Origin of the sequence: Gluconobacter sphaericus NBRC 12467 (assembly GCF_006539125.1) — a bacterium.
GTDB classification, from domain to species: domain Bacteria; phylum Pseudomonadota; class Alphaproteobacteria; order Acetobacterales; family Acetobacteraceae; genus Gluconobacter; species Gluconobacter sphaericus.
In genome coordinates, this window is record NZ_BJMK01000003.1 from 1 (window position 1) to 115,343 (window position 115,343).

Genomic DNA, 115,343 nt, shown 5'->3' on the forward strand with positions numbered 1-115,343 from the left:
ATCTTTAGGGCCTGTCTTCTGATCTTCGACACTCTGTCGCTTCCGCCACTTTGCAACTGTTTTCGGGTTGATCCCGAACTCCTTGCTCAGCGACGCGAGCGAAGCCTGCGATCGCTGTATTGCTGCTCGCACGGCGTACGTAGTCGTGGCGCTCCCATGACGTCTCTGTCCCATAAGGCTTCCTTCTACTCTCGTGAAAATAGCACACCATCAAACCACGAGATCAAACACCTAGGAGTGTCCGCTGGAGTTTTTCAGTCCTGCTGGAGGCGGCGGGGAAACGCTGCGGGATTGAACGCTGCGAGCAGGATACCGCCCAGCGCGATTATGACGGAGGCCGGGCACAGCACCGCAAAGCCCAGCGTGCTCAGAAGATGGCCACCGATGGCGGAGCCCAGAAGAATACCGAAATTGCTGCTGCCGTTGATAGCGGCACCGGCCACATCCGCGCTGGTCGCTCGCGCGCGGATTGCGCCCGACATGACGAAGGGGATGATAGCGGCATAACCCATGCACCATAGCCCGACGGCGCCCACGCTCGGCCATGCGGAAATCAAGTGTCCGTAAACCAGGATCATGCCCGTGAGCATGGCTAGGCCGCCGCCGAATAGTCCGGCTGCCGGCCAATGGTCCACGACTTGCCCCGCACCCCACAGACCGAAAATGCTGACGCCGCCAGTAATAAGAAGTGCGACGCTCAGCAGGTGCTCCGGCAGGCCATGTGATAACAGAAGCGGGGAGACATAGGTGTAGAGCAGGTTATGGGCGAAGAAGAACACAGCATTCACGCCGATCACGACGCCGAAAATGCGCGCGGCCTGTGGGGAGCGGATGGTTGGAACCTTGAGCGCCTTTGTGTCCGCCCCGCGAACGGGCGGAAGATAGAGCGCAATGAAGATCGTCAGCAGAGTCGCTAGGCCCGCAATGACGTAAAGGGCTACGCGCCAACTTGCGAATTGGCTGATCGCAGCCGCTCCCGGAACGCCCAGAACCGATCCTAGCGATGTGCCGCCGAAGACAAAGGAAATGGCGCGCCCGGTCATGCGCTCGGGCACCAGATGGGCCGCATAGGCGGCCGCAATGGACATCATCAGCGCGTGTGACAAGCCGCCCAGGGCGCGTCCTGCACAGACAATGGCAAAGTTTGGCGCCATGGCGGAAATCAGGTTGGAGATGACGTATCCTGCCAAGCAGAGCAGCATGAGCATCTTGCGGTCCATGCGGCTCGTGGCGATTGTGATGGGCACGGCCCCGAATGCGACGAGCAGCGCATAGGCGCTGACGGCTAGCCCGGCATGACCTTCCGTAATGTTGAAGGACTTGGCCATGTCGATCAGCAGACCAACCGGTGCGACCTCGGTCGTCACCGCAATAAAGGTCGAGGCGAACAGGGCGCAGAGGCCCGCGATCACCGGGCCGGAGAGCGTTTTGAACACGACGGACTTCCTGACTGGAACGGCGACCTGAGCGCCCCGAACGCGAGGGCTTTTGGCACTTTGATCGTATTACGGAAACCTAAAAAATCATTTCAGGACCATCATCGCCCCTGAAGCGGCGGAATGCTCCGGGCGAGGAGCTCTTTCAGGGGGGGGACATCATAACTTTCATTTTTGTGCCCTGATATTACGGATTCGGGAGGCTGCTTCAGGCTTCTTCCAGAATGTTGTTCCGCCGTCTCAGTTAACTCGAATGATGAGACATCCCGTGATGCTGGAGAGGATTAGTCGGAGGCTACTGTTGGTTTCCGCCCATTGAAAAGGTGGCATGACGTCATCGGTCTTTGGATCCGGAGTTGGTGGCTTTGGTATGGGCGATTAGTTGCTCCATGCTCAGGACGATTTGCCCGACCCGGACGACCTTAGTCATGGACCGCCGTTTCCTGCCGATCAGACGTAGGTCGGATAGCAAGTCTAGCAGAAAATTCCGGTAAAATCTTGTCACCCGGACCGGAAAGACAGAGCGGAACACGCCCGTCGATTTAGCCAAAGCCTAGAGTATGAAAGACAGGCCGCAGCCAGACACCAGCAGCACAAGGGCGTCTGACGGCCCAGCATGATGCGGAGCGCCTGTCATACGCCATGACCATGAACAGGGCGCCAAGCTGCAGTCCCAACAATCAGGGAAGCATGGCCGAGGTAATTAAAAGAAAAACGAAATACTATACCGGAAGATGTGGGGATATATTATAGGATGTAGCGATTATTTATAATAAAAATTTTATATTTAATTAAATAATAAATAAAAATAATGTGAATAAATTCAATTTATTTCAGGATGTTATTTGAATGAGTAGTTATTGATGGCGCATGGGTTGTTGAGGGGGTTGTGCGTATTCTTTCGCTAAATGCAGGAAGACGCTCGTCGGCTTTCTTAAGCGTAATAAACGCAGGCCAGTCCCTAGCGCGTTAATGGTATTTTTCGGGCTGCCTCTGTTCTGCGTTCTCCATTGGAAGGGATGACGGGCCGGCTGTTGCCCGGCATAAGGGCATTCCTGTCATCTCCACCAAGATGAGTTGAATGTCTCCTGAGAAATATTTTTTTCCCTCGGTTCCGCTTCGATGATGACGCGCCTCTTTCCCTTCTGGGCTGTTCTGGTGTCCGCCCTCGCACTGCTGCGGCCCGGACCGTTTCTGACGCTGGTTCCTGTTATCACGCCGCTTCTGGCCTTCGTAATGTTCACGATGGGCGTATCGCTGACGCCTGCTGATTTCGGCCGGATTCTGCGCCGTCCCGCGCCGGTTCTGGCGGGCGTGGGCTTGCATTATCTCGTCATGCCGCTCGCGGCCTGGGGGATTGCACATCTGCTGTCGATGCCGCCTGCGTTGGCAACGGGCATGGTCCTGGTTGGCTGCGTATCGAGCGGCACGGCTTCGAATGTCATGATTTATCTGTCGCGTGGGGATGTCGCGCTTTCGGTCAGCATCAGCGCGTTTTCAACCCTTTTCGGGATCGTCGCGACACCGCTTCTGGTGCGGTTCTATGTGTCTGCGGGTGTCGCCGTGGATAGTTGGGCGTTGTTTCGCAGTATTCTGACGATGGTGGCGCTGCCCGTTCTGGCGGGGGTGATTTTGAATACCCTGTGCCACCGTGTGGTTCGCCGGGTCGAGCCAGCCTTGCCGTTTGTGGCCATGATATCGATACTGCTTATCATCGGGGCCATCGTCGCGGGCGTGGGGCCGTCCCTGAAAGAGGCTGGCCCGATCATGCTTCTGGCGGTTATCCTGCATAACGGGATCGGGCTTTTGGGAGGCTACTGGGGCGGGCGGCTGCTCGGCTTTGACGAAACGGTCTGTCGTACGCTGGCGCTGGAAGTCGGGATGCAGAACTCGGGTCTCGCCGCGACGCTGGGACGGCTTTATTTCTCGCCGCTGGCGGCGCTACCAGGAGCAGTGTTCTCCATCTGGCACAATGTTTCGGGGTCCATTCTGGCCTCGCTGTGGGCGTCGCGGCCTATCGTGCGGAAAGACCCGCCGTGTTGACGAGGAACACCATGTCGGTCGCCCGCGTCACCGCTACGTAGCAGAGCTGTTGCGTCTCCAGCGGGTTCTGCCGGGCGCGGCGGCCGATATCGCCGAGATCCACGAACACGTTTCTGAACGTGCTGCCCTGAGCCGTATGGACCGTCATGGCATAGATCGCTTGAAGCTGCAGTAGCGCGTTGTGAAATGCGAAGCGGTGGCTCCAGCGTCGGTGCTGCTGTTTCGCTTCCTGCATCAGCCGCCGATCCACGGCCTCCAGACCTTTCGGATTCTGCACGATATGGCCGGTAATTTCCTCGCCCGCCATGGTCAGGAGTGTCACTTCCCATGACGCGAGATCCGCGACCCAGGCCGGGATGTCCTTGCAGAGCTCGAATTTGTAGGACAGCCGACCGGGTTTGATGTCCATGACGAGGACTTCCTCGTTCGTGGCGATGGCCTGACGCGGTCCGCTTTCTTCCTGCTGGATGGAGAAGGGCGAGCGGGATACGACACGCTCGCCGGGCATGAAAGGGGTGGGTGTTTCGCCGCCATAGCGCCAGAGCCGGACCATCCGGTTGATCTGATGCACACGTGCATTCGTCCAGCACAGATAGCGACACCAGTCGTTATCGGCCTCAAAAGCGTCGGACAGGAAGGCCTTGCGTACCCAGCTCTCCACATCCTTGGGCAGGAACAGGCCCATCTGGTCCTGACGCGCATCGCGTACCCAGCTCCAGTCGACTTCACTTCCCTGACTGTGGCGGATGATGGTGGCGGCTTCCAGGATAGGATTACCCGCCGCCTGCCGAACGACGGTTTCGAGATGGGAGCGTGAGGGGACTGAAAAGGACGGGGACGCAGCCTCTCCCACGGGTGGAAGCTGGGCCGGATCGCCTACGAACAGCACGAAGCAGTAACGCAGAAGATCGCGGATCCAGTTCATCAGTTCCGCGGACAGCATGGAGCATTCATCGACGATCACGACCCCGTCGGCGATTGTCTGCGGCCTCTTGGAGCGCACGAGGGTTGTGGTCGTGCCCTGTGAGGATGGCTGAAGGCTCAGCAGGCTCTGGATCGTGCGGCAATCAACGTCCCGGTCTACTTTTGAGCGTAGGACGGCAGTGGCCTTGTGGGTAGGGGCTGTGATGACCACCACCTTTTTCTCGCTCATGAAATGCCGGGCAACAGCCTGCATCAGCGTCGTTTTTCCGCTGCCCGCATATCCCGTCAGAAGATGCGTCGGCCGTCCTGCGGCATGTGCGGAAATGATTTCATCAAGCGCCTGCCGCTGGGAGGGGGTGAGCATGACCATGAGCGGCTTTTCTCACATTTTCCCGACACATGCCATTGTCTCGCCAGCAGAACCCGGCACAGTCTCAGTCGGAAAAAGCAGGAAGCAAGCCGGATTTATGGACGTAAAATTGAATGCCGTTTTCTGGCAGGAAAAATGGGAGCGCGGCGAGACGGGCTTTCATGAACCACAGGCCAATCCGCTCCTGACCCGTCATATTGGGGCGCTGGATCTTCCAGAGGGAGCGCGGATTTTCGTGCCTCTGTGCGGCATGAGTCAGGACATGGTCTGGCTCGCGGAGCAAGGCTTTCACGTGACCGGATGTGAGCTGAGCGATATCGCCGTGCGCCGGTTTTTTAGCGACCTCGGCATTACGCCCGACATTGTGGATGTAGGGCCGTTGCGTTGTTTTTCCGCCGGGAATATTCGTATTTTTGCAGGCAATATTTTCGATCTGACGCCCGATCTGCTTGGCCCGATGGGCGGTATTTACGATCGTGCCGCGCTGATCGCCCTGCCAGAAGACCTGCGTCGGGCCTATGCTGCTCATCTCCTATCCCTGACCGGCCCGGTTCCCGAACTCCTCGTTACACTTGACTACGACCAGTCCTGCCTGAAGGGACCGCCTTTTTCCGTCAGGGAGACGTTCCTGCGCGAATGTTATGGTCTGGCCTACGCGTTGACGCTTCTGGAAAGTCGGGCCGTTGAAGGCGGGTTGAAAGGCCGCTGCCCGGCGTCGGAGAATGTCTGGCGCCTCAGCCCACTCCCGCCACCATCCTGACCGTGCCTTTCAGCGCTTCTCAGCCCATGTGCTTGGTGTTCAGCACCTGCTGCGGCTTGATCAGTTCCTTAGTAGACCTCGGGCAGGGTGGCCGGTAGGACGGCGCTCTGGATGTCGAACAGGCGATAATCGCGCGTGTTCAGGCGCCTGGATAGGGTTTCGTGACGGAGATGTTCAAGATATCCGGGATTTCGAGACACCACTGACGCACGGCTTCGAAGCGTTCCCGAATCCAGGACGGATCTGCGATGATGTTGATCGCAACCGTCAGGCCGAGCGAGCATATTCCAGCGTCTCGAAATTGGCATCAAGCGACATGCGCCTGCACTTCTCGAAATCTGCCTGCTTGGAGATGGCTCAGGTTGAGGTCGAGCCGTATCCGGTGGACGCGAAGGGGCTATGCTCTCCTAGATATTAGCAAAAAGCTGCTCGTGCTCTGTGAAGAGCGGGTCAGTCGGGTCCGTAGAGAGAAGCTGCATCTGAAGACCACGACGGACAAGCGCGGTTACGCGCTGTCTATGCCAGCTTTGCAGTCGAGCGCAACAGTCCGGACCTTCAGGAATTCTGCCCTCGTAGTGCGGCTGTTTTAGTGGCAGCCGCCCTTACCAGAACGGTCACAGCCCGAGCAGCCGCCGCAACCCTTACTGATGGTGGGCTGTGGTGCGGACAGACCCACGGCCGTGCGCAGGCGGCCCCAGCCCTGAGGGAAGAGGCGCGCATACCAGTAAATGGCGGCGGCGCAGACAATCAGCAGGGCAACAGCAACTTCGATCATCAGGGAACTCCCGTAATGGCGCGGGTGATGTGATAGGTCAGGAACGCAGCTAGATAGGCCAGCCCGAACAGATACGCCGCAGCCCATAGAACGGTTCTGATGGAGCCGGTTTCCCGTCGCATGACAGCCAGCGTGGAAATGCATTGCGGCGCATAAACATACCACGCCAGCAGCGAGAATGCGGTAGCCATACTCCACTGTGTCGAGAGCAGTGGCAGGAGTTTGTCGGCCGCGCCGTCATCCGTGGCCCCGATGGCATAGACGGTCGCCAGTGAACTGACGGCCACCTCACGCGCCGCAAGACCCGGAATCAGCGAAACGCAGATCTGCCAGTTGAAGCCGATGGGGGCGAAGACCCATTGCATCAGATGGCCGATGCGTCCGGCCAGACTGTAATCGATGGCCGCACCTGGAGCGCCCGCGGGCGGTAGCGGGAAGCTCGACAGCGCCCAGAGCAGCACGTTCAGCGAGACGATGATCGTGCCCACGCGCGAGAGAAACATCACGGCCCGCTGCCACAGTCCGAGTGCGAGACTTTTGAGGTTCGGGCGGCGATAGGGGGGGAGTTCGAGCAGCAGCGGATGTTCTTCGGATTTGACCCCCCTCGTCATGACACGGGCAGCAATCACGCCGCTGACGATCGCCACGGCATAGAGTCCGAACAGTACCAGCCCCTGAAGCCCGAAAATCCCGAGCACTGTATGATGCGGCACGAATGCGCCGATTAGCAGCGTATAGACTGGCAGACGGGCCGAGCACGTCATGAGTGGCGCGATCAGGATTGTGACCAGGCGGTCCCGTGGGTTCTGGATCGTCCGGGCCGCCATGATGCCCGGAATGGCGCAGGCGAAGCTCGACAGCAGCGGAATGAAAGAGCGGCCGCTCAGCCCGGCCAGTGCCATCAGCCGGTCCAGTAGGAACGCCGCGCGTGGCAGATAGCCGGATTCCTCCAGGGCGAGGATCCACAGGAACAGAATGAGGATTTGCGGCAGGAACACGATGACCGTGCCTGCACCAGCAATCACGCCATCGGCCAGAAGGCTGTGCAGGATACCGTCCGGTAATGGCTTGAGAACGATCTGCCCGAATGTCGAAATCCCGCTGTCCAGCCCGTCCATGAGTGGCTGCGCCCAGGCGAAGACGGTCTGGAACATGACGAACAGCACGACCAGAAGAATGACCGGTCCCCAGATCGGATGCAGGAACAGCCGGTCCAGACGGTCTGTCAGGCGATCCTTTCCGGCGGATGGGTCCACGACATGAACCGCCAGAAGCCGCCGCACTTCCATATGGGGATCGATCCCCGCCGGAAGGGGGGGGGGAGGGGCGGGAAGAGGCAGGTCGAGGGCTTGCAGAAGTGGCACCACGCCGGCGCGGTTGAGGCTGACGACCGGGACGATGGGCATGCCCAGATCGGCCTGCAAACCGGCCACGTCAATCTGAAGGCCGTTGCGTTGGGCTTCATCCATCATGTTCAGCGCGACGATGACGGGGAGGCCGAGCTGTTTGAGTTCCAGCAGGAAGCGCAGATGCAGTCGCAGATTGGTCGCCGAAATGACGGCGACCAGCATTTCGGGTTGGGGTTCGGAGCGGTGACGTCCCAGACAGACATCACGCGTGACGTCCTCGTCCGGGCTCGTTGAATCAAGGCTGTAGGCGCCCGGCAGGTCCAACACGCGAACCGCCCGGCCACTGGGGGTTGTGAAAAACCCTTCCTTGCGCTCGACCGTCACGCCCGCATAGTTCGCAACCTTCTGCCGACTTCCCGTCAATTGGTTGAACAGGGACGTCTTGCCGCAGTTCGGATTGCCGACAAGGGCGATATGCAGGCTGGGGGCGGGCGTTTGTGTCGAGGCTGTCGAACTCATGGAGATCAGGCGGCAGTCCGCAGGCCCACGCGGGCGGCTTCGCCCCGGCGCAGGGCAAAGCGCGACGTTCCCAGACGCACGGCGATCGGATCCCTGCCCATCGGCCCGGTCGCGACTACCTGGACGGCCTCGCCGGGGACGAAGCCCAGCTCTTCCAGTCGTGTGGCGATCGGGTCCAGAGGCGCGCGCTGCTCGATCTTCTCGATCACGGCATGAGTGCCCTTGGGTAGTGTATCCAGATACAGCATCAGTTCGGTACCCCGGTAAGATGGCGCGGGCTCAAAGGCTTCGGCCTTCATCCTAGATAGGCGCATCCTGCCCGTCCGGGAAGAGGAGTGAGAATGATTTGCATCCGGAGCTCCTCAGAAATAAATTTTATGAAAACCCCTGCTGGGGCGACAGAAGGCGGAAGAAGCGCTCGGAATAAAAAGAAAGGCCTGTTTGGTAGTGTAGAAACAGAATGTTCTTTGTTCTGCGAAGGGGCTCGTTTTTTTTTCGATCCCGAAACACGCAGATGCATCGTTGGACTGGCAATTCCCGTCGCAGGGGGGCATACACCGGCCTGTGGGTGCCAGACTGGGCGGGTATGAACCCATGATGTTACGTTCGAAATGTTCTGGCAGAGGGCGGATCCTGGAATGGCACTATCCCATAAAGAACATGCAGCGGCTGTCTGTGAGAGCTGCGCGCCGCTGGACGATGACAGCCGTCGTGTCGAGCAGCCCCGTAAGAAAGCCCTGACGAACCGCGTACGCCGGATCGAAGGTCAGGTCGGCGGTGTTCTCAACATGATCGAGAACGACCGCTACTGCGTGGATATCCTGACCCAGATTTCCGCCATCAAGTCGGCGCTGGATGGTGTGTCCATTCAGATCCTGTCCTCCCACGCCAATGGCTGTGTGCGTCGTGCGGTGCAGGACGACGGAGGGGAAGACGCGATTGACGAGCTTCTCCAGGTCGTTCGCCGGATGATGCGCTGAAACGCCTGTGCTTTCAGCGGTCCAGCGTTTCGCTTGGTGCTGACTGGCTCGTCATACCCATATTCATTTTTTGACACGCGGCGCGCTGCTGCTTCATTTTCGGCGCCAGCGGGGTGTTCTGTTTGTTGAGTATCTCAAGATGCGCGCACAGGGCCATCTGTTGATTCATGTTCAGTCCGGCCATCGGGTCTTGTGTTTTGGAGGACGACATGGTCATGGGGCTTTTGCCGCCCACATCCACATGGCTTATGTCCATGCCGAGCATAGACGGATCGGCGTAAGCTGTGCTGGTGGCGAGAAGGGCGGTCAGTGCGAGGAAAATCTTGCGCATGATGTCGGGCTTTCGGCGTTGTTTTAATGGAAAATCGATGATCAGAACCAGCTTCGGACGCCGAGACTGAAGCGGACAGAGCCGGTGTCGTCGTGCTGGTCACGGGCGATCCGGCGGGCCTGAGTGAGATATCCGGAGTAGGTCACGGCTATGTAGGGCGCGAATTTCCGCCAGAGTTCGTATCGCAGACGCAGACCTGCATCGACATCCGAGAGGCCGGCGCCAGCCTGACGTCCCGCATCGGATTTCGTGTAGAAATTGAACTCGGCCTGCGGCTGAAGGATCAGACGGTTGGTCAGCAGGAAGTCGTAAGAGCCTTCCACGCGGGTGGCGAAACGTCCGCGATCGCTGACATAGGCCGTGGCCTCGAACTCGAACTCGTACAGCGCCAGACCCTGAATGCCGAACGCGCCCCAGGTGCGGGTCGGGCCGTCATCGAGGTCCATCCGTACGCCGCCCTGAAGGTTCCAGTAGGACGAGATGGAGCGTGTATAGAGCAGTTCATGGTCGCCATCGCTCATGCGCCCTTTTTCCAGCGTGCCTTCGGATTTCAGCCAGATCTTGTTGTAGTCACCGCCGAACCAGGCTTCGCCATCCCAGCGGAAATCGGTGCCGCCGGGTGCATAGCGGCCTTCAAGTTCATTGAAGATACCATGCAGCCAGGTGCCCTGATCCATCGAGGGTTTGATGTTGCCGATATAGACGACCGGCGTCGCCTCCGGCGCATCGGCGGCGTGATAGACCGGCTGGTCGGCGCAGGCCGTGCCGGATGCCAGTGCGAGGGATGACAGAGTTGTAAGGGCCAGAACTGCAGGGGAAAGGGCGTGTTTCATGCCACGATCACCGTGCGGAACATGCCCAGATCCATGTGGTATAGCAAGTGGCAGTGATACGCCCACATGCCAGGGGTATCGGCTGTCACGAGATAGCTCAGCTTCGAACCCGGCTGGGAAATGATGGTGTGCTTGTAGGGGCGGTAATCGCCCTGACCGTTTTCCAGCTCGCTCCACAGGCCGTGCAGATGGATCGGGTGTTCCATCATGGTATCGTTGATGAGCGTAAAGCGAACGCGCTCGCCGAGTTTGAGGCGGATGGGGCCGGATTCCGAGAACTTCCGGCCGTTCATGCCCCAGATATAGCGTTCCATGTTGCCGGTCAGGTGCAGGATGATTTCCCGCGTCGGCGGTCGCAGGTCCGCTCCGGGGCGTGTGGCGCGGAGTTGTTTATAGTTCAGGACGCGGCGGGCGTTGTTTTCCAGACCGTCGCCGGGGCTGCCGGTTCGGTCGACGGGCATCATGGCGCGCATCTGGTTTTCGACATTGATGGGAGGCGGGCCGGGGTCGTCCACTTCCATTTTCGGCATGGCCATGTGGTTCATGTCCATGCCGGCCACGTCGCCCTCCATTTTCATGCCCGACATGTCTGCGGACATATCCATGTCCTGCATGCTTTCGCCGGGTTTCATGTTCCCCATGCCCATATCCACCATGGTACGGACCGGGCGTGGGTCCATTGGCGGGAGAGGCGCAATCATGCCTTCGTAGGGGGCGAGGGTGCCGCTTGCGTAGCCGGTGCGGTCCTCGCTCTGGGCGAAAATGGCATAGGCGCGGTCGTCCTTCGGCTGGACGATTACGTCATAGGTTTCCGCCACGCCGATGCGGAATTCGTCCACGGGGACGGGTTCGATATCGTTGCCGTCCGCCTGTACGACCAGCATTTCGAGCCCCGGAATCCGGACATCGAAGAACGTCATGGTCGAGCCGTTGATGAAACGCAGGCGCACTTTTTCGCCGGGGTTGAACAGGCCGCTCCAGTTCATGTCCGGGGCGTGGCCGTTCAGCGTGTAGGTGTAGATCGCGCCCGAGACGTCTGCGATATCGGTTGCGGCCATGCGCATTTTCGACCAGGCCAGACGGCCTGAAAGCGCTGCACCCGCACTTCCGGCCTCGCGCGCTTCCTTCGGAAAGGATGCGGCCGTGCGTTGGCGGAAGACGTAATAATCGTCCTGCATCTTGAGGTTGCTGACGATGTCATGGGGCATGACATCCGTCCATTCGGCGAGGAAAATGACGTAATCGCGGTCGCAGGCGTTCGGGTCCGGGTGGCGCGGGTCGATGACCATCGCACCATACAGGCCCATCGCTTCCTGCATTCCGGAGTGACTGTGATACCAGTAGGTGCCGCTTTGATGGAGTTTGAAGCGGTACGTAAAAGTCTCGCCGGGGGCGATGCCACCAAAGCTCAGCCCCGGAACGCCATCCATGTTTGAGGGCGTGCGGATGCCATGCCAGTGGATCGAGGTAGGCTCGTTCAGCGTGTTGGTGACGTTGATGCTGACGGTATCGCCCTGTTTCCAGCGTAGGATCGGGCCGGGCACCGTGCCACCAGCGGTTGGCGCGTGCATGGTTTTGCCATCGAGCGAGATGCGCGTGTGACCGATCTTCAGATCCCACCGGTCGGACGGCATGGGGGGTATGATGCCAGAAGAGGCCTTGGACGAGAATGCGTGCGAGCTTCGGGGCAGGGAAACCAGCAGGCCGCCTGCACCAATCCCCGTCACGAAACGCCGTCGTGTCAGGCCGCCCCGGATGCGGGACGGAAAGGTCATGAGAAAAATCCGCAAAAATGACAGAGGAGCAGGTCCTGGCTGTCCCTTGCAGGCAGCAGGACGGGTCCACGCCTGTCAGGCGTGTGTCAGATCGCGCGGAGCTTCGGCGGGGGGGAGGCCGGGATCCAGTCGGTGCCGTTGAAACGGTCGTGCCGTCCGGACGTAAAGGCGCGCGTAACGAGAGTGACGGGACTCGAAGGCTGGATGGACGTCACGGTCAGCATGGGGTCGGTCGAGACTGCATGTGTATGGCAGCAGCCTTCAGGAGACTGCTGGGGATAGGAAATCGCATGGAAGGCTGACGTGTTGCAGCAGTCCGGACTGTTGGGTTTCTGATGATGGGTCTTGTGGTGCATCACCATGGCCATCTGATGGGGGACTGCAGTCCGAGCCTGCACGGTAGACGTGCTGAGAAGAAGCCCGACCTGCATCAGCAGGCAGGCCAGCAGGCCAATCCATATCCGGGCATGTGTCCTGACCATCAGAAGTCCCAGCAGTAGGGTAAAAAATAGAGCGATCCATCGTTTGAATGTCATATGAGAGTATACCCGCAGGGGGGATATGGAAAGATTATTTTTCGGGACGCAGAAAAAATGACTTGTCGAATCTGTTTCGCGGACAACAGGTACAATCTTACCCCACAATGGCATATAAAACGTAATAAAATAGTGAAATTAGATTATGGCCAGAATAGTTTTGTTGTGAGTGGTTATATACTATACCCCAGAACCGTATGGTGGGGTCTCGTTACAGGGGTGTGACTCTCACTCTGAAGGATTTCGTGACATGACAGAAACAGCGCACATGACGGTCGAGGGAATGTCCTGCAATGGCTGTTTCGGCAAGCTCCAGCGTGCCCTTGAGGCCGTGAATGGTGTAAAGGGCGTCGACATCGTGCTCGATAGAGGAAAGGTCACGGTGTCCTATGATCCGGCCCAGCTTTCGGTCGCCGCTTTAAGGGAAGTTGTCGAAGATACGGGATTTGACGTCGTTTCCTGAGGCGCGACACGCCTCCTTTTGAAAAGGTGGTGCGGCCAAGTCTGCCATGTGGGGTGATCGAAGAACTGTTGGTTGATGTAATGTGGTTCTGATTTTGGGCTTTTGGCGTGGCTACGCGCTCGCGCTGATCCTCTCCAGGCAGAGGAAGTGGTGCATGTTGTGGACGATATTGGTCAGCCCGATCCTCATGCTGGCTCGCGCGGGCCAACTGTCCGGACGAACAGCCCAGTCTGCGACCTCTGATCAGAAAAGACATACTCGATACGTGCGCTGATCACGGACTTTCCAGTATTCGACTTCTGGATACGCTGGGGCATCGGTTTGAGACTTGGCTTTTTTCGTGAAGTTTTGAGACCAAGTTCTGCTTTTCCACGGAGTCTTCATTGCCTTTGAACGATCGGCCGTGTCTGCCCAAACGGTTGATGACGTACTGGCTTATACAACAGCCTCTCTCTCAATCGCGGGCCATCACTGACGGCGGCATATTTCCCTCTCGAAGATCCGCTTTCTCGGCGTTGGTATTGCGCTGCTTTGGGGGCACCAGTGTGGCATCCCGGATCTGGCCACACGCCGGCAGATAGCTGGCGTTACGTAGGGTCGCATCAAGGCGCTCAAACAGTCTTTCAATGGCCCCCGTCTGTTTCAGACGTTCGTGAAACAGCCAGATCGTTTTGGCATCCGGAACCTGATCTGAACGCCCCAGACCAAGAAAGCTCATGAAGGAGAGGCGATCGTTGACCAGATACTTTATCCGTTTATCGACAAATTGTTTAGCGTCTGGATCACCAGGATTCTGAACATCAGTACCGGAAAAAAGCCGCCGTCTGCCCTTGCTTCCGTCGGGATATGCCAGAGTCTTGTCCAGATCGGGGTGGAAGGCTTCAAAATCCATAGTCCGGGAAAATGCTTCGTGTTGATCATTAGGTCCGCTGCTCCTCAACATCAAAGAAACCCGTCCGCTTTCACGATCATGAGATTGTTCTTGGCGATAGAAACATCGTCTTTTCTGTTCTTGAAAAATAGGGTGGTGGGGTATATTTCTTACGAACCATTTGTAGAATTCTTCTAGCCTACAGGACACTTTCCAGATGTCAGAAACGATCAGTTTCCCCATCGGTGGTATGACCTGCACCGCCTGTGCTGCGCGGATTGAAAGAGTCCTCAACCGTCAGGAGGGCGTCAGCGCTACCGTCAATTTCGCCTCTGAACGTGCGCAGGTCGTTTTCGAAAATGCGCCGTCCTCCATTGAGAGTGTCGTGGCCGCCGTGCGACGCGCTGGTTTTTCCGTGGATGAACAGAGTCTCGACCTGTCGCTGTCCGGCATGACATGTGCGGCCTGTGCAGCGCGGATCGAAAAGATACTGAACCGTCAGCCCTCCGTGCAAGCCAGCGTGAATTTTGCGGCCGAACGGGCGCATATTAATTACATTCCTGGCGTGGTCGAACCAGATTTTTTGATTGGAAAGATCGAGAAGGCTGGATTTGGCGCACAACGTTTGGATGAAGGCACGCGCGAAGATCCGAAGGCCAAGCGGACCGTCATCTGGAGGCGTGAGCGCAACCGCTTCATCTTGACGCTCATCCTGTCCCTGCCGCTCTTTGCCGAGATGATCGGCATGTTCTTCGGACGCATGATCGTACCGGTTTCGGTACAGTTCCTGTTCGCTACGATCGTGCAGTTTTTCTGTGGCGCGCATCTGTATGGCAGGGCCTGGAACGCTGTCCGCGGCGGCTCGGCCAATATGGATGTGCTGGTCGTGCTGGGAACATCCATTGCCTGGCTGTTCAGTGCGGTTGTGGTGGTGTTCGGGCTTCATCAGCATGTCTATTTTGAAGCCAGTGCGTCAATTATTACACTGATTTCGCTTGGCAAGCTCATGGAGAGTCGTGCCAAGAACAAGGCCAGCGCAGGGATTGAGAGCCTACTCCAGCTTCAGCCGCAGACTGCGCATGTCGAGCGTGATGGTGGGATTGTGGATCGTGCAGTTGCGGACATGCATGTCGGGGACATTTTCGTCGTGCGTCCGGGCGAGGGTGTGCCGGTGGATGGCGAGATCATTGAGGGAGCCTCCGAAGTCAACGAGTCCATGCTTACGGGTGAGAGCATTCCGGTTCTCAAGGAAGTTGGCAACGAGGTCTTTGGCGGGACGATGAACGCCAATGGCGCGCTGCGTGTTCGGGCAACCGGCGTGGGTGCGGATACGGCGCTATCCCGGATCGTGAAAATGGTCGAGCAGGCACAGGGCTCGAAGGCCAATGTGCAGCGTCTGGCCGATAAGGTTTCGGGCATTTTCGTGCCTGCCGTCATCGGCATTGCCGTTCTCACCTTCCTGATCGGCTGGGCCGTGACCGGCTCCGCGACATGGAGCCTCGTCTCTGCCGTATCCGTTCTGGTCATTGCCTGCCCGTGTTCGTTGGGTCTGGCGACGCCGACGGCTATCATGGTCGGGACGGGGCGTGGTGCGCAGTCCGGCATTCTGTTCCGCAATGCCGATGCGCTGGAGCGGGCCGAGAAGCTTAAGACCATCATTGTCGACAAGACCGGCACCCTAACCCAAGGGCGTCCCACGGTTGCCGCCATTCATCCGGCGGTGGGTATTCCGGTGGAGACGCTTCTGGGCGTTGCGCATGCCCTGGAGCATAATTCCGAGCATCCTCTGGCCCGCGCCATCGTGGATTATGCCGAAAATCACGGCGGAAATACTCCTGCCGCGGTGAAGGATTTCCAAGCGGTTCCGGGCAAGGGTGTCATCGCCGAGTGGGGTGGGCAGGAAGCGCGTCTGGGCTCGCCGGCCTTCATGCAGGCGAGCGGACTGGACTTGTCTGCGCTACCGGTTGCCGCGCTGGAAAGCGAGGGCAATACTGTCATCGCCGTGGCGCAGGGCAGTCAGGTTTTGGGTATTATCGCGCTGGCGGATGAGCTGCGGGCCGATGCTGTGGCCACCGTGAAGGCCCTGAAGGCCCGGGGTGTCCGGGTTGTGATGTTGACGGGTGACAATGAACGCGCGGCCTCGCTCGTGGCGCGGCAGGTTGGCGTGGATGACTATCTGGCTGGTGTGCTGCCCGAGCACAAGGTGGATGGTGTTGCGAAATACCAGGCGCAGGGCAGTCTGGTCGGCATGGTGGGTGATGGCATCAATGATGCGCCGGCCCTGGCCGCCGCCGATGTCGGGTTCGCCATTGGTGCGGGCTCTGCCGTGGCTCTGGATACGGCAGATATCGTGCTGATGAAAAGCGAGATGATGGGCGTTCTGGACGCGATTTCCTTGTCCAATGCTACCTTGTCCAAAATTCGGCAGAACCTGTTCTTCGCCTTCATTTACAACATTCTGGGTCTGCCGCTGGCGGCTTTCGGGATGCTGAATCCGATCGTGGCTGGGGCTGCCATGGCTATGAGTTCCGTCTCGGTGGTCAGCAACTCCTTGCTGCTTAACCGTTGGAAACCGATCTCCGGCAAGCCTTGAGGAAGACTTTCTTAGGGTGTGTTCACTGCATCCGGAACGGGAGTTTTCTGCGGGCGAAATTGAGCATGGTAGTTGCGCCATGTTCCCACAGGCCCAGCGGCTCGCTGCTACCGATATGGCCGACAGCCCCCGCTTCCAGAAAGTCCGACTGCCACTGACCGGCCAGTTCCCGCGCGCGGGGCAGGGACAGCCAGGGGTCATTGCTGCTGGCCATGATCGCGGTGGGGAGCGGTAGGGGCATGTGGGGAAGCGGCCCGAAAGCGCGGATGCGTTCGACCTCCGGATGTGCTGTTTGGTCGATATCCGCAGGCGCCACCAGAAAAGCTCCGGTCACGCGCTGCCCGCCATATCGGCTCAGCCATTTCGCACTCAGCACAGCGCCGAGACTGTGGGCGATCAGAAAAACCGGACGGGATGAAGCCTCGACCGCAGAGGTCAGTGCTGCTTCCCAGTCTGCGGGGCTGGGTGTTGCCCAATCCGTCTGATGGAGACGTTTCAGGCCATAAGCCTGTTCCCAGTAAGATTGCCAGTGATCCGGACCCGAACCGAAGAGCCCAGGGACAAGTAGTAGTTCGACCTGATGGCCGAGGCGCTGAAACGCGCCGGCGATCTGCTGGCGGCCCGTATCAGGCAGGCCATGCGTCGCCCAAGCGGGATCGAAAAATGTCGGACGGCCGGAAAACAGGTTCATGACGTTATCTCCTTTCAGCCGTCCCGACTCTTCTGCAGGAGAGCGGAATAGGACTTTGAGTTAATAACGAACACAATAAGCGGTTAAATAAAACAACTTTTCTTAATGGTTGTTTTATTGGCGCTTAGGCTAGCCCGTCGAAGAGCTGTGTGGAGAGGTAGCGTTCCGCAAAAGACGGGACGATGGCCACGATCGTCTTGCCGCGGCTGGAGGGCTTGCGGGCCAGTTCCATTCCTACAAATAGCGCGGCTCCTGAGGAAATCCCGATGGGGATGCCTTCAACCGCTGCACACAGGCGTGCCGTTGCCACTGCTTCCTGTTCAGAGACCTCGAACACCCCATCCAGAGCCTTGAGATCCAGCGTGTCGGGCTCAAAACCCGGGCCGATGCCCTGAATGCCATGCGGGCCGGGCTCATCGCCATGCAGCACAGCACTTTCGCGTGGTTCCACACCATAGACTTTGATGGATTTGCGATGTTTCTTGAGCCCGTGCGCAATGCCAGACGCCGTACCACCCGTTCCCAGACCGGCCACAACCACATTGACCTTGCCTGCTGTGTCTTCCCAGATTTCCTGGGCCGTGGTGTCTTCATGCACGGCCGGATTCGCGTCGTTTTCGAACTGGCTCGGCATCCAGGCGTCGGGCAGGGTGCGAGTGAGCTGTTCGGCACGTTCAATGGCGCCCGCCATGCCGCGTGATGCAGGTGTCAGTTCAGTATCCGCGCCCATCAGGCGCATCATCTTGCGACGTTCGGTTGAAGCATTTTCGGGCATGGTGACGATCAGGCGGTATCCCAGCGCCACGGCCGCGAAAGCGAGAGAGATGCCAGTATTGCCCGAGGTCGGTTCGATCAAGACTGTGCGGCCCGGCGTAATCAGGCCGCGCGCTTCAGCATCGCGCAGCATGGCCACGCCGATCCTGTCTTTGACGGAGCCGAGGGGGTTGAAGAATTCCAGCTTGAGGAGCAGTCGCCCGTTGAGATGCTCACGCTGGGTCAGGTGTGGCAGCGCGACCAGCGGTGTGCCTCCCACTGTCTCCAGAAAGGAGTTGAAAACGCGGCCCCGGGGGGCGGCATAACCTTCGAACGGGGCGGGGGACAGCGGAACCTTCTTGCTCATGGCCTCACTTAACACGGGAAATGGGGGAAAGGGCAGACCGTAAATAATGATTTCCATTATCACTAAAAAATATAGTTATTATAATCAGGTTTTGGGAAAAATATCATATTAATGCGTTATATATTGACGGAACGCCACACGCCGTCGTATCTGAAGGCTTCCAGAGGTATCCACAGCAATGGGACCAGTTGATCAATGACGTGTCGAATGTGTAGCTCGCAGCGCAAACGCTGCTCTGCTTCAGTTTCGGAGACAATGCTCTCCGGCGTGTCATAACGCCCGACAACTGGACTGTCGGGCTCTTTCTTTAGAGGCCGGCACTATGCTTGGTTCAACCGTCATCGAAATTAACGGCGTTTTTCTCGGCGCGGCCATTCTGGTCAGCGAAAGTGGGACGAGACGCTTCTATGCCGCGCACGACAGTGTGCGGGCACTTCACAACGAACTTCTGCCCGATCTGGGGGCGCTTCAGCAACGCGTCCGTCTGCATGTGTGCAAACCCGCCCGCCAGACGCGCTGATTGACGAGGAGCCTCTTCTGTCCCGACGTGTTCGTACTGTAGAACGAAAAAAAGGTCACGAACCGGAACGGAATGGAGCAGGCGTGGAAGGAAGTTATCGGCGGATTATCCGCGCTGTTCTGACGCGCCGTGACGGCGCTTTTGCGGCCCTGCTGCTGGCTTCCATCATCTTCGCCTGTCTGTTTGCTCCGCTTTATGCGGCGCTTAACAGGATTGATCCGTTTTCTTCTGACATTGCTGGTACGACGATCCGGAACGGGCAGCATGTTGATCTCATGCAGCCTAACGATAATCCGTTGCATCTGGGGCTCAGTCCGATCGGGCCGGACTGGCAGCCGGGTCCGTATGCGCTTGGCGCGGACTCGCAGGGGCGCGATGTGGCGGCGCGGGTTCTGTATGGCGGGCGCAATTCCTTGCTGATTGCTGCAGCATCCGCGATGGTTTGTCTGTGTCTGGCGGCGTGTATCGGGATCTGTGCCGGGTATTTCGGTGGCTGGATTGACCTGATTCTGTCGCGCATTCTGGATATGCTGTGGGCGATCCCGGTTTATCTGTTCGCGATTTCGCTATCCGTCGTCACTGTTGGGCATGGCATCCGGTTGGGGTTCATTACCATCGGCGCGGATAATTTGCTGATTCCGATCGGTATTATTGCGCTGGTTTATGTGCCCTATGCGGCCCGGCCGTTGCGGGCGCGGGCGCTGAGCCTGTCGCAGGCTGGGTTCGTCATGGCGGCGCGGGGCATGGGAGCGTCGGACTGGCGTATCCTGTGGCGAGAAATCCTACCGGGCCTGACGCCAACTATGGCCGTTCTGGCGCCGCTGGTGATGGCGCTGTGCATGCTGGCTGAGTCCGCGCTGTCCTTCCTGTCGCTCGGTGTGCAGGCCCCGGCGGCATCCTGGGGGACGATCATTCAGGATGGCGAAGGACTGCTCTATACGCGACCAATGGTGGCCATCGTGCCCGGGTTGGCGATTGTTCTGACTGTGCTGGCGCTTAATATTCTGGGCAATGCGCTACGGGACCAGCTCGACCCGAAAGGAGCAGGCCGATGATCTGCAGTCTGGCCTCCCGGACCGGGCAGATGCTACTGGTCATTTTTGGAATTTCGGTTCTGGTGTTCTGCATTTTCTTTGCGACACCGGGTGCGGACCCGACGGCCCGCATTGCAGGACGGGGGGCCAGTCCGCAGGTCGTGGAACGTATCCGCGCGGAGTATGGCTTCAACCGTCCGCTGCCCGTGCAGTACGTGAAGATGATGGAAAAGCTGTTCGTCAGCCGGGATCTGACGTCCTTCGTCAATCACGGTCAGCGCGTTGTGCCTGAAGTGTTGCAGGCGGCCCCGGTGACCCTATCGCTTGTGCTGTGGGGTGCGTTTTTCTGGGTCAGCGGGTCGCTGGTTTTCGGGATTGCGTCCGCCGTGCTGCGCGATAGATGGGTGGATCGGCTGCTGATGGTGTTGGGACTGATCGGTCTGTCCATGCCGGTGTTCTGGCTCGGCGAGGTCGTCAATCTCGTCACGCAGAGCCGCTGGCATGACACGTTCCTGTTCCGCTGGGTGCCGCCGCTTGGGTATGTGCCGTTTTCGCAGAGCCCGCTCGGCTGGGCGAAGGCGCTGTTCTTGCCGTCTTTGACGCTCGCTGTTTCGTTCATTGGCTTGTATGCGCGGGTTCTGCGCTCCGAACTTCTGACTGCCATGGGTGAGGATTCCATCCGCACGGCGCGCGCCAAGGGGGCAGGGCCGGTGCGGGTGTGGCTGTGGCATGGTCTGCGACTGTCCTGGCTGAGTTATGTGTCGCTGTTTGGGCTGGATTTCGCGCAGCTTCTGGGCGGGGGAGCGCTTCTGACAGAGGTTGTTTTTGCTCTGCCGGGTGTGGGGCGGCTGACTTATCAGGCGCTGGCGACGCTCGATCTGCCGCTCATCATGGCGACGGTCATGTATGCCGCCGTTTTCGTTGTCATCGCCAATGCGCTTGTGGATGGGCTCTATGTCCTGCTGGACCCTAGGATGAGGGAGGGACGGCATGGGCGCTGAGACGCTTTTGGCGCTGCATCGCCTGCATCTGGACCTGCCAAATGGGACGGCCCTGCTGGAAGATGTGTCCCTGAGCGTGCGGCGCGGGGATGCGCTGGGTGTGGTGGGGGAGTCCGGATCGGGAAAGAGCCTGACGGCCATGAGTGTCATGGGGCTGCTGCCGGGTCTGAAAGCTTCGGGGTCCATCCGTTTCGAGGGGCGTGAGCTGCTGGGGATGAAGGACCGGGAGTGGCGGCATCTGCGCGGTGCGGGCATGGCCATGATCTTTCAGGACCCGATGACGGCGTTCCTGCCCGTTCGCTCCATTGGTGCGCAGATTGATGAACAGATCCGCCTGCATGAGCGTGTCAGCCGCCGTGAGGCGCGAGCGCGGACCGTGGCTTTGCTGGGGCGGATGGGGGTGCCCGATCCGGACGCCGCGGCGAAACGCTATCCGCACCAGCTTTCCGGCGGTCTGCGCCAACGCGCCATGATCGCGATGGCGCTGTCCTGTGATCCGGCGCTTCTGATCGCGGATGAGCCGACCACGGCGCTCGATGTCACGGTGCAGGCACAGATCCTGACGCTGCTGTGCGAAATCCGCGACAGCGGGGCCGGTGTGATGCTGATTACGCATGACATGGGCGTCGTGGCGCAGACGTGTACGCATGTGGCGGTCGTGTATTCCGGGCTTGTCGTGGAGCAGGGGCCGGTTGCGGCGGTGATGGCGCGACCGCTGCATCCCTATACGCAGGCTTTGCTGGAGGCGATCCCGCCGCTGGATGGACCGAGACCTGATGCGCTGCCCACCATTCCGGGGCGGCCGCCGGCTCCCGATGCGCGGCCGGAGGGCTGTGTTTTTGCGCCGCGCTGCCGCTTTGTGCGACCGGACTGCGCCGTGCGTCCTGCTTTGCGTGAACCGGAAGAAGGGCGGCGCGTGGCCTGCGTGCTGTACGACGCATGACTGTCCTGCTTGAAGCGAAAAACCTCAGCAAACACTATCGCCTCGCGCGTGGGGAAACCCTGCGGGCTGTGAGCGATGTGTCGCTGGTCGTGCATCGCGGAGAGGCGCTTGCGCTTGTCGGAGAGTCCGGCTGTGGCAAGTCCACGTTGGGGCGGACGCTGATCGGGCTGGGGGCGCCGAGTTCGGGCGAGGTGTTCTTCGAAGGCGAGCGGATTTCCGGCCTGTCGGACCGCGCGTTAAGGCGCTGGCGACCCCGGATGCAGATGGTGTTTCAGGATTCGTCCTCGACGTTCAATCCGCGCCGCACCATTGGTGACACGCTGGCGGAGCCAATGCGGATCCATGGACGGACCGGCATTGCGGAGCGGATCGGGACGCTTTTGGAGCAGGTTGGTCTGTCGTCGTCCGTTCTGTCCTGCTATCCGCATGAATTTTCGGGTGGGCAGCGGCAGCGTCTGAACATTGCCCGCGCCCTGATGCTGGGGCCGGATCTTCTGGTGGCGGATGAGCCGACATCCGCGCTCGATGTGTCCGTGCAGGCGCAGATCGTGAATCTGCTGCGCGATCTGCGCAATTCGCTGGGCGTGGCATGCGTGTTCATCTCCCATGATTTGGCGGTCGTGCGGCAGATGGCGGACCGGATTGCCGTCATGTATCTGGGGCGGATTGTGGAGGAAGGGGATGTACTGGCGGTTCTGGAAGCCCCGGCCCACCCTTATACGCGGGCATTGCTGGATGCAGTGCCTCGTCCGGACCGGTCCTTGCCGCCACCGCTTAAGGGAGACGTGCCAAGCCCGATCCATCCGCCGCAGGGCTGTGCGTTTCATACGCGCTGTCCGCTGGCCCAGCCGCGATGCGCGCAGGAGCGGCCGGAACTCCACAGGATCGCGGAAGGCCGTACAGTCGCCTGCCATTATTCCCTGCTCTAGAAAAAGCAACGCTTCGTTCCGATCTTGGATATAGACGGCAACGCCTGCCGTGGGGCACAGAAGTCTGCACGCCCCTTCGTATTTTTTGCCCGAGATCCCGCCCGATGCGCCAGACTGTCCGTTTTTATCTGGGGGACGACCTCTGCACGCTGAGGGATATCTCCCCGACCCTGACCCTGCTGGACTGGCTGCGTGATCGTGGCCGGACCGGCACCAAGGAAGGCTGCAATGAAGGTGACTGCGGGGCGTGTACGGTGCTGGTCGTCCGGCTTGAAGACGGGCGGCTGAACTGGCGGGCGGTCAATGCATGCATCCAGTTCGTCAGTATGCTGGACGGCGCGCAGGTCTATACGATCGAAGACTTGGGAACGGCCGATGCGCCGCATCCCGTGCAGACGGCCATGGTCGAGCAGCATGGCTCGCAGTGCGGGTTCTGCACGCCAGGTTTTGTTATGTCGATGGCGGCCTATCGCAAGAGTGAAGGCGCCTCGGCGGATGAGCAGGCCATTGATGACGCACTCGCCGGCAATCTGTGCCGCTGCACCGGCTATGCGCCGATCGTGCGGGCGATGAAGCAGGCGATGGCGGCTGGTCCGGATCGTTTCGATGCGCAGGTGGAGGCCATTGTCGAACGTCTGATGGTTTTGCAGGACGGCGAGAGTGTGCGGCTTGAAGGGCCGGAGGGCACGCTCAGCATTCCGGCGTCTGCGGATGATCTGGCGGAGATCCTGCTGACCGATCCGGAGGCAACCATCGTTGCGGGTGCCACCGATGTGGGGCTTTGGGTGACGAAGGGGATGCGTCGTTTGAAGCATGTCGTGCCCATCGGGCGCGTTCCCGAACTGCGCAGCCTGACCAGAACCCCTGAAGGACTGCGGATCGGGGCAGCCGTGACGTATCAGGATGCGCGCGTGGCCATTGCGGAACTGCTGCCGGATGCGGGGGAAATGATCCGCCGTCTGGGCTCCACCCAGGTGCGCAATAGCGCGACGGTCTGCGGGAATATAGCCAATGGTTCCCCAATTGGAGATGGGCCGCCGATGTTCATTGCGGCCAATGCGACACTGCATCTGCGGCGCGGGGCGGAGCGCCGGTCCATCGTGCTCGAAGACTATTTCATTGCTTACGGAAAGCAGGACCGGCAGCCCGGCGAGTTCGTGGAGGCTCTGAGCATTCCTAAGCCCGCGCCGGGTGCGCAGTTCCGTGCCTATAAGATTTCCAAGCGCTTCGATCAGGATATTTCTGCCGTTCTGGGCGCTTTCATGATCGAGACGGACGATGGGGGCCGGATTATCGCGGTCCGGCTGGCCTATGGCGGCATGGCCGCGACTCCGAAGCGGGCATCGGGTGCGGAAGCTGTACTGATTGGGCGGGTCTGGGATCAGGACGCGCTGGAGGCGGCACGATCGGCGATTCTGGAAGATTTCGCCCCGCTGACCGATATGCGGGCGAGTGCCTGGTATCGGCAGACCGTGGCCGCCAACCTGCTGACGCGGTTTTTTGAAGAGACGGCGGGGCATGGTCAGGCGCGTCTCGCCCGGACGGGAGGGCTGGCGCATGTCTGATCTCGTTCCGGGGGCCGCTTCGACCAGCATGAAGCATGAGAGCGCATTACTGCATGTGACGGGGCAGGCAGCATATATTGATGACTTGCCCGTGCCGCGCGGCACGTTGCATCTCGTGCCGGGGCTGAGCACGAAGGCTCATGCGCGGATCGTCTCGATGGATCTGGACGCCGTGCGCGCCGCGCCGGGTGTTGTGTGTGTGCTGACGGCGGATGATGTGTCGGGCGAGAACCAGATTAGCCCGGTGCATCGGGAAGACGAACCGCTTCTGGCGACGGATCATGTCCATTTCTGGGGGCAGACGATGTTCGCCGTGGTGGCGACGTCGCGTCAGGCGGCGCGTCAGGCCGTCCGGTTGGCGAAGATCGAGTATGAGGAAAAGCCTGCGATCCTGAACATCGCGCAGGCGCGGGAAAATGGCAGCCCGATGGTCTGGCGCTCCCTGACCATGCAGCGCGGGGATGTGGAACGCGGCCTGAAAGCCGCGCCGCGCCGCCTGTCGGGGCAGATCGAGATTGGCGGGCAGGAGCATTTCTATCTGGAAGGACAGGCCGCGCTTGCCCAGCCCGGAGAAGCCGGGGAAATGCGTGTCTGGTCATCCACGCAGCATCCGTCCGAGACGCAGCATCTGGTCGCTTCCGTGCTGGGGCGGCCGCATCATCTGGTCACGACGGAAGTCCGGCGGATGGGTGGCGCGTTCGGCGGCAAGGAGACGCAGGCCAATGCCTGGGCCTGTCTGGCCGCCGTCGCTGCTGACCGGACGGGACAGGCCGTCAAGGCGCGTCTGGACCGTGATGACGACATGATGGCGACCGGAAAGCGGCATGATTTTCTGATCGACTATGATGTTGGCTTCACCGATGAGGGCGATATTTTGGCCGTGGACATGGTTCTGGCCGCGCGGTGTGGTTGGGCGGCGGATCTGTCCGGGCCGGTGACGGATCGGGCGCTGTTTCACGCTGATAACGCCTATTTTTACCCCGATGTCCGGCTGAAATCCGAGCCGTTGCGGACCAATACCCAGTCCAATACGGCCTATCGCGGGTTTGGCGGACCGCAGGGGATTGTGGCGGCGGAACGTGTGATCGAGGAAGTCGCGTTTGCGACCGGACTTGATCCCGTGGCGGTCCGACTGCGGAATGTTTATGGAACCGGGACGCGCAATCTCACGCCATATCACATGACGGTTGAGGACTCGATTACGGCCGAGATCCTGACAAAGCTGGTTGAGCGCTGTGATTATCAGGCGCGAAAAGCCGAGATCCGGGCGTTCAATCGTACCAGCCGCATCATCCGTCGCGGGATCGCGCTGACGCCGGTGAAGTTTGGGATTTCCTTTACCGCCACGCATTACAATCAGGCCGGCGCGCTGGTGCATGTCTATACGGACGGCTCGGTTCAGGTGAACCACGGCGGGACGGAAATGGGGCAGGGGCTGCACACCAAGATGGTGCAGATCGTCCTGCGCGAATTCGGCCTGACGGCGGATCGCGTTCGCATCACGGCGACGACGACCGGGAAGGTTCCGAACACGTCCGCTACGGCGGCGTCTTCAGGGGCGGATTTGAACGGCATGGCGGTGCTGGATGCGGTGCGCAAGATCAAGGACCGGATGATCACGTTCGCTGCTGAAAAATGGAGCGTTGCGGCCGAAGACATCCATTTCCGGTCAGATGGCGTGCATGTTGGTGCGGAGGTCATGACCTTCCAGCAACTCGCCTGGCAGGCCTATTTCGCGCGGGTGTCGCTTTCGTCGAACGGATTTTACAAGACGCCGAAGATTTCCTGGAACCCCGAGACCGGACGCGGGCGACCGTTTTTCTATTTCGCGTATGGCGCGGCTTGTGCGGAAGTCTCGGTTGATCTGCTGACGGGCGAGCACAGCATTGATCGTGTGGATATCCTGCATGATGCCGGGCAGTCCCTGAACCCGGACATTGATATCGGGCAGATTGAAGGCGGGTTCGTGCAGGGCGCGGGCTGGCTGACGACGGAGGAGTTAGTCTGGGATGGGGCCGGACGTCTGCGAACCCATGCGCCCAGTACCTACAAGATCCCGGCCTGTTCCGACCGGCCACGGATTTTTAATGTGGAGCTTCTGGAAAATGCGCCCAACCGGGAGGAGACGATCTTCCGTTCCAAGGCCGTCGGAGAGCCGCCTTTCGTGCATGGGGTTGCGGTTTTGCAAGCGATTTCGGACGCCATCGCCAGTCTGGACGACTACCGGACTTGTCCAAAACTCAATGCACCGGCGACGCCCGAGCGGGTTCTGAAAAACCTGATGGCGCTGCGGGAAAAGGCTGGCTGACCATGCTTGCCGATGTTCTGCGCTGGCGGGCGGAAGGGCAGGAGATGGTGCGCCTGACCGTCATTCGCGCGAAAGGCTCGACACCTCGCGAGGAGGGCGCGTTCATGCTCCTGACCCGCACCGAACAAAGCGGTACGATCGGCGGCGGTCGGCTGGAATGGGACTGCATGGCGGAGGCGCGCGCGCTTCTCGTGTCGGGCGGAGAGGCAGTCGAGCGTCATATTCCTCTGGGTCCCGCCATTAATCAGTGCTGCGGTGGGGCTGTTACCATCCGCATGGAACGGGTGAGTGATCCTGACGCTCTTGAGGATGAACTGCGCGCTGACCGGGAAAAACTGCCGCAACTGCTGCTGTTTGGGGCTGGGCATGTGGGCTGTGCGCTCGCCCGGGCTTTGGCCCTTCTGCCGCTTCGGCTGGTGTGGGTCGATGCGCGGGAGGAGGAGTTCGGGATTGTGCCACCGGGTGTGGAGGTACTCGTGACAGAGCAATGGGAATCTCTGGTGCAGGAGGCTCCTGCCGGATCGGGCGTTCTGGTGCTGACGCAAAGCCACACGCTGGATGCGCTCATCACGGGGGCGGCGTTGGAGCGGGGCGACTTGCGCTATGTCGGGATGATCGGGTCGCGGACCAAGCGCAAACGGTTCGAGAGCGCCTTCCGGCAGGTCGACATTCCGCCAGAGCGGATTGACCGTCTGGTCTGTCCGATCGGGGATTTCGGGGTGCGTGACAAGCGGCCCGAAGTCATCGCGACCTTCGTGACGGCGGAAATCGCGGCCCGGATGCTGTGCCAGACAGAATTGTGCAGGGATGCCAGTGTTTCGAAGACTGATATTTCAGATATTGATCATGTTACATTCGCCACAATCTTGTCATAAATTCTGACCCTGTAAGGGCGGAGTTCCTTCACTTTTCGAGATTCACAAAAAGTTGATGTAACGGTGGGTGCGTCGGTGTCGCTCCTTCTGTTTATCCTGCCCCGCATGAGCATGCAGCACTGGACGCAGCGGACTTCTGAAGTCCCGACTTTCTCTCCAGCCACAGTGAGTGGTCGAAGAAAAAAATCCCGGATTTCCCGCCTCTGTCAGGCCGGCCTCGCGCTGGGCGCGCTGGCAGGGACGTTAGGCATCGCACAAGCCGGGCCAACGGTCAGCACTGCGCGGACGCCGGCGCTTCAGCCTGCGAGCCTGCCAGCGGCCGATGCAGCTTTTGTCGATGATCTTGAAAAACGCACGTTCAACTGGTTTTGGGAAACCGCCAATCCGAAGAACGGCCTTGTACCGGACCGTGCGCCACTGCCCAATGGTGCAGCGAGCATTGCCAGCGTCGGATTTGGCCTGACGGCTTACGGGATTGGTGTGGAGCGGCATTACATCACCCGTCAGCAGGCCGTAGACCGGACCCTGACGACGCTGCGCTTTCTGGCAAGTCTGCCGCAGAACGATCACGTCTCTGGGGCTGCAGGCTATAAGGGTTTCTTCTATCATTTCCTTGATCCAAATACCGGTTTGCGTGTTGCAGACTGGTCTGAGCTGTCGAGTGTTGATACGGCGCTGCTGATGGGGGGCGTGCTGTTCTCGCAGTCCTATTTCGATCGCGACACGCCGCAGGAAAAGGAAATCCGCGACATTGCGGATCATCTGTATCGCCGGATCGACTGGACGTGGATGAAGGCGCATGGCCCCTGGCTCAGCATGGGTTGGATGCCGCCGCATACGTTCCTGCCCAGCGACTGGAAGGGTTATAACGAGGGTCTGATCATCTATCTTCAGGCGCTTGGTTCACCGACGCATCCCCTCCCGGCTGATACCTGGAAGGCGTGGACTGCGACCTATGAAAACCAGTGGGGCGATTTCGAAGGCCACAAGCTGCTGAATTTCGCGCCGATGTTCGGGCATCAGTACAGCGAATCCTGGATTGATTTCCGGGGTGTGCAGGATGCGTGGGATCGGGCCCATAACGTCGATTATTTCCAGAATGGCCGTGAAGCTGCTTATGCCCAGCGGGCCTATGCGCAGGCCAATCCGGGCGATTGGAAGGATTACGGCCCCAATATCTGGGGGCTAACGGCCTGCGACGGTCCGGGCGATGCGCAGCAGGTCTATGATGGCAAGAAGCGTCATTATCTGGCCTATAGCGCGCGTGGCGCGGGGCGGGATTACATCCTCGATGACGGAACGATTGCGCCGACGGCCGTGGGCGGGTCCATCGCCTTCGCGCCGGAAATTGCCCTGCCGGCGCTCAAGGAAATGCGTGCTCGTTACGGAGACCGGATTTATAACAAATACGGCTTCCTCGACGCCTTCAATCCGTCCTTCGCGGACCAGAAAAGCTACTGGGTCGATGGGCAGCAGTTGGGGATTGATCAGGGCCCTATCCTGCTGATGCTGGAAAACTGGCGCAGCGGCCTCGTGTGGAACACGATGAAGAAGAACGTCTATCTGCGGGCCGGATTGGAGCGTGCTGGGTTTGAGGGGGGATGGATGCGGACCAAGACGGCGACGTTCAAGCCGGTTGGTCAGTCTCTCTGAGCCTTTTTGCTGTGCGTCCGGGCTGCCTGCGGTTGCGGTCGTCTTTATGAACCGGAGTTGCATCGGAAGCGTTTCTCATCGATCACTGATGTCAGAGCATTTTTGTGAAAGGAGAGCATCATGCGTCTCATTCTTGCCCTGCTTCTGCCCTGGTTGCAGTTCTTCACCATCGGTCGTCCGTTTGCTGGTCTGCTGTGCCTGTTTCTTCAGATCACGGTGATTGGCTGGATCCCGGCGGCCATCTGGTCGGTCTATGCGCTGAGCCAGTACAACACCGATCGCAAGATCGCTGCCGGTCGCGGCTAAAGCTCCGGGCGTGAAAAAGCCCCCGCTCCTGACTGGAGCGGGGGCTTTTTTGTGTCCTAAGGGCCTTATTGAAGGGCGAACTCAGCGGCCGATATTGCGCAGGATGACGCCCTGATTGAGCTTCGTCTCGATGGATTCCAGGGATACGCCCTTGGTCTCCGGAATAAAGAGCAGCACCATGAAAATGAAGAACGCATTCAGCCCGGCATAGAGCCAGAAGGTGTGTGAGGCTCCAAGCGTTGTGAGTAGGCCGAGGAATGTGGCACCCACCACCATGTTCGTGACCCAGTTGGTCACGGTCGAGCAGGTGATGCCGAAATCACGCCCCTGAAGCGGCATGACTTCGGAGCACAGCACCCAGACCAGCGGACCAGCCGAGAAGGCGAAGCCTGCGATGAAGCACAGCAAGACCGAGATCGCGAGGTAATGCGACAGGTCCGTATTGCCCGCGGCGCCTGACATGATGGTCGCCAGAACCGCGAGGCCGGCTGACATGATGGCAAATCCCGTGATCAGCATTGGACGACGGCCCCAGCTGTCCGCAAAGGCAATGGCGATGAACGTGGCGAGCCAGTTGATCACGCCGACGATGGCCGTACCCCACATCTGGCCACTTGCCCCGAAGCCGACTTCCTGAAAGATGCGTGGTGCGTAGTACATGACCACGTTGATGCCGGTGAGCTGCTGCATGACCTGAAGCACGATGCCGAGGAGGACAGCGCGACGGAAATTGCGGTTTTCAAGGAACATCGCCAGACCGCGCTGACGGTCATGGATCTGCCCTTGGATATCGCGGATTTCCTGATGCGCGTGTTCGGGGTCGTGGCGCAGTTCCTTCATGACGGATAGGGCTTCCTCATGACGGCCGCGCAGCATCAGCCAGCGCGGGCTATCGGGCAGGAAGAATGAACCGATCAGGAAACACGTGCCGGGAAAGGCCATGATCCCTAGCATCCAGCGCCACGAGCCGCTGTACGACAGGATGGCGTTGGACACGAAGGCCAGCAGAATGCCCAGCGTGATCATCAACTGGTACATTGACACCAGACTGCCGCGCCGCGAAATGTCCGAGACTTCGGAAATGTAGAGCGGAGCTACGAAGCTTCCGATACCGATCGCCAAACCCAGCATCGTGCGCCCGATGATCAGTTCCGCAACCGAGGATGCCAGCGCGCAGACGAGGCCGCCTGCCACGAACAGTAACGCGCTGAAAATCAGGGAGCGGCGGCGTCCGAACGCATAGGACATGCGGCCTGCGCCTACGGCTCCCACGGCCGCGCCGAACATCATGGATGATACGATCCAGGACTGCTCGAATTCGGAAGCATGGAACTCGTCACGGATAAAGCCGAGTGCGCCGGAAATGACGCCTACATCCAGTCCGAACATCAGGCCTGCAATCGCAGCCAGCGCAACAGCGAACATCATGCGCCCGACCATGGGCGTCTTGGCTACGGCAGCAGAAGGGGCGGGGGAGGGGTTGAGCACTGTGTCGCTCATGACGGGGAAAACTCCGGCGACCCGCAGGGCAGACCTGTCAGGGGAAAGGCAGAAAAACCGGACAGAACAGCCTGTGCCGGGGATCGAGGGGAAGGCTCTTCTGTGACAGGCACGATGATTCGCCATCTTGAGCCCTAAAGCATAACACATAATTGGGAAAATATTCAAAAATATATGTGATAATCGGCTGGATTTTCTACCCTGATGTAATCAGGTCATAGAGGAGGAGGCGGGGATGCGTTTCCGGGCGGTCTGACGGATTGCCACGGACAGATCAGGGCGACAGACTTCCTGTCCTTTCCGTGTCTATGGACAAGCCCTCGTGTTCCTGCGTCAGCTGACTTATCTCATCGCTCTTGACCACTACCGACATTTTTCCCGGGCGGCGGAGCACTGCAATGTGTCGCAGCCCGCCCTGTCAATGGCGATCCGTCAGCTCGAGCATGAACTTGGTGTACCCATCGTTCGGCGCAACCGGCGTGTTCTGGGGCTGACCCCGGAAGGCGAGCGTGTGCTGGCCTGGGCGCGGCAGAGTGTGGCGGCACTGGATGGTCTGCGTCAGGAAGCCGATTTCGCGCATGAAGTCGCAGGTGGCACGCTTTCGATCGGCACTATCCCGCCCGCCATTCAGATCATGCCCCTGCTGATGGAAAGCCTCAGGGCCGCCGTGCCGGCGCTCCATATCGAGCTGACCGTGTCTGCTAACACTGACATCCTGCGTGACTTGATCGAACAGCGCCTTCAGATGGGGCTGATTTATCTGGATCAGGTTCCAGCTGACGGCAGTTTTGAGACGCACCAGCTTTATTCGGAGCAGTATGTCTTCGTGGCTGGGTCGCGGATGGAACTGCCATCGCGCAAAATGTTCAGTTGGGCGGATGCGGCTGAACATCCGCTTGGCCTTCTGGGGCATTCCATGCGGACGCGGCAGATCGTGGATGAGTGTTTTACCAAAGCTGAGGTAGAACCCAATGTTCTGCTGGAGACCAATGCGCTCGAACTATTGTATGTGGAGCTGCTGGCCGGGCGTCTGGCGACGATCCTGCCGGTTGCGGCCCTGCCGGAACAGCGCGATCCTGCTAACCCACTTCAGATCCGTAGGCTTGCGTCATGCCCTTCGCCCGGTGTCGGTCTGGTACGGCTGAAACAGGCCGTGCAGACGGCCCTGATGTCCCGAAGCTGGGAAATCGCCACGCAGCTCGTTCTGGAGGATGCGCTGACAGTCTGACGTCAATCATAAGCATGATTTATGATGCAATCATGACAATGTCTTGGACAGGCCCGGCCCGTTCTTCGCAGATTGCGGCTTTTTGGACGGAAGAGTGTCAGGTTTGGGCGGGAGAGCGGCTGATCTCGCGGTGTCGGGATCAACATTCGGATCGGAACTGCGGGATTATCTGAGCGAACGTTGGGGATGGCTTTTTGCGCCGTCCGCGAAGGATCTGGGCTTTGCGGTCCGCACGTCGGCGGCGGCGATCCTGTCGCTGCTGATTGCTATGTGGATGGAGCTGGACAGCCCGCAATGGGCGCCGCTGACTGTCTGGGTTGTAGCGACGGCCTCGCGCGGGGAAAGCCTGTCCAAGGCGCGCTGGCGGTTTGTGGGAACGATCATTGGGGGCGGCATGGGCGTGGTGCTGATTGCGGCATTCCCCCAGCAGGCCGGACTGTTTTTCATCGCACTCGCGGTCTGGATCGGATTGTGCTGCGGCTGGGCGACGTTTCTGGACGGTTATCGTCGGTACGGTTTTTTGGTCATTAGTTTTACGTCCGCCATTGTGGCGACGGGTGCGATCAGTCAACCCGATGATGTGTTCAACGTCGCGATGGCACGTGGCACCTACATTATGCTCGGTACGGTTTGTGAAGCGGGTTTGGCAGTTCTGTTCCTGCCAAATGTGCAGCAACAGGCCCGCGTGCGGCTGCTCGGAAAGCTTAAGCAGATCACGGCGAAGGTGGCGGCCCATGCAGATGTTCTGCGGGCGGGGCGGTTCGATCCCGAAACCGAGGGTTGTCTGCTGACGGAGCTGGTTGATGCCAATACCCGCATTGAGTTCGATGTCCTTGAAATGGGGTCTGGAACCCGGCGCAGTGCGGATCATGCGCGGGCTGTGCTGGCGCGTTTGCTGGCCGTTCTGGCCCGCGCACAGGGTGAGGGGACTGATATTGATGTGGACCGGGACCTTCAGGCCGCGCGCAATCATATTCAGGCCATCATCGCGCCCCCGCCCCATGATCGATTTACGTTCCGCACGCGGTCCCCGCGCCATATACTCGAAGCGGTTCTTAACGGACTGCGAGCCGCGACCGGCATCATGGGGGCGTGGCTTTTATGGGAGGTGACGGCCTGGCCATCCGGTCCGGCTTTCGTATCTTTTGTGGCGCTGGTTTACGGATTGCTGGCGACCCGTGAGATCCCTGCGCTGGCGTCGCCCGGATTTTATCGCGGGGCGGTCTGGTGTGCAGGCGTGGCAGGGATCTATGCGTTTTTCGTCGTGCCTGCTGTTGCAGCGCCCGAATATCTGGCGCTGCTTCTTATGATCCCGATGGTGATCGGTGGGTTGGCGGCCCGCGCGCCGAAGCTCGTGAATCACGCGTTTTCGTTCAATATGTTCCTGCCCGTTCTGATCGGGCCTTCCAACTTCATGCGCTATGACGAAGTCTCGTTTCTCAATGGTGCCAGTGCCTTTCTGGGGGCGGTTATCTTCACACGCGTTACCTTTGGCGTGGTGTTCCCGTTCCGGGCCGACAGTCATCTGCGGCGGACTTCGGCCTGGGTGGAGCAGCAGCTTCGTCTGATTGCACGAGGCGGTGGGCAGACGGTGCATCAGTGGCTGGCGATCAATGCCGCCAGCATGGTGCGGGCCGTACGGAGCTGTCAGGGTGTTCCGCGTGACGTGATGCTCACTTATATGGGGCGGCACCTGAACGCGATGGTGATGGGAATGTGGGTAATCGAACTGCGCGATGCCGCTGCGCTGGAGACCATGCCCGTACCGATCCGCAGACGGTTGCAGGTTTTTCTGCGGGCATGGTTCCGCAAGGGAGATGGCGCGGCTCCCCTTGCGCAGAACGTCGCCCGGTCGCTTTGTAACGATCGGGACGTGGAACCCGATATCCGGATCGCTTTGCAGCGATTGGCGGGGAAGGTGCCCCCATCTGCCTGATTGGCTTTTCGATCAGATGGTATCGACAGTGCCCCCATCGACGCGCAAGGCTGCGCCTGTCGTGGCGGATGCTAGAGGCGAGGCAGCATAAACGACAAGATTGGCAACTTCATCGACCGTGGCCATGCGACGCAGGATGTTGCTTGGACGGTGTTTCTGCACGAACTCCGCCGCAAGTTCCGCGACCGGGCGGGGGCTGTCGGGGTTCTGGTCTTTCAGCATGTCCTCGACACCTTCGGACAATGTGGGGCCGGGGAGGACCGAGTTGACCGTCACGTTTGTGCCCGCCATCAGCTTCGCAAGCCCACGGGCCAGACCGAGCATGGCTGTCTTGCTGACGCCGTAATCGACCATTTCGACCGGGATGTTCAGCGCGGATTCCGAGGCGATAAACAGTACGCGTCCCCAGTTGCGCTCCTTCATTCCCGGTAGATAGGCGCGGGAGAGACGTACGCCGGAGAACAGGTTGACCTCGAAGAGGTGTTCCCAGCTTTCATCCGTTGTCTGGAAGAAATCGTTGGGTGCGAAAATGCCGGCGTTGTTGATGAGGACATCCACGTTGCTTTCGGCCTCGAACAGTGTCTTGCAGCCTTCGACGGTCCCGACATCTGCGACGACGCTTCGGAAGGCTCCGCCCGGAACGGCTTTCGCAAGTTTCTCGAGTGCGCCGTCGACGCTGTCCTGTTTGCGGCTATTGATGATGACGGTAGCGCCGGTCTCGCCCAGCTTTCGGGCAATGGCCAGACCGATCCCGCCGGTCGAGCCGGTGACGAGGGCGGTGCGGCCGCTCAGATCGAGGTTCAGCATGACAGACTCCTGAAAATGTGATCGCGTCGCGACAGGAACGTCAGGGATGCTGGAAAGTGGCACATTCTTTTGTAGCGGTTTCGTGACAGGATGCGGGATCTGCTAGGACCTGGCTCAGGTCCTGGGATGGGGTGTGTCGGATGACCGGGACTGAGAGGGAGGTATGATGGATCGCGTGGAGGACACTGACGGTGGTTCCGGAACGCTGATGCTGTCTCCGGCGCTCGCTGTTGGTCGTGCGTCCAGCCTGTGTGTTCATCTCCTGGCTCTGGCCGCCGCAGAGGGCGGGGGGGAGGCCGCGCTTCTGCTGCGAGACGCCGATGGCGTGCGTGTTCTGGGGGGCGATGGAAGCGCGATTGCAGCTGAGGGCGCGGCATGCCTGATGGACGGCCAGTCTCTAGAAGCGTGCAGCGTGCGCCTTCTTCCGGTGCGGTCCGGTGTGGTGGAGGTGTGGCTGTGCGTACGGCACAATGCTCCGGCGCTCGAGCATGTCCGGGCGCTGTGTGCCCTTCAGGTGGATGATCTGTTGCGCGAACATGCCGCATCACCGCAATCGGGCGAAGACGCGATCATGGAGCGTATGCAGCTCCGGATGCAGCGCATGGCGGATACGGCGGATGTCGCCTTCTATCGCTGCGATTTCGCGACACGGATGGTGACCGGGGACGCACGTTTCGCCAGTATTTGGAGCTTGCCGCCAGAGCGTCTGGCCGTAGGGGTCCCGATCGACGAGCTTGTGGTGTTCCTGCATCCCGATGACCGCTTGGTCTATGATGGAAGTCTTGAGAACGACCTGCGGGACGACGGCTGCTACGAACTGCGTTTTCGAATTCTGGTCCCGTCGTCGTTTATGCCAGGTTCGGCACAGACGCCGTCATCACGCACACCGCGTCGGTCGATTTTGCGGCATGTTCTAATGCGCGGGTGGCGGGAAGACGAAAGCCGTCCGAACAGCCGCCGTAGCGTCGGGTTGGCGATGGATGTTTCCTCTGCCTCCATGACGGCGGAAGCTCTGCGCTCCAGCGAGGCGTTCACGCTGCTGCTGCTGTCCAGCCTGCCGGACTGCATCCATATTCTTGATTGCGATGGCTGCATCCGCTTCGTCAATGAGGGTGGCATCAGGTCCATGGAAATGGACAGCCCGATCATTATGCACGGCCTGCCCTGGGTGGATCTGTGGCGCGGGCAGTCGCGTCGCCGGGCGGCTCTGGCGGTGCAGGCTGCGCTTGAGGGTGAGACGGCGCGCTTTCAGGGTTATGCCATCACCATGAAAGGGCAACGCCGTTTCTGGGACGTGGCTGTGACGCCGGTTTTCGGGGAGGAGGGTGATGTTCAGCGTCTGCTGGCGATTGGCCGTGATCTCACGGAAGCCAATCAGTCCGCCGAGCGGCTCCAGCTTGCGCTTGAAGCCGGTGCTATCGCTGGAACATGGATGTGGGATGACAGCGCCTCGCGCATGACAGGTGATGTGCGGCTGGCACAGACGCTCGGGCTGGACCCGGCCTGCCTGCGCGAAGGCGTCATGCCGAACGTGATTTATGACTCCGTGGACCCAAGGGACCGGTTCGCGGTGGTGCAGGCCGTTACGGCGGCGACGCGGCTGGGCGGGAAATGCCGTTTCGAGTTTCGGGTCGAGACACCGGAAGGGCAACGCTGGTTCGAGGGGAATGGACGTTGCGATCTGGGGGACGAAGGCCGCGTGGCCCGCTTCCCCGGCATTGTCTTCGACATCGACCGGAGCAAGCGCCAGGCTCTTCGTCAGGCCGCGCTCGTCGAACTGGGCGATCAGCTCCGCGCGCTGGATGATACAGGCATGATGGAAGAAGTTGCGGCCCACATCATCTGTCGTGAACTGGATGCAAGTGGCGCGGGATATGGCGTCGTCAATGATGATTGGACCGGCATGACTGTTGGTGGCGCACCGGAGGTCACACGACCGCTGGTGGGCATGCGGATGTTCGCGGATTATGGCGAGTTCAGGCCGATCCTGGGGCGGGGCGAGCCCGTGGCTATCGCCGATGTCCATACTGACGCCCTGACGGCAGGTTACGATGCCCGCTATGACGCCGATGGTATTGTGGCGATCCTCTGCGTCCCGATCTTCAAGTTCGGGCGTTTCGTTGGCTTGATGTTTGTCTGTCACGATGCGCCCCATACCTGGACGGACGAGGAAATCGTCTTCACCCGCGCCGTGGCGGACCGCACCCATGCGTCCATGCGGCAGGCCCGCACGCAGCAGCAGATCCGCGACCTCAACGCCATGCTCGAAGAGCGGATTCTGCAACGGACCCGCGAGCGCGACCGGTTGTGGAACATTGCACGCGACCTGTTCGTCATCATCGATCGGCACGGCTATTACGTTGCGGTCAGTCCGAGCTGGGAAGAGATGCAGGGCTACAGGACCGAGGAACTCGCCGGGCTGCGGCTGGATGCGCTGTGCCATCCCGATGACAGGCGCGAGCTGCTGGAGACGTTCGAGCATCTGTTGACGGGGACGCCCTGGCCAGCGGCAGGGCTGGATGTCCGGATGCGGCGCTCCGACGGCAGCTGGCGGATCTATAACTGGAGCTGCAACGACGAGGGCGATGCGATCTATGCAGTTGGGCGTGACCTGACCGAGCGCAACGAACTGGAAGAGCAGCTCCGTCAGGCGCAGAAAATGGAGGCCGTCGGGCAGCTCACGGGTGGTCTGGCACATGATTTCAACAATCTGCTCGCGGGGATCGGGGGCGGTCTGGAACTGATCGGGCTGCGTCTGGCGCAGGGACGGACAGACGGGCTGGGGCGTTACATCGCGGCCTCGCAGGATGCGGTCCGCCGGGCTGCGTCGCTGACCCATCGTCTTCTCGCATTCTCGCGGCGGCAGACCTTGGATCCTACACCCACGGACATGAATGCGCTCGTGCGCGGGTTGGAAAGTCTGCTGCGGGGGACGGTCGGGCCGGGCATAGAGCTCGTTTTCGATCTGCAGCCAGGCCTGTGGTTGACGCGAGTGGATGCGAATCAGCTTGAGAACGCTATCCTGAACCTGTGTATCAATGCCCGTGATGCCCTGCATGACCGCGGGACGATGCTGCAGATTGAGAGTGCCAACAGGGTTCTGACTGCTGATGCTGCCTCAGATATGTCCATCCGGGACGGGGATTATGTTGTCCTAACTGTGCAGGATGAAGGCTGCGGTATGCCGCCCGAGATCGTGCAGCGTGTCTTTGACCCATTCTTCACGACCAAGCCGCTGGGGGAAGGGACAGGGCTGGGGTTGAGTATGATCTACGGATTTACCCAGCAGTCAGGGGGGCAGGTGGAGATCCACTCCACGCCGGGGCAGGGGACAGTCGTTTCGCTCTGGCTGCCGCGCTATCAGGGGCAGAAAACCATTCGTCCCGAACCGCCGTCTTTGCCTGTTGCGTCCCAGCAGCGTCTTCTGGAGGGACAGCGCGTCCTCGTCGTGGATGACGAAGAAGCCGTGCGGATGATCGTGTCGGACATGGTGACGGATCTGGGCGGGATCGTGCTGACGGCATCCGATGGGCCATCGGCTGAGGCGTTGGCGGCGGAGGGAGTGCCGCCAGCGGTTCTCATCAGTGATATCGGGATGCCGGGTGGCATGAACGGCCGGGAGTTGGGCGAGCAGATGCTGAAACGCTGGCCTGAGCTGAAGGTGCTGTTCATCACGGGCTATGCCGAGCAGAGCGTTCTGGGCGATCAGGCCCTGGCGCCGGGTTGCGCGCTGCTGGTCAAGCCGTTCACGGTTGCAGCATTCAGCCTGAAATTGGCAGTTCTGCTGAAAGGGGACTGAACCCCTTCTTCGACGCAGGCGTTGGTCGGTCAGCAGGCTTTGTGCTCGTAGTTTTCATTTTTGTAGGGAGGCAGACATGTCATCACAGGTTCCATCCGCCGAGGCCCAGACCGTGATTTCCTTTCATGACGGTCACACCATGCCCCAGATTGGGCTGGGTGTGTGGCAGACACCTCCGGATGAAACGGCCGAGGTCGTGAAGGAAGCCGTGCAGCTCGGTTACCGGTCTGTCGATACGGCGCGTTTGTACAAGAATGAGGAAGGTGTTGGCAAAGGTCTGGAAAACCATCCGGAAGTCTTCCTGACGACCAAGCTCTGGAATGACGAGCAGGGTTATGACAGTACCCTGCGGGCTTATGAGGAAAGTGCGCGTCTGCTGCGCCGTCCGGTGCTGGACCTGTATCTGATCCACTGGCCGATGCCGGCTCAGGGGCAGTATGTCGAGACTTGGAAGGCGCTGGTCGAGCTGAAGAAATCCGGCCGCGTGAAGTCCATCGGCGTGTCCAATTTCGATCCGGAGCACCTGGAACGGATCATGGATGCCACGGGTGTTGTGCCGGTCGTCAACCAGATCGAACTGCATCCTGATTTCCAGCAGTGCGCCCTGCGGGAATTCCACGAGAAGTACAACATTCGCACCGAGTCTTGGCGTCCGCTGGGCAAGGGGCAGGTCCTAGGCAATGAGCGGATCGGGAAGATCGCCGAGAAGCACAGCCGCACTCCGGCTCAAGTCGTGATCCGCTGGCATATTCAGAGCGGACTGATCGTCATTCCGAAATCGGTCAATCCAAAGCGTCTGGCGGAAAACCTGGATGTGTTCGGCTTTGTGTTGGATACGGACGACATGCAGGTCATCGGTCAGATGGATCGCAGGGATGGCCGGATGGGCGCTGACCCAAATACGGCGAAATTCTGATAAATATTCCTGTTTAGCAACATTAAGTAAAAAACAGGGCCTGTGCTATGGGCATGCCTCATGCAACCGGAAGGTGGATGGCATGAGGCAGCGTTTCAGTCGGGGGTTTGGGGCGATACTGGCGGTTCTTGCGGGGCTCGGAGTCTCCGCTGCCGGCGCCCAGACCGTGGGAGAGCAGACCGCACCCGGGCAAGGCAAGGCCTGGACGGATCAGTGGTTTTCTGACGTTTCCTTTGGCGCCCAGATCGAGGGCGGGGTGATGGGCAGTTCCAGCCATCCCGCCAGTAACCTTAATTTTGGCCAGCTCCTCTCCCCCTATGCCGATCAGGCAACTCTGAATCAGCTCACCTTCACGCTCACCAAACCGGTCGATCCGATTGGCGGCGGGTATGGTCTGGGAATGAATCTGCGGATGCTTTATGGCTCCGACGCTCGCAGTTACACGATTGCCGGCGTTTCAGACCGCTGGATCAACGGCCGCTATCAAGCCATGCCGGTTTTCGCGAATGTCGCGATTCACATGCCCTGGTTTACGGCCAAAGGGCTGGACGGGCAGATCGGTATCCTGACCTCCCCCATGGGGGTGGAGGCGCTCGATCCCTCGACCCGGGCTTTCTATACGCTGGCCTATACAACGGAATATTCTACGCCGTTCGAGCATGTGGGCGGCATGTTCCAGCTTCATCTGGACGATCATTTCGATCTTCAGTTCGGTGCGGATACCGGCAACCAGACGTCGTTCGGGCGCGGTGACAATAATGGCCGTCCGGCTGGTTATATTGGTGTCACGGGCAACAATCTGGCGGACGGGCATCTGTCCTTCACCTATCTGCTGCGGGTCGGACCGGAAAATGCCGTGCGCTCTCTTGGGGCACGGGCGAATGGTGCCATGCGGTACTGGAACGATCTGAACGGGACCTGGACGTTCTCGAAAAAATGGAGCGTAACGGCGGAGCTGAACCAGCTTCATGACGAAGGCCTGCATGCCGATACATACAGTGCGGTCGTCTGGGGCGGGTGGCACATTCGTCCAAATTTGACCGTCAATGCGCGAGCCGAGCTGTACCGGGATAATACCGGGAGTTTCGTGGCGAGTTTCGCGGAGAACGAAGGCTATGCGCAGGCCATGCTTGGCAATCCGACGCGTTCGGAATCCGCGCCGGCTACGACCTATGGGGCCCTGACGTTGAACACGGTTTGGAGGCCGGATGTGGGACATCACGTCAAGCTGCTACAGTTCCGGCCGGAACTGCGCTTTGACCGCTCGCTCAACAGCACGCGTCCGTTCGATGACCAACACCACATGGGGCGCATCCTGTTCGGGGCGGACATGACGCTGGGGTTTTGAAGGAGAGGTGCGTTTGCCGTCGGATTATGGCAAGGAGATTGTCATGACGACTCCGAACGAAACCGATTTCCGCAAAGCCATGTCCCATTTCGCCACGGGTGTTGCCGTGGTGACGGCCAAAGGCAGCGAAGGCGAGCAGGGTGCGACCATCAGCGCTCTGACGTCCGTGTCCCTCGATCCGCTTCTGCTGCTGATCTGTCTTAACCGGGCCAGCGCGACCTATCGTGCGATTGCGGAAGCCGGGGTGTTCGGCCTCAGCATTCTGGGCAACGACCACAAGGATGTGGCGATGCTGTTCGCCAGCCGCACGGCCGACAAGTTCGGGTCGGATGTGATCGAACGCGCGGCGGACGGCACGGCTTTCGTCCGCGATTCATTGGTCAAGATGCACTGCGAACTGGTTGAGACGTTCCAGGGCGGCACGCATGCCCTGTTCATGGCGCGTCCGGTCTCGCTGGAACTCGACGAAAACCGCGCACCTTTGCTGTATTTCCAGGGCCAGCTCGGCATTACGCTCTGACGCCTGCAAAACTCTGAAGAGACCCGACAGGCTCGTCACCCTTTATGTCTGGGGTGGGGAGCCTGATGTATTTTTGGACAGTTTTTAAACCGGGAAAGCGTTTTTCTGGGAAAAGGAAAGGCATTCAGAAATTTGTTGCGAATGATTCTTATTTCTAATATTGGCCTCTGTAACACAAACAGATATTTCTGTAACCAAGAGGCCCTCGATGACCGGTTCGCTACGTGCGCATATCACTTCGCTGTCAGTTGCGGGAACGCTGCTGATGTCTTCACAGGGCTATGCGGCGGATCCCGTCAAAAAGGATGAGAAACCGGACCCCAAAGCGCGTTCTACGGCAAAATCCCTGAACAGGACGCAGAGCCTTGATGGTGTCGATGCGGAATACCTGACGGTGCAGGGGCATGGCTTCAACACCATGCATAATTCCACCGGTTTGTCGCGGATGCCGCAGGACGTGATGCACACGCCGCAGAACATCAATGTGGTGCCGCAGGCTCTGATGCAGCAGCAGAATGTGAAATCCCTCGATGAGGCCCTGCGGAATGTACCGGGTGTGACGACGTCCATTGGTGAGGGTGCAGGTGGCATGAACGGCGATCAGTTCCTGATCCGCGGTTTTCAGGCCCAGAATGACATTTACGAAGATGGTCTGCGGGATTTCGGCGTCTATTCACGCGATGCGTTCAATTTCGAGACCGTCTCGGTCATCAAGGGGCCGTCTTCCGAAGTGTTCGGTAACGGTACGACGGGCGGCGCTATCAACATGGTCACCAAGACGCCCGGTCTGAAAAACCACTACAACGCCGAGTTTTCTGGCGGTTCTGGTAGCTATTACCGCGGCACGCTGGACGTCAATCAGAAGATCAACGACTCAACAGCCTTCCGGATCACGGGTATGGGCGACGAGCACAATATCGTTGGGCGCGACTATCTGTACTCTCATCGTTGGGGTATTGCGCCGTCGCTGGCCTTCGGGATCGGTAAGAGAACGACGCTGGTTCTGCAATATATGCACCAGCAGGAAAATTCGATTCCGGATTTCGGTGTGCCGGTCGTGACGAAGCCTGGTGCGAAATACGGTCAGCCCATCACGGAATATGGCATCCGTCGCACTAACTGGTATGGGACGGATAATGACCAGAACGCAACGAACGCCAATATGGAAACGGCCCGTTTCAGCTTCAAGCTGAACAGACACATCACGTTCTATGACGATCTGCGCGGCGGGGAATATTACCGGACGTTCGCGGCCTCCAAGGCGACCTGCGATACGACCTGCGTGAACAACTATTTCAGTGGCGATCCGTCTAAGGCGCTCGTGGCGCGCTCGGGGCCGGTCGGTGCAGGCGCCGGGACGGGGGCCGGGACGTATATGGCGCCCCTGCCGTATCAGCAGACGAGCTGGTCCGTGCAAAATGTGGGCTCGATGGTTGCTGATTTCCATACAGGCTTCCTGCGGCATCAGGTCGTTGCAGGTTTTGATATCGAGCGCGTCAATGACGTTCGGTCGCAGTCGACCTATCTGAAGCCCAAGCCGTATGCCAGTCTGGTCAATCCGAACCCGCATGTCGGAAATCTGGATCTGGTGCCGGGGGACATGAATCCGGCTGGGCTCGTCTCACTGGGTTCCCTGGGGGCGAAGTCTCACAGCAATGGATACGGTTTCGATACGGGTCTGTTCCTGTTCGACCAGATCTGGTTCACGAACTGGCTATCCCTCAAGGGTGGCTTCCGCTGGGATCGTTGGCAGACGAGCTATAACCTGACGGGTGGAGATGTTGCGAAAAACCCTGACCAGCATTTCCATGATGTGAGCGGGGTGTTCAATCCCAATGCCAGCCTCGTGCTGACGCCGGATTCGCATCAGACCTATTACTTTACATGGGCCAATTCCACGACGCCGATGGGCATGTATGTGACCAACGGCTCCGTGCCCATCCGTCCAGGCACCAATTCCTTCGCAAGCCCGGAAAAGGCGCAGCTTTATGAACTTGGGGCCAAGTACAGCATCCTGCACGACCGTTTGGGCGTGACGGCGTCGCTGTTCCGGCTGGACAAGGGCAATGCGCTGAATGCGGATCCGGTAACGGGCGAAATTACGGGATCGTCCGACCGGCAGCGTAATCAGGGGCTCGAGCTGTCCGTTGGTGGCATCATTCTGCCGGGCTGGAACGTCTCCGCCACTTATGCCCTGTATGACAGCAGCACCACCTATTCCGCCACGAAGGCCAATCGTGGAAAGAACGTTCAGTATGTGCCGCATAATCAGGCAACGCTGTGGTCGGCCTATAACGCCTTCGCAGGCAAGCCTTACAACGTGACGTTCGGCGGCGGCCTGACATGGCGCGAGCATGTGTGGCTGGATGCGGCCAATACGCTGCGGGCTCCGGCGAATCTGGATTTCAGTGCCATGATCTCGCACCGCTTCAATCAGCACTGGAAAGTGTCGATGAACGGCTACAATCTGGCGAACCGCCTAAACTACCAGAGCCTGTTCTCCAACCGCGCCACGCCGTCCGCCGGACGCATGTTCCTTGGAGAGATTAGCGCGTCTTACTGATCGCTCTGCGGCGACTGTTCCTGCCTGCTCCAGTCCTGCACGGCCATGCGAATGGTCGGGGTGAGCGGGAACAGGCGTGAGGCCGCCGAACCGATATGCCCGTGTCTAAGCAGGGCGTTTCCATCAAGCCTTGCGCCAAAAAGCGTGAAACGCTCTGTTTTCGTCTTGGGGAGGCTGATACGGATCCAGCGGCGCTCTCCATCCGCCGTGATGCAGGTTCCATCCTGGAATCTTGGCCCGTCAGGCTCGGCGAGGCGCTCGGCCAGATGCAACGCCGTGCAGGTGTCCCAGCCCGTCCCGATCATCAGAACCTGCGCATTATGGCTCGACAAGGCCGCAAGCGGGGAATGGGTGCCGAACGGATCCTCCATCGGCTGCGTCGCCAGAATATCCGCAGCCAGCGGCCCTAGAGCAGTGAACGAAACCTGTGGATGGGTGCTGCGCCGCACGCCGGGCCACGTCCGGAAAACTTCGGCGATCTGCCCCATGCCCCGCGTCGGCGTCAGATGCGGGTCATAAGGCGGCATGGTGGCGCGGATCGTCTCCCACCAGCTTTCCGGCGCAGGGGGATTGCACCAGCCTGACGGATCGCTCAGTTCGGAAGACTGTGCGGGCATGACGATCGTCCCGTCCGGGCCGACAGCCTGAAGCAGACTTTCGATCACTGTTCGTGCCCCGCCGCAGACCCAACCGATCCGGCTCAGGGATGTGTGAACCAGCAGTGCCATCCCCGGCAGGACGCCGAGGCGTTGCAGATCCACCACCAGCCGCGCCTGCGTCACAGGGCCGCTGGAGCGGGCGATGGCGGCGGCTTCGGTCACGGTTCAGCCGCGACCGCGATAGCCGGGTACGTCCTGCGCGGGAATCCACACGCCCTTCGGTGGCTCGCCCGTCTGCCAGAAGACGTCGATCGGGATGCCACCGCGCGGATACCAGTAGGCTCCAATGCGCAGCCACTGCGGGTCGAGCAGGGCTACCAGACGCTCAGCGATGGCGATGGAGCAGTCTTCATGGAACGCGCCATGATTGCGGAAGCTGGTCAGGAAGAGTTTGAGGGACTTGCTCTCTACGATCCATTCGCCGGGGATGTAGTCGATGACGATATGCGCGAAATCCGGCTGTCCGGTCACGGGACAGAGCGAGGTGAACTCTGGGGCCGTGAAGCGCACGACATACTGCCGTCCCTGATGCGGGGAGGGGACGCGTTCGAGCACGGCTTCTTCGGGGCTCTGCGGTGTCGTGGTGGCGCGGCCGAGCTGACTGAGGGCGTCGGTACCGGGTGCGGAGGGACCAGTGGGCTGGTGGTTGGACATGGTCTGAATTCCTCAAAGGGGCGGTGTTTTGTGAGATGTGGCCCAGCTTTCCTGCAGGCTCAAGGCGTCTTCGGGGCGAAAAGACGGTGACAGAGTTTGCATATTGGCGGGATTCGGTGCAGAAGACGGCGCAAATCCTCTCTTCGATGCCTCCCGTCTGGAAGACCACATGGAACTCCGTAATATCGCCATCATCGCGCACGTCGATCATGGCAAGACCACGCTGGTTGACGCGCTTCTCAAACAGTCCGGCTCTTTCCGCGACAATCAGCATGTTGCTGATCGTGCGATGGACAGCAACGACCTCGAACGCGAGCGTGGCATCACCATTCTCGCCAAGTGCACGTCCGTTGTGTGGAAAGAAACCCGCATCAACATCATCGATACCCCGGGCCACGCCGATTTCGGCGGTGAGGTCGAGCGTATCCTGAGCATGGTGGATGGCGCGATCATCCTCGTCGATGCTGCTGAAGGCGCGCTGCCGCAGACCAAGTTCGTGCTTGGCAAGGCGCTGGCCCGTGGCATCCGCCCGATCGTCGTCGTCAACAAGATCGACCGTTCCGACGCCCGCCCGGACGAAGTGCACGAAGAGATCTTCGATCTGTTCGCCTCCCTCGGTGCCGACGAGCACCAGCTCGACTTCCCGATGCTTTACGCTTCGGGCCGTCAGGGCTGGGCCGATCTGGAGCTGGACGGACCGAAGAAGGATCTCGCTCCGCTGTTCGACCTCGTACTGCGCCATGTGCCGCAGCCGAACGTGGACAAGGATGCGCCGTTCGGAATGGTCTCCACCATTCTTGAGAGCGACAACTTCCTGGGCCGCATCCTGACGGGTCGTATCGATCAGGGCCGTGCGAAGGTGAACATGCCGGTGCGCGTGCTGCGTCCGGATGGCACGATCGTTGAAACCGGTCGTCTGACGAAGCTGCTGTCCTTCCGTGGCCTCGATCGCGTGCCTGTGGAAGAAGCCGAAGCCGGTGACATCGTGGCCGTGGCTGGTCTGTCCGAAGCGACGATTCCCGACACGATCGCCGATCCGTCCATTGATGCTCCGCTGCCGTCCCGCCCGGTCGATCCGCCGACCCTGTCCATGACCTTCCGCATCAACGACGGTCCGCTGGGCGGTCGTGAAGGCAAGAAGGTGACATCGCGTCAGATCCGCGACCGTCTCTTCAAGGAAACCGAAGGCAACGTGGCCATCAAGGTGACGGAAAGCCCGGAAAGCGAAGCGTTTGAAGTGGCCGGTCGTGGCGAACTTCAGCTTGGCGTTCTGATCGAAACGATGCGTCGCGAAGGCTTCGAGCTAACGATCGGCCGTCCGCGCGTTCTGTTCCGTGAAAACGAAGAGACCGGCGAGCGCGAAGAGCCGTTCGAAGAAGTTCTGGTGGACGTGGACGAGCCTTATTCGGGCGTGGTCGTCGAGAAAATGTCGCTCCGTAAGGGCGTTATGCAGGACATGCGTCCGTCCGGTGGTGGAAAGGTCCGTCTGACGTTCCTGATCCCGTCGCGCGGCCTGATCGGCTATCACGGCGAGTTCCTGACCGACACGCGCGGCACGGGTCTCATGAACCGTCTGTTCCACGGCTATCTGCCATATGTCGGCTCGATCGAAGGCCGTCGCAATGGCTCGCTGATCTCCGCTGAAGACGGAACGACGACGCAGTACGCGCTGTTCTCCCTGCAGGATCGCGGTACGATGTTCGTCGATGCTGGCGAGAAGATCTACATGGGCATGATCCTTGGCGAGCATTCCCGTGAGAACGACCTCGACATCAATGCGGTCCGTGAAAAGAAGCTGACCAACATGCGTGCATCCGGTAAGGACGAAGCCCTGCTTCTGACGCCGCCGCGCCGCATGAGCCTTGAGCAGGCCATCGCTTATATCGAAGACGATGAACTGGTCGAAGTCACGCCGTCCGCCATCCGGATCCGCAAGCGTTATCTGGATCCGCATGAGCGCAAGCGCGCTTCCAAGTCCCGCGAAGGCTGATCCAGCTTTTCACGGACCGCTTGCATTGCAAAGGCCTGCCCTGGAACTCTCAGGGCAGGCCTTTTTTCATGGGTGTATAATGAAGTTTGTCTGAATTGAGGCGTTTTTGTGTATTGCACGGAAGCAGGGCTGAAATTTCATAAAGTTAATGCGCGACCGTGCCCGACAGGAATGATAACGTTTTAGCTAAGGCCACTTCGGAAAACTGAATGCTGGCTTGTCTTTATTTTGTTGTGGAGCTCCGTTTCCAGATGCGTCTTTTCAACCGTTCCCTGATCGCTGCTGTTTCCGCTTTGGCCCTGACGGCTGCTCCGGCGTTCGCCGATCCTACCACGACGGCCGCTGCCGCTGCGCCTGCCGCTGAAGCTCCTGCCGCTCCGGCTGCCGAAGCCACTCCTGCTGCACCTGCAACTGAGTCCGATGCCGCTACGGAGACGGGCACGAAGAAGCATCACGGCAAGGGCAAGAAGCATCACCACAAGCACAAGCACCACAAGAAGACCTCAGCTGCTACGGAGGTCGCTCCGACCGAAGCCGCTCCGTCCAACTGAGGGCAGTCTTCTGACCGGTCACAGGGTCATAGGACACGACACGGGGTCTGCTCAGGCAGACCCTTTTTTTATGGCTCCGTCAGATGCTGGCAGGGCGTGTGCAGGCATTTGCATGCGACCGCAACCCTTACTACGCTGCTGGTATGACTTCCTGTCTTTTGAGCTGGCACGGCTCTATTGTCGCACAGCGTGGCTTCTCGTTGTCTCTGGCGTCCCTGTCCGATGTGATCGCAGGGATGGTGGCTCCCGTCTCGTTGAGTGGGGACGGTGGCCTCGTGGAGGTCCAGCCGATCGATCCATCCGGGGGGCGCCCCCTGTATGCGGTGCGGGCCGGGAATGTTTTTCTGACGGCGACGCCGGGCCATGGATGCGGGACCGCATCACACATCCAGGGCTGGGAACAGTTCCTCGCCCTGCCGGTCGCGCACCTGCCGGAACTGCAGCGGTTGGTATCGCGTCCGTGGTATATTGCTGCTGAATCCTTTCCGGCCTTGCGTCCTGCGATACAGGATTTCCAACTTCGTGTCGGGGACTGGGCGGTTGCTCTGGAAACGCTTGATGTGCAGGCGCAGGCAGACGGGTCTGTTCTTCTGACAGGCGAAAATACATCTCCCCTCCGGTTGGAGCCCTGTCCGTCACCTGAGGTAGAGGCTCTTTTGGAAGACGTTCGTAATGTCGTGCGGCGCGGAGATCAGGCCCCTTGGGCTCGTATCCGAGATTCCTTTGCGAGTCTTCAGTCGGAGGCCTTCAAGGTTGCCTTGTATCCCGAGGATCTGCCCCGCCTGCAATATCTGGCGCTGATCAGTGTGGACTGTGGCGAACTTGCATTGGCGGAGCGTGCGCTGGAACTGGCGCGTCGGGCCGATGATGGCGCGGACATGCTCTACTTCTCAGCCCTTATGGCAATGCGCTGCGGTCATCATGTCCGGGCGGCTGAGCTGCTACAGGCGGCACTCCTGAAGCGTTTCCCGGAAGGTAGTATTCCGCAACGGATGCAGGATCTCGACGTACGCTTGCGTCAGGGTGAAAACGCCCTGTTTCTGGTGCAGGATTGCCTTCAGCATCTCCGTCTGCAGCCTTTTGACGAACTGTTTGAACGGGTTCTGACGCCCATGCCGCTTTCGGAGCAGGATGGGGCGGACATCCGACAGGTTTATGGACATCGCTTCGAGGAGACGTCTCTGCGTCTCGGGGAGAAACCCCGGCAGGCCTTGCTGGAACTGGACCGGCGTTTTAACGGGGACAGTTACTGGAATGCTCTTTGTGGCGGGCATCAGTTCTGGCTTGCGGGCAATGTGGATGCCGCTGACAGTCAGTATGCGGCGGCCAAGGCTCTGTCCATCCGGACCGGGCTCATGCCGATCCATTATAATTGTGGCGTGTTATCCTGGCTGGGCGGTCCTGCGCGTGAGGGTATGGAGCAGCCGGTTCCTGACCGTCTGGGCATGGGGGAATGGCACTGGGAGGCTAGTGTTGTTCCTGGCGATGTCCCGGGGGATCAGCTACCCGCGCTCTGTCTCGTTTTTGGGTGCGACGCCGGGTATTTCCGTTTCCTGCCCAAGTTGCTGCTGTCTCTGTTGAAGCTTTGTGCCCGCCGCCCGGATCCGTCTTTCCGGATCCGGCTGTGTCTGGGGATCGATACGCCGGCGCCGGAGCAGCTTGCGTTCATGCGCGAACTGATCAATGCCGTCTCGCAAAAGGATTTCGGTCTCGATGTCACCTTGGCTCATGGCCGTCTGACATGGCGCGATGCCGCGACCTATACGGCGATCCGTTATCTGATGTTGCCTGAAGTGGTGCGGCGTTATGCCTGTCCTGTCATCACCGCCGATTGTGACGGCTATTTCCCGGATGACTTTTTGACGCTGTTCGATGAGCTCAGGGCAACGGCCGATTATGGATTCCGGCTCTATGCCTATGACCATGAGGGGCGGCAGACTTTCGGTGAGCCCTGGGGGTTTGGTGCGGGGATCTCATGGTTCGGGGAAGCTGACCGGCTGCCGGAGATTGCGGCATTCCTGCATGACTATCTTCAGGTCGCCTATGATCCGGCCAATCCGACGAACTGGTGCATCGATCAGTGCGCGCTCGTACAGTCTTTCCGGCGATTTGTGGCGCCGCGCTGGAGCGATCTGCGGATCCGCTTCATGGATGAAGGAACGCCGTTGATGGTCATGCCGCATCATGTGGGCGGCAAGGACGAACTTCTGCGCCGGGACGGGAGCGTCTCGATGCAGGATGTCCGGGCGTTTGTCTGCCGTCCGTAAGCTCTTGCGGACGGCAGACATTCTCAGATGCCGTAACGGTCCAGAGACAGGTCGAGGGACGGAATCGCCGTCTGTCGGTCCGAGATCTGGTCTGCGACAATCTGGCCGGAGCCTGCCGCCATCGTCCAACCCAGCGTGCCATGGCCGGTGTTGAGCCACAGATTGCCGTAGCGCGGTGAGGGGCCGACGATCGGCGTGCCGTCCGGCGTGCAGGGGCGCAGGCCCGTCCAGTATTTCGCAGACGACAGATCGCCGCCGCCGTACATTTCGCTGAAGGATAGTTCCAGAGTCTCGCGACGGTCGGGGCTGAGGCGCAGGTTGAAACCATTCAGCTCCGCCGTGCCGCCAATGCGGATGCGGTCGCCAAGGCGCGTGATGGCGACCTTGTAGGTCTCGTCATTGACGGTGGAGATGGGCGCGCGGCTTTCGTCTGTGATTGGCATGGTCAGGGAGTAACCCTTGACTGGATAGATCGGCAGACGCAGTTCCAATGGCTTGAGGAAGCGCGGTGAATAGCTGCCAAGCGCCAGAACATAGCGGTCCGCTGTCATACGTCCTGCGCTGGTGCGGATGCTGACGATGGCGTCACTGGCGGCTTCCAGAGCCTCGATCGTGACGCCGAGATGGAACTTCACGCCCTTTTCCTCGGCCATCTTGGCCAGACGACGTGTGAAGAGGTGGGCATCGCCCGTCTGGTCTCCGGGGAGCAGTAGACCGGCCTTGAGCAGATGTCGTGCATGGGCGAGGCCGGGTTCGCGGGCAAGGATCTCATCCACGGTCAGCAGCTTGTGCTCAACGCCGCTTTCGGCCAGCAGACGCATGTCCTCGGCAGCGTATTCGACCTGACTATCCGTGCGGAAAAGCTGGATCAGGCCCTTCTGGGCGCCATCATAGGTGATGCCGGTCTCGGCGCGCAGGGCGTCCAGACGGTCGCGGGCGTATTCCGCAATCCGCAGCATCCGGCCCTTGTTGATGTCATAGGCCTTTTCCGTACAGTTCATGAGCAGTTCGCCCATGAAGCGGAACATGGCCGTGTCGAGGCGCGGGCGCACGACAAGGGGGCTGTGCTTTTCGAACATCCATTTCGCGGCCTTAAACGGCAGGCCCGGCATGGCCCAGGGCGTCGAATAGCCGGGGGAGACCTGACCCGCATTGGCAAAGGACGTTTCCAGACCAACACCCGGCTGGCGGTCTATGACTTCGACTTCATGGCCTTCCTGAGCGAGATACCATGCCGTTGTCACGCCGATGACGCCGGCGCCCATAACGATGACTTTCATATCTGTCCTGCTGTGTTGTCGTTCGTGAAACCGCCCTGAAGCTATGAAAGCCAGCTCAGTGCTGTGGGAAAATCTGTCTGGCCCGTTTTGTCAGCCCGGCACGCCCTTGCTGGTCGAATATTCGAAATGCAGGGCCGTGTCGGGATGGACGATGGCATGGATGGCATGGGCCGCCATGGCGCCTTCGGAGAAGCCCTGAAGGATCAGCTTCAGTTTGCCCGGATAGGTCGCCACGTCCCCGATCGCGAAAATGCCCGGCGTGCTGCTCTCCAGTGTGGCCGGGGTGACGGGGACGGTGTTGCGATGCGTGTCCAGGCCCCAGAGCGCGATTGGCCCCAGATCAGTGGACAGGCCATAGAACGGCAGAAGCGCATCGGCTTCGATATGGCGTGACGTGCCTTCAAGGGTCGTGACTTCCACAGTGGAAAGCACACCGTCCGCGCCGTGCAGGGCATGGAGCTGATAGGGCACAACCTTTTCGATTTTCCCGGCCGCGATCTGCTGTTCGATACGAGACAGCGTCTCGGGTGCACCGCGGAAGCGGTCCCGGCGATGCAGCAGATAGACCTGGGCGGCCACTTCGGAGAGGGACAGGGCCCAGTCCAGCGCGGAATCGCCACCGCCGGCGACTACAACGCGCTTGCCGGTAAAGTCGGCGCGTTTCTTGACGTAATACTGCACGGCCCCCGTGCGCTCATAGGCTTCAAGCCCGTCGAGTGGTGGTCGGTTTGGCCCGAATGCGCCGGCACCGGCTGCGATGATGACGGCCTTCGCGTTGATGACGTCGCCGCGTGCCGTCTTCAGCGTGAAAGCCCCACGCTGGCCTTCCAGCGTTTCGACCCGTGAACCCAGCAGGCGCGGCACGTCGAACGGTGCGATCTGCTGTTCGAGAGCCTCGATCAGCGCACCGCCTTCGATGGCGGGATGGGCCGGGATGTCGTAGATCGGCTTCTCCGGGTAGAGCGCAGCACATTGTCCGCCGACGCTGTCGAGCGCGTCGATCAGGACGCAGGACAGTTTGAGCATGCCACATTCAAACGCGGCGAAGAGAGCGGTCGGACCGGCGCCGACAATCGCGACATCGGTGTTGAGGGTCTGGGATGCAGTCGTCATGATCTGTTTCATAATCGGTTTGAAGGGGTTGGGGTAGGGCATTGAAGGCACGATATGCGTTTGTAATTCAGGACCTGAAGGGCTTCGGCGGGACGGAGCGTTCGACTTCCGTCATCATGAACGGACTGGCGCGTCGGGACTGCGACGTGCGGCTGGTGGAACTGGTCGGCAGGGACACTCCGGCCTTCCCGCTTGCCCCCGGAATTTCCGTCACATCTCTGTTCGACCGGTCGGTAAAGATCTTCAATTCCTGGTTCCGCATTGTCTGGCGTCTGTCGCGTTTTCTGAAACGGGAGAAGATTGACACGCTAGTGGTCGTGGAATCTACGCATGCGCTCTATGGCGTGGCGGCGGCACGGCTTGCGGGTGTGCGCTGCGTGGTGTGGGAGCATTTCAATTTCAACGTGACGCTGAACCGTCGCAAGCGAGTTTGGGGGCGGCAGATTGCCGCGCGCTGGGCCGACGATGTCGTCGTTCTGACCCGGCGGGATACGGCGCTGTGGCGCGAGGGGACGATGGTTCGGGCGCGTTTGATCGCCATTCCGAACATGGCTCCCCCCGTGACGGAAAGGCCTTATCCGGCAACCTCCCGTATGGTTCTGGCGGCGGGACGCCTGACCGAACAGAAGGGCTATGACCTGTTGCTGCGGGCCTGGCGGATTGTGGAGCAGGACCCGGCGAGCATGGGCTGGGACCTCCTGATCCGGGGAGATGGGCCGGATCGTGATGCTTTGCTGCAACAGGCGGAAGGGTTGCATCGCGTGACGATCGTGCCTGCGACCGGAGACATCGAGGCTGATTACGCCCGCGCCGCGCTTTTCGTGGCCTCCTCACGTTATGAGGGGCTGCCGATGGTTCTACTCGAGGCCATGTCAGCAGGGGTGCCGGTCGTGGCGTTCGACTGTGAGACGGGGCCTGCGGAAATCGTGCGCGACGGCGAGAACGGATTGCTCGTCCCGCCGGAAGAGCCGGAGGCCCTGGCTGTAGCCCTGTTGGAGCTGATGCGCGCGCCCGAACGGCGTCAGGCCATGTCGGCTGCTGCCCGGGTTCGGGCTGCTGCATTTCAGGAAGAGCCTGTCATGGCGCGCTGGATGGAGCTTCTCCAGAACGGCAGTCGCTGATCTGCTCCCGAACGCCCTTGCTGGCACAGGGGCGTCGGGTCCACATTGGCGTCATGCAGATACGCCTTGATGACCAGCTTGCGACCGAAACTCTGGCGGCTCTGATTGCCGACCGTTGTACGCCCGGAGACTGTCTTGCACTCTCCGGCGGTCTGGGAGCCGGAAAAAGCACGTTTTCCCGGGGTTTCCTCCGCCATCTGGCTCAGGACCCGCAGATGGAAGTTCCCAGCCCCAGCTTCGCGCTCGTACAGCCTTACGAGACGCCCAAAGGAACGATTTACCATTATGATCTGTGGCGTCTGGACGGGCCGGATGCGCTGTATGAACTGGCTTGGGACGAGGCGTGCGAGGGCATCATGCTGGTTGAATGGCCGGAACGGGCTGGGGATTTGCTGCCGGAAGGCGCACTGCATCTCACATTTACCCCAGGAGACACCGAAGATTCTCGCGTCGTGGAACTGACGGGCTGGCCTGAAAAGCGCCTGACAGGACTGAACCCATGAGCGGCGTCGTCACCATTGCGGGCACGGAACCGTTTCTGGACCGTGTGGCGCAGGAATGGCTTGAGCAGGACCCGGCAGCCGGAACGGATGGTCCCGGTCTGATCCTTGTTCCCAGCCGTCGTGCTGGCCGTGCGTTGATGGAGGCGTTCCTGCGGGTTCTGGACACGCAGGCCGCACTTTTGCCGCGCATCGTCGCGATCAATGATGTGGACGAAGATGCTCTGGCGTCCATCGGGATCGATGTCGTTCTGCCTCCTGCAGTGGAGTCGCAGCGGCGTCTGGCAGTGCTGTCGATGCTGATCCTTCAGACCCCCCTTGTGAGTGTCGGGGTGGACAGCACCAAGGGGATTGACCGGGCCTGGCCGCTCGCCAAGGCACTGGCGGATCTGATGGACGAGGCCGAACGCAGCGGTGTCGATCTGGCCGAGCGGCTTCCGGACGCGGTGGAGGAGCGCTTCTCCGATCACTGGCAGCAGACGTTGAAATTTCTTGAGATCGTCACTGCCGTCTGGCCGAAATGGCTGGAAGAAGAGGGGCTATGTAACCCGGTGGCGCGGCAGATCGCGCGTCTGAAGGCGCAGGCCCGCGCCTGGGAGGAAAAACCGCCGCTCACGCCCGTCTGGGGCGTGGGATTTGCGGACGGGTCTGCGGCGGTATCGGATGTTCTGGCTGTGGTGGCGCGGCTGCCCGCCGGGGTCGTGATCCTGCCGGGGGTGGATCTGGGAATGGCGGACGAGATCTGGGATGCCCTGCCGCCGTCGCATCCGCAGGCCGGTCTGAAGGAAATCCTTGCGGATCTGGGGCTGTCCCGCAAGGAGCTGGCGGGTTGGGATGGCGGACGGGACCGTGGACGTGAGCTGATGCTGCGCGAGGTGTTGCTTCCGGAACAGGGTATCGCCCATTGGGGGCAGGACAGCCGCCCGCGTGATATCGCAGGTCTTTCCATTCTGCCCGCGCAGGACCAGCAGCAGGAAGCGCAGGCCATTGCGCTGATCCTGCGCGATGTCGTGTCTGAAGCCGGGAAAACCTGCGCGCTCGTCACGCCGGACCGGGCGCTGGCGCAGCGTGTGGGGACCGAGCTTTTGCGTTTCGGGATCTATGCCGATGACAGTGCGGGTGAGTCCTTGTCTCAGACACCGGCCGCCGTGTTCCTGCGCCTCATTGCGACCGCTGCCGAAGTGCAGCTTTCTCCCGTCGCGCTACTTTCCGTCCTGAAACATCCGCTCGCTGCTCTGGGGCGCACGCCGGGGGACTGCCACGCTTCCGCTCGGCGATTGGAACGGCTCCTGCTGCGTGGGCCTGCTCCCGCGCCCGGTATTGCTGGACTGAAAGCCGCCCTGCGGGAATATACTGACAAGAAAAATGTTCCCGATCACGGTGCCAGCGCGGACGCCCCGGACGAGCCGGAAGGCCCCGCCGCCTTCATCGCGCGGATCGAGCGGGCTTTCGATCCGCTTCTGTCCATCGAGGGCGCTATTCCCTTGCCGGACCTGCTCGAACGCCTGATCCACACGGCGGAAGCTTTGGCGTCTACGGCGGAAGAGCTGGAGGCGTCGGAAGACGAACCTCGTCATCCGGGCGCGCGCCTGTGGCTCGGTGAGGATGGTGAGGCGCTTTCGCGACATCTGGCGGCGTTGATCGTCAATACCGGTATTCTCCCGCCGCAGCGCCTGACGCATCTGGATTCGTTTCTCAATACTTCCATGGCTGGGCAGATGCTGACGGGCTTGCGGGCGCATCGGGGGGGCGTGGAACTGTCGCATCCGCGTGTCTCGATTCTCGGAGTGCTGGAAGCGCGGCTTCTGGCGTTCGATGTCGTGGTGCTGGGCGGGCTGAATGAAGGCGTCTGGCCTCCCGCGACCGATCCGGGACCGTGGCTGAGCCGCCCGATGCGCGTGCGTGTCGGTCTGCCTTCTCCGGAGCGGCAGACGGGTGTGAGCGCGCATGATTTCGTTTCGACCATTCTGGCGTCGAAGGAAGCAGTGTTCGCCAGTTCGGCTCGGCGTGAGGGCGCGCCCGGCGTTCCTGCGCGGTGGATGGTCCGAATGGATGCGTTTCTTGGTGGGCGTTCCCAGAACCTGCCGGTGCACCCCGCGCTGGACTGGCAGCGCTGTCTCGATCAGCCGCTCGCAGGCGCCGAGGCTGTGGCGCCGCCCGAACCGCGTCCACCCGTCGCTCTGCGTCCTCGGGGTCTCAGTATTACGGAAATCGAGACCTGGATGCAGGATCCGTACGCGATTTACGCCAAGCATGTTCTGAAGCTCCGGGCGCTCAGACCATTGGAGGAAGGCGCGGAACACGCTGATTTCGGCATGATCGTGCATGATGCGATGGAACGCGTCCTGCGGGACTTCCCCGAGCGCTGGCCAGCCAATGCGAGCGTTATTCTGCGACGTGTTTTTGCTGAGGAACTGGCGAAAGCGAACATGCGTCCGGCGCTTGTGAACTGGTGGGGGCCGCGTCTGGTTCGAATTGCGGACTGGGTGGCGGAAAAGGAAGCCGCTTACCGGCTTGAGATGGAAGACAGCGGCCCGGCGCAGGGACGCTTCGTGGAGGTCACGGCATCTTTCCGTCTTCAGGGGGCTGTTGCGCCGTTCGAACTGCGCGGTCGTGCAGACCGGATCGATATCGGGACCGATGGTCTGGCGACGGTCTTTGATTACAAAACCGGGCAGCCGCCCAGCGGAAAGAATGTTGCGGAAGGTTGGTCCGTGCAACTCGTGCTGGAAGGTGCGCTGCTGGCGAAGGGAGCCTTTAAGGATGTTCCGGCCGTGGAGACAAAGCAGTTGCTCTACTGGCATCTGACCGGCGGGGACGAGCCGGGTAAAGAAAGCGAAGTGCCTGGCTCACGTTCCGGCACGGATGCGCCGACCCTGATCGGTGAGGCCATGGAAAAACTCCGGACCCTGGTGGACGAATACGACACGCCCGATCAGCCCTACCGTTCCCAGCCCTGGGCCGGCCATGTCCCGCGCTACACCGATTACGCGCAGCTTGCCCGCGTAGATGAATGGCGCGCGGCCTATGCGGAAGGAGAGGGCGAATGAACGACATGCCGCCTGTCACACGCCCCATCACCCGCGACGAAGTTATTGCCGCTGCCGATCGTACGCAGCGTCAGGCGTCCGATCCGCGCGTTTCTGTATTCGTCTCGGCCTCGGCGGGTTCGGGCAAGACCAAGCTGCTGATCGACCGTCTGCTTCGGCTCATGCTGCCGCTCTATGTGCAGACCGAGGACGGCGACACCATTCTGGCGGATGGCACGCATCCCTCGCGTATCCTGTGCCTGACCTACACCAAGGCCGCCGCTGCCGAGATGGCCAACCGGCTTCAGCAAAAACTGGGGAGCTGGGTCTCGCTGCCGGATGAGACGCTTGGTGCGGAGCTGGAAAGCCTCGACGTTCCCAATACGGACGAAACCCGCGCCCGTGCCCGCGCCTTGTTCCTGTGCGTGCTCGATCTGCCGGGGGGGCTGCGGATCGAAACGATCCACGCCTTCTGTCAGTCGCTGCTGCGGCGGTTTCCGCTGGAAGCCTCGGTCGATCCGCATTTCACACTGATGGAAGAGACCGACACCACACTGGCCCTGCGCGAGGCGATGGAAGACGGTCTGGCCCGTTCGCCGGAGCTTGCGGCTGACGTGGCTGGCACAGTGGGCCTGGACCGTTTCTTTCAGCGCATCCGCACGCTGAACATGGAGGAAAGCCGCGCTCGTCCGCTGCTGGAGCGCTGGAAGACTTTGCCTGAGAGTGTGGTCAGTGCCTATCGCAAGGCTCTGAACGCCGGGCAGCAGAGCCTTGAAGAACTTGAGGCTCTCGCCTGCCGTCCGCCGAAGGAAGACGAGCTGCGGGCCGGATTGCGTGACGTGCTCGGGGTCGTGACACCTACCGCCCGAGTCAACGTCGAGCAGATGCTGGCATGGCTCGGGACGGAACCGGCCAAGCGGGCGCCTGCCGTCTGGGCGAAATGCCTCCTGACGGACAAAGGAACCGTGCGGCAGATGAACCGGATCGTCGCCAAGAAGGCGCAGGAGGCCGTTCCGGGGATTGCGCCTTTGCTGGAAGACGAGGCGCAACGACTGGTGGATCTTCAGTCCAATCTCAAAAGCGTGCGTCTGGTCCTGTTAAACCGTGCCCTGCTGGGTCTCGCCGCACCCATGTTGACGGCGTTTCAGGACGGCAAGTCCGCCCGCGGCTTGGTGGATTACAACGATCTCATTCAGGAAACCCGCAATCTTCTGCGCGATCCGGGTGCGGCCTGGGTGCTCTACAAGCTTGATGGCGGCATTGACCATCTGCTTCTGGATGAAGTGCAGGACAATTCCGGCCTGCAATGGGAAATCGCCGGTGCGCTGACGTCCGAGTTTTTTGCGGGTGAGGGCGCGTGGGATATGGGACCGCGCCCACGCACCATTTTTGCGGTTGGTGATTACAAACAGTCGATCTACGGATTTCAGGGCGCCCAGCCTGAAGAGTTCCACCGCTGGCGCACCGCGTTCGCGGACCGTGTCCGCAATGCTGGGCTGCTATGGCGCGATCCGGAACTGAATGTCTCCTTCCGCTCGGTGCCTCCCGTCCTGTCCTTCGTGGACGCGGTATTCTCCCAGCCTCTCGCCGCGCATGGTCTGTTGCAGGAAGGCGAAAAGACGCTCCGCCCGCATGTCTCGGCCCGTCCGGGGCAGGGGGGGCGTGTGGAATTGTGGCCGCTCGTCCCCGTCGTTCAGGGCGAAGACGATGACGAGGGCCTGACGCCATGGCGTGCGCCTTCCGCCAATACCGGACAGCGTAGCGCGCCCCAGCGCCTCGCCGAAGCGCTTGCGGAATGGATCGACCAGCAGATCGGGCGTCCGCCTCAGCCGGGGCAGGCGCCTCTGACCGCGGGCGATGTGCTGATCCTCGTCCCCCGGCGCTCGCCGTTCCTGCGCTCGCTGATCCGGGCTCTGAAATCGCGCAATGTGCCAGTCGCAACGCTGGTGCGGGTCGGGTTGACGCAGCAGGTGGCGGTCCGCGATCTCATGACGCTCTGCGCGACTCTGCTCTTGCCGCAGGATGACCTGACACTGGCTGCCGTCCTGACTTCCCCCCTCGGCGGGCTGACGGACGACTCGTTGATGGCGCTCGCCACCCATAATGGCACGGTCCATGCCCTCGGCCCGAAAGGCCAGCCGCTCTGGACCGTTCTGCGCGAACGGCATCGGGAGCGCGAGGACTGGCGTGCGGCGTGGGAGATGCTGTCCACGCTTTATGCGCGCGTCGATTATGCATCTCCGTACCGGCTACTGGCGGAAACGCTGGGTCAGCATGGTGGCCGCACGAGACTTCTGCGGCGTCTGGGGCCGGAGGCAGCCGAGCCGGTGGACGAGCTTCTGACGGCGGCGTTACGCTATGAAGGGCTGCACCCGCCGTCGCTTCAGGGTTTTCTGCACTGGCTCGAAGCCAGCGAGATCAGCAGTAAACGTGAGGCCGAAAGCGAGCTCGGCGCTGTTCGCGTCATGACCGTGCATGGCTCCAAGGGGCTTCAGGCTCGTCTGGTCGTGATGCCGGATACAACGTCAAAACCTCCACCTGGGAGCGATTTCCTGTGGGAAGAAGCGGGGGCGTTCGAACTCCCGCTCTGGGTGCCGAAAAAGGACATGGGCACGCAGGTCACGACGGCCCTGTCGGAGCGAGATGCCGAAAAATCTCGGGCGGAGAGCAATCGCCTGCTCTACGTTGCCCTGACCCGCGCCAGTGACTGGCTGGTGATCTGTGGGGCCGGGGCCAAGCGCGAGCCCGATGATAAAAGCTGGTATCGGCAGTGCGAGGCCGGGTTCAAGCAACTGGACAATGCGCGTTCCGAGCCGATGGATTCCGGCTGGGACGGCGAGCGGCTCGTGTTGGAAGAGGCTCGGACACTCGCTCCCGTCGCATTTCGGGGCAAGGGCGTTGAACCACCTTGTGCAGCCCTGCCGGACTGGATGGGCCGTGCTCCGGACTGGAAGCCGTCTATTGCCCAGCGCGAGGACGCCATGACGCGACCGCTCGCGCCCAGCCGTCCGGATGGGGCGGAGTTCGGTGAACTTCCGGCAACGCGTTCACCACTGGAGCTGCTGGCCGGTCGCTCCACACCGGTGCGGGAACAGGCCATGCGGCGCGGCACGATGATCCATCGTCTGCTCCAGCTTCTGCCAGAAACGCCGTCCGCCGAACGCGAGGCCGTGGCCCTGCGTTGGCTGTCCCGCCGGGCTCTGGGGCTGACGGAAGCGGAAATCGATCGTCTGGCGCAGCAGGTTCTGGGCGTCCTGTCTCATCCCGACCTCGCGCCCTTGTTTGCGCCCGGAAGCCGTGCGGAGCAGCCGATTTCCGGTGTCAGCGCGGGCCGAGTGGTTCTGGGGCAGGTTGATCGTCTGCGGATCGGGGACGGGCAGATCTGGCTCTGCGATTACAAGACAAATCGCAATCCGCATCTGCGGGCGGAGCGTACACCGGTTGTCTATCTGCGGCAGATGGCGGCCTATCGTGCCGTTCTGGAGCAACTTCATCCGGGCTACGATATTCACTGTTCTCTGGTCTGGACGGAAGGACCTGCCGTTGTCACACTTCCGTCCTTGCTTCTGGATCAGGTCTGCTCTGGTGCTTGATGCAGATCAAAAGCCCCCTTGCAGTGAGGGGCAGGGCAGCCGATATCCATTTTCATAAATTTCATTCGCCACAAGGAATACCCTCATGAGCGCAAATACCGTTGCCGTCAGCGACAGCAGCTTCGATGCAGACGTCCTGAAGTCAGAAGGTCCGGTTCTGGTTGATTTCTGGGCAGAATGGTGCGGCCCGTGCAAGATGATCGCGCCGGCACTTGAGGAAATCGGCGCTGAGTACCAGGGCCGCCTGAAGGTTGCCAAGGTCAATATCGACTCCAACCCCGAAGCTCCGACCAAGTATGGCGTACGCAGCATTCCGACGCTGATCGTCTTCAAGGACGGCAAGCCGGTCGCCCAGCAGATGGGGGCGCTGCCCAAGAGCCAGCTCAAGGCCTGGATCGAACAGTCTCTCTGATCGACCCGCAACGGGACAGGGAAGGACGCTCAGAGGGCGTGGTCACGATCCTGCGCTTTGTGTAGGATCGTTTCATGCGCTCGAAAGCTCCGACCTTCCCGACCCCCGTTCTCCTGACCTCCAGTGAAGAGCTGGCCCGTATCTGCGAAAAATTGCAGAACGAGCCTTTCGTGACGATCGACACGGAATTTGTCCGGGAACGGACCTACTGGCCCGAGCTCTGTCTCGTGCAGCTCGCCGGAACCGAAGATGTTGTCCTGATTGACACTCTGGCGCCCGGTATTGATCTTGCCCCGCTTGGCGCCCTTCTGGCCAAGCCGGATTGCACCAAGGTCTTTCATGCCGCCCGGCAGGATCTTGAGATCTTTCTCCATATTTTCGATCGCCTCCCTGTCTCGGTTTTTGATACGCAGGTCGCTGCCATGGTAGCGGGCTTCGGCGATCAGGTCGGATATGACAGTCTGGTCGGCGCAATCACCGGCCGCAGCATCGACAAGGCGCACCGTTTCAGTGACTGGTCGGCCCGTCCGCTAAGCGCGGCGCAGCTCGCCTATGCCGCCGCTGACGTCACCCATCTGCGAACGGTCTATGAGGCGCTTCGCAAACAGCTTGCCGAGCAGGACCGTCTGCATTGGGCCGACTCCGAACAGGCGATCCTGACGGAAGAAAAAACATTCCGTCCCGATCCTCGTCGCTTGTGGGAAAAGCTAAAAGCCCGCACCAGCAATCGCCGGATGCTCGGCATTCTGCGTGAAGTCACCGCCTGGCGCGAACAGGAAGCGCAGAATGCCGATATTCCCCGTCAGCGCGTCATCCGTGATGAAAGCCTGTTGGAAATCGCAGCCGTTCATCCCGATACGGTCGAGGCTCTGTCCCGTATCCGGGGTGTGACCAAAGGGTTTGCCGACGGAAAGATGGGAAAGGGTCTTCTGGAAGCGATCCGTATTGCGCAGACTCTTCCAGAGTCTGAATTGCCAAAGCCCCCTTCGAAATCCGAACGCGCCCGCCCGTCTGCGGCCCTCGTTGCACTTCTGCGGGTTCTGTTGGCGGCCAAGTGTGAGGATCACAAGGTGGCGCCCCGTCTGGTGGCTTCTTCGGACGATCTGGATCTGATTGCCCTGGGCGAAACCGATGTTGGTGCGTTGAAAGGATGGCGGCGTGAGCTTTTCGGTCTGGATGCCCAGGCGCTGGTCCGCGGAGAAATTGCTTTGGCCGTGGTGAACGGCCTCGTAGAGCTTCAGCGCGTCGCCAAGCCGGTCGCATAAGAACCGCCTTCGACGTGGCGGGGAGTTTCTGGTAAGAAACGTCCCGAAGATGTTCCGGGTCCGGTGGGCCGGGATGGAAAATCAACAGGATATCGGGCCGGTTCAGGCACCGAAACGGGACAGGGAAACGAGCATATGGAGTGGACGGACGAGACGATCGCCAGACTTCGCGATCTGTGGAGTCAGGGACTTTCGACCGCCGAAATCGGCCGCCAGCTCTCCATCACCAAGAATGCTGTCGTCGGAAAGGCTCATCGTCTGGGCCTGCCGCCCCGCCCGTCTCCCATTCGGAACCGCAAGGTCACGGACGGTGAAACAGGGACGACGGAAGCAACGCCCCGTCGCAAAAGCCCCTCCCGCGCCAAGGTTGCCGAACCTGCGGCAGTGGACCTGTTTGTGAATAAGGAAGCGGCTCCGGCCAAGGTGCCTGCAGCTGTTGCGGAGAAGGCGCCAGAAAAGCCTGCTGCTCCGGTCCGCAAAGCACCTTCTGTCGCCCCTGAAGCCGCGACGAAGCCTACGTCTCAGCCAGTCGATGCCTCGCATCCTCTTCCAGTGGCCGCCAAGGAACCCTTCGCGGCCCGCCGGGAGCTTGCTGCAGCTCCCAAGCCGGAACCTCGCGTTGCCCCTGTCCCACGTCCGGTCACGCCGCCGCGCTTTTCGACTGCGGGCATCGACCGTCCGACCCGCCGTGGCCCGTCCTGCTGTTGGCCTATCGGCGACCCCGGCACACCGGGTTTTCATTTCTGCGGTGCCACCCCGCTTCCTGGAAAGCCCTATTGTGCCGAGCATGCGGCCATTGCGTACGTAAAGATCCGCGACCGTCGCGATTAAAAGATGCATTAGCCTGAAAAAGCCGCCCTTCCATTAGGTTCAGGCCTCATAGGCAGAACAGAACGGTTGTAGCGAAGCAGATTGCCGAGAAGAAGGCATTCGGACATATGGCGGCGTGTTGCGACACGCCGCTGGTCCTTAAGGCGCCTGAACATGATCTTGATACGATTGTGGCGTTTATATTTCCGCCTGTCGTATTTGACTGGTTTCTCGAGAGATTTACGTCCTGGAATGCAGTGCCTGATTCCTTTTGCCTCCAGGGCATCCCTGAAGCAGCCGGCATCATAATCTCGATCCGTCAGCAACCACTGTGTCATGGGAAGGCTGTCCAGCAGAGCCGAGGCACCGGCACCGGTGTCATCACTGACCTTGTCTAACTGTCATGAAAAGGCTCAACGGTCGTCCGTTCTGATCGGTGACCGACATGCAGTTTGGTGTTCATGTCCCCTTTGGTGCGATCGCCTGGGTTCTCCTTTTTCAGCGCAGGCTGGCAGCCGTGCGGTGCGTCTTGAGAGACGTCGCATCAATCATAGTGGTCTGAGGATCGGCCTTTACAGCAGACAAACTATCCACGACCCGCATGAAAATGAATTTCACCTCAACGCAGACCATTACGGCTCACGAAAATAATACCGCTCAGCACGCGGCAGTCATCAACGCGAGATTTGCCATGGCTTCTTGGGAAAGAACGGCCACAGACAGCTCCAGCTGTTCATCCGTCAGTCAAAACAGATCGCTAACCTTCAGTCTCCTCACAGAGCCTGATTCAGATTTCCACAATCAAATCAATGGAGCCTGAGCCCAGGTACGGTGGTGAGCCGCAGCGAACTTTTCTAATGAAAAATTAGGCACGCCCGACTGTAGCACTAAACGAAGGAGACTACCTCTCTAGGTTAAGAGCTACGCAGTCGTTTTTTTTCTGGGGTGAGGGCTGTGGAAAGCCCAATATTGCTGGGGTAGATGGCACAAAAAATTTTTCTGCTTAAATAATTTTTTGTGAAGTAAGCTGGTGCTGCTGGACAGGATTGAACTGTCGACCTCTCCCTTACCAAGGAATTTATGCAGCCAAAAATCCGTGTAAAAACAGAAACATAAAATCTCAACAGGCCAAATATGCTAGGACTATGCTAGAATTTCAAGTCCTAGAATCGTTATGTGCTAGACACCCCCTTGTGGGGTCAAAGCTTTTGATCTTCAGGCGCAAACGCACACCCTAGTCATTTTTTTCTGTTAGCTGGATTTGATATAACTTTTTTCTCAGGAGAAGGTGTAGATGGCTGAGAAACTAAAGCTAACCCCTGTGGATGTATCCTATCTCTTAGAATCTGAGGAAGAGCGGCAATCCCTTATGCAGGACGCACTGGCGTCAGGTGATCAGGCGATTATCGCTCGTGCTCAGATGATGATTGATGAAGCCATGGCAAAACAGATGGACGATGACAGTGGGCTTGTTTGCTTCGTTTCTGATGAGGAGAAGCAGGTTGTCATGGACGTATGTGAGAAAGCGGGTGTGACACTCTCAGAAGCCGTTGAGATGCTTCTTCAATATATTGTCGAGCATAAGGCTATTCTGCCGTTTTTGCTGGAAGCACAAAAACAGAAGTCAGCTGGTCAGCGTTAAGAGTTACGCCCCTTTATCGGGGCTTCACCATAAACGAGTTTGTAACGAAAAGTTACACTTTTTGTGTTTCTATATAGGACTTAAAAGTAGAAGTTTTTTGCGCACGCGTTATCTCATGAGATAAATAGAAATGAGCAGTTAGTTCTATTTTGGCAGTTCAGAGACAGGCTGTGCTGATGATAAATAAAAACAGGAAATGTAAATTCCCTTTCAAATCAGCACAAAGCCAGTGAGTTGCCAAAAACTTACTGGCTTTTTTTATATCAAGATTTGAAAAGGAAAAAATTATCCATATGAAATACACATCAGCATTATGCGGTTCAGGAAAAACTCATACTGTCATTCGTTCTATCGCAAAAAACAAATATAAGTTCAGAGGTAGGGCTATTCTGGTTCAGCCAAAAAAACAGAATCTTATTGAGTCCGAAGCAGCCCTAAAATCACTTGGTATGGCCCCGCAGGTCATCGATGAAGACCATATTCCTGTTGATAAGCACGGAAAGAAAGAAACTACTGTAGCAGCCAGATTAAACGCTTACATGGGGGCTCAACGTACCCCAAAAGCTGAAGACGTACTCCTTGTTACTCACGCTTCTTTTTTTAACATAATTCGGAAAATGAGGCCTGAAGCTAAAGCCCATTACGTAGTCATATTTGACGAGACGCCACAAAATGTCTTTGGCCAGTTTCAACTTTCTTTAAGCACTAATGCTAACCTCATCACAGACCATATCATCACTGAAGAATCTCAGCATGAAGATTTTTTTCGACTTGTACCTAAGGATGATGTGGATATTCAAATCTTCCTCACAAAAGAAGGTGAAGATGAAGTCAATGATAAGTTGCGTGGCCTGTTTGATAAACTTCTTGATGATGACTTTAAGTGTGAAATTAGAAAAGACTTATGGAGTAAGTTTCTAAAGAACAAAAAGAATTCAAAAAACAATGTCGCTTTCACGGCGCACCACTACATGCAGCCAACCATTTTTAGTGGCTTCAAATATGTTCATTTCCTATCAGCTAAATTCATTGAATCTGACTTGTTTCATATTTTTCAAAAACAAGGAGTTCATTTTGAAGAAAAGGAACTAAAAGTTCGTTATTCGGAACATAAGAACACAACAAACACACATATTCGATATTGTATGGAAAGAGATTTTTCAAAGAGCAAACGTACAAATCTGTGTAAAAATGGGAAAACAATAATTCAAAATATTCTAGATGTTTCTAGAATGAATATTCAAGATGATAAAACCCTACTCGTTTTGAATAAGGATATGATTGACGGTGATAGCGATCTATTGAGGAGTATTAAAATACCACAAAATGTTGAGATTATAAGTTCGTATGTTCATGGATTAAATGAGTACCAAGACGTACATCACATAACTTTTGCAGCATCTTTGAACTACAGAGATACCCAGTCTGACTTTTTGTTCGATAGATTCGGGATCTCGTATGAGGACATTGATAGAAGTTTCTTGTTTTCAAGCACTTATCAAGCTGTATGTCGTACCTCTATTCGCAACATGAATGATGACTCATTCCGTGTAATTACAGTTCCTGACCGCCGTTCTGCTGCCTACTTGCAAGAGGTGCTTGGTATCCCAGATGAGCGTGTTAAGTCTCTTGAAGATCATATGTACTTGTATGAAGAAAAAACTTCAGGGGGGCAGAGAAAAGAGCATAAGCAAACAAAGGAAATGACTGAGTTAAAGAAGTCGGCAAAAAAGATTATTATCAAAGAATGTGAAGAATTTTCAAATTTTATGATCGACGGAGAAAGTAGGTTTAGAATTAACCTTCTTGATAAGACTGTCACAACGCAAGTTTCAAAAGTGCTTGATTTCGAGAATCCAGAAGACATTCTAGATTTCTTTGAAAAAGAGAGTTCCTTCACCTCAAATGATAAGTACACAGAAGATAGATTGGCATGGTGTGCCCTTATCAATACAGAGGCTTTGTTAAATCCTAAGACAGGTCTTATCAAGCAATACGGTGAAGCGAACAACGCGGGTTATACGTGTCTTATGTTCGATAAGGATACGTCAAAAACAGGTGAAGACATTTCGTTTTCTGAGTGTGCTGCTTGGTTCAAGAAGCAGAACTGGTCATTCTTTATGTACGAGACATACTCGGGGGCAGGTAACTTCCGTGTGGTGCTTCCTATGACGCAGGTCATCACATGTGAGGCGCATGAACTGCTCACAAAATGGATTAACAAGAGTATCGGGAATTTAGGGTTCAAAGCTGCCGAGAATGAGCCTGGCCCGTTTGATTCAAGCAAATTCAATGCTGCTTCAAAATTCTTTCTGCCAAACCATAAGGTTGGCACCAAGATCAAAACCTATAGGCACACAGGAACGGTTTTTAACCCGATCAAGGCGCTCATAAGCAAAGAAGTGAAAATCTCTGATCAGATGGCTGAGGCGAAGCAGGGGCAAACTTCACACAAAAAGAAAATCTATGAACGCGTTATCAATCCTGCACTGACTGCAATCAATAAGACAGAAACGCGGGCGGGTTTGCGAAATAGGAAGAGCGAGGAAGCCAAAGAGAGGTTCTTGCAATCCAAAGGACATAACGAACTGGCTGAATTAGTTAGAAAAATGACGTTCTGGGAAAAGTCGGATGAAATTCTACCGTTTGTCTTAATGAATTATCGAAGCGGTCCTGACATGCAGAGGGAGACTGAAGGATTGATCCGACAGTACGCATCCATTGAAACATGTACGCAGAAGTATGGCTGGTCAGAGTAACTTGGATTACGCCCCTTTATCGGGGCTTCATCATTGATTGAAGGGATATATGTAACGAAAAGTTACACTTTTTGTGTTTCTATATAGGACTTAAAAGTAGAAGTTTTTGAGGCGCAGCCTCTGTCTATTTGTTAGTGCGCTCAGGTGAGCAAGCACATGTCAGAAGAAGTTTTATATACGAGTTTGATCGTCACTTTAGGGCTTGCCCATGTGTGACAAACGAGCGCACACATAAATCTGTCACTTTAGACTCGCTTTCATAATTTTGTGACATTATGTTCTGTATGTCTAAGATTTCAAAGTGACAAACGAACATGATTTTCGGATACGCACGCACTTCCACACATGACCAACAGAACGGGCTTCACGCGCAGATTGACGAACTGACAGGGCAGGGATGTGAGCGCGTGTATTCTGAACAGGTGTCAGGCACACAGAGAGACAGACCTGAACTCACCAAACTTCTGGATAACCTCAGACAAGGCGACGTTCTGTATGTCACCAAGCCAGACAGACTCGCCAGAAACACACAACACCTGCTGGAAATCATCGAACTGCTCGAACAGAAAGGATGCTCACTTGTCATCCTGTCTATGGGTGGTGCTCAGTTAGACACACGCAACGCGACTTCGAAGCTGATGCTGACCATGCTTGGCGCAATCGCTGAGTTTGAACGCGCACTTATGAAAGAAAGACAGCAAGAAGGAATTGCCAAGGCAAAGGAACAAGGCAAATATCGTGGAAGAAAGCCAACAGCTATGGCTCAATCACAGGACATTCAAAAGATGAAATCTGAGGGTGTTTCTGTCACTGACATAGCTAAGAAGCTGAATATCTCCCGCATGTCAGTCTATAGGGCCTTAAATGATTGAAAAAATTAAAAAAACCATAAGGGATTACCCAATATGGTGTTGTCTTTTCTCTGTCGCATTAGGGTTCGTAACTTACGGAATAGATGTGTTTTTAAGTGGATGTAGTCAAGATGTTATCTTGAAAGCCGTACCTACTGCCATATTGGGGGCGATTACAGCATACATTGCTTATCAGCAGCACATAATTTCGAAGTCTCAGAAAGAAATTGCCGAAGATAAGCATCGATTAGAACTATTTGAGAAGAGGTTTGAAACCTATGAAGTCTTTTTAAACATTGCCCTCTGGTCTTCTGAGAGGAAAAGTTACAAACACAAAAGTTGTGGGGATTTTGAACTTATTGACCAAGAAAAATGGAAAGAGTCTGAGAAATATGAAGAAGAATTCTATGAGAACCGTCGAAAGTTAATTTCACTCGGAGAGCAGTCACGTTTTCTCTTTGGGGATGATGTGTGTAGCGTCCTTGACAAAACTAGAAAAATTATTTTCAATATAGAGAAGAATATTAAAATTATCAGACAAAAAAGAACCCGCCTTCCAGAGGTCGAAACTATTTTCGCTGATATGGCTAGAGATTCTTCTTCTGAATTTAAGCCTTTTGAGGACCTTATTCGTAAAGATCAATTATACTTAACGGAGTTTTATCAAAAAAAGCTTCCAGAAATAATGGGGCCTTATCTCAAGACGACCCCATATATCTCTAAGGACTAACTCCGTTTAGGGCGTAACATGTCCTTGTATTTCTCATTTGTGTTGTGGTCGTAGTGTGCTTCTAACATTTGCACACTCGTCCCTGTGTTCCTTGCCAAGATGTACGCATCAACGCCATTCTTAAGCTGCTCAGTTATATAGAAGTGCCTCAAGCTGTAAGGCGTTCGTTTAACCCCACGATAATCTCTCACAAGGTCACATGCTTCCAGTGCGCGTGTGAACTGTCCTGAGAAGGATTTGAATGGGGTTTTGTCTTGATGAAGGAACAGCGGATCGTTCCTGTCAGGCGAGAAGGAAGCGAGTTCCTGATAAGTTCGATACAACCAAACGATAGCGTCTTTAACTTCTCTGTGCGGGATCAGTTCGCGTGATTTCGCTTTCCCATACACTCTCAGATGTACGTCGTGTGCGTATGGCCTTCCCTTGTCATTAAACTTCAATCCCAGAACGTCACCCCACTTCATGTTTTTCACTTCTGTGGGTCTCATGCCTGTCATGGCGATGGTCTGGATGTAGCAACTGAACAGAATACGATCGTACTTCACGGCAGGATTCAGATTGTCCTCTGTGAATTGTGCGAAGGCGTACTCCCTAAGGCGTTTGTATTCCTCACATGAGAAGCCAGGACGCGCTGTGTAGCCCACCTTGGCAGTTCGGATTTCAGGGATTGATTTGATGTACTGCGAATCGAAGCAGAACTGAAAGAACCCATTCAAAGCAGCACGTTCACGATTCAACGTCGCGGGAGTAGGGCGCACTCGCTTCTTTTGGGTGATTGGGGAAGTGATGGTTTTCCCATTTCGTTCGTATGTGATGAACTGAATGTCTTTGCCTGGTCCTGAAATCCAGTAGTCAGAACGCCATGAGAGATAGGCATCCACGGACTTACTAGAAATAAAGTTAGGATTGTGTTCGCCAAAGAACCCATCGACATACCGTGTGAGAATGGCTGTGTTCTGAACTGCTACATTTTTAGGCAAACGGGCTTGAGCAACACGCGCTTCCATATGAGCAATGTAATCTTGGATGATGCGTGAGATGGATTTCGCACGGACGTTCAAACCGCTCTCAGCTTTCAGAAGCGATTCATAATAGAATCTCTGAGCAAGCTTTTCCGCTTCGTGACGGTCTCTCGTTCCTAGCGATTTTCGGATTTGTCCCTGACCGGGAATTGAGAACCGAACAGACCAGTTAGCAGAGCCGGTCTGTTTGAACACATTATATGGTGCGGAAACTACGCTAGAACTATGCTTATCCACGCGCAAAAGCCTTGTTTTCTGCCCCTATGCTAACACTAAGTTAGGGGTAAATGAGACAAGCTGAAATCTTAAGTCTCTGAAAAACAAGGAAAAATGGTGCTGCTGGACAGGATTGAACTGTCGACCTCTCCCTTACCAAGGGAGTGCTCTACCACTGAGCTACAGCAGCATACCGTTGCCTTGGCGCGCTTCGTAACGGGTCAGCGCGCCAAGTGCAAGCCTTAATCGTCCCGATGGACCTTTTCCATGCGCTCGTGGCGTTCCTGTGCGTCGATGGATAGGGTCGCGATAGGACGTGCTTCAAGGCGTTTCAGGCCGATCGGCTCTCCCGTCTCTTCGCAGAAACCGTAGCTTCCGTCGTCGATGCGTTCGAGGGCCATGTTGATCTTGGCGATCAACTTGCGCGCACGGTCACGGGTGCGAAGTTCGAAAGCCCGGTCAGTTTCGACGCTGGCGCGGTCGGTAATGTCTGATTCATGAATTCCGCCTTCCGAGAGACTCGCAAGGGTTCCATCCGCCTCTTTCAGTAGATCCAGACGCCAGCGCAGAAGCTTCTGTCTGAAGTACTCGACCTGAAGCGGGTTCATGAACTCTTCATTGTCGGAGGGTCTATAATCCGGCGGCAGCGTAATCATGCACATCCAATCCTGGCTGATCTGCCAACGTCCGCTTCCAACAGGCGCAGGCGATAACGCGCGGCTTATAGCCATCCCAGCCGCATCCGCCAACCCCGAACATGCTTTACCCGTTTGTCGGAAAGCCCGGAAATCTGCGTCCCTGTTAGGGGTTTCTTTACCCTGTACGCCCATCCTCAACACCTGAAACCTCCAGACCTCTCTTGCAGGCATCAGGATACACACCGCCGCCCATGCGCTTTTTCACGCAATCTTCGTTCCCCTTCCGGACCCTGACACAGCGACTGACTGCGTTTGTTTGTGTCGGACTGCTTTTCCTGCCGGGCTTTACTCTGGCTGCTAGCGTTCGCATCAAGGATATCACGGACATGGAAGGTGTTCGGAGCAACCAGTTGATCGGATACGGTCTGGTGGTGGGGCTGAACGGGACGGGCGACCGGTTGACCAATACGATTTTTACTCGTGAAACCCTGATTTCCATGCTGAACCGTCTGGGCGTTAACATCCGCGATCAGGAAACCCAACTCCAGACGCATGATGTGGCTGCTGTCATGGTGACAGCCGACCTTCCGGCATTCGTTCATGGGGGTAACCGGATCGATGTGACGGTCTCGGCTGCGGGTGACGCGTCCTCCTTGACGGGCGGAACGCTTCTGGTGACCCCCCTGATGGCCGCTGATGGTGAAGTCTATGCTGTTGCTCAGGGCTCTCTGGCGACCAATGCCTTTTCCGCTCGTGGGGCTGCTGCATCCATTACCCGCAACGTGCCCACCAGCGGGCATATCGCCAATGGTGGTATCGTCGAACGGGAAGTCCCTTTTGACCTTAGCCATCGTTCGAACCTGCATCTGAGTCTGCGTAACCCCGATTTCACGACGGCGAGTCGGATTGCGGCCATCATAAACCGGAGCTTCGGGCCGATTGCGATCGTTCAGGATCCACGGACAGTCCTGCTGGATCTGAGCAATCATGATCCGGTCTCTACGCTCTCCCGAATCGGAGACCTTCTGGTCACTCCGGATACACCGGCCAAGGTGGTCGTAGACGAAGCCAGTGGCACTATCATCATGGGGGCAGACGTCCGGATCAGTACGGTGGCGGTGGCACAGGGCAATTTGACGGTTCAGGTGACGGAGACGCCCCAGGTCTCTCAGCCGGGGCCATTCTCCGGCGGGCAGACGGCCGTCGTGCCCCGCACAAACGTCAAGGTGGATACGGGCAAGACCCATCATCTTGCGGTCGTTCCGGGGGGCACCACGCTCCGGGAGCTTGTTTCAGGGTTAAATGCGCTCGGAGTAGGGCCAAGAGACATGATCAGCATTCTGCAGGCCATCAAGGCCGATGGCGCCCTGCAAGCAGAACTGGAGATGCGTTGATGACAGTATTCTCGACCACCGCCACGGTATCGCAGGGATTACCACTGCACGGGCAGAAGGCAGATCCAGCCAAGACCCTGAAGTCGGCGCAGAGTTTCGAGTCGATGGCGATCAACCAGATGCTTCAGCCCATGTTCGCCACGGCTGAAGAGAGCGACAGCATGTTCAGTGGCGGGGCAGGGGAAAAGCAGTTCCGGCCCATGCTGGTGGAACAAATTGCCAAGCAGATGGAAAATAACGGTGGAATAGGCCTGACGGACGCGATTGATCGTCAGATGCTAGCTATGCAGGAGCAGAAATGAGCGCTTCCATTATTCCGGCCATGCAGCGGCTGATCGCCATTCTCGAAGCGGAAAACTCTGCACTGGAAGAAGCACGGATTCCAGACGCTCTGGCTCTTCTTCCGGAAAAGCAGGACGCAGCCAGAACGCTGGAGCAGGAAGTTTCTGAGGCCAATGGCCGCAGGGAGAATTTGTGTCTGTGCTGCCCTGAGGACGATGAGGCGGTTGCGCGGGAAGACGCGCCAGCCTCTCCCTACCGCGATCTGCTGGAGCAGATGACGGCACTAGGCAATCGCAATGGCGAGCTTCTGCAAAGGGCCATTAAAGCCCAGAAGCGCGTCATCGAACTGCTGACATCCACGCCGATGACGGCTCAGCCGCAGAATTACGGTAATCAGGGCGGCTATGCCCCTGTGACAGACAGGGTGGCCTTGTTTGTAAACAAAGTCTGAATTTTAGACTTAGTCTTCAGCGAGAACCTGATGACTGACTTTGACCCTTCCGACGCGTCGGCGATCCATTTCCAAAACCTCAAATAGCCAGCCCCCGAACGCCACCTTGTCTCCCCGGGCTGGAACGCGCCGCAGAAGGGCCAGTATCACGCCGCCGAGGGTATGATATCCGCCCGCGCCCGGCAGTTCCGGCAGATCAAGACGGGAGCGCAGTTCATCCGCTGGCATGAAGCCATCGAAAATATATTCATCTTCGCCTTCGGTCACCTGAAGTTCTGAAGACGAGGATTCGGTTTTTTCCTCGCCGACAATGGCTTCAAAAACGTCTGAGGGCGTTACGATGCCCTCGAAGGAACCGTATTCGTCCAGAACGAAAGTAATGCCAAGATTGACCCCGCGCATGCGTTCGATCATGTCCTGGGCACTGAGACTGTCCGGGATGACCGGGGGTTCACGCAGGACAGCATCGACGGAAACTGGAAGCTTCAGCAGCAGCCGGTCCATGATGTCCTTGGCCAGAATGACCCCGACGGGATGATCGACGTCTCCCTCACAGACGACAATCCGGGCGTAAGAAGATTGGCGTAGTTTGCGGGTCAGCGTTTCCTGATCCGCATGTCTGTCGATCCAGAAAAGCTCGTTACGAGGGGTCATGATGGCCCGGACCGGGCGGTCTGCCAGACGCAGAAGGCGCTCGATCATGGCCTGCTCGTCGGTTTCGAGAACGCCGGCGCGAGCACCTTCGGCCAGAACGGCTTTCAGTTCTTCCTCTGTTACTGCTGCGCGTGTCAGAGGGCCGACATGGAGCAGGCGGAGCACCAGTGAAGACGTGCCGCTGAGTAGCCAGACAATCGGTTGTGCGATCCGGGCCACGCCGACCAGTAGCCATGCCAGCCGTGAGGCAATGGCTTCGGGCTGCTGCAATGCGATCTGTTTTGGGATGAGTTCACCGAAAACCAGCATAGCGAAGGTGATCATCGCTACGACCAGAACGATCGAGATTTCGCTCGCAATCGGACGAAGCGAGGGAATGTTGGCAATCCATGCCGTGACGGTACTTTCCATCTGGCTACCGCCAAACGTGCCTTCAAGGATGGAAACTAGTGTCATGCCCACCTGCACGGTTGGCAGGAAGCTGTGCGGATCTTCTGCCAGTCGGATTGCGGTCGTGGCCCCCCGGATACCCTGCTTGGCCAGCACGTCCAGCCGTGGTCGTTTTGCCGAGATGAGTGCCATTTCTCCCATGGCAAACACGGCATTGAGGAAAATGAGCAGACAGATAACGAGGATAGGGGTCAGCATGATCCGGCCAGAATAATGAAGACATAACCATAACAGGACGACTGGCGGATGGCATGTCCTTGATTTTGTCCCCGCGGAGGAAAGACTTTCTCCATAAAAAAACCGGCTCGCGAAGAGCCGGTTTCTGCTTCGTCCCTAGGGGAGAAACGGGTCCTCAGTCTGCTGCGTCAGCCACATCCGAAACCGTGTTGGCTGGACGGCCATTCACGCGGACGCGGGGGCCACGGGCCGGTTTGGCGCCCGTGGAGATTCGCTCCATCTGCTGCTGGACCTGCTCCTCGTAGCCGTATTCGGCCGGGCGCTGGTTGGCGAGCGAGATTTCCGGGACCATCGGCTTTTCGGTTTCCGGTCCGAACAAAGCTACTTTCGCGATATGCCAAGGACGCGCGACGGCGTCCATGACGGCCGTGGACTCGTAGCCGGAATGCACCATGCAGTCGGCGCATTTTTCGTAAGCGCCGGTGCCGTATTGCTCCCAGGCCGTATCGTCCATCAGCTCCTTGAAGGTCTTGGCATAGCCTTCGCCGAGCAGATAGCATGGACGCTGCCAGCCGAAGACCGTGCGAAGCGGCTTGCCCCAGGGCGTGCAGTGATAATTCTCGTTGCCGGCCAGGAAGTTCAGAAACAGTGGCGACTGCGTGAAGCGCCATTTCTTGCCCTTGCCAAGGCGGAAGATGTCGCGGAACAGCTGCTTCGTTTTCTGTCGGTTCAGGAAGTGTGCCTGATCCGGTGCGCGCTCATAGGCATAGCCCGGAGCGGTCATGATGCCGTCCACGCCCATGGCCATGACTTCGTCGAAGAAGGCCGCAACGCGTTCCGGAACAGCACCGTCGAACAGGGTGCAGTTGATGGAGACGCGGAAACCACGGGACTTCGCAAGACGGATCGCTGCGGTCGCACGTTCGAAAACGCCTTCCTGGCAGACAGAGGCGTCATGCATGAGCTGGTCGCCATCCAGATGCACGTCCCAAGAGAAGAACGGGGACGGTTCGTAATCGTCGAGCTTTTTTTCAAGCAGCAGGCCGTTCGTGCACAGATAGACGTATTTTTTTCGCCCGATCAAACCTTTGACGATCTGAGGCATTTCCTTGTGCAGGAGAGGCTCACCACCGGCGATGGCGATGACAGGAGCGCCGGCTTCCGTGTCGGCATCCAGACATTCCTGAAGGCTAAGACGCTGGTTCAGGATCTGCGCAGGGTAGTCGATCTTGCCGCAACCGGCGCATGCCAGGTTGCAGCGGAACAGCGGTTCGAGCATCAGGACCAGCGGATATCGCTTGCGGCCCGTGAGGTGCTGCTTGACAACGTACCGTCCGACTCGGACAGCCTGCATCAAAGGAACGGCCATTATAATCCTCTGGTTCTAGCCACCGGAAGGTGCGTCCATAGGGCGCCCGGGGCCTTGCACATCGTGGATGGCTCGTGGCTGTCTTCCTTGTTTCGGTTCTGGAAACCAAGAAACATGAAGGACCATCGAGCATTAGATTGACTGCCTATAGACCCATTGTCGTGTTCGCCTCAATGTCAGGCGGCATATTTCGCATCAGGGCTGTGGCTAATCGAGCACAGATCGATCTATGGATACCAGAACTTGTTGCAGAGAACTTGATACAGCGTGTCCTGAACCTGATCTCTACGCACGGAATTGTCTACAGGACGAAAGCACGATCATGATTTGCCGTTTTCCCCCGAAAGTGACCCTGTCCCTTCTGTCCGTCTGCCTCCTGACGGGGTCTGTTGCCATGACGGCGCTTTCTCCGGCTGCCTTGGCCCAGACGGCTGGCGCAGCCTCTCCGGTTGATGCGGCATCTGCGGTATCGCCGGTTTCGGCCCTTTATGACGCCCTGAAAGCGGCCCAGAAGACGGGAAAGACCGCACAGCAGCGTGCGACGATGATCGCCCCGGCCGTAGATCGTGCCTTCGACCTCGAAGCAATTCTCCGTCGCTCGGTTGGCGTGCGTTACAACAACCTTAGCCCTTCTGACCGGACCCGTCTTCTGGGATCTTTCCGCCAGTTCACGATTGCCCGCTACGCCTCTTCGTTCAAACCTGAAGCCCAAGCCGCCTTTAGGATCAATCCGCAGACGCGCCCTAACCCGACCGGCGGCCTGATTGTTGATACGACGATCGGTGGCACGGATGGGGGTGATGTCACGCCGATCGACTACATCATGACGAATGGCACGTCCGGCTGGCGGATCACCGACGTCCTGCTTAACGCTCATATCAGTCAGGTTGCTGCCCAGCGCGCCGATTTCGGCGGGGCTTTGAGTCAGGGTGGTGCCAGCGGTCTGGCTGATCATCTGGACAGCAAGACTGCCCATTTCCTGCATGACTGAGTCCGCCCCCGCGACGGCACCCTTTCCCAAAAACGTTCGGGAAGGCTAGAAGACCGTCGTGCCCTTACCTCTTACGATCGCAGCCGGTTTTTGCGCCCTTGTTTCCGCGGCTGGCAATTTGCAGGCGCTGGCGGGCGCAATTCTGCTCGCACGGTTCCGCCGGACGGAGCATAGAGCGGATGATGCCCTGCGCCTGTCAGACCGGACCTGGCCGTCGGTTACGGTTCTCAAGCCGCTGCATGGTAGTGAACCGCTGCTGGAGGATGCGCTGGAAAGCGTGTTCACGCAGGACTATCCGGATTTCCAGATCGTCTTCGGCGTTCAGGACAGGGAAGATACCGCCCTGGCCGTTATTGAACGCCTTCGGGCGCGTCATCTGCGGATTCCGGTCAACGTTGTGATCAACCCGCAAGAACACGGTCCGAACCGGAAGGTCGGCAATCTGATGAACATGTACGGCGAAGCCCGTCATGACATTATCGTGATTTCCGACTCTGATATTCACACCAGTCCCAACTATCTGCGTCACGTCGTGATGAGCTTGGAAGAGCAGGGTACGGGCTTGGTGACGACATTGTATGCCGGTCGTCCCGCCGCAGGGACGATCGTGCAGCAACTCGGCGCCTGCCAGATCAATCATAACTTTCTGCCCGGCGTCATGATGTCCCGTTTCTTGGGGCGTCAGGACTGTCTTGGGGCCACGATGGCCCTGCGGCGTCGGACACTTGAGGAGATTGGCGGCCTTGAGGCGCTGGTCGATCATGTGGCCGATGATGCCGAATTGGGACAGCTTATCCGGGCGCGTGGTGAGAACATCACCATTGCGCCCACTCTAACTCATACCACCGTGGGCGAGCACTCCATCAGCGACCTGCTGGCCCATGAGTTGCGCTGGGGACGGACCGTCAAGAACGTTGCGCCTGTTGGCTACGGACTGTCCGCCATCCAGCTTCCCCTCTTCTGGGCCGTGGCGGCTGTCCTGTTCCGTCCGAACGCCTGGTGGACATGGTTCATGCTGCTTCTGACATGGCTGCTTCGTGCCATCGGAAGTAGCATCATGGACTGTGGTACGGAGTGCCCACTCCCGGCTGCAATCCCGCTTTTGGTCGTCCGTGATTGGTTGTCCGCAGCCATCATGGTCGGCAGTGCGCGCGGATCACGCGTTGCATGGCGGGGCAGAACGGTCCATATCGCCCGAAGAAAACGAAATTCCGCGTCCGGCGCCACCTCGCTCCAGGCCGACGCCACCCACAGGAGTGTTCGATCATGATGAGAACCCTTTTTCTCCAGCCTCCTTCCTTCGACGGCTTCGATGGTGGCGCTGGCTCCCGCTATCAGGCGAAGCGCGAGATCAAGTCCTTCTGGTTTCCGACATGGCTGGCCCAGCCGGCCGCTCTTGTTCCCGGATCGCGCCTGATTGATGCGCCGCCGGCCAAGATGGGCATGGACCCCATCCTTGAGGATGTGAAGAATCGCGACCTCGTCGTGATCCACACGTCCACGCCGTCCTTCGCTTCCGATGTTCGCGTGGCGCAGATGATCAAGGATGCCAATCCGAAGATCATGATTGGCATGGTCGGTGCGAAGGTGGCTGTTCAGCCGACCGAGAGCATGGAGAAGGGTAGCCCGATCGACTTCGTGGCCCGCAACGAGTTCGACTTCACCATCAAGGAAATCGCCGAAGGCAAGCCGCTTGCGGAAGTGGACGGCATCACCTGGCGGAACGAGAAGGGCGAGATCGTCGCGAACAAGGATCGCGCGATGATCGAGGATATGGATAGCCTGCCGTTCGTAACCGAGGTCTACAAGCGTGACCTCAACATCAACGATTACTTCATCGGTTATCTGAAGCACCCCTACATCTCGATTTATACGGGTCGTGGCTGCAAGTCGCGTTGCACGTTCTGCCTGTGGCCGCAGACGGTTGGCGGTCATCGCTACCGGACCCGCAGCCCCGAGCACGTGGCCGCCGAAGTGCGTCTGGCCAAGCAGTACTTCCCCGAAGTGCAGGAATTCATGTTTGATGATGACACCTTCACGGACGACCTGCCCCGCGCTGAAGCCATTGCCCGCGAAATGGGCAAGCTTGGCGTTACATGGTCCTGCAATGCCAAGGCGAACGTTCCCTACGAGACCCTGAAGGTTCTCAAGGAAAACGGCCTGCGCCTGCTGCTGGTCGGTTACGAAAGCGGCAACCAGCAGATCCTTCACAACATCAAGAAGGGCATGCTGGTCGAAACGGCCAAGGAATTCACGCGCAACTGCCACAAGCTGGGCATCAAGATCCACGGAACCTTCATCGTCGGCCTGCCGGGCGAGACGAAGGAGACCATCCAGGAGACGATCCAGTTCGCCAAGGAAATCAACCCGCACACCCTGCAGGTCTCCTTGGCCGCACCGTATCCGGGCACGTTCCTGCACAAGCAGGCGACGGAAAATGGCTGGCTGAACGAAGCGGAAGCCGAACTGATCGACGAGAGCGGCGTGCAGATCGCACCGCTGCATTACCCGCACCTGTCGCATACGGAAATCTTCGAGAGCGTCGAGGAATTCTATCGCAAGTTCTACTTCCGCGGTTCCAAGATCGCCTCCATCGTCAACGAGATGATCCGTAGCCCGCAGATGATGAAGCGTCGTCTGCGCGAGGGTGTGGAATTCTTCCAGTTCCTCAAGGATCGTCACGCCGCCTGAACGGCGTGCGCCTGACCAGACAATATCCGGGGGCCATGGCGCATGTCATGGCCCCTTTTTCGTGAGATCTGCCATGACATCCAGCCCCTCCCGCCGCGCCATCGTCTCCGCCGATGATTTCGGCATGAGCCTCGAAGTCAACGAGGCCATCGAACAGGCCCATCGCAACGGCATCCTGTCCACGGCCAGTCTGATGGTGGCCGGGGATGCTGCCGGGGATGCCATCCGGCGTGCAAAGACAATGCCGGATCTGAAAGTCGGGCTGCATGTGGTGGCGATTGAGGGCAAGTCCGTCCTCGATCTTCCAGCCATTACGGACGGGCAGGGCTGGTTTGGTCGCAACCAGTTGCGTCTTGGTGTGGAGTATTTCTTCAGCCCGCAGGCCCGGAGTGCCCTGCGGCGCGAAATCGAAGCCCAGTTCCGGGCTTTTGCCGCGAGCGGGCTGACGCTCGATCATGCCAACGCCCATAAACACATGCATTTGCATCCGACGGTGGGACGATTCCTGATCGAGTCCGGCCTGGAGCATGGATTACAGGCTGTCCGCTCGCCCTTCGAGCCGCCGGAGCCTGTCGAGGCCAACGATACGCTGGGAGACCGCGCCCTCCGCCACTGGATTGGCGTCCTGCGGCATCAGATCCGCAAAGCGGGGCTGAAAACCAATGACTGGTGTTTCGGGCTGCGCTGGTCCGGCCATATGACGCCGGACCATATCCGCGGTCTTGTTCCGCGCCTGCCCACGGGCACGAGCGAAATCTACTTTCACCCCGCCACGGCTCAGGACGCCATGATGAAGCGTTTCATGCCGGGCTATGAGCAGGAGGGCGAACTGGCCGCCCTTCTGGACCCGGCTGTACGGGAGGCATTCGACCGGTATGGGGTTGCCCGTATTGGGTGGGCCGATCTGTAAGACCGGCCCAGTGACACGTCTCAGGCCGTCAGCGTGAACGCGTCGGTCGGGCGTGCACCGTAACGGGTGATGATCTCACCGGCAGCCTGATTGCCCAGCTTCGCGCAGGTGACGAGGTCGTGCTTTTTGCTCAGACCGGCCAGGAAGCCCGCTGCGAACGCATCGCCCGCGCCCGTGGTGTCCACGACCTTCACTTCGGTTGTCGGTACGTCATGGCGCTCTCCGTCACCGATCACGACCGCTCCCTTCTCGCCACGTGTGATGACGGCCAGCTTGGTTTCGGCAGAAACCTGCGTTGCGGCTTCTTCGAAATCCGTGACTTCGTACAGCGCCAGAAGCTCGGCTTCGTTAGCGAACAGGATGTCCACGTGACCGGCCACGAGTTCGTGGAAAGCTGCGCGGTGACGTTCCACGCAGAACGTGTCGGACAGCGTCAGGGCGACCTGACGGCCGGCTTTGCGGGCAAGGCGGGCAGCGTGTTCGAATGCTTCCTGAGCCTGGGGTTTGTCGTACAGATACCCTTCCAGGTAGGTGATTGCAGCATCGGCTACGACGGATTCATGCACGTCCTCGGGGGTGAACTCCGTGCAGGCGCCGAGATAGGTGAACATCGTGCGCTGGCCTTCCGGCGTCACCAGAACGATGCAGCGTGCGGTCGGGGTGCCATCGGCGGCCGGTAGCGGCTCGGACGGGAAAGTGATGCTCTGTTCGCGCATGTCGCGTGTGAAATGGTCACCGGCTTCGTCAGCCGTGACCTTGCCGAGATAGGCCACTTTCGCACCCATACGGGCCGCCACGACGGCCGTGTTGGCGCCAGAACCGCCGCCCGTCACATTTTCGATATCCACGCGGCTTTCAATGGCATGCGCCGTGGCAGCGTCGATCAGGGTCATGCTCCCGGCAGCAGCGCCAAGCCCGTCGATCAGGTCCTGGCCTACAGGGGCGAGAACGTCGACGATGGCATTGCCGATACACAGAAGGTCATGCTGGGGTGCAGACATTGGAACTCCGGTCAGGTCGCTTAAAACTTCAGAAAAAAACATTTAACGGGCAGGCTGCGCCATTAAATCAACACGATCATAGGTGCCCTCTGGGTTCACGCCAACTCCCGGTCCGCCCGGCGCCGTTTTCATGCGTGACTATTCGTCACATTTATGGAAATGCGCGTCTTGTCCCTCCGGGTGGTGAGCGTGTAGCGTTGTCGAAAGGCCCGACCTGACTGTTCTGTCCTCGCGATGGAACATATGGGAGACGTCCTAGACAGAGAGTGTTCTTTTCCAGATCCGCAGCGGGGTTTCCTTGTTCAGAAGACGCAAACCGGAAGATGACTCCAAACCTGCAGAGAACAGTAAGCTCGCAGGGCAGCCCATTTTCCCCAACCGGCCGGACGCTCCCAGCCAGACGGCTCCCGCGTCAGGATCCGGATCGCCTACCAGTCCCCAGCAGCCCAACCAACAGAAGGACCCCGCTCTCATGGGTCGTACCCCTTTCCCGGCACCGCCGTCTCCCAACTCTCCGACGGGCGTGACGCCGGCAGGGGCTCCGCGCCCCGGTGCGGCCGCTGTCCCGGGCGCACCGCGCCAGACCGGTCCGGAGCGTCGTACACTCGTTGTGGGTCGCGGTATCAGCGTCCAGGGTTCGGTACAGGACGCCGAGCGCCTCGTTGTTGAAGGCACTATCGAGTCCAGCATGATCCAGGCCAGCGAGCTTCAGGTCGCGCATGGCGGTATCTTCCGTGGTGGTGTTGAAGTTGAGGACGCGGAACTGGCTGGCACGATTGACGGGACCCTGACCGTCAATGGCAGCCTGACGATCCGCTCCACCGGTCGTCTGATTGGCAAGGTGAAATGCCGTCGCCTGCAGGTCGAAGACGGGGGGCAGATCACCGGTCAGCTTGAAATGATAACGGATGGTGTGTCCGCGCGTCCGGCTGGCAGCGACACCGCCAAGGCCGAGTTGGCTGCCAGTGAAGGCTCCAGCGAAGCACCCTGATCCGTTTACCTGGAGCAGCAGGAAAGCCCGTTCCCGTGTTGGAACGGGCTTTTTTGTGTCCGGGTTCTTTCCCCGGCGGCAGAACATCGCACAGGGCCGCCCAGACAGGAGAAATTCCATGAAATTCCGTCTGCTTCCCGCAGTCGCCGTAGCCTTGCTATGTGCCCCGTTCGCTGCTTCCGCGCAGGGTCTTTTCGGTCAGGCTCTGACAGGTCGGGCCACCCGCGATATGCCTACCACATGCGATAATGCGCGTTTCCTTGTGGATCAGCAGGGCCTCGAACAGTCTGGCCCCACCCGTATCGATCTGCCCGAGCACCTTTGCGGACAAGTTCTGGCCATATCACCCAGAGCAAAGCGGACCCGCAGCGGCTGGCACGGCTATTTCTACGTTTCGGTCGGGCAGGGTGTCTCCATCCGGATCGTCTCCGATCTGGATGAGATGAATGCTCCGCAATGGCCTTGGGTCAACAAGGGCGATCAGGTCGAGGTGCAAGGCCGGTACTATTACGACAGCCTGCGTCGTCAGGGTGTGGACTGGACGCACCACGGCACGAGCCGCAAATGGCGCTGGCCCGGTTATGTCGTCGTGAACGGCGCCCGATACCAGTAACAAAAAAGGCCCGTCGAGACAGTGTCACGACGGGCCTTTTTTGAGCCAGAGCTTCAGTTGGTCGCTTCGTCTTTCTTCGATGCGCCGTCCTCGCCCTTGGCGCTGTCCTTGCCTTCGACGATATCGAAGTCGAGCGCGCCATTCTTCATGCCGATTCGCACAGCACCACCCTGCGCCAGTCGTCCGAAGAGCAGCTCTTCCGCCAATGGCTTTTTGATGTGCTCCTGAATGACGCGTCCCAGGGGGCGCGCGCCATACAGGCGGTCATAGCCACGTTCTGCCAGCCATTCCTTTGCGGCCGAGGAGATCTCAATCGTGACATGGCGGTCCGCAAGCTGTGCTTCGAGCTGAAGCACAAACTTCTCCACAACCCGGCCCACGGTTTCCGGCGTCAGGTTGGCGAACGGAATGATCGCATCCAGACGGTTGCGGAATTCCGGCGTGAACAGGCGCTTGATGGCTTCCTCATCTTCACCGCTGCGAACGGTACGGCCGAACCCGATCGTTTCCTTGGACAGGTCCGCAGCTCCGGCATTTGTGGTCATGATCAGGATCACGTTGCGGAAATCGACGACCTTGCCGTTGTGATCCGTCAGGCGACCATGATCCATGACTTGAAGCAGGACATTGAACAGGTCCGGATGGGCCTTCTCAATTTCGTCCAGCAGCAGGACCGCGTGCGGGTGTTGGTCGATCGCATCCGTCAGAAGGCCACCCTGATCGAAGCCGACATAACCCGGAGGCGCACCGATCAGACGGGAGATCGAATGACGTTCCATGTATTCGGACATGTCGAAGCGGATCAGCTCAATCCCAAGCGAGTTGGAAAGCTGCTTTGCAACTTCTGTTTTGCCGACGCCCGTGGGGCCGGAGAACAGATAGTTGCCAATCGGTTTTTCTGCATCGCGCAGTCCGGCGCGGGACAGCTTGATCGCAGCGGCTAGTGCGTCGATCGCCTTGTCCTGCCCGAAGACCATGTTCCGCAGATCCCGCTCCAGATGGCGCAGGGTTTCGCGGTCATCGGCCGAGACGCTCTTGGGTGGGATGCGGGCGATCTTGGCGATGGCCTCTTCCACATCCTTCAGAGTCACCGTTTTGCGGCGCTTGTTTTCGGGTACGAGCATCCGCGCGGCACCAACTTCATCGATCACATCGATCGCCTTGTCTGGCAGCTTGCGGTCATGGACATACTTGGCTGCTAGCTCGACCGCGCCACGCAGGGCCTCGTCGGTATAGCGAACCTTGTGATGTTTCTCGTAGCTGCCCTTCAGGCCGCGCAGGATCTTGATGGCGTCCTCGATCGAAGGCTCCGGCACGTCGATCTTCTGGAACCGGCGTACGAGTGCCCGATCCTTCTCGAAATGCTGGCGGAACTCCTTGTAGGTCGTGGACCCGATGCAGCGCAGCGTACCGGCCGCCAGAGCCGGCTTGAGCAGGTTGGACGCATCCATCGCCCCCCCAGACGTCGCGCCAGCGCCGATCACGGTATGGATCTCGTCGATAAACAGGATCGCACCCGGCGTCTGGTCCATCTCCGTCACGACAGCCTTCAGTCGTTCCTCGAAATCGCCGCGGTAGCGCGTGCCAGCCAGAAGCGAGCCCATGTCGAGCGAATAGATCGTGCTGTTAAGCAGCACTTCCGGCACGTCGCCTTCCACGATCCGCTTGGCCAGACCTTCGGCAATTGCGGTCTTGCCCACACCCGGATCACCCACATAAAGTGGGTTGTTCTTGGTGCGGCGGCACAGGATCTGGATGGTGCGTTCGATTTCCTGATCGCGGCCGATGAGCGGATCGATCCGTCCCTCACGCGCACGCTCATTCAGATCGACGCAATAGGTCGCGAGTGCGCCTTCCTTGGCACTTTCCTTGCGCTCCTCACGCTCGGATGTGTCCTTGGAAGCCGCCGCCGGACGCCGTCCTGCACCACGGTCTGGAGCCTTGGCAATGCCGTGGGAGATGAAATTGACCGCGTCGAGTCGTGTCATGTCCTGTAGCTGCAGGAAATAGACGGCATGGCTCTCGCGTTCGGCAAACAGGGCCACAAGCACGTTCGCGCCTGTAACCTCGTCGCGTCCCGTGCTCTGCACATGGATGGCCGCGCGCTGGATCACACGCTGGAAAGCAGCCGTTGGCTTGGGTTCCGTCGGACGTTCCGCCGCCAGTCCTGCCAGATCCTTGTCCAGGAAATCCGTCAGGTCGGAGCGCAGTTTCTCGAGATCGATGCCGCAGGCCCGAAAGACCGTTAGTGCATCGTCGTCTTCTGTCAGCGCGAGCAGAAGATGTTCGAGGGTTGCATATTCGTGACGCCGGTCACCTGCGAATGTCAGGGCGCGGTGGAGCGTCTGTTCGAGCGTACGGGACAGCATGTGATGGCGCTCCTCTCGACCTCTCGTAGGAAAGGTATCTTGTCGCGGAGTAACGTGTAACGCCAGTCAGAAACGCAGACGGAAACAAGAAATTATCCTGCGCCCGGGCTTTTCTGCCTGTCAAACGGATCAGTCTTTCTCGATCGTGCACTGAAGGGGGTGCTGGTTCTGGCGTGCCAGATCCATCACCTGTGTCACCTTGCTCTCGGCCACCTCGTATGTGAACACGCCGCAGATGCCGACGCCGCGCTGGTGAACCTGAAGCATGATGGATGTCGCTTCATCGCGCGTCTTGGCAAAGAAACGCTCCAGAACATGCACCACGAACTCCATGGGCGTGTAGTCGTCATTGAGCATTAGAACCTTGTACATGGACGGTTTGCGCGTACGGGCTCTGGGCCGCACGACTACGCCGATTTCAAGGTCCTGATCCCCGTCCTCTGGCCCACGGGGCGGAATGGAGTCGGGAGACTCCGGTCCCATACGGGATTCGAGCCGCGACAACGCGGCGCGGGAACGGCCATTCGGATAGGGGGGAAGATCATAAGAAGACATGACGGGTATGATATGGTGCGAATTTCGGTCTTGAGAAGGGCTGCGCGCCTCTGAAATGAGGTTTTTATGCGCCTTTTGCCATGATGCTGCCGTGTTTGATGTCTGCTTACGAAAAATTAAGGAAAGTCCTCCAAAGCTGGTGGACGGGGAGTTTTTAATGCGCCTAGAGTGTCTGCAATGCAGGTGGCTTTAGAGCCCGAAACCCTTACCCGCGACGATGTTCCGTTCAGAGGCTGTCAGATAAATGCGTTTCCTGTTCCAGAAAGCTTTTCTGTTGTGCGCCATGACAGCCATGGGTTTGGGATCTGCCAAAGCGCAGTATGCCGGACATATGTCCAGCTATGTGATGGATGCCCGCACGGGCGCAGTTCTCTCGGCAACGGATGCGGAGCTTCAGCGTTATCCGGCGTCTTTGACCAAGCTCATGACCCTGTATCTGACCTTCCGCGCCCTGGAGGCCCATCAGATCACGCTGGACGAGCAGGTTCCTGTCTCTATCCACGCATCCGTTCAAGCGCCTTCCAAGCTCGGGCTCGTGCCGGGGACGCGCCTGACGGTGGAGCAGGGTATCCTGGGCCTCGTCACCAAATCTGCCAATGACGCGGCCTGCGCTCTGGGTGAATTTCTTGGTGGAGGGGACGAGGTCCGCTTCGCACAGCTCATGACGCAGCAGGCCCGCGCCCTCGGCATGTCGAACACGACGTTCCGAAATGCGTCCGGTTTGCCGGACCCCGATCAGGTCACCACGGCCCATGATCTTGCTCTGCTGTCACAGCATCTGATTTCGGACTTCCCGCAGTATTATCACTATTTCAACGTGCCTTCGTTCTACTTCCATCGTCGCATGGTCCCGAACCATGACCCGATGCTGAAGATCTACGCGGGCGCGGACGGTCTCAAGACCGGCTATACCGATCTGGCAGGTCACAATCTCATCACGTCCGCCCAGCGCGGCAATGTTCGTCTGATCGGTGTGGTCATGGGCGCGCCGAACAATACCCGCCGTTCGATGGAAATGGTGTCGCTGCTCGACAAGGGTTTTGCGGATGAAGGTGTCGCGCCCCAGCCGCTTCTTCACCCGGTGGCACCGTCCGGTGTGCTGATGGCTTCGGGCCGTCGTCGCGGTCATTTCCGTCACTCGGTCCTGCTTGCGTCGTCGCGTCCGATGGAAGTGGCCGATGCGCCGACTTCTCCGCGTCGTTATGGGCGGCTCTCCCATCATGGCGCGGCCGTCCGAATGGTTAGTGCGCGTCATGTCGTTGCTCACAAAAAGCGTTCCCGGCACAGCTGATGCCGAAAATCTGACCTGCTGCCTTGCGATCCAGACCGGACAGACGCATTTTGTCCAGGCTTTTTGAAGATTGAAGGATCGGGCAGCAGATATGGATAAGGCACGGGGTATCGTTCTCTACGATCAGGACGATTTCAAACATCTGCATCGCGTTGGTCGCCTGACGGCAGAGGCGCTGGACATGATCACCCCCCATGTTCAGCCCGGCGTCACCACAGAAGAGCTTAATCAGCTAATTCATGACTTCACGATCGCTCATGGCGCCACGCCGGCCCCGTTGAATTATCGCGGCTATCCGAAATCCTGCTGCATCTCCATCAATCACGTCGTGTGTCACGGTATTCCGGGTTCCAAAAAGCTGTCCAACGGTGACATCGTCAATATTGATGTCACCTCCATTTTGGATGGCTGGTATGGCGATAGTTCGCGCATGTATGTCGTAGGCAAGGCGCCCAAGAAGGCCGAAAAGCTTGTCGATGTGACGTATGATGCCCTGATGCGGGGCATCGCGCAGGTCCGTCCCGGCAATACGCTTGGCGATATCGGCCATGCCATTCAGCAGTATGCGGAGGCCAACCGTTTTTCCATCGTGCAGGATTTCTGCGGGCATGGCATCGGTCGGGACTTCCATGCCGAGCCAAACGTCCTGCATTACGGCAGGCCGGGTGAGGGCGTGAAACTGGTGGAAGGCATGGTCTTCACGATTGAGCCCATGCTGAATATCGGTCGTCCGGACGTGAAGATCCTTGATGATGGCTGGACAGCCGTCACCCGCGACCGCACCCTGTCTGCCCAGTTCGAGCATCAGGTCGGCGTGACAGCCGATGGCTGCGAAATCTTCACCCTGTCCCCTAAAGGCTACACCAAGCCGCCCTACGGAGAGATTGCATGAGAGCGTTTCCGCTTTTCCTTGCTGCGGCCCTGATCAGCAGCACGACGCTCGCCAATGCTGCCCCCCAGGTGCTGAGTTCGGCTCATGATCCGCTGGCTTTCGGTCCGGACCATGTTAGTGCAGGAGTGCTGGCGTCGGGCCGTCACGGCATGGTGGTCTCGGCCCAGCATCTTGCGTCCGATGCAGGGGCGAAGATTCTCGCGCAGGGCGGCAACGCAGTCGATGCTGCCGTGGCTGTTGGGTATGCGCTGGCCGTGGTCTATCCCGCAGCCGGCAATATCGGCGGTGGCGGGTTCATGACCCTGCGTCTGAAGAGTGGTCAAACGGTCTTCATCGATTTCCGTGAGCATGCTCCGGGTGCCGCAACGGCCACGATGTATCAGGACGCTTCGGGCAAGGTCATTCCGGGCTTGTCCACTGAGGGCTGGAAAGCCGTTGCCGTTCCCGGCACGGTCGCGGGTCTGGATTCCATCCTGCAAAAATGGGGCCACCTGTCGCGCGCAAAGGTTATGGCGCCTGCCATTGCGCTGGCCCGTGACGGCTTCATTCTGAATCAGGGCGATGCGGATCTCCTGCACACGTCCACGCGCTATTTCCAGAAGGATCTGTATGCCCGGGCGTTCTATCTGCGCCCCGATGGTACGCCGCTTCAGGCCGGTGACCGTCTGGTGCAGAAGGATCTGGCCAACTCCCTTGAGTTGGTTGCCAAGGAAGGCCCCAAAGCTTTCTATGAAGGGCCGATCGCGAAGGAAATTGTCCGCGCCAGCACGGAGGGTGGCGGTCTGCTCCAGCTTGCCGATTTCACAGCTTATCATATCCGGCATCTCGAACCGATCCGTTGCACCTATCGTGGCTACACGATCGATACCGCTCCGCCGCCGAGCGGTGGCGGCGTTGCGCTTTGCGAGATCCTGAACATCCTCTCCGGCTACGACATGCATGCGCTGGGCCTGCACACGGCACCGTCCGTGCAGCGTGAAGTCGAAGCCATGCGTCACGCTTATTCGGACCGCCGTGACCTGGGCGATCCGGATTTCGTGCATAATCCCGTTGAGCACCTGATCGACCCGGCCTATGCCTATCAGATCCGTCAGGGCATCCCGACCGATCGCGCCCTGTCGTCCAGTACGCTGAGGGCAGGGGAGCCGCTTCCCGCTCCCGAGGCGCAGGCGGCACCCGACACGCAGGAAAAACACGAGACGACGCAGTTCTCCGTGCTTGATCATGATGGTATGGCCGTTTCCGCGACCTATACCCTCAATGGATGGTTCGGGGCGGGTGTGATGGGTGGCCATACCGGCATCTGGATGAATGACGAGATGGACGATTTCTCGTCCAAGCCGGGCGCGCCCAACATGTTCGGTATTGTCGGTTCGGAAGCGAATGCGATTGCGCCGGGCAAGACGCCCTTGTCCTCCATGTCGCCGTCCATCGTTTCGCGTGATGGCAAGACCGTGATGGTGATCGGCAGCCCCGGTGGTTCGCGGATCCCGACCATTACACTCTCCGTCATTCTCGGCGTGATCGATTACGGGTTGGATATCCGTCAGGCCGTGGACCTGCCGCGAATCCACGAGCAGTGGGAGCCTTCTGCTGTCGAGCTGGAGCCCGGCGCGCTGTCTGACGAGACCATGCAGACCCTCAAGACTGAAGGCTACGCCCTGTCGCCGCATCGCCCCTGGGGTGTAGCTGAGGGTATTCTCGCCGACCACCCGAGCCTGTCGGCTGCAAAGACCGGCCTGATCTACGGCGCGGCCGATCCGCGGCACATGGGTGGTGCGGCTGTCGGAGAGTAAGGTGCAATAATGAGGGCGCACTCTGATGATTGGGGGTTGTCAGACACCCCTCTCTCTGTGTTAGGAGAGCGCCGGGAGGTCGGCTTTGGACGGATACCTTGCCAACCCGGTCAGGTCCGGAAGGAAGCAGCCGCAGTGAGTTTTATCCGGGTTGAATGTCCGGCCTCCTACCTCACACAGATCACCGGACGCGCCGGTTCCTCCCATGCAGCGTCCCGACCGTTTCTCTACGGTCCCATCCTCAGTGCTGAGGGTTCAACACTTCCATGACTGATGACAACGATGATCTCCCTCTGCCGCCCGAAAATGGCGGCGGCTTTTTTGGAGATGCACCAGAGCCGGAAATGTCTGCTCCCCCGGCTGCCGAGGCCACGCCCTATCGCGTTCTGGCCCGCAAATACCGCCCGCAGAATTTCGATGATCTGATCGGTCAGGATTCGCTCGTCCGCATCCTGCGCCGCGCTTTCGAGCTCAGGCGTGTGGCGCATGCTTTTATGCTGACCGGTGTGCGTGGTGTGGGTAAGACGACAACCGCGCGTATTATCGCCCGTGCCCTGAACTGCGTGGGTCCGGACGGCAATGGCGGTCCGACTGCTGATCCCTGTGGTGTCTGCCCCAACTGCACCGCGATTCTCGCCGACCGTCATCCCGACGTTCTGGAAATGGATGCTGCTTCCCGCACTGGCGTAGACGACGTGCGAGAAATCATTGAGGCCACGCGCTTCCGCCCGATGCAGGCTCGCATGAAAGTCTTCATCATTGATGAAGTCCACATGCTTTCGCGCAACGCCTTCAACGCTCTGCTCAAGACTCTTGAAGAGCCTCCGCCTCAGGTCACGTTCATTTTCGCCACGACCGAGCTGCGCAAAGTGCCGGTCACGGTTCTCTCGCGCTGTCAGCGTTTCGATCTGCGCCGCGTTCCGCAGTCTCTTCTGGCCGGACATTTCCACAATATCGCCGTCAGGGAAGGGGCAACCCTTTCCGAAGACGCTCTTGCGCTTATTGCCCGTGCGGCCGATGGCTCCGTGCGTGACGGGCTTTCGCTGCTTGATCAGGCCATCGCGCAGGGGGCCAGTGACGCGGATGCCGTGGCTGACATGCTCGGTCTGGCGGATCGTGGGCTGGTCTTCGATCTGCTGGATGCCCTGATGGCCGGCAAGTCTGCCGATGCGCTGGATCTGACCGATCAGGCCTATGCCCGTGGGGCTGACCTTGGCGTCCTTCTGGCGGATCTGCTTGACCTGCTGCACCTTATTTCACGTCTCAAGGCCATTCCGTCTCTGCGCGAAGGTCGGGATCTGCCGGAAGCCGAGCGCACACGTGGCGGGCTCTTGGCAGATCGGCTGTCTAATGCCGTACTGGGACGCGCCTGGCAGATCCTGCTCAAGGGTGTGCAGGAAGTTGAAACTGCCCCGGACCGCCGCCAGGCCGCTGAGATGGTGCTGATCCGTCTGTGTCATGCCAGCCTGCTGCCCACGCCGGACCGTTTGATCCGTCAGTTGACCGAAAGCGGGCAGGACTTGTCCTTTCCGGTTGCTCCGTCCGTCCCGACGGGTGACGCGGCTTCCGCAATGCCTTCCGGGGTGGTTGGCGGCATTGCGTCTAGCAGTGTCAGTGAAACCTCTGGTGGTCATGGGCCCCGCGCGCATGTCCGGTTAGTTGCCAATGGGGGCGAGATCATCGAGCCCGGCATTGGTTACGCCGAACTTGTCCCGGAGACAGAGCCTGAACCCGAGCTTTCGCCCCCGCCACGGACCTGGCGTGAGATGGTGGCGATGGTGGCGCGCGAACGCGAACCCGTGTTGCACGGATTGCTCCGCAATGCTGTTCATCTGGTACGCTTTTCGCCGCCGGATGTGCAGATTCGCGCCGAGGAGCCTCAGGCCCGCATCGAACGCCAGCTTCAGAAGCTGCTTGATCGTGTTTATCCGGGCCAGTGGCGTGTCAGTGCTTCGACGGCTCAGGGCGAGCCGACGCTGGATGAACAGGGCGCGGAAGTTGTGGCTCTCAATCAGGCTTCGGTGGAGCAGCATCCCCTGGTGCAGGCCATCCTGAAAACCTTTCCGGGTGCGAAGATTGGGGAAGTGCAGGATCATTCCCTTGATGAATACGGGCTGCCACCGGAAATTACCGTGCCGCTGACTGATGACGAACCGCCCGATCTGGAATTCGCGCCTCTGGATGCCGATTCACTTGAAGAAGACGACCTGAACCTTAACTGATTAGGAAGATACTGATGAAGAACCTTGCCGGACTGATGAAGCAGGCTAGCCAGATGCAGGCTAAGATGGAAACTGCCCAGAGCAATCTGGCGTCTCTCATTGTAGAAGGGGCTGCCGGTGCCGGTCTGGTAACTGTCAAGCTGACGGGAAAGGGCGAGATGCGCGATCTGAAGATCGATCCGCAACTGGCTGACCCGAGCGATATCGAAACGCTTCAGGACCTGATCGTTGCCGCCTATACGGACGCTAAGACCAAGGCTGAGGCTGCAAGCGCCGAAGCCATGCGTGACGTGACGGGTGGTCTCGACCTTCCTGCAGGGTTGAAGCTGCCGTTCTGAACTGGTTAACAGGGACTACGCCCCATGATGGGCCATGGCGATATCGACCAGTTGATCACCATGCTCGCGCGCCTGCCGGGACTGGGGCCACGCTCCGCCCGCCGGGCCGCGCTGGCTCTTTTGCGTCAGCCGGAAAGCCGGATGTTGCCGCTCGCTCATCTGATGGAGCGCGCGGCCACGAGCGTGAAGACCTGCATCTTGTGCGGTAATCTTGATACGCTCGATCCGTGCCATATCTGCACAGATGAAAGGCGTGACAGGGGCCTGATCTGCGTAGTTGAGACCGTGGGCGATCTCTGGGCGCTGGAACGCGCAGGCGTTCATCGTGGCGTCTATCAGGTTCTGGGCGGTACCCTGTCTGCGCTGGCCGGACTTGGCCCCGATGACCTGAACGTCCGCCCGCTGTTCGAGCGGATTGAGGAAGGCGGGGTGGGGGAAGTCATTCTTGCTCTTAGCGCCACCGTCGAAGGGGCGACGACAGCGCACTGGTTACAAGAGCGTCTGCTGCCTACAGGTGTGACCGTGACGCGCGTGGGGCATGGCGTACCCATGGGGGGGGCGCTGGATGTACTGGATGACGGCACACTGGCTGCGGCTCTTACAGCCCGCAGGTCTCTCTGACCATGGCTTTGCCTTTTCGGATTTCTCCGCGCGTTCCCCGTGTCGCACTCGTCACGGGAAGTGCGCGCCGTATCGGTGCGGCTCTCGTGGAGATGCTGGCGGCGCAGGGTTTCGCGGTCGCCATTCATTGTCGTGACAGTGCGTACGAGGCCGAAGCTTTGCTGGAGCGGGTCGGAGGTAAAGGCTGCGTCCTGCAAGCCGACCTGCAGCGCGAAGAGGAAGTCGCGGCACTTCTGCCTCGCGCCCGTGCTGCGCTTGGTTCGGTGGGCATCCTCATCAACAATGCGTCCGCCTTTATCCGCGATGAAATGGGCAGCGTAACCCGCGAAAGCTGGGACCTGCACCTGGAAACCAATCTCCGGGCCCCATTCGTCCTCTCACAGGCCATGGCGCAGGCCCTTCCCGAAGGAAGCGAGGGGCTGATTCTGAACATGCTGGACCAGCGTGTCTGGAATCTGACTCCGCATTTTGTCAGTTATACCCTGTCCCGTACGGGATTATGGACACTGACGCAGACCACGGCTCTCGCACTTGCTCCTCGGGTGCGGGTGAACGCCATTGGTCCCGGTCCGGTCCTGCCGGCCGTGCGCCAGAGCCAGGAGCATTTTGACAGCATGTGCGCAAAAACTCCGTTGCAACATGGGTCCTCACCTGAGGAAATCGCCCAGGCCGCGCTCGCGCTTTTCGCGCTCCCGTCTGTGACGGGCCAGATGCTCGCACTTGATGGCGGACAGCATCTGAACTGGTCGCCTACCTCCTGAAACCTCAGGGGCGGATCGCGGCCGGAAGATAATCTTCCACGACGAGCGAAATCGGCGCGTCATCGACCCCACGTCTCAGCAGCGCGCGGTTCTTCAGAACGATTCCCGAAGCCCCGCCCGGAAATCGTGTTTCGAGTCTTTGTCGCCGGAAAGCTGTCTGCTGCACTGCGCGTCCGAATGGCGTGTCCGTCTGTTCCAGCAGGGTATTCATCGCGGGAGAGAGGCGTTCTGGCACATACCAGTTCCAGGCATCTGACAGCACCGTTTCGCCGCACAGCAGCCGGACATGCCGTGTCGTGACCTGATGCGCCTCGCGGACCTGCAAGAGCGTCAGAATATCTTCCGTAACCGGCCGGTCCACACTCAGGCGCACCACTCGGATCGGGGTGGAGCAGCGGGCCTGAAGCGCCGCCGTCGCGCTGGGCTGGCTGTTAAGCCGGGTCCTGAATGCGCGAACGGCTGCGCTGTCCGGGGTAAAAACACCTTCCGGATCAGAACAGCCGCCCATCAGTGCCGCCAGAAAAACAGCGCAAACGACCTTAGTTGTCGTCGCGGTCATCTTTGTCGTTCGGGACTTCGATATCATTGCTGAGATCGTCGTCATCGTCCAGATCGTCGTCTGGGGCGATTACATCATCATCCTCGTCATCGGCGACTTCCAGATCCACGTCGTCCTCATGCTCGTTGGCCTGGGGCTTCGGATCCTTCTCTTCAGGCAGCGGAACCTCGCTGCGCTTGAGACGGGAATCGTCTGGCTGCGTCGTGCCGCATTTCGGGCACACCGCAGGGACGCGGTTGAGGTCATAGAAGCGGGCGCTGCATTCAACGCATGTCCGTTTCAGACCGAGTTCGGGTTTTGCCATTGTGCGGAGCCTGCTAATGCCTCGAATAAGGAACGCGGCCATGCCAGCTTGCGCGCGCTCTGTCAAATCCTGAAGCGTGATTCCGGACAGTTTTCAAGCGCATGACTGTGCTACTCCGGCATGATTCACGAGGTGATTGACAGGTGAGGGGAGCCCTAGCAAGAACATTACCATGCAAGTCTCGCGCCCCCTGACCGTCTCCGCGTCCCCCAAGGGACTTTCCGGCCGCACCCGTGTCCCGGGTGACAAATCCATCAGCCATCGCTCGCTGATGTTCGCTGCCCTCGCTTCTGGCCGTACCTATGTGACTGGCCTGCTCGAAGGCGAAGATGTGCTGCGGACGGCGGACGCAATGCGTGCGCTAGGCGCCACTATCATGCGCGATGGTACGAATTGGGTCATCGAGGGGCGTGGCGTGGGCGCCTTGAGCGAGCCGGTGGATGTGCTGGACATGGGTAATTCCGGCACGGCAGCGCGTTTGCTTTCCGGGATTCTGTCCTCCCATGCTTTCAACAGCATCATGACGGGTGATGCGTCGCTGCGTTCACGTCCCATGCGCCGCGTGACGGTTCCGCTGGCGGCAAATGGTTCTGAATTCCTGACCCGTGAGGGCGGTCGCCTGCCAATGGCGATCCGCGGCACGGGTCAGGCCAAGCCGATCGAATACCGTCTTCCGGTCGCGTCCGCTCAGGTTAAGTCCGCTATTCTCCTAGCCGGCCTGAACGCTCACGGCACCACGGTTGTGGAAGAGCCTGTCGCCACGCGCGATCATACAGAAAACATGCTTCGCCATTTTGGCGTTGAAGTGGATGTTTCGCGCATTGATGACGGCGGCCGCCGAATCGCCCTGACGGGGCCGGTGCAGATGACGGCTCGTGATGTCACCGTCCCTGGCGACCCGTCTTCTGCGGCTTTTCCGATCGTTGCCGCATTGCTGGTTCCGGGTTCGGATATCTGGATTGAAGGCGTGGGGCTCAACCCGCTCCGTACGGGTCTGTTCACGACGCTGATCGAAATGGGCGCCAGCCTATCCATTGAAAACGAACGCGTCGAAGGCGGTGAGCCGGTCGGCGATCTGCATGTGCGTTACAGCAAGCTCAAGGGTGTGGATGTTCCGCCCGAGCGCGCGCCGTCCATGATTGACGAATATCCGGTTCTGGCGGTCGCCTGTGCTTTTGCCGAGGGGCCATCCCGTCTGCGCGGTCTGGAAGAACTGCGTGTGAAGGAGAGCGATCGCCTGGCGTCCACAGTTGCACTGCTGAACGTGAGCGGTGCCGAAACCGAGGTGATCGGTGACGATCTCATTGTGAAGGGCCATCATGCTCCTCTCGGCGGCGGCACGGTTCAGACCCATATGGATCATCGCCTCGCCATGAGCGCTGTTGTGCTTGGCCTTGCTGCCCAGAAGCCAGTGAGCGTGGACGATACGGCTTTCATCGAAACCAGCTTTCCCGGTTTCGTAGATCTGATGAACGGTCTCGGTGCGGGGCTGACGCCGTGACGGCCCATCCGCTTGTCATCGCTGTCGATGGCCCTGCCGCAGCGGGGAAAGGTACGCTTGCGAAGGCGCTCGCCGAGAAACTGGGGCTGCCCTACCTCGATACTGGGTTGCTGTATCGCGCCGTCGCCCGTCGGATGGTGGATGCGGGGCTGGACCCGGCTGATGATGCGTCAGCTGAAGCACGGGCCCTGCAACAGGCAGATTTGGTCCGCACGGATCTGCGTTTCCCCGAGATCGACCGGGGTGCTTCCCTGGTGGCCGCGCAGCCCGCTGTCCGCGCGGCCCTGCTCGAACGCCAGCGCGTTTTCGCGTCTGAAACAGGCGCGGTCGTGGATGGCCGCGACATCGGTACAGTCGTTTTTCCGGATGCGGATGTGAAGTTCTTCATCACGGCCTCGGCACGCACCCGGGCGCTGCGCCGGCATCATCAGGTTCATGGCGGGACCCCGCTGGACGAGGGGGAGCTGGAAGCTGCCGTGGCGGAGATCATGGCGCGGGACGAACGCGACTCATCGCGTGAAACTGCTCCGCTGGTGCAGGCTCCTGACGCTATTCTGATCGAGACCGACATGCTCTCTGCGGCCGAGGTCCTTGATAAGGCATGCGAAACCGTTGCCTTGCGTTGTGCGTGAAACTGATCTGACGCCGCAGCGCCTGAAAAAGCGCCTTTTTTTATTGACACAGCGCCCTCGCAGGGTGTTGGTGCACCGTATCACCAGGCCCCTAGGGCAGGGAGATGGCCTGTTCTGCGTCTGGTAGGCAGGTCCAACAGCCAATAACCCGATCTGACCGTTCAGCGGCGGCGGGGAGACGTCCGGTCCGTCATGGATCTGGCGCAGACGTGGATATCTGTTTCGTCAAAGAAACGGGCATCCGGGAATATAGTATTTACATGGCTTCAGCCACTCAGACCCCCACGACCAGCCACGGCATCGAAGATTTCGCAGCCCTTCTCGAAGAGACCCTGGGCCGTGACACCGGCTTTGACGGCTCCGTCGTCACGGGCCGCGTTGTCCGCCTGACCGATGAATTCGCAATCGTCGATGTCGGCCTCAAGAGCGAAGGCCGCGTGTCGCTCAAGGAATTCGGTCCGGCCGGCGTTGCTCCGGACGTGAAGCCGGGCGATGTCGTCGAGCTTTATGTCGAGCGTTACGAAGACCGTGACGGCTCCATCGTCCTGTCGCGCGAGAAGGCTCGCCGCGAAGAGGCATGGACCGCCCTGGAGCGTGCGTTCGCCAACAACCAGCGCGTCAACGGCACGATCTACGGTCGCGTCAAGGGCGGCTTCACGGTTGATCTCGGCGGCGCCATGGCGTTTCTTCCGGGCAGCCAGGTCGACATCCGTCCGGTTCGTGACGTTGGCCCGCTGATGGGTCAGCCACAGCCGTTCCAGATTCTGAAGATGGACCGCGCCCGTGGCAACATCGTTGTCTCGCGTCGTGCCGTTCTTGAAGAGACCCGTGCGGAACAGCGCTCCGAGCTGATCCAGGGCCTGAAGGAAGGTATGATCCTCGACGGCGTCGTCAAGAACATCACCGATTACGGTGCGTTCGTTGATCTCGGCGGCGTTGACGGCCTCCTGCATGTCACCGACATCGCCTGGAAGCGCATCAATCACCCGTCCGAAGCCCTGCAGATCGGTCAGCCGGTTCGCGTGCAGGTCATCCGCTTCAACCCGGACACGCAGCGTATTTCCCTCGGCATGAAGCAGCTTGAAGCTGATCCGTGGGAAAATGTTGCACTCAAGTACCCGGCAAATGCCCGTTTCACGGGCCGCGTTACGAATATCACCGATTACGGTGCATTCGTGGAGCTGGAGCCGGGCGTCGAAGGTCTGGTGCACGTTTCCGAAATGTCCTGGACGAAGAAGAACGTCCATCCGGGCAAGATCGTCGCCACTTCGCAGGAAGTCGACGTCATGGTTCTGGATGTGGACAGCTCTAAGCGCCGTATCTCCCTCGGCCTCAAGCAGGTTCAGCGCAACCCGTGGGAGCAGTTCGAGGAAGAGCACAAGGTCGGTTCGATCATCGAAGGCGAGATCCGCAACATTACCGAATTCGGTCTGTTTGTTGGTCTTTCCGCAGACATCGACGGCATGGTTCACATGTCCGATCTGTCCTGGGACGAGGCAGGCGAAACCGCCATGTCGCACTACGAGAAGGGCCAGGTCGTCAAGGCCAAGGTTCTCGATGTGGATCCCGAGAAGGAGCGTATCTCCCTCGGTATCAAGCAGCTTCAGGAAGATCCGGCAGCTGACACCCTGTCCCGCGTCCAGAAGGGTGCTGTCGTCACCTGCGTCGTGACGGCTGTTCAGAGCAACGGTATCGAAGTGAAGGTCGACGACGTTCTGACCGGTTTCATCCGTCGCGCCGAGCTGGCCCGTGACAAGGCTGAGCAGCGTCCGGAGCGTTTCGCAGTCGGAGAAAAGGTAGACGCCAAGGTCGTCTCCGTTGACCGTGCGTCCCGCAAGCTGGCCCTGACAATCCGCGGCCGTGAGGTCGAGGAAGACAAGCAGGCCATCAATGACTATGGGTCTTCTGACTCGGGCGCATCCCTGGGTGATATCCTGGGTGCCGCCATCCGTCGCCGTAACACGGACGCTTGAGCTTTCGCTTTGGCGAACCGGGAGAGGCTCTCCTCTCCCGGTCGGTGATGAAAAGGGTCGCTTCGGCGGCCCTTTTTTATTGGAGGTTCATTCTTGCTAGAGAGGCTTTTTCTTGGCGGCGTCATCAGCTACAAAAGAAAAAGCTCTGAGACGGAAGTGTCGTGAACGGAGGGCATGTCCTGCTGTAATCCGGACGACTGGTCAATATTGAATATGGGAGTGGGCGTTCTAGCCCAAGAGATTGATGGCGGTCATTTACAATACAAATTACACCCATAATCCCAATTCCTATCTGACGCTTGCCGTTCAGCGGGCAGCCCAGACGCTTTTCGGAAAGGAGCAGGTGGTTGTCGCGGACAACATGAGCCTGGCTGCTATCGCGGCTTCAGGTGAACATGATGTCCTGATCTGCCTGGATGCTCAGCGCATCAATCTGCCCCTGATTCGTCGTGTACGTCCTGCCTTCAAGAGCATGATTCTCTGGACTTTCGAAGACCCCTTCATGCGGGACTTCAATGTTGAGAATGCCGAACTCTTCGACTACGTTTTTACGAATGATCCGTCCTGTGCGGAATACTATCACGGCAAGGGCCACTACCTCCCGTTGGCTGCAAGTGCGTCGATTCACGAGCGTGCCGTACTTCCTGCTGCAGAGCTGGAATATGATATTTTCTTTGCCGGTACGATGTGGCCCAATCGCGTCCATACGTTGCGTAAGGTCATCGCAGCGTTTCCAGATGCCCGCCTCAAGCTCGTCTGCCCGACCAATGAATTCCTGCCGCCCCTGCCAGCGGATCTGGCTGCGCTGGCCATTCAGCGTCCGATCAGCCACGAAGCTTTCATCGATTTCGCGAATGTCAGCGCCGTTACTCTGACCATGTTCCGTGACTATGCGAGCCACGGTGATGTCAGTCAGGCCACGGCTCCTGGGCCGCGCTTCTTCGAGCTGGCCCTGGCAGGCGCGGCTCAGGTCGTGGAAGCTCCGGAAAGCATGAGTGCCGAGTATTTCGAGACTGTGAATGGCATTTCCCTTGCCCGGGATGCCGATCAGGTTGTGAATGCGATTGCCCGGCTGCTTCAGCAGAAGGGTACACGTCGCAATGCCGCTCTGGCTGCACAGAAATCCGTCGTATCGCAGCATCTTTACGAGCATCGTCTCGAAAAGATGCGTGATATTACCGGGGCCGATTTCGGGCGCCGGACCCAAGCCCTTGCACCCCTGCATCGCCGCCGCCGTCTGCGTGTATTGATGTGCACACATTCCACGATTCACGAGCAGGCGTGGGGTGGCGTTGAAGTCTATCAACAGGGCCTGTGCGCGCTTCTGTCGCGTGACGTGGAATATTTCTACTGGTTGCGTCGTGGCGGCTTCTGCCGTCTGACCACAGCCAATGGTCACGAACTGGAGCGTTTCGACGTGCCGGAAGTTGGCTGGCAGGACGCGATGTGTGACTCGCCGGAAGAAATGGCGTTTTCCAGCGTTATTAGCCAGTATAACATCGATCTCGTCCATTTCCAGCATCTGGGCCATCATGCCCTGTCATTGCCGATCATCGCGAAGGCCAATGGCGCGGGTGTGATTTTCTCCGCCCATGACTTCTGGCTGATTTCCGCCCGGTACAATCTGCTGAACCACGAACTTCGTTACGTTGAGGACGAAGTGCGCTCGGTTCTGGCGGCCGACATCACGCTCAAGGCCTCTGAAAATGTGGATCATGGCGGGGAGCAGACACGTCGTGCCTTCGTTGCCAAGATGCTACATTCCGTCGACGCTATCCTGTTCGGTACTGTCCATTCCCGGGACCTGACGCACGAAATCTATCCGGTGCTCGATAGCAAGCGCAGTCTCGTGATGGGGATACCCAGCCCGGACAACACCGTTCCGATCGTGATGAAGCCGTACGAGCCTCTGGGGGACCGTCCTCTGGGTGTCGCAATCGTTGGGAACTTCCTGCGGACCAAGGGCGCCGATACGATTCTTAACCTGATCGATATCGCCCACCCTGACCATTTCGTCTTTCATATCTTCGGCTATATTCATCCGGAATATGAAGCCGTCCTGACCTCGGTCCCGCGTCCGCATGTCAAAATTTACGGCCGCTACGAGATGGGAGATATCGATGCGCTGAAGGTGGCAGATGTCGCGCTGAACCTGTCGATTTGGCCCGAGACCTACTGCATCTCTCTGTCCGAGGCCTGGCAGAATGGTCTCATTCCCATTGTTACTGATGTGGGCGCCCTGGGAGATCGTGTTGAAGATGGCGTGAATGGTTTCAAGGTTCCCATAAGCCGTCCGAGTATGGTGCTGGAGCGTCTGGAACTGTTGCGTTCGTCCGAGCCTCTGCGCCGGCAGATCATGCAAAATATCACGCCTGCGCTTTGGACCCATGCCCGGGATTATGCTGACGAGCTGCTAGCGCTCTATCATGATACGGCCCCACGTCGTGAAATGGGTGTGTCGGAACTTCGTCTGGATGCCGGGCAGGTTCATTTGTTGGCCCATCCTACTTGGCGCCACCAGGCACCCCCGCGTCATATCTTCGATCCGCCGACGGTGCGGGATCTGTCCGTGGAAATGCCAGTCCCTGTTTCGGACTGGTTCTCGGTGCAGGGGGCCGAATGCTATATCGATGACATCTGCCATCACGTCTTTTCCGACATAGAAGAGAGACCTTTCCTGGGGGCTCCTGAGTTCCACATACGCGGATGGATGATCCTGCCGGGGGTCAGTTCAGCGGGGCAGATGTTCACGGTCCTGTTGGGCGAAGATCCCGACAGCGCCATGATCTTTCTGGAGTGCCAGCGCGAGATCCGTGCGGACATTGCGGAGCTTTTCGCCGATGCGCCACGTCGCGCCGGTTTCTCCGGCAAGGTCGCCTTGCGCGGCAAGTGGTGTGAGGGGCGTTTCCGCATTGGTTTGATCAATGTGGTCAATGGTCAGGGTGCGTTCCAGCTGACGTCCATGCAGATCGAGGTCGAAGGCGGGCAGATCCGGAAGATCACCCGTTCTGCTCCTTCCAACGATCTCATCCTGTCCGACTTCCGTCGTGTCTCTCATAGTGACGGCCTGATGCGTGGTGTGAAGCTGTCGGGTGTCGGTAAGAACCAGATGCATCCTTACACGTCGGGGGCGCTGGATTATTTCATTGATGATTTCACGGGGCTGGCTGGCGATCCGCCTGCCGAATTGATACCGGACGGTTCTCTGTCGGTTCGTGGCTGGATGTTCTTTCGCAATCTGTCCCGTGCTGGTCAGGTTTATGGCGGACTGGCCTCGGAAAGTCGTGACGAGATCGTTTTCTTTGCGCTGGAACGTGTGCTGCGGGGTGATGTCGCGACAGCGCATCGCGATGCGCCGGTCTGTGCCGGATTCAACGGGACGTTCATGCCGCGCGAAGGCTATGCCCGTCCGCTTGATGGCGTCTATCGCTTCATTCTCGTGAATGTCGTGGGAGACGTCTACGGATCAAGGATGACAAATATTGCCGTGACGTTCGACAATGGTGCGATCCTGTCTGCGGAATATGTCGACCTGCACACCGAGAATGTCGCACGCGGGGAACGTCTTCTCGCTGGAAAAGTCGTTTCCTGACCTGCGAGCAGGAGGCTTGCCCTGATGTCCGAAGCTGTTTCAGCCCCGTTATCTGAGAGGCGGGAACCCCGGTGGTCCCGCTTTGATACGCAGTGGTATCTGCTGCGCTATCCCGAGGTGCGGGACTGGATGCGCGAAGAAGGGCAGGACGATCCGTATACGTTCTATTTGCAGACTGGCCAGCGTTACGGGCATTCTCCGAACCGATATTTTGATGAAATCTGGTATCGCGATGCGCACAAGGATGTGCGTCAGGGGCTGATCCGGGAAGAATGGGCGTCGGGTTTCGAGCATTATACCGCCATCGGATACAAGACCCATTCTCCGCATTGGCTGTTTGACGAGCCGGGCTATCGGCGCCGTTATCCTGAACTGACACAGCGTTTTCTGAACGAGCACAGATTCAGTAATGGCTACGACCATTATCTCGAAATCGGAGAGAGCCATTATTACCGGGGACATCATTTTTTCGATGATGAACTCTGCCGCGAGCTCTCCCTGATCTTTCCAGACTGTTTTGACAGCCGGATCGGGCTGTTCGCGTCATGGCTCGGACTTCCGGCCCATGTTGCCGACGCCGGGCGTGTTTCGTGGTATTTCGATCCGGTCTGGTATCTGACGCGTTATCCTGAGGTTCGGAAGGAAATAGCCGCAGGGCATTATTCGAGTGCCCTGCATCATTACCTGACCAACGAGACTTCACGTCTTTTTGATCCGCAGGAATTCTTTTCTGAAGAGTTCTATCGGCAGGCCTATCCGGATATGGCCCCGTCGCTGGAGCATGGATATTTCCGCAACGGCTACGATCATTTTGTCCGTTACGGCGCGCAGGAAGGGCGTGCGCCGCAGGAAAATATGGACCTCGCCGCCCACATGGCGCAGGCGCAGGTCCGCAACGACGTGCGCAATCGCCTGTATGATAGTGCGTTCGCCCATTTCGTCGCTGGCCGGACGGGGTTGGGCGAGAAGCGGATGGCAGCGCTTGCGGCCGTGGCCGAGATTCCCGAGGAACAGTCCAGGCTTCTGTTTGAACGTGAAGCCGAAGCCATCCTTCCGTCGCTGGTCCGGCATCCGCTGGATTTCACGGTTCACGGCGTTCCTGAAATTAGCGTTCTCATGGTCGTCTATGATCGGGTTGCCCTGACGGCGCAGGCCCTAGCTTCGTTGCGGGCCAACTATGCCGGTGCCATCCAGCTCATACTGGTGGACTCGGGTTCGCATGATCAGACCCGCCATATCGGGCGAATGGTGCGGGGCGCTACGATCCTGCGGTACCGCTACAATATCGGCTATCTTCTGGGCTGCAATCTTGCGCTGGAAAAAGCGGAGGCCCCGTTTGTTCTGTATCTGAATAACGATATCCGCCTGTATCCGGATGCCATTGTTAATGCGCTGAAGCGTTTGCGTTCCGAGGCCGCGATTGGTGCAGTGGGCGGAAAGCTGGTGCGTACGAACATGCGCCTTCAGGAAGCTGGATCGATCATCTGGCGGGACGGTGCGACTTACGGCTATTTGCGCGAGGATGATCCGAACCTGACGACGGCTAACTTCGTCCGGGACGTCGATTACTGTTCGGCCGCTTTCCTGATGGTCCGCACGACATTGCTGCGTCGCTTGGGCGGATATGATCCGCGGTACACGCCGGCCTATTTCGAGGATGCCGATCTGTGCGTGCGGATCGTCAAGGCGGGAATGCGCATTGTCTATGATCCGAACGTGGTCATCGAACATCTGGAGTTCGGAAGCTCTGGTGCGGCCGGTTCCCATGCTCTGATCCAGGGCAATCTTAAGACATTTTCCCGTCTGCAGCAGGATTTTCTGCGTCATCAGCAGCCGGCCCACATCCGTAACGCCGTTTTGGCGCGCGAACACCGGGTCAGCCAGCATAAGCGGATCCTCTTCATCGAGGACCGTCTGCCTCTGCGGCGTCTGGGCTCCGGCTATGTCCGCTCGAATGACATCATTAATGAGATGACGGCGCTGGGATATCAGGTCACGGTTTTTCCTGTCCTGCCCAGGGATCAGACGGTCATCGATCTGTTCGGGGATTTTCCGGAGACGGTGGAACTGATCGTGGATCGGGATCTGTCCAGTTTCTCTGATTTTATTCAGGAGCGGGTCGGATACTACGATCTGGTCTGGATCGGCCGTACGCACAATCTGGTGCGTCTCCTGCCCCTGCTAAATGAATCGAGCCGCTATCTGCCTTCTGCCGGTCCGATTCTGGACACGGAAGTGATCGCCACGCCCCGCACACTGGAGCGTATCCGGGTTCTGGACCTGCCGGAGCCGGATATCAGCTTCGATGAGATGTTGCAGCAGGAACTAGACTGTGCCCGGTTCTGCCAGCAGATCGTCGCGGTGACGTCCCATGACGCGGATCTGGTGCGTCGCGCGGGCTATCAGAATGTCTCGGTGCTCGGGCATGAACTGCAGATTCAGCCGACTCCAGCGCCGTTCGAGACCCGGCATAGCATCCTCTTTTTTGGCGCGATTCATGACGAGGGCGCGCCTAACCATGACAGTCTTGTCTGGTTTGTGGACAGGGTGCTGCCGATTCTGGACGGGGTTCTGCCGCCGGATGTCCATTTCACGATCGCCGGTTATGTGGGGCCGGATGTGGATATGACGGTTTTTTCGGCGAATAGCCGGGTGGAAATTGTGGGGCCTGTGGGGGATCCGCGGGAACTGTTCGACCGGCATCGGGTGTTCGTGGCGCCGACGCGGTTTGCGGGTGGAATTCCGTTCAAGGTCCACGAAGCGGCTTCCTATGGTCTGCCGCAGGTCGTCACGACGCTGCTTCAGGAAGAAGTTGGCTGGACGGATGGTGCAGAGATTCTTGCGGCTCCGGCGAATGATCCCGAAGCGTTCGCGGCTGCCGTGGAGCGGCTTTATCAGGATGCGGAACTGTGGAAGACTCTGAGGGCTGGCGCGCTCGCGGCTGTCGAGCGGGATTGTTCTCCGGTCCATTTCCGGCAGGCGTTGTCAGGGATTGTTCAGGGCTGCATCGAATGACGTGCCGGGGAATTCCGGTTTGAAAAATTTGGGAGGGCAGGGAAGGTTATGGACGCAGTGAAAGAAATGATCGTGGAAGCCGGAAGCGCCAGCGGGCCGGCCAGCGGAATGAGTGGCCTGACAGGGCGCGTTCTTGTCTGCAGTGGTGGCCGGTATGAAAGCCAGGCCAATGCGCAGATCCGTGAGTCCATCATGGATGGCTGGGCAGATTGTTTTGGCGAAGACAATGTCACGGCCGTGCACATTTCGGCCGCTGCGAGTTCCATCCGGGTACTGAAGCCGACGATCGTATTCGCAATCGGCTCCTATCTTCCGGAAAGCACGTATTTCGGCGAGGTCTGCCGTGAGGCGAAGAAGATCGGCGCGGTAACGGTGTTCTGGGCGACGGAAGATCCCTATGAGCAGGACGCGAACTATCGTATCGCCGATGATTTCGACGTGATCTTCTCCTGCGACCGCTGGGGACATAACTTCTATCAGCGTGAGCGGGTGTTTCATCTGCCGCTGGCAGCCAGCCCGAAGCTGCATTACGGCGAGATCGATGCGAAGTCCGAGAAGACGATCGATGTCCTCTTCTGTGGCGTGGCGTTCACGAACCGCAAGGACATTGTCCGCAACCTGCTTCCGGTTTTGCGGGACCTGAACATCAAGATCGTTGGTCCGGGCTGGGGTGAACTGGGGATCGGGTTCTCCGATGCGCGGATCGAGAAGTCCCAGCTTGTGGAGCTTTATCGCCGTTCCAAGCTGGTGCTGAACCTCGGTCGTTCGCTGAGCTTCGAGAACAAGCGTTTCGTGATTGCGCCGTCCACGCCGGGGCCGCGGACATTCGAGGCTGCTCTGGCCGGGGCGTTCCAAGTGTTCCACGAGGATACGCATGAGATCCGCCGCTATTACTCTGCCGACGAGATTCCGGTGTTCTCCAACCGTGTGGATTTCGAGCGGCTGGTGACGACGTATCTCGACAACAACGATCTGCGCGTGAAGATGGCCCGTCAGGCTCAGGCGCGGACACAGGCCGAGCATCTGTACACGCATCGCATCCAGTATGCGTTGCGTGTGCTCAAGGATGAGGGGCTGATTGGCTGAGGGGCGGTCTGACCTGACGCTCTTTCCTGCCTGATCCTGAAAAAGCCGGAGCGTGTCTCCGGCTTTTTTGTGCCCTGGGTTCAGGGGCGGGTATGAAAAAAAGGCCACGGAGCAGTCCGTGGCCTTTTGCTGTTGTGCCGGAAGGGAAAGATCAGTTCGGCTGGGGACCCATGACGATCTGGGCGAGGTCAGTGGGGCGGACCCATTTGCGGAAAGCGGCCTGCACCTGCTCGGGCTTCATGTCGTAGATCGCCTGAGCGGCTTTGGCCGGGCTGTCCAGCGGCAGGTCGAGGGCGATCAGGGACAGGTAGCTTCCGGCCAATGCGCTGAAGCTGGCGCGGGACATGGGCTGGCTACGCAGCAGGGACGCCTTGGCGAGGTCGAGGCTTTCCTTCGAGACGGGGATGTTGCGCATGTCTTCGACGTCCTTGACGGCGAGGGCGCGGGCCTTCCCAACCTTGTCCGGATCGGCGCCAAAGGTGATGCCGAAGCCGCTGCGGGTGCGGGAATAGGTAAAGCCGCTTCCGGCGCCATAGACATAGCCTGTCTTCACGCGCAGGTCCTGCATCAGGCGCGAAGAGAAACCATCCCCGAGGATCGTGTTGCCGACGGCCAGGGCATGGCGGTCGGGGTCAGTTACCTTCATGCCGATGGTCTCAACGAGCTTGACCTCATCCTGTGAGCGTCCCGGATCCGCGACCACAGCCTGGGAGGCGCGGCTCAGAGGGATGTCGGGCAGATCGACGACGGGCTTCGGGCCTACGGCCTTCCAGACGCCAAAAGCCTTTTCGATATCTGCCTTTGCGGCTTCGGGGGTAATGTCGCCGACGATGACAATGGTGGTCAGATCCGGGCGGTAGGCGTGGGCGTAATAGGCCTGTACGTCTGCAAGTGTGAGCTTGCCGATCGTGGCGGGAGTCGCTTCACGCAGGGTAGGGTCCTGCGGCGGGACCAGCGCCTTGCGGGCAGCGCGGCCGAAGCGGTAGCCCGGTGACTGGAGTTCGCCGGCCTGTGCTTGTGCGGCCTGCATCTGGGTGATGTGGAACGCTTTTTCCGGGAAGGCCGGGTTCAGCTCGTGATCCGCCAGCAGGGCGAGACCCTTTTCAAAGTTCGGCGTCAGAGTGCTGAGCGAGAAAGACGCGCCGGCGTCCTCGTCTGCCGAGAGATCGTCGAGGGCGCGGGCGAGGGCCAGACGGTCATGCGTTTTGCTGCCGTAGAGGAACATCTGTTCGGTCACGTCCGCCACGCCTTCCTGCCCGGCCGGCTGTTCGAGATCTGCGTTCTGGCGGATGCGGCCGATCAGTTCGACGGTGTGGCTGACATGCTCGGGCTGGACCAGCAGGTGCAGGCCGTTCGACAGCGTATAGGCGGCCGGAAGGGGGGCTGCGGCCGGGATCGTCAGGCGGGCGAGGGCCTGCTGTGCCCAGTTCGGCAGGGCGACCTTGCCGGAAGGCGGTGTATTGAAGGATTCAGCGCCCCCGAAGCCTTTCTGGCCGACCGGCTTGCCCGAGGAGCTTGGTGTCAGGGTGGCGGTGATGGCGTGGGCGGGGTCGAGCAGCTTTTTGGCCAGCGCGTCAACCTGTTCCTTGGTCACGTGGCGGAAGGCGGCCAGCATGTCCTGCGGGTCGTTCAGGTGCTGGATGGCGACGGCCTGTGACCAGCTTTCGGCCAGGCCGGAAATGCTGTTGGCGTTGAATTCGAGCGAGGCGATTTCCTTACGACGGGCGGCTTCGATCAGCTCGGCCGGGATGCCGTGGGTGCGGAAATTCTCCATGATGCTGGCGACGCTGCTCCGCAGGGCGTCCGGGTTCGCACCTTTGGGGAAGCCGGCATAAGCGACGCCCAGACCGGCCTGTGCTTCGGGGTCATACATGAAGCCGGTATCGAGTGCCTTGCCGGACGGTACGAGGTCGAACAGGGCGGCCCGCTGGCTGCTGATGGCGTCGGCGAGCAGGGTGGCGGCGGCGTAGTCGGGATCACGCTGGCCGGGCATGCGCCAGGCCATGGTCACGAGGCCGATCGGCAGGTCGGTATCGAGCGCGATGCTCTGTGCCTTGGCCGGAGTGGGGGAGACAGTGCCGCGCTCTGGCAGGGTGGAGGCCGGGATGTTGCCGAAAGCGGCCTGAACCTTCTTCAGTGTGTCCTGTGGGTCCACATCGCCGGTGATGACCAGCACGGCGTTGTTGGGCGCGTACCAGGAATCATAGAACTTCTTCAGCAGGGGCGCTGTCGTGGCATCGAAGGATGGACGGGTGCCGAGGGCGTCCTGCTCGTAGGGGGTGCCGGCATAGAGGGCGGCGCGGATCTGCGAGAGATAGCGGTAGATCGGGCTGGAGAGGTCGCGTGAGACTTCCTGTTCGATGGCGCCTTTCTCATGTGCCCATTCGGCTTCGGTGATGTTCAGGCCGCGCATGCGTCCGGCCTCGATGCGGAGCAGGACGTCGAGGTCACTGGCGGGGGCCTTGAAATAATACTGGGTGACGTCTGACGTTGTGTCCGCATTGTCGTTGTTGCCGAGCTGCGCGCTGATGGTGGAAAGCTGGTCGCGCGACAGGCTCTGCGAGCCGTTGAACATCATGTGCTCAAGCGCATGAGCCGTCCCTGGAAAGCCTTTCGGGGCGTTCACCGAGCCTGTCTCATAGTTCAGCATCGTCTGCACCACCGGGGCGAGAGTATCGCGCACCACGATGACCCGCAGTCCGTTGGCGAGGGTCGCCCGTGTGACCGTCGTGGGGGTGGCACTCGCTGTTGCTGCGTTTGTCGTGGGGGTCGTGGCCGGTGCGGCCTGGGCTCCCGCAAGGACCGGAGACGCCAGCATGGTGGCTGTCAGCAGTGACAGACGTGACAGACGGAAGAGTGCGGACATGTGTTCAGAACTTTCCAGAGGAGAAACGCATCTTCATAAAAGAATAAACCGGTTGGGCCGGTCTCTGTCCAGCATGTGTAGCCTGCGTTGGCCGAGCTGTATCTGACGGCCGGATGAAGAAAAAATTATGTGCAGGGGGGTGTCCGGGCGGATAAAGTGCCTGTGATGACTTTACCTGAACGCATTGCCCATGTGGATGACTGGCTGCTCGATCGGTTGTTCCAGCCTGTGGCGGATCGCCTTCCCGGGCGCCTGACGGCGCTGCAGCTTGGCCTGAGCTGTCAGCTCGGCGCGCTGATGCTGGACGGGCTCTCCCTCGTGCTGCCTATGCTGCTGTTCGGCGCCAGTCTGTCCAACATGATCGACAGTGCGCTGATCTGGTGCATCAGTCTGGCGTTCTTCCTCGGCATGAAACGTTCGGCGCCGCTGGTTCGTCCCGGGATGCTCAATCCGCTGCGACCGCTGCTGCGGGCCATGCGCCTGCTGTCGCTGGCGTTTCTGGTCTACCAGTTGTTCCGCGGCATGGGCGTGCCGGGTTTCATCTGGCTTCTGACCCAGATGACCACGATTTCCCAGCTTCTGTTCACGGTGGGGCTCTATCTCGTGGCCTGTCAGCCAAGGCCACCGTATCAGCGTATGTCCACCCGTAGTGGCCCGATCATTGAGGGTGCATGGGGCGTCGGGGGCCGGATCAACTCCTGATTTCCGGTTTTCCCGCCACGCCCATCAAGGAAAAAGCGCGTGACTTCCCGATTGAGAATTCTGCACTGCCTCTCGACCCGGGAATTCGCGGGGACGGAGCGTCATCTTGCGGAACTCTCCGCCATTCAGGCGCGGAGCCATGACGTTACGCTCCTGCTGGAGCGTAATACGGTCGATCCGCTGACGGGCGGCGACATCAGCGGGTTTCTCTGTCCCCAGGTGAAGGTCGTGCGGGCTGGGAGGGCGGGCTATCTGCCCGCACTGGCCTCCGAGTTGCGCAGCGGCCGCCATGATATCGTCCATACCCATTTGGGTCGTGCCTCCGCCCGTGTGAGCTGGCTGCGTCGGGCGGGGCTGGTGGGGTCCGTTCCGGTGGTGGCCACGCTGCACACCTGCTATCGGGGGCGTAGCTATGCCGCGCATGACGGGTTGGTCTGTATTGCGTCCTGGCAGCAGGAGTCCCTGCCGGAAAAACAGCGTAATGCCTCTGCGTTGATTCCCAACTGGACGGTGCCTCCGCGATCAACCTGCGAAGTGCGCGCGGCTCTGCGGGCGCGGATGCGGTGGGAGTGGAAAATTCCGGACGGGGGCGTCGTAATTGGCGCAGCGGGGCGGATGGTTGAGGAGAAGAATTTCGGGCTTCTGATTCAGGCCTGGAAGCAGGCGGAGCTGAAGCCCGGGACCCGTCTCGTTATCGTGGGCGACGGGCCGGAGCGCGGCGCGCTGCAACAGGCGGCACAGGGGCGTTCGGAGATCATCTTCACCGGGTATCGCACGGACATGCCCGATCTTCTGGCGGCGTTTGATGCGTTTATCGTGCCCTCACGTCATGAACCGTTCGGACTGGTGCTGCTGGAGGCCATGGAAGCCGGATTGCCAGTTTGTGCTACGGCGGCCGGTGGCGTGAAGGATATTCTGGCTGATGCGCCGGATTGCATGGTGGTGCCGGACTGTCTGGAGGCGTTGGCGGAAGGGCTGCGTCGTCTGGAGCATGCTGTACCGCGCCAATGGGACATGTCGCGCTATAGGATCGGTGCGGCAGCCAGCAGGGTCGAGGCGTTTTACCGCCGGTATTGCTGAGGGCTTACAGCTCGTAGTAGCGGCGGGAGACGTAGCTGGAGAGGCCTTCGTCCGGCATGATGTGCCAGCCATTGGTGATCGCGGGAATGAACTCGCACAGAAACACGAGTACCGACAGGAAAAAAAGCAGCATGCCGTGACCCACGATCTGGATGCGGCGCCAGAAATAGAGCGGGGGCAGGAGGATCCACAGGATCGTGCCGGGGCGGAAGCCCGCTGCCAGCAGGCTGCGGCGGTCCATGATCAGCGCGTAGTAGAAAATCCCGATACTGACGACCATAGTGCCGATATTGCTCGCGAACTCCGGAATGAAGCCGAATCCTTCCAGAATTTCGATCGCCATCTTGCCGAAGAACGGGCCGATCAGGCTGAGCCACAGCCAGCGGTTCGAGATCAGGCTTACGGGAAGAGCCGGTGGAACGCCTTCGGGCTGGGGGGGCCAGAACACGCAGCTTCCAGCTGGGTGCCATTCACTGCCGAAGCTTTCGGTCCAGCACAGGGTGGAATGTCCGATGATCCCTTCTGTGACGAGGGCTTTCATCCCATCTGCTGACACCGGCCCCTTGCGGGTGCCATGTTCTTCGTAAAACCAGCTCACAGTTTGTCCTTTTCCCGGCGGCGTATCGTCGTCCCGGCTCCTGCTGGTTCCTGAACGGCTCAGTCTCTCACGACTTTTGGGGTTTTTGGCAAGCCTATCCCGTCCGGATTATGGGATGTGGCTCTGTCACCACGCATGAAAAAGGCCGCAGTTCCGGGGGGCTGCGGCCTTTTTCGTGATGCGCGGGCTGGATTAGCTCTTATGCTGCTTCAGCTCGCGGCGGGCATCGGCAGGGCGCATCGGCATGTGGCGCAGGCGTATGCCAACGGCGTTGAAGAGTGCGTTACCAATAGCAGGTGCGACGACCGTGACACCCGGTTCACCAAGGCCTGTGGGCTTTTCAGTGTTCTGGATGAATTCGATATCCATCTCCGGTACATCGGGTATGCGCAGCGGGGTGTAGGTGTTGAGGTTGCGGTCCTTGATCGTGCCGTCGACGATCTCGGTACCCTCGAACAGGGCCATGCTCAGGCCCCATAGCGCCGCGCCTTCGGTTTGGGCCAGGGCTCCACCCGGATCGACGATAGTGCCGGCATCGAGCACCAGCCAGAGTTTTTGGCAGGTGATCACGCCCGTCTTGCGATCGACATGAACCTGCGCCGCACCGGCTGTCCAGGTCGGCATACCGCGTTCCTGGCCGAAGCTGGTGGCGATGCCGATACCGGTATCAGCAGGAAGCTGCTGCTTGGCATATCCGATCTTGTCGGCCAGACGCTGGAGTACAGCGGCCTGACGCTTTGCCCCGCCCACTGAGTTGGGAGCCTGACCGGCATTGCGCCCTTGTGCCGTGAACATCGACAGGCGGAATTCCAGCGGGTCTTGCTTGGTCGAGTGGGCAACTTCGTCGAGGAAGCTTTCCAGGGCCCACGGCGTCCAGCCGGCACTGACCGAGCGCAGCCAGCCGGGACGGAAGGTTGCGTTGGCGAGATCGTTGCTGATGGCGCGGACGCGGGTCGGGCCGGTTTCGTACCAGTGGTCCGCACCAGCGATGGCGAACGGATCGTACTTCTTGCCGTCTTCACCGGTGGCGAGGAAGGCCGGGGCCATGACCTGCGTCGGCCAGCCTGCGACTGCGACATAATCCATAGCCACGATTTTCTTGCGGTCGTTGTCGAGCGCAACCTTGATCGTCTGGATGGACGGCGAGCGGATGGAGTCCAGCTCCATGTCATCGGAACGGGTCAGGATCAGCTTTACCGGTGCGCCGCCGATGGCCTTGGAGGCAAGGGCTGCCGGAATGCAGTAATCGCCGTTCAGACGACGTCCGAAACCACCGCCGAGCATGTAGGTGCGCATGACGACCTGCTCTTCGGGGACCTGGAGCGACTTGGCGAGCTGCGGCAGGATCAGGGACTGCCACTGGTTGCCGGTGTGGATTTCCCACATGCCGTCAATGTGGCGGGCCACGGCGTTCACCGGCTCGAGCTGGTAATGCGCGACCGAGGCACATGTATAGCTGCGTTCGAAAACCTGACCGGGGTGGATGGTCAGGGCTTCGTCCACGCCCTTGTCATTGAAGACGCGGGTGCCGTTCTTCGGATCAGCGGCCAGCTTGCGGCCGTGCTCGATGATGTCCGCCTCGGAGACGTTGATCGTCGGGCCGGGATTCCACTGGACTTTCAGGGCGTCGGCAGCACGGATGGCGGCGGGATAGGTCTTTGCCAGTGCCACGACCCAGCCCGGAACGATGCCGGAAGGATCGTCCAGCACGACGTAGCGCAGATAGCCGGGGATCTTCTTCGCGGCGCTGTCGTCCACGGAGATGACTTTGGCGGCGTAGCGGGTCGGCGGCATTTTCGGGCGGCCATAAACCATGCCGTCGAGCTTGACGTCGATGCCGTAAATGGCCTTGCCAGTCGTCTTGTCTGGAATGTCGAGCGCCGGGACGGGCTTGCTGATGAGGCGACGGTTCGTGACCGGCTTGAGCGGCAGTTTTGCCATCTCGTCCGGCGTGAAACTCCGCGTCGGCTTGGCGCGGGCCACGATGTCTCCGAAGGACACGCTTTTGCCGCCTGCGGAAACGACGCTTTCACTGACGGTGCAGTGCTCCGGCGTCGTGCCGAGGAGTTTTGCGCCTTCTTCCAGCATGACTGTCCGGGCTGCGGCACCGGCCTGACGGAACGTGTCCCAGGTGTCCCAGACCGACCAGGACCCGCCGGTGACGTATTTCCCGGCCCATTTCGGAGCGGTGTCGACTTCGGTGATCCGGATATTGTCCCAGTTCGCATCCATTTCGTCCGCGATGATGCGGGCGAGGGCGGTGCCGACATGCTGGCCCATTTCGGCGCGAACGATATTGACGTTGATGGCGCCGTCGGGCGCGATGGCGCACCAGATGTTGGGCTCGAACGCGGCTTCCGGCGGCATGGCGGAGGGCAGCGTCGTGGCAGCGCCGGCCTTGCGGGCGAAACCGAACATCAGCCCGGCGCCGGTCGCCGTCATCAGGAAGTTGCGGCGGGAGAGGCGCGTGGCGTCGCTCTTTTTCGCAATCTGTTCGATTTTAGCCATTGTTGGCGCCTTCCTGCTGCTTGGAAGCAGCTTCCTTGATGGCCTTGCGGATGCGGATATAGGTCATGCAGCGGCAGAGGCTGCCGCCCATTACGCCGTCAATCTGGTCGTCCGTCGGGTTCGGATAGTCCTTCAGGAGGCTTGCGGCCTGCATGATCTGTCCGGACTGGCAGTAGCCGCATTGCGGTACCTGCTGGTCACGCCAAGCAACCTGCACGACGTGGTTTCCTGCCGGGTCCAGACCTTCGATCGTTGTGACCGAAGCGCCTTCGACGGCGGAGAGCGGCGTAATGCAGGAGCGTGTGGCGCGGCCGCCCACATGGACGGTGCAGGCACCGCATTCACCGATGCCGCAGCCGAACTTGGTGCCGGTCAGGTTCAGGTCGTCACGGATGGCCCAGAGCAGGGGGGTATCTGCCGGGGCGTCGACCGTAACGGGCTGTCCGTTGAGTTCAAATTTCGTGGTCATGTCCTGTTTTCCCAGTCCTGCCCGGATCAGTGCGAAGCGTTGATGGGCGGAGCTTCGAGCGTGGCGCGCGCGCTCGCGGCCTTCTTCTCCAGATCCGTCCAGGGGGGCAGCGTGGTGCGTGTGCGACGCAGATACGCGGCGATGCGGGCCATGTCATGATCGGACAGGGCAGTGTAGAAGCTCGGCATCGAGATGTGGTCCTGACCTTCCTCAGCGGTGATGCCATGCAGCATGACCTGATAGAGGTTGTTCGGCTCATCCAGCCACAGCGCATTGTTCAGGGCCAGTTCCGGGCGACCCAGAACGGGGTTCGGGCCGGAATTGTAATGGCAGGCGCCGCAGGCGGCCTGATACAGCCGGGCGTCGGCGTCCTCCGTCTGCGGGCCGGTCAGATTGATGCCAGACATGTGCATGGCG

General features: G+C 59.3%; 91 protein-coding genes, 1 tRNA gene, 1 other RNA gene and 4 pseudogenes (1 of these 97 running past the window's edge). 61 read left to right on the plus strand and 36 right to left on the minus strand.

From position 1 onward, the window contains the following. Both GSP01_RS03150 and GSP01_RS03155 read right to left on the minus strand, forming a co-directional pair. Nucleotides 1-174: pseudogene (locus tag GSP01_RS03150) on the minus strand (IS481 family transposase); the annotation flags it as partial. Nucleotides 175-254: 80 nt separating this feature from the next. After that, the gene (locus tag GSP01_RS03155) at nucleotides 255-1,436 is read right to left on the minus strand and encodes an MFS transporter (RefSeq protein WP_141350669.1); all 1,182 of its coding nucleotides are present in this window, start codon (nucleotides 1,434-1,436) and stop codon (nucleotides 255-257) included. Between the two features lie 1,122 nt (nucleotides 1,437-2,558). Here GSP01_RS03155 and panS point away from each other — a divergent pair. Continuing rightward, complete coding sequence (panS, locus tag GSP01_RS03160; RefSeq protein WP_141350671.1) at nucleotides 2,559-3,479, plus strand: ketopantoate/pantoate/pantothenate transporter PanS; 921 nt, start codon at nucleotides 2,559-2,561, stop codon at nucleotides 3,477-3,479. Here panS and GSP01_RS03165 read toward each other — a convergent pair. After that, entirely contained in the window at nucleotides 3,451-4,773 is a 1,323-nt protein-coding gene (locus tag GSP01_RS03165; RefSeq protein ID WP_141350673.1) for an ATP-dependent DNA helicase, read from the minus strand. The genes panS and GSP01_RS03165 overlap by 29 nt on opposite strands. A 97-nt stretch (nucleotides 4,774-4,870) precedes the next feature. Here GSP01_RS03165 and tmpT point away from each other — a divergent pair, with 97 nt between their 5' ends. Beyond that, the gene (gene tmpT / locus GSP01_RS03170; RefSeq protein ID WP_141350965.1) at nucleotides 4,871-5,533 is read left to right on the plus strand and encodes a thiopurine S-methyltransferase; all 663 of its coding nucleotides are present in this window, start codon (nucleotides 4,871-4,873) and stop codon (nucleotides 5,531-5,533) included. Nucleotides 5,534-5,555: 22 nt separating this feature from the next. Here tmpT and GSP01_RS15060 read toward each other — a convergent pair. The 4 genes and pseudogenes from GSP01_RS15060 to GSP01_RS03190 all read right to left on the minus strand — a co-directional run. Continuing rightward, nucleotides 5,556-5,857: pseudogene (locus GSP01_RS15060) on the minus strand (hopanoid C-3 methylase HpnR); the annotation flags it as partial. 262 nt (nucleotides 5,858-6,119) lie between these two features. After that, nucleotides 6,120-6,308, minus strand: coding sequence for a hypothetical protein (locus GSP01_RS03180; protein ID WP_141350675.1), 189 nt, complete (start codon nucleotides 6,306-6,308; stop codon nucleotides 6,120-6,122). Next, complete coding sequence (gene feoB, locus GSP01_RS03185) at nucleotides 6,308-8,176, minus strand: ferrous iron transporter B (RefSeq protein WP_141350677.1); 1,869 nt, start codon at nucleotides 8,174-8,176, stop codon at nucleotides 6,308-6,310. The genes GSP01_RS03180 and feoB overlap by 1 nt, the downstream gene beginning before the upstream one ends. A gap of 5 nt (nucleotides 8,177-8,181) precedes the next feature. After that, nucleotides 8,182-8,424: a FeoA family protein gene (locus GSP01_RS03190; RefSeq protein WP_141350967.1), complete on the minus strand. Its 243-nt coding sequence runs from the start codon at nucleotides 8,422-8,424 to the stop codon at nucleotides 8,182-8,184. Nucleotides 8,425-8,814: 390 nt separating this feature from the next. On the opposite strand from GSP01_RS03190, the gene GSP01_RS03195 reads away from it, so the two are divergent. After that, nucleotides 8,815-9,156: a metal-sensitive transcriptional regulator gene (locus tag GSP01_RS03195; RefSeq protein ID WP_141350679.1), complete on the plus strand. Its 342-nt coding sequence runs from the start codon at nucleotides 8,815-8,817 to the stop codon at nucleotides 9,154-9,156. 13 nt (nucleotides 9,157-9,169) lie between these two features. Here GSP01_RS03195 and GSP01_RS03200 read toward each other — a convergent pair whose 3' ends face one another. The 4 genes from GSP01_RS03200 to GSP01_RS03215 all read right to left on the minus strand — a co-directional run bounded on the left by GSP01_RS03200 (nucleotide 9,170) and on the right by GSP01_RS03215 (nucleotide 12,631). Continuing rightward, entirely contained in the window at nucleotides 9,170-9,487 is a 318-nt protein-coding gene (locus GSP01_RS03200; RefSeq protein WP_141350681.1) for a hypothetical protein, read from the minus strand. 41 nt (nucleotides 9,488-9,528) lie between these two features. After that, on the minus strand, nucleotides 9,529-10,320 hold the full coding sequence (locus GSP01_RS03205) for a copper resistance protein B (RefSeq protein ID WP_141350683.1): 792 nt from the start codon (nucleotides 10,318-10,320) through the stop codon (nucleotides 9,529-9,531). Continuing rightward, nucleotides 10,317-12,095 carry a copper resistance system multicopper oxidase gene (locus tag GSP01_RS03210; RefSeq protein ID WP_141350685.1) on the minus strand — a complete coding sequence of 593 codons (1,779 nt, stop codon included), beginning with the start codon at nucleotides 12,093-12,095 and terminating at the stop codon, nucleotides 10,317-10,319. Before GSP01_RS03210 ends, GSP01_RS03205 begins: the two co-directional genes overlap by 4 nt. An 86-nt stretch (nucleotides 12,096-12,181) precedes the next feature. Beyond that, nucleotides 12,182-12,631 carry a hypothetical protein gene (locus tag GSP01_RS03215; RefSeq protein ID WP_167495466.1) on the minus strand — a complete coding sequence of 150 codons (450 nt, stop codon included), beginning with the start codon at nucleotides 12,629-12,631 and terminating at the stop codon, nucleotides 12,182-12,184. A 250-nt stretch (nucleotides 12,632-12,881) separates the two neighbouring features. On the opposite strand from GSP01_RS03215, the gene GSP01_RS03220 reads away from it, so the two are divergent. Further along, nucleotides 12,882-13,094 carry a heavy-metal-associated domain-containing protein gene (locus GSP01_RS03220; RefSeq protein WP_141350689.1) on the plus strand — a complete coding sequence of 71 codons (213 nt, stop codon included), beginning with the start codon at nucleotides 12,882-12,884 and terminating at the stop codon, nucleotides 13,092-13,094. A gap of 111 nt (nucleotides 13,095-13,205) precedes the next feature. Here the strand turns inward: GSP01_RS03220 and GSP01_RS03225 are convergent. Further along, nucleotides 13,206-14,056, minus strand: a pseudogene (locus GSP01_RS03225) (transposase); the annotation flags it as partial. 126 nt (nucleotides 14,057-14,182) lie between these two features. Here GSP01_RS03225 and GSP01_RS03230 point away from each other — a divergent pair. Continuing rightward, nucleotides 14,183-16,558: a heavy metal translocating P-type ATPase gene (locus tag GSP01_RS03230; RefSeq protein WP_141350691.1), complete on the plus strand. Its 2,376-nt coding sequence runs from the start codon at nucleotides 14,183-14,185 to the stop codon at nucleotides 16,556-16,558. 22 nt (nucleotides 16,559-16,580) lie between these two features. Here GSP01_RS03230 and GSP01_RS03235 read toward each other — a convergent pair whose 3' ends face one another. Both GSP01_RS03235 and cysK read right to left on the minus strand, forming a co-directional pair. Further along, nucleotides 16,581-17,249, minus strand: a complete 669-nt coding sequence (locus tag GSP01_RS03235; protein WP_141350693.1) for an RBBP9/YdeN family alpha/beta hydrolase — start codon at nucleotides 17,247-17,249, stop codon at nucleotides 16,581-16,583. Nucleotides 17,250-17,373: 124 nt separating this feature from the next. Then, a complete protein-coding gene (cysK, locus tag GSP01_RS03240) occupies nucleotides 17,374-18,369 on the minus strand; it encodes a cysteine synthase A (protein ID WP_141350695.1) in 996 nt (331 codons plus the stop codon). A 322-nt stretch (nucleotides 18,370-18,691) separates the two neighbouring features. Here cysK and GSP01_RS03245 point away from each other — a divergent pair, with 322 nt between their 5' ends. The 10 genes from GSP01_RS03245 to GSP01_RS03290 all read left to right on the plus strand — a co-directional run bounded on the left by GSP01_RS03245 (nucleotide 18,692) and on the right by GSP01_RS03290 (nucleotide 29,503). Further along, nucleotides 18,692-18,889, plus strand: coding sequence for a hypothetical protein (locus GSP01_RS03245; RefSeq protein ID WP_141350697.1), 198 nt, complete (start codon nucleotides 18,692-18,694; stop codon nucleotides 18,887-18,889). An 83-nt stretch (nucleotides 18,890-18,972) separates the two neighbouring features. Next, nucleotides 18,973-19,944 carry an ABC transporter permease gene (locus tag GSP01_RS03250; protein ID WP_373320044.1) on the plus strand — a complete coding sequence of 324 codons (972 nt, stop codon included), beginning with the start codon at nucleotides 18,973-18,975 and terminating at the stop codon, nucleotides 19,942-19,944. After that, nucleotides 19,941-20,924 carry an ABC transporter permease gene (locus GSP01_RS03255; protein ID WP_141350699.1) on the plus strand — a complete coding sequence of 328 codons (984 nt, stop codon included), beginning with the start codon at nucleotides 19,941-19,943 and terminating at the stop codon, nucleotides 20,922-20,924. The genes GSP01_RS03250 and GSP01_RS03255 overlap by 4 nt, the downstream gene beginning before the upstream one ends. Beyond that, on the plus strand, nucleotides 20,914-21,867 hold the full coding sequence (locus GSP01_RS03260; RefSeq protein ID WP_141350701.1) for an ABC transporter ATP-binding protein: 954 nt from the start codon (nucleotides 20,914-20,916) through the stop codon (nucleotides 21,865-21,867). Before GSP01_RS03255 ends, GSP01_RS03260 begins: the two co-directional genes overlap by 11 nt. Beyond that, a complete protein-coding gene (locus tag GSP01_RS03265) occupies nucleotides 21,864-22,796 on the plus strand; it encodes an ABC transporter ATP-binding protein (RefSeq protein ID WP_141350703.1) in 933 nt (310 codons plus the stop codon). Before GSP01_RS03260 ends, GSP01_RS03265 begins: the two co-directional genes overlap by 4 nt. A gap of 104 nt (nucleotides 22,797-22,900) precedes the next feature. Continuing rightward, nucleotides 22,901-24,361, plus strand: coding sequence for a xanthine dehydrogenase small subunit (gene xdhA, locus GSP01_RS03270; protein WP_141350705.1), 1,461 nt, complete (start codon nucleotides 22,901-22,903; stop codon nucleotides 24,359-24,361). Next, nucleotides 24,354-26,669, plus strand: coding sequence for a xanthine dehydrogenase molybdopterin binding subunit (xdhB, locus tag GSP01_RS03275; RefSeq protein WP_141350707.1), 2,316 nt, complete (start codon nucleotides 24,354-24,356; stop codon nucleotides 26,667-26,669). The genes xdhA and xdhB overlap by 8 nt, the downstream gene beginning before the upstream one ends. 2 nt (nucleotides 26,670-26,671) lie before the next feature. Continuing rightward, nucleotides 26,672-27,544 carry a xanthine dehydrogenase accessory protein XdhC gene (gene xdhC / locus GSP01_RS03280; protein ID WP_141350709.1) on the plus strand — a complete coding sequence of 291 codons (873 nt, stop codon included), beginning with the start codon at nucleotides 26,672-26,674 and terminating at the stop codon, nucleotides 27,542-27,544. Nucleotides 27,545-27,775: 231 nt separating this feature from the next. Continuing rightward, nucleotides 27,776-29,197, plus strand: a complete 1,422-nt coding sequence (locus GSP01_RS03285) for a glucoamylase family protein (protein ID WP_373320046.1) — start codon at nucleotides 27,776-27,778, stop codon at nucleotides 29,195-29,197. 120 nt (nucleotides 29,198-29,317) lie between these two features. Further along, nucleotides 29,318-29,503, plus strand: a complete 186-nt coding sequence (locus GSP01_RS03290) for a YqaE/Pmp3 family membrane protein (RefSeq protein ID WP_141350711.1) — start codon at nucleotides 29,318-29,320, stop codon at nucleotides 29,501-29,503. Between the two features lie 81 nt (nucleotides 29,504-29,584). On the opposite strand, the gene GSP01_RS03295 is transcribed toward GSP01_RS03290, so the two are convergent. Beyond that, nucleotides 29,585-31,003, minus strand: coding sequence for a sugar porter family MFS transporter (locus GSP01_RS03295; protein WP_141350713.1), 1,419 nt, complete (start codon nucleotides 31,001-31,003; stop codon nucleotides 29,585-29,587). A gap of 322 nt (nucleotides 31,004-31,325) precedes the next feature. Here GSP01_RS03295 and GSP01_RS03300 point away from each other — a divergent pair, with 322 nt between their 5' ends. Together GSP01_RS03300 and GSP01_RS03305 are read left to right on the plus strand one after the other, a co-directional pair. Further along, a complete protein-coding gene (locus GSP01_RS03300) occupies nucleotides 31,326-32,231 on the plus strand; it encodes a LysR family transcriptional regulator (protein ID WP_141350715.1) in 906 nt (301 codons plus the stop codon). A gap of 130 nt (nucleotides 32,232-32,361) precedes the next feature. Then, a complete protein-coding gene (locus tag GSP01_RS03305; RefSeq protein ID WP_237468975.1) occupies nucleotides 32,362-34,167 on the plus strand; it encodes an FUSC family protein in 1,806 nt (601 codons plus the stop codon). Between the two features lie 12 nt (nucleotides 34,168-34,179). On the opposite strand, the gene GSP01_RS03310 is transcribed toward GSP01_RS03305, so the two are convergent. Continuing rightward, a complete protein-coding gene (locus tag GSP01_RS03310; RefSeq protein ID WP_141350718.1) occupies nucleotides 34,180-34,974 on the minus strand; it encodes an SDR family NAD(P)-dependent oxidoreductase in 795 nt (264 codons plus the stop codon). A gap of 163 nt (nucleotides 34,975-35,137) precedes the next feature. Here GSP01_RS03310 and GSP01_RS03315 point away from each other — a divergent pair, with 163 nt between their 5' ends. The 5 genes from GSP01_RS03315 to GSP01_RS03335 all read left to right on the plus strand — a co-directional run bounded on the left by GSP01_RS03315 (nucleotide 35,138) and on the right by GSP01_RS03335 (nucleotide 44,120). Next, nucleotides 35,138-38,773, plus strand: coding sequence for a PAS domain-containing protein (locus tag GSP01_RS03315; RefSeq protein ID WP_228123735.1), 3,636 nt, complete (start codon nucleotides 35,138-35,140; stop codon nucleotides 38,771-38,773). Between the two features lie 76 nt (nucleotides 38,774-38,849). Further along, a complete protein-coding gene (locus tag GSP01_RS03320; protein WP_141350720.1) occupies nucleotides 38,850-39,689 on the plus strand; it encodes an aldo/keto reductase in 840 nt (279 codons plus the stop codon). Nucleotides 39,690-39,771: 82 nt separating this feature from the next. Beyond that, nucleotides 39,772-41,037, plus strand: a complete 1,266-nt coding sequence (locus GSP01_RS03325) for an outer membrane beta-barrel protein (protein WP_141350722.1) — start codon at nucleotides 39,772-39,774, stop codon at nucleotides 41,035-41,037. Between the two features lie 43 nt (nucleotides 41,038-41,080). Continuing rightward, nucleotides 41,081-41,557, plus strand: coding sequence for a flavin reductase family protein (locus tag GSP01_RS03330; protein ID WP_141350724.1), 477 nt, complete (start codon nucleotides 41,081-41,083; stop codon nucleotides 41,555-41,557). A gap of 208 nt (nucleotides 41,558-41,765) precedes the next feature. Further along, entirely contained in the window at nucleotides 41,766-44,120 is a 2,355-nt protein-coding gene (locus GSP01_RS03335) for a TonB-dependent receptor (RefSeq protein ID WP_228123736.1), read from the plus strand. Here GSP01_RS03335 and GSP01_RS03340 read toward each other — a convergent pair. Together GSP01_RS03340 and queF are read right to left on the minus strand one after the other, a co-directional pair. Beyond that, the gene (locus tag GSP01_RS03340) at nucleotides 44,114-44,941 is read right to left on the minus strand and encodes an aminoglycoside N(3)-acetyltransferase (RefSeq protein ID WP_141350726.1); all 828 of its coding nucleotides are present in this window, start codon (nucleotides 44,939-44,941) and stop codon (nucleotides 44,114-44,116) included. The two genes, GSP01_RS03335 and GSP01_RS03340, sit on opposite strands and share 7 nt — an antisense overlap. A gap of 3 nt (nucleotides 44,942-44,944) precedes the next feature. Further along, the gene (gene queF, locus GSP01_RS03345; RefSeq protein WP_099286259.1) at nucleotides 44,945-45,433 is read right to left on the minus strand and encodes a preQ(1) synthase; all 489 of its coding nucleotides are present in this window, start codon (nucleotides 45,431-45,433) and stop codon (nucleotides 44,945-44,947) included. A gap of 169 nt (nucleotides 45,434-45,602) precedes the next feature. Between queF and typA the strand changes: the two genes are divergently transcribed. The 3 genes from typA to GSP01_RS03360 all read left to right on the plus strand — a co-directional run bounded on the left by typA (nucleotide 45,603) and on the right by GSP01_RS03360 (nucleotide 50,241). Beyond that, on the plus strand, nucleotides 45,603-47,423 hold the full coding sequence (gene typA, locus GSP01_RS03350; protein ID WP_141350977.1) for a translational GTPase TypA: 1,821 nt from the start codon (nucleotides 45,603-45,605) through the stop codon (nucleotides 47,421-47,423). 209 nt (nucleotides 47,424-47,632) lie between these two features. Then, nucleotides 47,633-47,974: a hypothetical protein gene (locus tag GSP01_RS03355; protein WP_141350728.1), complete on the plus strand. Its 342-nt coding sequence runs from the start codon at nucleotides 47,633-47,635 to the stop codon at nucleotides 47,972-47,974. Nucleotides 47,975-48,072: 98 nt separating this feature from the next. Beyond that, the gene (locus GSP01_RS03360; protein WP_141350730.1) at nucleotides 48,073-50,241 is read left to right on the plus strand and encodes a hypothetical protein; all 2,169 of its coding nucleotides are present in this window, start codon (nucleotides 48,073-48,075) and stop codon (nucleotides 50,239-50,241) included. Between the two features lie 23 nt (nucleotides 50,242-50,264). On the opposite strand, the gene GSP01_RS03365 is transcribed toward GSP01_RS03360, so the two are convergent. Both GSP01_RS03365 and GSP01_RS03370 read right to left on the minus strand, forming a co-directional pair. Continuing rightward, nucleotides 50,265-51,521 carry a D-amino acid dehydrogenase gene (locus GSP01_RS03365; RefSeq protein WP_141350732.1) on the minus strand — a complete coding sequence of 419 codons (1,257 nt, stop codon included), beginning with the start codon at nucleotides 51,519-51,521 and terminating at the stop codon, nucleotides 50,265-50,267. 90 nt (nucleotides 51,522-51,611) lie between these two features. Further along, nucleotides 51,612-52,634 (minus strand): NAD(P)/FAD-dependent oxidoreductase, encoded by a 1,023-nt coding sequence (locus GSP01_RS03370; protein WP_141350734.1) that lies wholly within the window; start codon nucleotides 52,632-52,634, stop codon nucleotides 51,612-51,614. A 41-nt stretch (nucleotides 52,635-52,675) separates the two neighbouring features. On the opposite strand from GSP01_RS03370, the gene GSP01_RS03375 reads away from it, so the two are divergent. From GSP01_RS03375 to GSP01_RS03405, 7 genes are all read left to right on the plus strand, one after another. Then, nucleotides 52,676-53,755, plus strand: a complete 1,080-nt coding sequence (locus GSP01_RS03375) for a glycosyltransferase family 4 protein (protein WP_141350736.1) — start codon at nucleotides 52,676-52,678, stop codon at nucleotides 53,753-53,755. A 53-nt stretch (nucleotides 53,756-53,808) separates the two neighbouring features. Next, nucleotides 53,809-54,258 (plus strand): tRNA (adenosine(37)-N6)-threonylcarbamoyltransferase complex ATPase subunit type 1 TsaE, encoded by a 450-nt coding sequence (gene tsaE, locus GSP01_RS03380; RefSeq protein ID WP_141350738.1) that lies wholly within the window; start codon nucleotides 53,809-53,811, stop codon nucleotides 54,256-54,258. After that, complete coding sequence (gene addB, locus GSP01_RS03385; protein WP_141350740.1) at nucleotides 54,255-57,305, plus strand: double-strand break repair protein AddB; 3,051 nt, start codon at nucleotides 54,255-54,257, stop codon at nucleotides 57,303-57,305. The genes tsaE and addB overlap by 4 nt, the downstream gene beginning before the upstream one ends. Then, entirely contained in the window at nucleotides 57,302-60,877 is a 3,576-nt protein-coding gene (gene addA / locus GSP01_RS03390; protein ID WP_141350742.1) for a double-strand break repair helicase AddA, read from the plus strand. The genes addB and addA overlap by 4 nt, the downstream gene beginning before the upstream one ends. 85 nt (nucleotides 60,878-60,962) lie before the next feature. Further along, a complete protein-coding gene (gene trxA / locus GSP01_RS03395; RefSeq protein ID WP_141350744.1) occupies nucleotides 60,963-61,289 on the plus strand; it encodes a thioredoxin TrxA in 327 nt (108 codons plus the stop codon). A 74-nt stretch (nucleotides 61,290-61,363) separates the two neighbouring features. Continuing rightward, nucleotides 61,364-62,554, plus strand: coding sequence for a ribonuclease D (gene rnd, locus GSP01_RS03400; RefSeq protein ID WP_141350746.1), 1,191 nt, complete (start codon nucleotides 61,364-61,366; stop codon nucleotides 62,552-62,554). 135 nt (nucleotides 62,555-62,689) lie between these two features. After that, nucleotides 62,690-63,385: a GcrA family cell cycle regulator gene (locus tag GSP01_RS03405; protein ID WP_141350748.1), complete on the plus strand. Its 696-nt coding sequence runs from the start codon at nucleotides 62,690-62,692 to the stop codon at nucleotides 63,383-63,385. 46 nt (nucleotides 63,386-63,431) lie between these two features. On the opposite strand, the pseudogene GSP01_RS03410 reads toward GSP01_RS03405, so the two are convergent. Continuing rightward, nucleotides 63,432-64,108 (minus strand): annotated as a pseudogene (locus GSP01_RS03410) (IS5 family transposase). Nucleotides 64,109-64,658: 550 nt separating this feature from the next. Between GSP01_RS03410 and GSP01_RS03415 the strand changes: the two are divergent. From GSP01_RS03415 to GSP01_RS03430, 4 genes are all read left to right on the plus strand, one after another. Then, a complete protein-coding gene (locus tag GSP01_RS03415) occupies nucleotides 64,659-65,006 on the plus strand; it encodes a type II toxin-antitoxin system RelB/DinJ family antitoxin (protein ID WP_141350750.1) in 348 nt (115 codons plus the stop codon). 293 nt (nucleotides 65,007-65,299) lie between these two features. Then, complete coding sequence (locus tag GSP01_RS03420; protein WP_228123737.1) at nucleotides 65,300-67,765, plus strand: hypothetical protein; 2,466 nt, start codon at nucleotides 65,300-65,302, stop codon at nucleotides 67,763-67,765. A 314-nt stretch (nucleotides 67,766-68,079) separates the two neighbouring features. Continuing rightward, nucleotides 68,080-68,637, plus strand: a complete 558-nt coding sequence (locus GSP01_RS03425; protein ID WP_141350752.1) for a recombinase family protein — start codon at nucleotides 68,080-68,082, stop codon at nucleotides 68,635-68,637. After that, nucleotides 68,630-69,346, plus strand: coding sequence for a hypothetical protein (locus tag GSP01_RS03430; protein ID WP_141350754.1), 717 nt, complete (start codon nucleotides 68,630-68,632; stop codon nucleotides 69,344-69,346). Before GSP01_RS03425 ends, GSP01_RS03430 begins: the two co-directional genes overlap by 8 nt. Here the strand turns inward: GSP01_RS03430 and GSP01_RS03435 are convergent. From GSP01_RS03435 to dksA, 3 genes are all read right to left on the minus strand, one after another. Beyond that, nucleotides 69,343-70,563 carry a tyrosine-type recombinase/integrase gene (locus tag GSP01_RS03435; protein ID WP_255320857.1) on the minus strand — a complete coding sequence of 407 codons (1,221 nt, stop codon included), beginning with the start codon at nucleotides 70,561-70,563 and terminating at the stop codon, nucleotides 69,343-69,345. The genes GSP01_RS03430 and GSP01_RS03435 overlap by 4 nt on opposite strands. 136 nt (nucleotides 70,564-70,699) lie before the next feature. Next, a tRNA-Thr gene (locus GSP01_RS03440) sits at nucleotides 70,700-70,774 on the minus strand. A 52-nt stretch (nucleotides 70,775-70,826) separates the two neighbouring features. Then, nucleotides 70,827-71,240, minus strand: a complete 414-nt coding sequence (gene dksA / locus GSP01_RS03445; protein WP_141350758.1) for an RNA polymerase-binding protein DksA — start codon at nucleotides 71,238-71,240, stop codon at nucleotides 70,827-70,829. Nucleotides 71,241-71,473: 233 nt separating this feature from the next. On the opposite strand from dksA, the gene GSP01_RS03450 reads away from it, so the two are divergent. The 3 genes from GSP01_RS03450 to GSP01_RS03460 are packed head-to-tail and all read left to right on the plus strand — an operon-like array spanning nucleotide 71,474 to nucleotide 73,349. After that, a complete protein-coding gene (locus tag GSP01_RS03450; RefSeq protein WP_141350760.1) occupies nucleotides 71,474-72,616 on the plus strand; it encodes a flagellar basal body P-ring protein FlgI in 1,143 nt (380 codons plus the stop codon). After that, a complete protein-coding gene (locus GSP01_RS03455) occupies nucleotides 72,616-72,918 on the plus strand; it encodes a rod-binding protein (protein ID WP_174787533.1) in 303 nt (100 codons plus the stop codon). Before GSP01_RS03450 ends, GSP01_RS03455 begins: the two co-directional genes overlap by 1 nt. Next, nucleotides 72,915-73,349: a flagellar protein FlgN gene (locus tag GSP01_RS03460; RefSeq protein WP_141350762.1), complete on the plus strand. Its 435-nt coding sequence runs from the start codon at nucleotides 72,915-72,917 to the stop codon at nucleotides 73,347-73,349. The genes GSP01_RS03455 and GSP01_RS03460 overlap by 4 nt, the downstream gene beginning before the upstream one ends. 9 nt (nucleotides 73,350-73,358) lie before the next feature. On the opposite strand, the gene GSP01_RS03465 is transcribed toward GSP01_RS03460, so the two are convergent. Beyond that, entirely contained in the window at nucleotides 73,359-74,651 is a 1,293-nt protein-coding gene (locus GSP01_RS03465; protein ID WP_141350764.1) for a hemolysin family protein, read from the minus strand. A gap of 154 nt (nucleotides 74,652-74,805) precedes the next feature. After that, complete coding sequence (gene hpnH / locus GSP01_RS03470; RefSeq protein WP_011252194.1) at nucleotides 74,806-75,999, minus strand: adenosyl-hopene transferase HpnH; 1,194 nt, start codon at nucleotides 75,997-75,999, stop codon at nucleotides 74,806-74,808. A 322-nt stretch (nucleotides 76,000-76,321) separates the two neighbouring features. On the opposite strand from hpnH, the gene GSP01_RS03475 reads away from it, so the two are divergent. From GSP01_RS03475 to hpnK, 4 genes are all read left to right on the plus strand, one after another. Then, on the plus strand, nucleotides 76,322-76,990 hold the full coding sequence (locus tag GSP01_RS03475) for an ABC transporter substrate-binding protein (protein ID WP_141350766.1): 669 nt from the start codon (nucleotides 76,322-76,324) through the stop codon (nucleotides 76,988-76,990). Nucleotides 76,991-77,048: 58 nt separating this feature from the next. Then, nucleotides 77,049-78,260, plus strand: coding sequence for a bacteriohopanetetrol glucosamine biosynthesis glycosyltransferase HpnI (gene hpnI, locus GSP01_RS03480; RefSeq protein ID WP_141350768.1), 1,212 nt, complete (start codon nucleotides 77,049-77,051; stop codon nucleotides 78,258-78,260). After that, nucleotides 78,257-79,681, plus strand: coding sequence for a hopanoid biosynthesis associated radical SAM protein HpnJ (gene hpnJ, locus GSP01_RS03485; RefSeq protein WP_141350770.1), 1,425 nt, complete (start codon nucleotides 78,257-78,259; stop codon nucleotides 79,679-79,681). The genes hpnI and hpnJ overlap by 4 nt, the downstream gene beginning before the upstream one ends. Nucleotides 79,682-79,754: 73 nt before the next feature. Continuing rightward, entirely contained in the window at nucleotides 79,755-80,591 is an 837-nt protein-coding gene (gene hpnK, locus GSP01_RS03490) for a hopanoid biosynthesis-associated protein HpnK (protein WP_077802189.1), read from the plus strand. A 20-nt stretch (nucleotides 80,592-80,611) separates the two neighbouring features. Here hpnK and GSP01_RS03495 read toward each other — a convergent pair whose 3' ends face one another. Continuing rightward, nucleotides 80,612-81,592, minus strand: coding sequence for an adenosine kinase (locus tag GSP01_RS03495; RefSeq protein ID WP_141350772.1), 981 nt, complete (start codon nucleotides 81,590-81,592; stop codon nucleotides 80,612-80,614). A 298-nt stretch (nucleotides 81,593-81,890) separates the two neighbouring features. On the opposite strand from GSP01_RS03495, the gene GSP01_RS03505 reads away from it, so the two are divergent. Both GSP01_RS03505 and GSP01_RS03510 read left to right on the plus strand, forming a co-directional pair. Beyond that, nucleotides 81,891-82,583, plus strand: coding sequence for a bactofilin family protein (locus GSP01_RS03505; protein WP_228123738.1), 693 nt, complete (start codon nucleotides 81,891-81,893; stop codon nucleotides 82,581-82,583). A gap of 118 nt (nucleotides 82,584-82,701) precedes the next feature. Continuing rightward, nucleotides 82,702-83,196 (plus strand): DUF3465 domain-containing protein, encoded by a 495-nt coding sequence (locus GSP01_RS03510; RefSeq protein ID WP_141350778.1) that lies wholly within the window; start codon nucleotides 82,702-82,704, stop codon nucleotides 83,194-83,196. 53 nt (nucleotides 83,197-83,249) lie between these two features. Here GSP01_RS03510 and clpA read toward each other — a convergent pair whose 3' ends face one another. Next, nucleotides 83,250-85,565 (minus strand): ATP-dependent Clp protease ATP-binding subunit ClpA, encoded by a 2,316-nt coding sequence (gene clpA, locus GSP01_RS03515; protein ID WP_141350780.1) that lies wholly within the window; start codon nucleotides 85,563-85,565, stop codon nucleotides 83,250-83,252. Between the two features lie 129 nt (nucleotides 85,566-85,694). Beyond that, nucleotides 85,695-86,120: an ATP-dependent Clp protease adapter ClpS gene (gene clpS, locus GSP01_RS03520; protein ID WP_373320042.1), complete on the minus strand. Its 426-nt coding sequence runs from the start codon at nucleotides 86,118-86,120 to the stop codon at nucleotides 85,695-85,697. Nucleotides 86,121-86,364: 244 nt separating this feature from the next. Between clpS and GSP01_RS03525 the strand changes: the two genes are divergently transcribed. From GSP01_RS03525 to GSP01_RS03560, 8 genes are all read left to right on the plus strand, one after another. Next, the gene (locus GSP01_RS03525) at nucleotides 86,365-87,411 is read left to right on the plus strand and encodes a D-alanyl-D-alanine carboxypeptidase family protein (RefSeq protein WP_141350782.1); all 1,047 of its coding nucleotides are present in this window, start codon (nucleotides 86,365-86,367) and stop codon (nucleotides 87,409-87,411) included. A gap of 91 nt (nucleotides 87,412-87,502) precedes the next feature. After that, nucleotides 87,503-88,303: a type I methionyl aminopeptidase gene (gene map, locus GSP01_RS03530; RefSeq protein ID WP_141350784.1), complete on the plus strand. Its 801-nt coding sequence runs from the start codon at nucleotides 87,503-87,505 to the stop codon at nucleotides 88,301-88,303. Beyond that, on the plus strand, nucleotides 88,300-90,099 hold the full coding sequence (gene ggt, locus GSP01_RS03535; protein ID WP_141350786.1) for a gamma-glutamyltransferase: 1,800 nt from the start codon (nucleotides 88,300-88,302) through the stop codon (nucleotides 90,097-90,099). The genes map and ggt overlap by 4 nt, the downstream gene beginning before the upstream one ends. Before the next feature lie 74 nt (nucleotides 90,100-90,173). Then, an RNA gene (ffs, locus tag GSP01_RS03540) (signal recognition particle sRNA small type) lies at nucleotides 90,174-90,270 on the plus strand. Between the two features lie 95 nt (nucleotides 90,271-90,365). Beyond that, the gene (locus GSP01_RS03545) at nucleotides 90,366-92,321 is read left to right on the plus strand and encodes a DNA polymerase III subunit gamma/tau (protein ID WP_141350788.1); all 1,956 of its coding nucleotides are present in this window, start codon (nucleotides 90,366-90,368) and stop codon (nucleotides 92,319-92,321) included. A gap of 14 nt (nucleotides 92,322-92,335) precedes the next feature. Next, the gene (locus GSP01_RS03550) at nucleotides 92,336-92,659 is read left to right on the plus strand and encodes a YbaB/EbfC family nucleoid-associated protein (RefSeq protein WP_141350791.1); all 324 of its coding nucleotides are present in this window, start codon (nucleotides 92,336-92,338) and stop codon (nucleotides 92,657-92,659) included. 24 nt (nucleotides 92,660-92,683) lie between these two features. Beyond that, nucleotides 92,684-93,280 carry a recombination mediator RecR gene (gene recR, locus GSP01_RS03555; protein ID WP_141350793.1) on the plus strand — a complete coding sequence of 199 codons (597 nt, stop codon included), beginning with the start codon at nucleotides 92,684-92,686 and terminating at the stop codon, nucleotides 93,278-93,280. A gap of 2 nt (nucleotides 93,281-93,282) precedes the next feature. Further along, a complete protein-coding gene (locus tag GSP01_RS03560) occupies nucleotides 93,283-94,041 on the plus strand; it encodes an SDR family oxidoreductase (RefSeq protein WP_141350795.1) in 759 nt (252 codons plus the stop codon). A 4-nt stretch (nucleotides 94,042-94,045) separates the two neighbouring features. On the opposite strand, the gene GSP01_RS03565 is transcribed toward GSP01_RS03560, so the two are convergent. Then, nucleotides 94,046-94,600 carry a chorismate--pyruvate lyase family protein gene (locus tag GSP01_RS03565; RefSeq protein WP_228123739.1) on the minus strand — a complete coding sequence of 185 codons (555 nt, stop codon included), beginning with the start codon at nucleotides 94,598-94,600 and terminating at the stop codon, nucleotides 94,046-94,048. Beyond that, on the minus strand, nucleotides 94,581-94,904 hold the full coding sequence (locus GSP01_RS03570; RefSeq protein WP_141350798.1) for a TIGR02300 family protein: 324 nt from the start codon (nucleotides 94,902-94,904) through the stop codon (nucleotides 94,581-94,583). Before GSP01_RS03570 ends, GSP01_RS03565 begins: the two co-directional genes overlap by 20 nt. 172 nt (nucleotides 94,905-95,076) lie before the next feature. Here GSP01_RS03570 and aroA point away from each other — a divergent pair, with 172 nt between their 5' ends. The 6 genes from aroA to GSP01_RS03600 all read left to right on the plus strand — a co-directional run bounded on the left by aroA (nucleotide 95,077) and on the right by GSP01_RS03600 (nucleotide 106,703). After that, nucleotides 95,077-96,405 (plus strand): 3-phosphoshikimate 1-carboxyvinyltransferase, encoded by a 1,329-nt coding sequence (gene aroA / locus GSP01_RS03575; protein ID WP_141350800.1) that lies wholly within the window; start codon nucleotides 95,077-95,079, stop codon nucleotides 96,403-96,405. Then, nucleotides 96,402-97,037, plus strand: a complete 636-nt coding sequence (gene cmk, locus GSP01_RS03580; RefSeq protein ID WP_141350802.1) for a (d)CMP kinase — start codon at nucleotides 96,402-96,404, stop codon at nucleotides 97,035-97,037. The genes aroA and cmk overlap by 4 nt, the downstream gene beginning before the upstream one ends. A gap of 260 nt (nucleotides 97,038-97,297) precedes the next feature. Then, nucleotides 97,298-99,010: a 30S ribosomal protein S1 gene (rpsA, locus tag GSP01_RS03585; RefSeq protein WP_141350804.1), complete on the plus strand. Its 1,713-nt coding sequence runs from the start codon at nucleotides 97,298-97,300 to the stop codon at nucleotides 99,008-99,010. A gap of 244 nt (nucleotides 99,011-99,254) precedes the next feature. Further along, on the plus strand, nucleotides 99,255-102,602 hold the full coding sequence (locus GSP01_RS03590) for a glycosyltransferase family protein (protein ID WP_141350807.1): 3,348 nt from the start codon (nucleotides 99,255-99,257) through the stop codon (nucleotides 102,600-102,602). 24 nt (nucleotides 102,603-102,626) lie between these two features. After that, the gene (locus GSP01_RS03595) at nucleotides 102,627-105,617 is read left to right on the plus strand and encodes a glycosyltransferase (RefSeq protein ID WP_141350809.1); all 2,991 of its coding nucleotides are present in this window, start codon (nucleotides 102,627-102,629) and stop codon (nucleotides 105,615-105,617) included. A gap of 48 nt (nucleotides 105,618-105,665) precedes the next feature. Beyond that, complete coding sequence (locus tag GSP01_RS03600) at nucleotides 105,666-106,703, plus strand: CgeB family protein (protein WP_228123740.1); 1,038 nt, start codon at nucleotides 105,666-105,668, stop codon at nucleotides 106,701-106,703. A gap of 151 nt (nucleotides 106,704-106,854) precedes the next feature. Here the strand turns inward: GSP01_RS03600 and GSP01_RS03605 are convergent, their stop codons facing one another. Further along, entirely contained in the window at nucleotides 106,855-109,569 is a 2,715-nt protein-coding gene (locus tag GSP01_RS03605) for a M16 family metallopeptidase (protein WP_141350811.1), read from the minus strand. Nucleotides 109,570-109,734: 165 nt separating this feature from the next. On the opposite strand from GSP01_RS03605, the gene GSP01_RS03610 reads away from it, so the two are divergent. Together GSP01_RS03610 and GSP01_RS03615 are read left to right on the plus strand one after the other, a co-directional pair. Continuing rightward, nucleotides 109,735-110,271 (plus strand): hypothetical protein, encoded by a 537-nt coding sequence (locus tag GSP01_RS03610; RefSeq protein WP_141350813.1) that lies wholly within the window; start codon nucleotides 109,735-109,737, stop codon nucleotides 110,269-110,271. A gap of 39 nt (nucleotides 110,272-110,310) precedes the next feature. Next, nucleotides 110,311-111,351, plus strand: a complete 1,041-nt coding sequence (locus tag GSP01_RS03615; protein WP_174787534.1) for a glycosyltransferase — start codon at nucleotides 110,311-110,313, stop codon at nucleotides 111,349-111,351. Nucleotides 111,352-111,355: 4 nt separating this feature from the next. Here the strand turns inward: GSP01_RS03615 and GSP01_RS03620 are convergent, their stop codons facing one another. The 4 genes from GSP01_RS03620 to GSP01_RS03635 form a co-directional block, all read right to left on the minus strand. Continuing rightward, the gene (locus GSP01_RS03620) at nucleotides 111,356-111,949 is read right to left on the minus strand and encodes a DUF4339 domain-containing protein (RefSeq protein WP_141350815.1); all 594 of its coding nucleotides are present in this window, start codon (nucleotides 111,947-111,949) and stop codon (nucleotides 111,356-111,358) included. A 192-nt stretch (nucleotides 111,950-112,141) separates the two neighbouring features. Next, entirely contained in the window at nucleotides 112,142-114,457 is a 2,316-nt protein-coding gene (locus GSP01_RS03625) for a xanthine dehydrogenase family protein molybdopterin-binding subunit (protein WP_141350817.1), read from the minus strand. Next, nucleotides 114,450-114,926 carry a (2Fe-2S)-binding protein gene (locus GSP01_RS03630; protein WP_141350819.1) on the minus strand — a complete coding sequence of 159 codons (477 nt, stop codon included), beginning with the start codon at nucleotides 114,924-114,926 and terminating at the stop codon, nucleotides 114,450-114,452. The genes GSP01_RS03625 and GSP01_RS03630 overlap by 8 nt, the downstream gene beginning before the upstream one ends. Before the next feature lie 26 nt (nucleotides 114,927-114,952). Then, nucleotides 114,953-115,343, minus strand: the 3' end of a protein-coding gene (locus GSP01_RS03635; RefSeq protein ID WP_141350821.1) for a cytochrome c. It continues 944 nt past the right edge of the window; only the last 391 of its 1,335 coding nucleotides appear in the window; the start codon falls outside the window, past its right edge; the stop codon is at nucleotides 114,953-114,955.

Excerpts from the sequence above, each read along its gene's own strand:
- xdhC (WP_141350709.1), top strand. The coding sequence starts at position 26,672 with ATGCTTGCCGATGTTCTGCGCTGGCGGGCGGAAGGGCAGGAGATGGTG.
- GSP01_RS03220 (WP_141350689.1), top strand. The coding sequence starts at position 12,882 with ATGACAGAAACAGCGCACATGACGGTCGAGGGAATGTCCTGCAATGGC.
- GSP01_RS03415 (WP_141350750.1), top strand. The coding sequence starts at position 64,659 with ATGGCTGAGAAACTAAAGCTAACCCCTGTGGATGTATCCTATCTCTTA.
- GSP01_RS03560 (WP_141350795.1), top strand. The coding sequence starts at position 93,283 with ATGGCTTTGCCTTTTCGGATTTCTCCGCGCGTTCCCCGTGTCGCACTC.
- queF (WP_099286259.1), bottom strand. The coding sequence starts at position 45,433 with ATGTCCAACCACCAGCCCACTGGTCCCTCCGCACCCGGTACCGACGCC.
- xdhA (WP_141350705.1), top strand. The coding sequence starts at position 22,901 with ATGCGCCAGACTGTCCGTTTTTATCTGGGGGACGACCTCTGCACGCTG.
- xdhB (WP_141350707.1), top strand. The coding sequence starts at position 24,354 with ATGTCTGATCTCGTTCCGGGGGCCGCTTCGACCAGCATGAAGCATGAG.
- GSP01_RS03545 (WP_141350788.1), top strand. The coding sequence starts at position 90,366 with ATGACTGATGACAACGATGATCTCCCTCTGCCGCCCGAAAATGGCGGC.
- GSP01_RS03215 (WP_167495466.1), bottom strand. The coding sequence starts at position 12,631 with ATGACATTCAAACGATGGATCGCTCTATTTTTTACCCTACTGCTGGGA.
- addA (WP_141350742.1), top strand. The coding sequence starts at position 57,302 with ATGAACGACATGCCGCCTGTCACACGCCCCATCACCCGCGACGAAGTT.
- GSP01_RS03630 (WP_141350819.1), bottom strand. The coding sequence starts at position 114,926 with ATGACCACGAAATTTGAACTCAACGGACAGCCCGTTACGGTCGACGCC.
- clpA (WP_141350780.1), bottom strand. The coding sequence starts at position 85,565 with ATGCTGTCCCGTACGCTCGAACAGACGCTCCACCGCGCCCTGACATTC.
- hpnH (WP_011252194.1), bottom strand. The coding sequence starts at position 75,999 with ATGGCCGTTCCTTTGATGCAGGCTGTCCGAGTCGGACGGTACGTTGTC.
- GSP01_RS03550 (WP_141350791.1), top strand. The coding sequence starts at position 92,336 with ATGAAGAACCTTGCCGGACTGATGAAGCAGGCTAGCCAGATGCAGGCT.
- GSP01_RS03235 (WP_141350693.1), bottom strand. The coding sequence starts at position 17,249 with ATGAACCTGTTTTCCGGCCGTCCGACATTTTTCGATCCCGCTTGGGCG.
- panS (WP_141350671.1), top strand. The coding sequence starts at position 2,559 with ATGATGACGCGCCTCTTTCCCTTCTGGGCTGTTCTGGTGTCCGCCCTC.
- rnd (WP_141350746.1), top strand. The coding sequence starts at position 61,364 with ATGCGCTCGAAAGCTCCGACCTTCCCGACCCCCGTTCTCCTGACCTCC.
- GSP01_RS03475 (WP_141350766.1), top strand. The coding sequence starts at position 76,322 with ATGATTTGCCGTTTTCCCCCGAAAGTGACCCTGTCCCTTCTGTCCGTC.
- GSP01_RS03495 (WP_141350772.1), bottom strand. The coding sequence starts at position 81,592 with ATGTCTGCACCCCAGCATGACCTTCTGTGTATCGGCAATGCCATCGTC.
- GSP01_RS03295 (WP_141350713.1), bottom strand. The coding sequence starts at position 31,003 with ATGAGCGACACAGTGCTCAACCCCTCCCCCGCCCCTTCTGCTGCCGTA.
- map (WP_141350784.1), top strand. The coding sequence starts at position 87,503 with ATGGATAAGGCACGGGGTATCGTTCTCTACGATCAGGACGATTTCAAA.
- GSP01_RS03245 (WP_141350697.1), top strand. The coding sequence starts at position 18,692 with ATGCTTGGTTCAACCGTCATCGAAATTAACGGCGTTTTTCTCGGCGCG.
- GSP01_RS03405 (WP_141350748.1), top strand. The coding sequence starts at position 62,690 with ATGGAGTGGACGGACGAGACGATCGCCAGACTTCGCGATCTGTGGAGT.
- GSP01_RS03595 (WP_141350809.1), top strand. The coding sequence starts at position 102,627 with ATGTCCGAAGCTGTTTCAGCCCCGTTATCTGAGAGGCGGGAACCCCGG.
- GSP01_RS03425 (WP_141350752.1), top strand. The coding sequence starts at position 68,080 with ATGATTTTCGGATACGCACGCACTTCCACACATGACCAACAGAACGGG.
- GSP01_RS03465 (WP_141350764.1), bottom strand. The coding sequence starts at position 74,651 with ATGCTGACCCCTATCCTCGTTATCTGTCTGCTCATTTTCCTCAATGCC.
- GSP01_RS03165 (WP_141350673.1), bottom strand. The coding sequence starts at position 4,773 with ATGGTCATGCTCACCCCCTCCCAGCGGCAGGCGCTTGATGAAATCATT.
- GSP01_RS03430 (WP_141350754.1), top strand. The coding sequence starts at position 68,630 with ATGATTGAAAAAATTAAAAAAACCATAAGGGATTACCCAATATGGTGT.
- ggt (WP_141350786.1), top strand. The coding sequence starts at position 88,300 with ATGAGAGCGTTTCCGCTTTTCCTTGCTGCGGCCCTGATCAGCAGCACG.
- GSP01_RS03370 (WP_141350734.1), bottom strand. The coding sequence starts at position 52,634 with ATGACGACTGCATCCCAGACCCTCAACACCGATGTCGCGATTGTCGGC.
- GSP01_RS03260 (WP_141350701.1), top strand. The coding sequence starts at position 20,914 with ATGGGCGCTGAGACGCTTTTGGCGCTGCATCGCCTGCATCTGGACCTG.
- GSP01_RS03200 (WP_141350681.1), bottom strand. The coding sequence starts at position 9,487 with ATGCGCAAGATTTTCCTCGCACTGACCGCCCTTCTCGCCACCAGCACA.
- GSP01_RS03460 (WP_141350762.1), top strand. The coding sequence starts at position 72,915 with ATGAGCGCTTCCATTATTCCGGCCATGCAGCGGCTGATCGCCATTCTC.
- GSP01_RS03450 (WP_141350760.1), top strand. The coding sequence starts at position 71,474 with ATGCGCTTTTTCACGCAATCTTCGTTCCCCTTCCGGACCCTGACACAG.
- hpnK (WP_077802189.1), top strand. The coding sequence starts at position 79,755 with ATGACATCCAGCCCCTCCCGCCGCGCCATCGTCTCCGCCGATGATTTC.
- GSP01_RS03190 (WP_141350967.1), bottom strand. The coding sequence starts at position 8,424 with ATGCTGTATCTGGATACACTACCCAAGGGCACTCATGCCGTGATCGAG.
- GSP01_RS03180 (WP_141350675.1), bottom strand. The coding sequence starts at position 6,308 with ATGATCGAAGTTGCTGTTGCCCTGCTGATTGTCTGCGCCGCCGCCATT.
- GSP01_RS03590 (WP_141350807.1), top strand. The coding sequence starts at position 99,255 with ATGGCGGTCATTTACAATACAAATTACACCCATAATCCCAATTCCTAT.
- GSP01_RS03310 (WP_141350718.1), bottom strand. The coding sequence starts at position 34,974 with ATGCTGAACCTCGATCTGAGCGGCCGCACCGCCCTCGTCACCGGCTCG.
- GSP01_RS03420 (WP_228123737.1), top strand. The coding sequence starts at position 65,300 with ATGAAATACACATCAGCATTATGCGGTTCAGGAAAAACTCATACTGTC.
- GSP01_RS03455 (WP_174787533.1), top strand. The coding sequence starts at position 72,616 with ATGACAGTATTCTCGACCACCGCCACGGTATCGCAGGGATTACCACTG.
- GSP01_RS03210 (WP_141350685.1), bottom strand. The coding sequence starts at position 12,095 with ATGACCTTTCCGTCCCGCATCCGGGGCGGCCTGACACGACGGCGTTTC.
- GSP01_RS03335 (WP_228123736.1), top strand. The coding sequence starts at position 41,766 with ATGACCGGTTCGCTACGTGCGCATATCACTTCGCTGTCAGTTGCGGGA.
- GSP01_RS03510 (WP_141350778.1), top strand. The coding sequence starts at position 82,702 with ATGAAATTCCGTCTGCTTCCCGCAGTCGCCGTAGCCTTGCTATGTGCC.
- GSP01_RS03265 (WP_141350703.1), top strand. The coding sequence starts at position 21,864 with ATGACTGTCCTGCTTGAAGCGAAAAACCTCAGCAAACACTATCGCCTC.
- hpnJ (WP_141350770.1), top strand. The coding sequence starts at position 78,257 with ATGATGAGAACCCTTTTTCTCCAGCCTCCTTCCTTCGACGGCTTCGAT.
- trxA (WP_141350744.1), top strand. The coding sequence starts at position 60,963 with ATGAGCGCAAATACCGTTGCCGTCAGCGACAGCAGCTTCGATGCAGAC.
- GSP01_RS03330 (WP_141350724.1), top strand. The coding sequence starts at position 41,081 with ATGACGACTCCGAACGAAACCGATTTCCGCAAAGCCATGTCCCATTTC.
- GSP01_RS03605 (WP_141350811.1), bottom strand. The coding sequence starts at position 109,569 with ATGTCCGCACTCTTCCGTCTGTCACGTCTGTCACTGCTGACAGCCACC.
- tsaE (WP_141350738.1), top strand. The coding sequence starts at position 53,809 with ATGCAGATACGCCTTGATGACCAGCTTGCGACCGAAACTCTGGCGGCT.
- rpsA (WP_141350804.1), top strand. The coding sequence starts at position 97,298 with ATGGCTTCAGCCACTCAGACCCCCACGACCAGCCACGGCATCGAAGAT.
- addB (WP_141350740.1), top strand. The coding sequence starts at position 54,255 with ATGAGCGGCGTCGTCACCATTGCGGGCACGGAACCGTTTCTGGACCGT.
- cysK (WP_141350695.1), bottom strand. The coding sequence starts at position 18,369 with ATGAGCAAGAAGGTTCCGCTGTCCCCCGCCCCGTTCGAAGGTTATGCC.
- dksA (WP_141350758.1), bottom strand. The coding sequence starts at position 71,240 with ATGATTACGCTGCCGCCGGATTATAGACCCTCCGACAATGAAGAGTTC.
- GSP01_RS03325 (WP_141350722.1), top strand. The coding sequence starts at position 39,772 with ATGAGGCAGCGTTTCAGTCGGGGGTTTGGGGCGATACTGGCGGTTCTT.
- GSP01_RS03320 (WP_141350720.1), top strand. The coding sequence starts at position 38,850 with ATGTCATCACAGGTTCCATCCGCCGAGGCCCAGACCGTGATTTCCTTT.
- GSP01_RS03355 (WP_141350728.1), top strand. The coding sequence starts at position 47,633 with ATGCTGGCTTGTCTTTATTTTGTTGTGGAGCTCCGTTTCCAGATGCGT.
- GSP01_RS03205 (WP_141350683.1), bottom strand. The coding sequence starts at position 10,320 with ATGAAACACGCCCTTTCCCCTGCAGTTCTGGCCCTTACAACTCTGTCA.
- typA (WP_141350977.1), top strand. The coding sequence starts at position 45,603 with ATGGAACTCCGTAATATCGCCATCATCGCGCACGTCGATCATGGCAAG.
- GSP01_RS03625 (WP_141350817.1), bottom strand. The coding sequence starts at position 114,457 with ATGGCTAAAATCGAACAGATTGCGAAAAAGAGCGACGCCACGCGCCTC.
- GSP01_RS03195 (WP_141350679.1), top strand. The coding sequence starts at position 8,815 with ATGGCACTATCCCATAAAGAACATGCAGCGGCTGTCTGTGAGAGCTGC.
- GSP01_RS03230 (WP_141350691.1), top strand. The coding sequence starts at position 14,183 with ATGTCAGAAACGATCAGTTTCCCCATCGGTGGTATGACCTGCACCGCC.
- feoB (WP_141350677.1), bottom strand. The coding sequence starts at position 8,176 with ATGAGTTCGACAGCCTCGACACAAACGCCCGCCCCCAGCCTGCATATC.
- clpS (WP_373320042.1), bottom strand. The coding sequence starts at position 86,120 with ATGTCTTCTTATGATCTTCCCCCCTATCCGAATGGCCGTTCCCGCGCC.
- GSP01_RS03600 (WP_228123740.1), top strand. The coding sequence starts at position 105,666 with ATGGACGCAGTGAAAGAAATGATCGTGGAAGCCGGAAGCGCCAGCGGG.
- recR (WP_141350793.1), top strand. The coding sequence starts at position 92,684 with ATGATGGGCCATGGCGATATCGACCAGTTGATCACCATGCTCGCGCGC.
- GSP01_RS03525 (WP_141350782.1), top strand. The coding sequence starts at position 86,365 with ATGCGTTTCCTGTTCCAGAAAGCTTTTCTGTTGTGCGCCATGACAGCC.
- GSP01_RS03365 (WP_141350732.1), bottom strand. The coding sequence starts at position 51,521 with ATGAAAGTCATCGTTATGGGCGCCGGCGTCATCGGCGTGACAACGGCA.
- GSP01_RS03315 (WP_228123735.1), top strand. The coding sequence starts at position 35,138 with ATGATGGATCGCGTGGAGGACACTGACGGTGGTTCCGGAACGCTGATG.
- GSP01_RS03565 (WP_228123739.1), bottom strand. The coding sequence starts at position 94,600 with ATGACCGCGACGACAACTAAGGTCGTTTGCGCTGTTTTTCTGGCGGCA.
- GSP01_RS03290 (WP_141350711.1), top strand. The coding sequence starts at position 29,318 with ATGCGTCTCATTCTTGCCCTGCTTCTGCCCTGGTTGCAGTTCTTCACC.
- GSP01_RS03255 (WP_141350699.1), top strand. The coding sequence starts at position 19,941 with ATGATCTGCAGTCTGGCCTCCCGGACCGGGCAGATGCTACTGGTCATT.
- GSP01_RS03610 (WP_141350813.1), top strand. The coding sequence starts at position 109,735 with ATGACTTTACCTGAACGCATTGCCCATGTGGATGACTGGCTGCTCGAT.
- tmpT (WP_141350965.1), top strand. The coding sequence starts at position 4,871 with ATGGACGTAAAATTGAATGCCGTTTTCTGGCAGGAAAAATGGGAGCGC.
- aroA (WP_141350800.1), top strand. The coding sequence starts at position 95,077 with ATGCAAGTCTCGCGCCCCCTGACCGTCTCCGCGTCCCCCAAGGGACTT.
- GSP01_RS03570 (WP_141350798.1), bottom strand. The coding sequence starts at position 94,904 with ATGGCAAAACCCGAACTCGGTCTGAAACGGACATGCGTTGAATGCAGC.